General features: G+C 55.0%; 103 protein-coding genes, 3 pseudogenes and 1 CRISPR repeat array (1 of these 107 running past the window's edge). Of the genes and pseudogenes, 49 read left to right on the forward strand and 57 right to left on the reverse strand.

The window, feature by feature from the left end; all coding sequences use genetic code 11:
- Nucleotides 1-226: 226 nt before the first annotated feature.
- Nucleotides 227-1,606: a halocyanin domain-containing protein gene (locus tag N5098_RS06985; RefSeq protein WP_267637034.1), complete on the reverse strand. Its 1,380-nt coding sequence runs from the start codon at nt 1,604-1,606 to the stop codon at nt 227-229.
- Nucleotides 1,607-1,703: 97 nt separating this feature from the next.
- Between N5098_RS06985 and N5098_RS06990 the strand changes: the two are divergent.
- A pseudogene (locus tag N5098_RS06990) lies at nt 1,704-1,861 on the forward strand (RNA-guided endonuclease TnpB family protein); the annotation flags it as partial.
- A gap of 118 nt (nt 1,862-1,979) precedes the next feature.
- Here N5098_RS06990 and N5098_RS06995 read toward each other — a convergent pair.
- The 6 genes from N5098_RS06995 to N5098_RS07020 form a co-directional block, all read right to left on the reverse strand.
- Nucleotides 1,980-3,005 (reverse strand): tyrosine-type recombinase/integrase, encoded by a 1,026-nt coding sequence (locus N5098_RS06995; RefSeq protein WP_267637036.1) that lies wholly within the window; start codon nt 3,003-3,005, stop codon nt 1,980-1,982.
- Nucleotides 3,005-3,418 carry a DUF5805 domain-containing protein gene (locus N5098_RS07000; protein ID WP_267637037.1) on the reverse strand — a complete coding sequence of 138 codons (414 nt, stop codon included), beginning with the start codon at nt 3,416-3,418 and terminating at the stop codon, nt 3,005-3,007. Before N5098_RS07000 ends, N5098_RS06995 begins: the two co-directional genes overlap by 1 nt.
- Before the next feature lie 365 nt (nt 3,419-3,783).
- The gene (locus N5098_RS07005; RefSeq protein ID WP_267637038.1) at nt 3,784-5,688 is read right to left on the reverse strand and encodes a hypothetical protein; all 1,905 of its coding nucleotides are present in this window, start codon (nt 5,686-5,688) and stop codon (nt 3,784-3,786) included.
- Between the two features lie 334 nt (nt 5,689-6,022).
- On the reverse strand, nt 6,023-6,631 hold the full coding sequence (locus N5098_RS07010) for a hypothetical protein (RefSeq protein ID WP_267637039.1): 609 nt from the start codon (nt 6,629-6,631) through the stop codon (nt 6,023-6,025).
- A gap of 319 nt (nt 6,632-6,950) precedes the next feature.
- Nucleotides 6,951-7,115, reverse strand: coding sequence for a hypothetical protein (locus N5098_RS07015; protein WP_267637041.1), 165 nt, complete (start codon nt 7,113-7,115; stop codon nt 6,951-6,953).
- A 257-nt stretch (nt 7,116-7,372) separates the two neighbouring features.
- Nucleotides 7,373-9,112, reverse strand: a complete 1,740-nt coding sequence (locus N5098_RS07020; protein ID WP_267637042.1) for a sensor histidine kinase — start codon at nt 9,110-9,112, stop codon at nt 7,373-7,375.
- Between the two features lie 461 nt (nt 9,113-9,573).
- On the opposite strand from N5098_RS07020, the gene N5098_RS07025 reads away from it, so the two are divergent.
- From N5098_RS07025 to N5098_RS07055, 7 genes are all read left to right on the forward strand, one after another.
- Nucleotides 9,574-9,942, forward strand: coding sequence for a hypothetical protein (locus tag N5098_RS07025; RefSeq protein WP_267637043.1), 369 nt, complete (start codon nt 9,574-9,576; stop codon nt 9,940-9,942).
- A 365-nt stretch (nt 9,943-10,307) separates the two neighbouring features.
- Nucleotides 10,308-10,451, forward strand: coding sequence for a hypothetical protein (locus tag N5098_RS07030; protein ID WP_267637044.1), 144 nt, complete (start codon nt 10,308-10,310; stop codon nt 10,449-10,451).
- Between the two features lie 165 nt (nt 10,452-10,616).
- Nucleotides 10,617-14,121: a CRISPR direct-repeat array (repeat unit 30 nt; unit sequence GTTTCAGACGAACCCTTGTGGGGTTGAAGC).
- 192 nt (nt 14,122-14,313) lie between these two features.
- Nucleotides 14,314-14,904 carry an AAA family ATPase gene (locus N5098_RS07035; protein WP_267637045.1) on the forward strand — a complete coding sequence of 197 codons (591 nt, stop codon included), beginning with the start codon at nt 14,314-14,316 and terminating at the stop codon, nt 14,902-14,904.
- Entirely contained in the window at nt 14,870-14,950 is an 81-nt protein-coding gene (locus N5098_RS17555; protein ID WP_267637519.1) for a hypothetical protein, read from the forward strand. The genes N5098_RS07035 and N5098_RS17555 overlap by 35 nt, the downstream gene beginning before the upstream one ends.
- Nucleotides 14,951-15,014: 64 nt before the next feature.
- Entirely contained in the window at nt 15,015-15,299 is a 285-nt protein-coding gene (locus tag N5098_RS07045; RefSeq protein ID WP_267637046.1) for a DUF8011 family protein, read from the forward strand.
- Between the two features lie 705 nt (nt 15,300-16,004).
- Nucleotides 16,005-16,628, forward strand: coding sequence for an IucA/IucC family C-terminal-domain containing protein (locus tag N5098_RS07050; RefSeq protein WP_267637047.1), 624 nt, complete (start codon nt 16,005-16,007; stop codon nt 16,626-16,628).
- Nucleotides 16,629-16,666: 38 nt separating this feature from the next.
- Entirely contained in the window at nt 16,667-17,836 is a 1,170-nt protein-coding gene (locus N5098_RS07055) for an ABC transporter substrate-binding protein (RefSeq protein ID WP_267637049.1), read from the forward strand.
- A 15-nt stretch (nt 17,837-17,851) separates the two neighbouring features.
- Here the strand turns inward: N5098_RS07055 and N5098_RS07060 are convergent, their stop codons facing one another.
- Nucleotides 17,852-18,736 carry an NAD(P)/FAD-dependent oxidoreductase gene (locus tag N5098_RS07060; RefSeq protein ID WP_267637050.1) on the reverse strand — a complete coding sequence of 295 codons (885 nt, stop codon included), beginning with the start codon at nt 18,734-18,736 and terminating at the stop codon, nt 17,852-17,854.
- A gap of 120 nt (nt 18,737-18,856) precedes the next feature.
- Here N5098_RS07060 and N5098_RS07065 point away from each other — a divergent pair, with 120 nt between their 5' ends.
- The 6 genes from N5098_RS07065 (at nt 18,857) to N5098_RS07090 (ending at nt 20,551) form a co-directional block, all read left to right on the forward strand.
- Nucleotides 18,857-19,075, forward strand: coding sequence for a hypothetical protein (locus tag N5098_RS07065; protein WP_267637051.1), 219 nt, complete (start codon nt 18,857-18,859; stop codon nt 19,073-19,075).
- Nucleotides 19,076-19,132: 57 nt separating this feature from the next.
- Nucleotides 19,133-19,456, forward strand: a complete 324-nt coding sequence (locus N5098_RS07070) for a hypothetical protein (protein WP_267637052.1) — start codon at nt 19,133-19,135, stop codon at nt 19,454-19,456.
- Nucleotides 19,449-19,721: a hypothetical protein gene (locus N5098_RS07075; RefSeq protein ID WP_267637053.1), complete on the forward strand. Its 273-nt coding sequence runs from the start codon at nt 19,449-19,451 to the stop codon at nt 19,719-19,721. Before N5098_RS07070 ends, N5098_RS07075 begins: the two co-directional genes overlap by 8 nt.
- Entirely contained in the window at nt 19,718-20,023 is a 306-nt protein-coding gene (locus N5098_RS07080; protein WP_267637054.1) for a type II secretion system protein M, read from the forward strand. The genes N5098_RS07075 and N5098_RS07080 overlap by 4 nt, the downstream gene beginning before the upstream one ends.
- Nucleotides 20,020-20,208, forward strand: coding sequence for a hypothetical protein (locus tag N5098_RS07085; protein ID WP_267637055.1), 189 nt, complete (start codon nt 20,020-20,022; stop codon nt 20,206-20,208). The genes N5098_RS07080 and N5098_RS07085 overlap by 4 nt, the downstream gene beginning before the upstream one ends.
- A 103-nt stretch (nt 20,209-20,311) precedes the next feature.
- The gene (locus N5098_RS07090; RefSeq protein WP_267637056.1) at nt 20,312-20,551 is read left to right on the forward strand and encodes a hypothetical protein; all 240 of its coding nucleotides are present in this window, start codon (nt 20,312-20,314) and stop codon (nt 20,549-20,551) included.
- Between the two features lie 1,605 nt (nt 20,552-22,156).
- Here the strand turns inward: N5098_RS07090 and N5098_RS07095 are convergent.
- Nucleotides 22,157-22,618 (reverse strand): hypothetical protein, encoded by a 462-nt coding sequence (locus N5098_RS07095; RefSeq protein WP_382230736.1) that lies wholly within the window; start codon nt 22,616-22,618, stop codon nt 22,157-22,159.
- A 66-nt stretch (nt 22,619-22,684) separates the two neighbouring features.
- Complete coding sequence (locus N5098_RS07100) at nt 22,685-23,188, reverse strand: hypothetical protein (RefSeq protein ID WP_267637057.1); 504 nt, start codon at nt 23,186-23,188, stop codon at nt 22,685-22,687.
- 262 nt (nt 23,189-23,450) lie between these two features.
- Here N5098_RS07100 and N5098_RS07105 point away from each other — a divergent pair, with 262 nt between their 5' ends.
- Both N5098_RS07105 and N5098_RS07110 read left to right on the forward strand, forming a co-directional pair.
- On the forward strand, nt 23,451-23,756 hold the full coding sequence (locus N5098_RS07105) for a hypothetical protein (protein ID WP_267637058.1): 306 nt from the start codon (nt 23,451-23,453) through the stop codon (nt 23,754-23,756).
- Nucleotides 23,757-23,875: 119 nt separating this feature from the next.
- Complete coding sequence (locus tag N5098_RS07110; protein ID WP_267637059.1) at nt 23,876-24,190, forward strand: glutaredoxin family protein; 315 nt, start codon at nt 23,876-23,878, stop codon at nt 24,188-24,190.
- A gap of 223 nt (nt 24,191-24,413) precedes the next feature.
- Here the strand turns inward: N5098_RS07110 and N5098_RS07115 are convergent, their stop codons facing one another.
- On the reverse strand, nt 24,414-25,700 hold the full coding sequence (locus tag N5098_RS07115) for an ABC transporter substrate-binding protein (protein ID WP_267637060.1): 1,287 nt from the start codon (nt 25,698-25,700) through the stop codon (nt 24,414-24,416).
- Between the two features lie 274 nt (nt 25,701-25,974).
- Between N5098_RS07115 and N5098_RS07120 the strand changes: the two genes are divergently transcribed.
- The 3 genes from N5098_RS07120 to N5098_RS07130 all read left to right on the forward strand — a co-directional run bounded on the left by N5098_RS07120 (nt 25,975) and on the right by N5098_RS07130 (nt 29,568).
- Nucleotides 25,975-27,639, forward strand: a complete 1,665-nt coding sequence (locus N5098_RS07120) for a rhomboid family intramembrane serine protease (RefSeq protein ID WP_267637061.1) — start codon at nt 25,975-25,977, stop codon at nt 27,637-27,639.
- A gap of 241 nt (nt 27,640-27,880) precedes the next feature.
- Nucleotides 27,881-28,936 (forward strand): diphthamide biosynthesis enzyme Dph2, encoded by a 1,056-nt coding sequence (dph2, locus tag N5098_RS07125; protein WP_267637062.1) that lies wholly within the window; start codon nt 27,881-27,883, stop codon nt 28,934-28,936.
- An 8-nt stretch (nt 28,937-28,944) separates the two neighbouring features.
- Complete coding sequence (locus tag N5098_RS07130) at nt 28,945-29,568, forward strand: METTL5 family protein (protein WP_267637063.1); 624 nt, start codon at nt 28,945-28,947, stop codon at nt 29,566-29,568.
- A gap of 10 nt (nt 29,569-29,578) precedes the next feature.
- Here the strand turns inward: N5098_RS07130 and mutL are convergent, their stop codons facing one another.
- Nucleotides 29,579-31,552, reverse strand: coding sequence for a DNA mismatch repair endonuclease MutL (mutL, locus tag N5098_RS07135; protein ID WP_267637064.1), 1,974 nt, complete (start codon nt 31,550-31,552; stop codon nt 29,579-29,581).
- Nucleotides 31,553-31,657: 105 nt separating this feature from the next.
- Between mutL and N5098_RS07140 the strand changes: the two genes are divergently transcribed.
- A complete protein-coding gene (locus N5098_RS07140) occupies nt 31,658-32,128 on the forward strand; it encodes an FKBP-type peptidyl-prolyl cis-trans isomerase (protein ID WP_267637065.1) in 471 nt (156 codons plus the stop codon).
- Nucleotides 32,129-32,202: 74 nt separating this feature from the next.
- Here the strand turns inward: N5098_RS07140 and N5098_RS07145 are convergent, their stop codons facing one another.
- The 10 genes and pseudogenes from N5098_RS07145 to N5098_RS07195 form a co-directional block, all read right to left on the reverse strand.
- Nucleotides 32,203-32,943 carry a DUF5803 family protein gene (locus N5098_RS07145; protein WP_267637066.1) on the reverse strand — a complete coding sequence of 247 codons (741 nt, stop codon included), beginning with the start codon at nt 32,941-32,943 and terminating at the stop codon, nt 32,203-32,205.
- Nucleotides 32,940-33,605, reverse strand: coding sequence for a DUF2110 family protein (locus N5098_RS07150; protein ID WP_267637067.1), 666 nt, complete (start codon nt 33,603-33,605; stop codon nt 32,940-32,942). The genes N5098_RS07145 and N5098_RS07150 overlap by 4 nt, the downstream gene beginning before the upstream one ends.
- A gap of 28 nt (nt 33,606-33,633) precedes the next feature.
- Nucleotides 33,634-34,167 carry a transcription factor E gene (tfe, locus tag N5098_RS07155; RefSeq protein WP_267637068.1) on the reverse strand — a complete coding sequence of 178 codons (534 nt, stop codon included), beginning with the start codon at nt 34,165-34,167 and terminating at the stop codon, nt 33,634-33,636.
- A gap of 99 nt (nt 34,168-34,266) precedes the next feature.
- Entirely contained in the window at nt 34,267-35,952 is a 1,686-nt protein-coding gene (locus tag N5098_RS07160) for an NAD(+)/NADH kinase (protein WP_267637069.1), read from the reverse strand.
- A gap of 51 nt (nt 35,953-36,003) precedes the next feature.
- The gene (locus N5098_RS07165) at nt 36,004-36,711 is read right to left on the reverse strand and encodes a type 1 glutamine amidotransferase (protein ID WP_267637070.1); all 708 of its coding nucleotides are present in this window, start codon (nt 36,709-36,711) and stop codon (nt 36,004-36,006) included.
- A gap of 66 nt (nt 36,712-36,777) precedes the next feature.
- Nucleotides 36,778-37,800, reverse strand: a pseudogene (locus N5098_RS17560) (3-oxoacyl-ACP synthase).
- Between the two features lie 98 nt (nt 37,801-37,898).
- A complete protein-coding gene (locus N5098_RS07180; RefSeq protein ID WP_267637073.1) occupies nt 37,899-38,168 on the reverse strand; it encodes a hypothetical protein in 270 nt (89 codons plus the stop codon).
- A 51-nt stretch (nt 38,169-38,219) separates the two neighbouring features.
- Nucleotides 38,220-39,002 (reverse strand): alpha/beta fold hydrolase, encoded by a 783-nt coding sequence (locus N5098_RS07185; RefSeq protein WP_267637074.1) that lies wholly within the window; start codon nt 39,000-39,002, stop codon nt 38,220-38,222.
- A 58-nt stretch (nt 39,003-39,060) separates the two neighbouring features.
- Nucleotides 39,061-41,841 carry an alanine--tRNA ligase gene (gene alaS / locus N5098_RS07190; RefSeq protein WP_267637075.1) on the reverse strand — a complete coding sequence of 927 codons (2,781 nt, stop codon included), beginning with the start codon at nt 41,839-41,841 and terminating at the stop codon, nt 39,061-39,063.
- 140 nt (nt 41,842-41,981) lie between these two features.
- Nucleotides 41,982-42,956, reverse strand: coding sequence for a replication factor C small subunit (locus tag N5098_RS07195; RefSeq protein WP_267637076.1), 975 nt, complete (start codon nt 42,954-42,956; stop codon nt 41,982-41,984).
- Between the two features lie 107 nt (nt 42,957-43,063).
- On the opposite strand from N5098_RS07195, the gene N5098_RS07200 reads away from it, so the two are divergent.
- Nucleotides 43,064-43,393: a DUF5789 family protein gene (locus tag N5098_RS07200; protein WP_267637077.1), complete on the forward strand. Its 330-nt coding sequence runs from the start codon at nt 43,064-43,066 to the stop codon at nt 43,391-43,393.
- Nucleotides 43,394-43,418: 25 nt separating this feature from the next.
- On the opposite strand, the gene aglJ is transcribed toward N5098_RS07200, so the two are convergent.
- Complete coding sequence (gene aglJ / locus N5098_RS07205) at nt 43,419-44,474, reverse strand: S-layer glycoprotein N-glycosyltransferase AglJ (protein ID WP_267637078.1); 1,056 nt, start codon at nt 44,472-44,474, stop codon at nt 43,419-43,421.
- A 182-nt stretch (nt 44,475-44,656) separates the two neighbouring features.
- Between aglJ and N5098_RS07210 the strand changes: the two genes are divergently transcribed.
- Nucleotides 44,657-46,585 carry a DEAD/DEAH box helicase family protein gene (locus N5098_RS07210; RefSeq protein WP_368408001.1) on the forward strand — a complete coding sequence of 643 codons (1,929 nt, stop codon included), beginning with the start codon at nt 44,657-44,659 and terminating at the stop codon, nt 46,583-46,585.
- On the opposite strand, the gene N5098_RS07215 is transcribed toward N5098_RS07210, so the two are convergent.
- Together N5098_RS07215 and N5098_RS07220 are read right to left on the reverse strand one after the other, a co-directional pair.
- Nucleotides 46,582-47,706 carry a DUF373 family protein gene (locus N5098_RS07215; RefSeq protein WP_267637080.1) on the reverse strand — a complete coding sequence of 375 codons (1,125 nt, stop codon included), beginning with the start codon at nt 47,704-47,706 and terminating at the stop codon, nt 46,582-46,584. The two genes, N5098_RS07210 and N5098_RS07215, sit on opposite strands and share 4 nt — an antisense overlap.
- Before the next feature lie 172 nt (nt 47,707-47,878).
- Nucleotides 47,879-48,745, reverse strand: coding sequence for an eIF2B alpha/beta/delta subunit family protein (locus N5098_RS07220; RefSeq protein ID WP_267637081.1), 867 nt, complete (start codon nt 48,743-48,745; stop codon nt 47,879-47,881).
- A gap of 88 nt (nt 48,746-48,833) precedes the next feature.
- Between N5098_RS07220 and N5098_RS07225 the strand changes: the two genes are divergently transcribed.
- The 3 genes from N5098_RS07225 to N5098_RS07235 are packed head-to-tail and all read left to right on the forward strand — an operon-like array spanning nt 48,834 to nt 51,115.
- On the forward strand, nt 48,834-49,364 hold the full coding sequence (locus N5098_RS07225; RefSeq protein WP_267637082.1) for a hypothetical protein: 531 nt from the start codon (nt 48,834-48,836) through the stop codon (nt 49,362-49,364).
- Between the two features lie 43 nt (nt 49,365-49,407).
- Nucleotides 49,408-50,106 carry a metallophosphoesterase gene (locus N5098_RS07230; RefSeq protein ID WP_267637083.1) on the forward strand — a complete coding sequence of 233 codons (699 nt, stop codon included), beginning with the start codon at nt 49,408-49,410 and terminating at the stop codon, nt 50,104-50,106.
- A gap of 49 nt (nt 50,107-50,155) precedes the next feature.
- The gene (locus tag N5098_RS07235) at nt 50,156-51,115 is read left to right on the forward strand and encodes an aminopeptidase (RefSeq protein ID WP_267637084.1); all 960 of its coding nucleotides are present in this window, start codon (nt 50,156-50,158) and stop codon (nt 51,113-51,115) included.
- A gap of 492 nt (nt 51,116-51,607) precedes the next feature.
- Here N5098_RS07235 and N5098_RS07240 read toward each other — a convergent pair whose 3' ends face one another.
- Entirely contained in the window at nt 51,608-52,012 is a 405-nt protein-coding gene (locus N5098_RS07240) for a helix-turn-helix domain-containing protein (RefSeq protein ID WP_267637085.1), read from the reverse strand.
- Nucleotides 52,013-52,146: 134 nt separating this feature from the next.
- Entirely contained in the window at nt 52,147-53,253 is a 1,107-nt protein-coding gene (locus tag N5098_RS07245) for an AI-2E family transporter (protein WP_267637087.1), read from the reverse strand.
- A 411-nt stretch (nt 53,254-53,664) separates the two neighbouring features.
- Here N5098_RS07245 and N5098_RS07250 point away from each other — a divergent pair, with 411 nt between their 5' ends.
- Complete coding sequence (locus tag N5098_RS07250) at nt 53,665-54,846, forward strand: ABC transporter substrate-binding protein (protein WP_267637088.1); 1,182 nt, start codon at nt 53,665-53,667, stop codon at nt 54,844-54,846.
- Nucleotides 54,847-55,012: 166 nt separating this feature from the next.
- Here N5098_RS07250 and N5098_RS07255 read toward each other — a convergent pair whose 3' ends face one another.
- The 3 genes from N5098_RS07255 to N5098_RS07265 all read right to left on the reverse strand — a co-directional run bounded on the left by N5098_RS07255 (nt 55,013) and on the right by N5098_RS07265 (nt 61,570).
- Nucleotides 55,013-55,417 carry a hypothetical protein gene (locus tag N5098_RS07255; RefSeq protein ID WP_267637089.1) on the reverse strand — a complete coding sequence of 135 codons (405 nt, stop codon included), beginning with the start codon at nt 55,415-55,417 and terminating at the stop codon, nt 55,013-55,015.
- A gap of 238 nt (nt 55,418-55,655) precedes the next feature.
- Entirely contained in the window at nt 55,656-55,856 is a 201-nt protein-coding gene (locus N5098_RS07260; protein WP_267637090.1) for a hypothetical protein, read from the reverse strand.
- A 446-nt stretch (nt 55,857-56,302) separates the two neighbouring features.
- Nucleotides 56,303-61,570: a hypothetical protein gene (locus N5098_RS07265; protein WP_267637091.1), complete on the reverse strand. Its 5,268-nt coding sequence runs from the start codon at nt 61,568-61,570 to the stop codon at nt 56,303-56,305.
- Nucleotides 61,571-61,864: 294 nt separating this feature from the next.
- On the opposite strand from N5098_RS07265, the gene N5098_RS07270 reads away from it, so the two are divergent.
- Nucleotides 61,865-66,175, forward strand: coding sequence for a hypothetical protein (locus N5098_RS07270; RefSeq protein ID WP_267637092.1), 4,311 nt, complete (start codon nt 61,865-61,867; stop codon nt 66,173-66,175).
- Nucleotides 66,176-66,344: 169 nt separating this feature from the next.
- The gene (locus tag N5098_RS07275; protein WP_267637093.1) at nt 66,345-68,315 is read left to right on the forward strand and encodes a HEAT repeat domain-containing protein; all 1,971 of its coding nucleotides are present in this window, start codon (nt 66,345-66,347) and stop codon (nt 68,313-68,315) included.
- A 348-nt stretch (nt 68,316-68,663) separates the two neighbouring features.
- On the opposite strand, the gene N5098_RS07280 is transcribed toward N5098_RS07275, so the two are convergent.
- The gene (locus tag N5098_RS07280) at nt 68,664-69,191 is read right to left on the reverse strand and encodes an SMI1/KNR4 family protein (protein ID WP_267637094.1); all 528 of its coding nucleotides are present in this window, start codon (nt 69,189-69,191) and stop codon (nt 68,664-68,666) included.
- A gap of 411 nt (nt 69,192-69,602) precedes the next feature.
- On the opposite strand from N5098_RS07280, the pseudogene N5098_RS17565 reads away from it, so the two are divergent.
- Nucleotides 69,603-69,770, forward strand: a pseudogene (locus N5098_RS17565) (pentapeptide repeat-containing protein); the annotation flags it as partial.
- 2 nt (nt 69,771-69,772) lie between these two features.
- Nucleotides 69,773-70,276, forward strand: coding sequence for a pentapeptide repeat-containing protein (locus tag N5098_RS07285; protein WP_267637095.1), 504 nt, complete (start codon nt 69,773-69,775; stop codon nt 70,274-70,276).
- Between the two features lie 6 nt (nt 70,277-70,282).
- Here the strand turns inward: N5098_RS07285 and N5098_RS07290 are convergent, their stop codons facing one another.
- The 3 genes from N5098_RS07290 to N5098_RS07300 form a co-directional block, all read right to left on the reverse strand.
- Entirely contained in the window at nt 70,283-70,681 is a 399-nt protein-coding gene (locus N5098_RS07290; RefSeq protein WP_382230747.1) for a hypothetical protein, read from the reverse strand.
- Nucleotides 70,682-70,821: 140 nt separating this feature from the next.
- Entirely contained in the window at nt 70,822-71,190 is a 369-nt protein-coding gene (locus tag N5098_RS07295; protein WP_267637096.1) for a hypothetical protein, read from the reverse strand.
- A 153-nt stretch (nt 71,191-71,343) separates the two neighbouring features.
- A complete protein-coding gene (locus N5098_RS07300; RefSeq protein WP_267637097.1) occupies nt 71,344-72,534 on the reverse strand; it encodes a hypothetical protein in 1,191 nt (396 codons plus the stop codon).
- A gap of 98 nt (nt 72,535-72,632) precedes the next feature.
- On the opposite strand from N5098_RS07300, the gene N5098_RS07305 reads away from it, so the two are divergent.
- Complete coding sequence (locus N5098_RS07305) at nt 72,633-72,893, forward strand: hypothetical protein (protein WP_267637098.1); 261 nt, start codon at nt 72,633-72,635, stop codon at nt 72,891-72,893.
- Nucleotides 72,894-72,907: 14 nt separating this feature from the next.
- Here the strand turns inward: N5098_RS07305 and N5098_RS07310 are convergent, their stop codons facing one another.
- Nucleotides 72,908-73,225 (reverse strand): hypothetical protein, encoded by a 318-nt coding sequence (locus tag N5098_RS07310; protein WP_267637100.1) that lies wholly within the window; start codon nt 73,223-73,225, stop codon nt 72,908-72,910.
- A 15-nt stretch (nt 73,226-73,240) separates the two neighbouring features.
- Nucleotides 73,241-77,449, reverse strand: coding sequence for a hypothetical protein (locus N5098_RS07315; protein WP_267637101.1), 4,209 nt, complete (start codon nt 77,447-77,449; stop codon nt 73,241-73,243).
- Nucleotides 77,450-77,809: 360 nt separating this feature from the next.
- Here N5098_RS07315 and N5098_RS07320 point away from each other — a divergent pair, with 360 nt between their 5' ends.
- From N5098_RS07320 to N5098_RS07335, 4 genes are all read left to right on the forward strand, one after another.
- A complete protein-coding gene (locus N5098_RS07320) occupies nt 77,810-79,693 on the forward strand; it encodes a hypothetical protein (protein ID WP_267637102.1) in 1,884 nt (627 codons plus the stop codon).
- Between the two features lie 391 nt (nt 79,694-80,084).
- Nucleotides 80,085-80,687, forward strand: a complete 603-nt coding sequence (locus N5098_RS07325) for a hypothetical protein (RefSeq protein ID WP_267637103.1) — start codon at nt 80,085-80,087, stop codon at nt 80,685-80,687.
- A 142-nt stretch (nt 80,688-80,829) separates the two neighbouring features.
- A complete protein-coding gene (locus tag N5098_RS07330) occupies nt 80,830-82,356 on the forward strand; it encodes an aldehyde dehydrogenase family protein (protein ID WP_267637104.1) in 1,527 nt (508 codons plus the stop codon).
- Complete coding sequence (locus N5098_RS07335; protein ID WP_267637105.1) at nt 82,349-82,720, forward strand: hypothetical protein; 372 nt, start codon at nt 82,349-82,351, stop codon at nt 82,718-82,720. Before N5098_RS07330 ends, N5098_RS07335 begins: the two co-directional genes overlap by 8 nt.
- A gap of 196 nt (nt 82,721-82,916) precedes the next feature.
- Here N5098_RS07335 and N5098_RS07340 read toward each other — a convergent pair whose 3' ends face one another.
- The 4 genes from N5098_RS07340 to N5098_RS07355 form a co-directional block, all read right to left on the reverse strand.
- Nucleotides 82,917-83,714, reverse strand: coding sequence for a class I SAM-dependent methyltransferase (locus tag N5098_RS07340; RefSeq protein WP_267637106.1), 798 nt, complete (start codon nt 83,712-83,714; stop codon nt 82,917-82,919).
- Nucleotides 83,715-83,768: 54 nt separating this feature from the next.
- Nucleotides 83,769-84,659, reverse strand: coding sequence for a phosphogluconate dehydrogenase (NAD(+)-dependent, decarboxylating) (gene gnd / locus N5098_RS07345; RefSeq protein ID WP_267637108.1), 891 nt, complete (start codon nt 84,657-84,659; stop codon nt 83,769-83,771).
- Between the two features lie 303 nt (nt 84,660-84,962).
- Nucleotides 84,963-86,450, reverse strand: coding sequence for a PH domain-containing protein (locus tag N5098_RS07350; RefSeq protein WP_267637109.1), 1,488 nt, complete (start codon nt 86,448-86,450; stop codon nt 84,963-84,965).
- Between the two features lie 12 nt (nt 86,451-86,462).
- The gene (locus N5098_RS07355) at nt 86,463-87,308 is read right to left on the reverse strand and encodes a PH domain-containing protein (RefSeq protein ID WP_267637111.1); all 846 of its coding nucleotides are present in this window, start codon (nt 87,306-87,308) and stop codon (nt 86,463-86,465) included.
- Between the two features lie 284 nt (nt 87,309-87,592).
- Between N5098_RS07355 and N5098_RS07360 the strand changes: the two genes are divergently transcribed.
- The 5 genes from N5098_RS07360 to N5098_RS07380 all read left to right on the forward strand — a co-directional run bounded on the left by N5098_RS07360 (nt 87,593) and on the right by N5098_RS07380 (nt 90,279).
- Complete coding sequence (locus N5098_RS07360) at nt 87,593-87,868, forward strand: helix-turn-helix transcriptional regulator (RefSeq protein WP_267637112.1); 276 nt, start codon at nt 87,593-87,595, stop codon at nt 87,866-87,868.
- A 129-nt stretch (nt 87,869-87,997) separates the two neighbouring features.
- A complete protein-coding gene (locus N5098_RS07365; RefSeq protein ID WP_267637113.1) occupies nt 87,998-88,222 on the forward strand; it encodes a hypothetical protein in 225 nt (74 codons plus the stop codon).
- Nucleotides 88,223-88,294: 72 nt separating this feature from the next.
- Nucleotides 88,295-89,053 (forward strand): DICT sensory domain-containing protein, encoded by a 759-nt coding sequence (locus N5098_RS07370; RefSeq protein WP_267637114.1) that lies wholly within the window; start codon nt 88,295-88,297, stop codon nt 89,051-89,053.
- 47 nt (nt 89,054-89,100) lie between these two features.
- On the forward strand, nt 89,101-89,340 hold the full coding sequence (locus N5098_RS07375) for a DUF5816 domain-containing protein (RefSeq protein WP_267637115.1): 240 nt from the start codon (nt 89,101-89,103) through the stop codon (nt 89,338-89,340).
- A 297-nt stretch (nt 89,341-89,637) separates the two neighbouring features.
- Nucleotides 89,638-90,279 (forward strand): LysE family translocator, encoded by a 642-nt coding sequence (locus N5098_RS07380; RefSeq protein ID WP_368408007.1) that lies wholly within the window; start codon nt 89,638-89,640, stop codon nt 90,277-90,279.
- A gap of 52 nt (nt 90,280-90,331) precedes the next feature.
- On the opposite strand, the gene N5098_RS07385 is transcribed toward N5098_RS07380, so the two are convergent.
- Nucleotides 90,332-91,006: an HD domain-containing protein gene (locus tag N5098_RS07385; protein ID WP_267637117.1), complete on the reverse strand. Its 675-nt coding sequence runs from the start codon at nt 91,004-91,006 to the stop codon at nt 90,332-90,334.
- A gap of 212 nt (nt 91,007-91,218) precedes the next feature.
- On the opposite strand from N5098_RS07385, the gene N5098_RS07390 reads away from it, so the two are divergent.
- From N5098_RS07390 to N5098_RS07405, 4 genes are all read left to right on the forward strand, one after another.
- A complete protein-coding gene (locus N5098_RS07390; protein WP_267637118.1) occupies nt 91,219-91,491 on the forward strand; it encodes a hypothetical protein in 273 nt (90 codons plus the stop codon).
- A 283-nt stretch (nt 91,492-91,774) separates the two neighbouring features.
- Nucleotides 91,775-94,270 carry a methyl-accepting chemotaxis protein gene (locus N5098_RS07395; RefSeq protein ID WP_267637119.1) on the forward strand — a complete coding sequence of 832 codons (2,496 nt, stop codon included), beginning with the start codon at nt 91,775-91,777 and terminating at the stop codon, nt 94,268-94,270.
- Nucleotides 94,271-94,551: 281 nt separating this feature from the next.
- Nucleotides 94,552-95,532 (forward strand): porphobilinogen synthase, encoded by a 981-nt coding sequence (hemB, locus tag N5098_RS07400; RefSeq protein WP_267637522.1) that lies wholly within the window; start codon nt 94,552-94,554, stop codon nt 95,530-95,532.
- A gap of 251 nt (nt 95,533-95,783) precedes the next feature.
- Complete coding sequence (locus tag N5098_RS07405) at nt 95,784-95,942, forward strand: hypothetical protein (protein WP_267637120.1); 159 nt, start codon at nt 95,784-95,786, stop codon at nt 95,940-95,942.
- Nucleotides 95,943-95,950: 8 nt separating this feature from the next.
- On the opposite strand, the gene N5098_RS07410 is transcribed toward N5098_RS07405, so the two are convergent.
- Nucleotides 95,951-97,105: an NAD-binding protein gene (locus N5098_RS07410; RefSeq protein ID WP_267637121.1), complete on the reverse strand. Its 1,155-nt coding sequence runs from the start codon at nt 97,103-97,105 to the stop codon at nt 95,951-95,953.
- A 160-nt stretch (nt 97,106-97,265) separates the two neighbouring features.
- Between N5098_RS07410 and N5098_RS07415 the strand changes: the two genes are divergently transcribed.
- On the forward strand, nt 97,266-98,519 hold the full coding sequence (locus N5098_RS07415) for a potassium channel family protein (protein ID WP_267637122.1): 1,254 nt from the start codon (nt 97,266-97,268) through the stop codon (nt 98,517-98,519).
- Nucleotides 98,516-100,642, forward strand: a complete 2,127-nt coding sequence (locus tag N5098_RS07420; protein WP_267637124.1) for a DUF8167 domain-containing protein — start codon at nt 98,516-98,518, stop codon at nt 100,640-100,642. Before N5098_RS07415 ends, N5098_RS07420 begins: the two co-directional genes overlap by 4 nt.
- An 87-nt stretch (nt 100,643-100,729) precedes the next feature.
- Here the strand turns inward: N5098_RS07420 and N5098_RS07425 are convergent, their stop codons facing one another.
- The 8 genes from N5098_RS07425 to N5098_RS07460 all read right to left on the reverse strand — a co-directional run bounded on the left by N5098_RS07425 (nt 100,730) and on the right by N5098_RS07460 (nt 107,400).
- Entirely contained in the window at nt 100,730-102,016 is a 1,287-nt protein-coding gene (locus N5098_RS07425) for a glycosyltransferase family 87 protein (protein WP_267637125.1), read from the reverse strand.
- Between the two features lie 61 nt (nt 102,017-102,077).
- Nucleotides 102,078-103,904, reverse strand: coding sequence for an FAD-binding protein (locus N5098_RS07430; RefSeq protein WP_267637126.1), 1,827 nt, complete (start codon nt 103,902-103,904; stop codon nt 102,078-102,080).
- Between the two features lie 2 nt (nt 103,905-103,906).
- Nucleotides 103,907-104,779, reverse strand: coding sequence for a succinate dehydrogenase/fumarate reductase iron-sulfur subunit (locus N5098_RS07435; protein WP_267637127.1), 873 nt, complete (start codon nt 104,777-104,779; stop codon nt 103,907-103,909).
- Nucleotides 104,780-104,791: 12 nt separating this feature from the next.
- The gene (locus N5098_RS07440; protein ID WP_267637128.1) at nt 104,792-105,157 is read right to left on the reverse strand and encodes a succinate dehydrogenase/fumarate reductase transmembrane subunit; all 366 of its coding nucleotides are present in this window, start codon (nt 105,155-105,157) and stop codon (nt 104,792-104,794) included.
- A complete protein-coding gene (gene sdhC / locus N5098_RS07445; protein WP_267637129.1) occupies nt 105,157-105,573 on the reverse strand; it encodes a succinate dehydrogenase, cytochrome b556 subunit in 417 nt (138 codons plus the stop codon). Before sdhC ends, N5098_RS07440 begins: the two co-directional genes overlap by 1 nt.
- 325 nt (nt 105,574-105,898) lie before the next feature.
- Nucleotides 105,899-106,579: a phosphoribosylformylglycinamidine synthase I gene (gene purQ, locus N5098_RS07450; RefSeq protein WP_267637130.1), complete on the reverse strand. Its 681-nt coding sequence runs from the start codon at nt 106,577-106,579 to the stop codon at nt 105,899-105,901.
- Complete coding sequence (purS, locus tag N5098_RS07455; RefSeq protein ID WP_267637132.1) at nt 106,576-106,827, reverse strand: phosphoribosylformylglycinamidine synthase subunit PurS; 252 nt, start codon at nt 106,825-106,827, stop codon at nt 106,576-106,578. Before purS ends, purQ begins: the two co-directional genes overlap by 4 nt.
- 207 nt (nt 106,828-107,034) lie before the next feature.
- Complete coding sequence (locus N5098_RS07460; RefSeq protein WP_267637133.1) at nt 107,035-107,400, reverse strand: Cdc6/Cdc18 family protein; 366 nt, start codon at nt 107,398-107,400, stop codon at nt 107,035-107,037.
- Between the two features lie 156 nt (nt 107,401-107,556).
- Here N5098_RS07460 and N5098_RS17690 point away from each other — a divergent pair, with 156 nt between their 5' ends.
- The gene (locus N5098_RS17690; protein ID WP_438267329.1) at nt 107,557-107,733 is read left to right on the forward strand and encodes a DUF7560 family zinc ribbon protein; all 177 of its coding nucleotides are present in this window, start codon (nt 107,557-107,559) and stop codon (nt 107,731-107,733) included.
- 17 nt (nt 107,734-107,750) lie between these two features.
- Here N5098_RS17690 and N5098_RS07465 read toward each other — a convergent pair whose 3' ends face one another.
- From N5098_RS07465 to N5098_RS07475, 3 genes are all read right to left on the reverse strand, one after another.
- Complete coding sequence (locus N5098_RS07465) at nt 107,751-108,209, reverse strand: pyridoxamine 5'-phosphate oxidase family protein (protein WP_267637134.1); 459 nt, start codon at nt 108,207-108,209, stop codon at nt 107,751-107,753.
- 75 nt (nt 108,210-108,284) lie between these two features.
- On the reverse strand, nt 108,285-108,923 hold the full coding sequence (locus tag N5098_RS07470) for a helix-turn-helix domain-containing protein (RefSeq protein WP_267637135.1): 639 nt from the start codon (nt 108,921-108,923) through the stop codon (nt 108,285-108,287).
- 63 nt (nt 108,924-108,986) lie between these two features.
- On the reverse strand, nt 108,987-109,598 hold the full coding sequence (locus tag N5098_RS07475) for a rhomboid family intramembrane serine protease (RefSeq protein WP_267637136.1): 612 nt from the start codon (nt 109,596-109,598) through the stop codon (nt 108,987-108,989).
- Between the two features lie 343 nt (nt 109,599-109,941).
- Between N5098_RS07475 and N5098_RS07480 the strand changes: the two genes are divergently transcribed.
- The gene (locus tag N5098_RS07480; RefSeq protein WP_267637137.1) at nt 109,942-110,385 is read left to right on the forward strand and encodes a DUF371 domain-containing protein; all 444 of its coding nucleotides are present in this window, start codon (nt 109,942-109,944) and stop codon (nt 110,383-110,385) included.
- On the opposite strand, the gene N5098_RS07485 is transcribed toward N5098_RS07480, so the two are convergent.
- The 4 genes from N5098_RS07485 to N5098_RS07500 all read right to left on the reverse strand — a co-directional run bounded on the left by N5098_RS07485 (nt 110,386) and on the right by N5098_RS07500 (nt 114,702).
- Entirely contained in the window at nt 110,386-111,465 is a 1,080-nt protein-coding gene (locus N5098_RS07485; protein ID WP_267637138.1) for an ABC transporter permease, read from the reverse strand.
- Nucleotides 111,458-113,389 (reverse strand): ABC transporter permease, encoded by a 1,932-nt coding sequence (locus N5098_RS07490; RefSeq protein ID WP_267637139.1) that lies wholly within the window; start codon nt 113,387-113,389, stop codon nt 111,458-111,460. The genes N5098_RS07485 and N5098_RS07490 overlap by 8 nt, the downstream gene beginning before the upstream one ends.
- A 2-nt stretch (nt 113,390-113,391) precedes the next feature.
- Complete coding sequence (locus N5098_RS07495) at nt 113,392-114,273, reverse strand: ABC transporter ATP-binding protein (protein ID WP_267637141.1); 882 nt, start codon at nt 114,271-114,273, stop codon at nt 113,392-113,394.
- Nucleotides 114,274-114,354: 81 nt separating this feature from the next.
- A complete protein-coding gene (locus N5098_RS07500) occupies nt 114,355-114,702 on the reverse strand; it encodes a DUF5811 family protein (RefSeq protein WP_267637142.1) in 348 nt (115 codons plus the stop codon).
- A 111-nt stretch (nt 114,703-114,813) separates the two neighbouring features.
- On the opposite strand from N5098_RS07500, the gene N5098_RS07505 reads away from it, so the two are divergent.
- On the forward strand, nt 114,814-115,343 hold the 5' portion of the coding sequence (locus tag N5098_RS07505; RefSeq protein WP_267637143.1) for a polyprenyl synthetase family protein. 313 nt of this gene lie beyond the right edge of the window; only the first 530 of its 843 coding nucleotides appear in the window; its start codon is at nt 114,814-114,816; its stop codon lies beyond the right edge, outside the window.

Raw genomic sequence — 115,343 nt, forward strand, 5'->3', positions numbered from 1 at the left:
GGACGCAATCCTTACGAAGAATTCAAGCGAATCGCTCGAAACAACGAGATGATCTCACGAGCTCAGGCTGTACCCGCTGTTGCGTCATCGGGGTAAACACGTACCTCTCCTGAAAACGAAAGTCCCAACGAAAAGCATACAAACCAGAGTACCGGCGACTTGCCTCTGTGCGTGGATAGCCAGCATTCCCACCGGAGGAACCCTCCCCTTCAGGGCGGAGAGGAAGTCACTCTCCCTCGTTTTGGCCGGCTTCGTCGTTATTCTGTCGTCGGTACGCCAGATAGCCCCCACCACCGAGCAGCCCAGCCAATCCGACGCCCAGACTAGCCGATTCACCCGAGTCAGTAAACTGCTTCAGCACCGGAATCCCACTCTCACCGTCTTCTGAGTTGGACTGTGACTCGAACTGCTCGTTCTCACCCTCTTGTCTGTCGACGGATTCTTCGTTTGCGTCAGCACCGTCTGTGCTGTCGTCGCCTCCGTCGACACCAGAGTCACTGCCACCAGTACTGTCGTTGCTGTCCGATCCGTCTGTACTACCTGCGCTGTCTCCATCAGCACCGTCTGTGTTAGCGTCGTCTCCGCCGGAGTCACTATCGCTGCCACCGTCAGCGGAACCAGACTCTCCCTCGACGATGATTGCGCCGAGTTGGCCAAGGGCTGCGTGGGTGCCACACTCGTAGAGGATGACGCCAGGTTCGTCGAAGGTCTGACTCCAGGTGAAGCCCTCGCTCTCGATACCTGAATCGAAGTAAGCACCCTCGTTGGCCGTCACCGAGTGGCCGTTACTGACCCACTCCCAGGTCACTTCAGTTCCTACATCGATACGGACTGCGGCGTGACCGAACGCGTAATGGGGGTGGTTTACCCCGTTCTTGATGCTAATCGCGTCTTTACCAGTTCTGTCTGCGATAGAGCCATCGTAGCCGTTGGCCTCGGCAAGGTAGTCGTCGACCTGCGTTTTGACGTCGCTGCCTCCATCGGGGTTACTCCCACCAGTACTGCCGTCGCTGTCCGAGCCATCTGTGCTGTCGTCAGTCCCAGAGCTATCACCACCTCCAATCGCGTACACGTTGTTGTCGTTACTCCCGACGTAGACGGTACCATTTACCACCGCTGGTGACGAGCGCGTCACATAATCCCCAGTCTCGAAGGCCCACTGTTCACTGCCATCCTCGGCGTCCAGCGCGTACACGTTGTGGTCGCCACTCCCGACGTAGACGGTGCCATCCACCACCGCTGGTGACGAGGACACACCATCCCCAGTCTCGAAGGTCCATTGTTCACTGCCATCCTCGGCGTCCAGCGCGTACACGTTGTTGTCGTGACTCCCGACGTAGACGGTGCCATCCACCACCGCTGGTGACGACCACCCAAAATTCCCAGTCTCGAAGGCCCACTGTTTTTTGACATCGCTAGTGGGCCCGGTGTTCTCGGGGGCATAGCGGGTGTTCGCTAAATCGTGACCAAACTGGCGCCACTCTTCGTCGCTCGTTTCCTGTGCTGAAACTGGCTGGCTTGCTGTACTCAAAAGTGCTGCTCCAATGCTGACTCCGCCAACTGCTTGCAGGTACCGTCGTCGTGTCGTGTTCGTGTCCTCAGTCATGTCATGAAACAACCACTGTGGGCTGCATTACTGGATATTCCACGGTCAATCATCGGTATTATTACCATTATATTTATAAATGTTATGGGATAGGATGGTGCTGGAGACGACCCGTACCTACGCCGCCAAAATCACGAACCACCAACAGGTTCGTGACGACCTCGATACGTGCGGGTTTGCAACATCAAAACTGTGGAATGTCGGTCGTTACTACATCCAAAATGGTGGGACGAAGACGGTGAGATCCCCGACGATCCCATGCACATGAGCGGAGGCATTCGCAGGTACACCATGCCAATTCTATATATCAACATATAATTTATACGTCTAACACAGAACACTGTGACACGGAGTCTTTCATAGAAGTCAACAGTTAGATGAGTGAATAAATGTTTTTTTCGTACTCTTCTCGAACGCGATTACCCCAGTCATGGGTGTATGTATCAATCACATCTTTAGCAACGTCTCCACGGAGGTACTTGACCACGCCGCGGTCACCAGTTCTATCACGCAGGTGCGTTGTGAAAAAGTGCCGAAAGTAGTGCGGTGTGACATTCTCTTCTGGGCCACCACCGGCACGATACCATCCGAAATCGCGAGCATGGGTTTCGACGAGATGGTGCACGATTGCGGGTGAGATTCGTCGTCCCCACTCGTCGCTTACACTCACAAAAAGCGGGCTTGCATCCGAGATGGGATCTGGACGGATTGCGAGCCACTCTCTCAACACATCAGCCAGTTCGCCATCAACTGGTATTGTCGTCGCTCGCTTTCTTTTGTTTGAGGCAGCGCGCTTCTCGCCGTTGTACGTCACCCCCTGTGCAGGTGCGCTATCTACGTACATCGAATCGCGCCGTCCATCGAGTCGAGGACGATGACTGCCCTCTATTGGTGACGATGAAAGCGAGATGTCTCGAATATCGAGGTTGCATAACTCCCCTGCCCTGATTCCCGTTTTCAACAGCGTGAGAATCACTGCTCTGTCTAGCGGGTGAGACAGAGTCTCCACGAACGAGTGCATCGCCTCGATAGAGATATCACGGCGAGTGGGATCTGTATTGATTGACTCATCGAGTTCCTCGACGACGATTGCCATTGGATTATCCTCAAACGCATCAACACGAGTCATGTAATCATAGAAGCGGTGTAGATATGATGCGTACGTTGCCACGGTGCTGGATGCGACATCGCCACGTAACTGATGAATATACGCCATACAATCCCGATGATTTGCCGACTCAAGCGTGAGACTGCGTGATGCAAGGTACTCTTTGAAATCACTGAGAACGCGTTCATAGGCTGCCTGTGTCCGTTCTGACTTCCCTTGATAACGGATATCATCAAGGAAATAAGAGATATGAGTTTGCTCTGTTGACTCTCCGCGTTTCTGTCCGCTCATTATTTGCTCTCCGATTCAAGCACGTAGCCTCCTTCACGACCACTGTACCGGATCTGACCGCTGTCCTGTAATTCCTTGAGGGTTGTCTCAAGTCTGCTCTCTACGTCGCCGGTGACTTCCGCGAGCAAGTCATCCCAAGAAAGACAGTACCCTTCCTCAAGGCTAGCTAAAATACGGCTTCGCAGATCCTCACTCTGGTTCGACCCGTTCTCGGACTCATTTTGCGTGGCTTTTAGATCACTGGCGGGTTCTCCACCAAACCCTTGTCGACCAGCTTGGACCATTGCTTTGACAAATTCGCTTCGACTCATATCAAGTTCATCAGCATGCTCGTCCCACAGGTCACGTTGATACGCGGGAACATACACCTGCACCACGGTCCGCGAGGTATCTACATCGGATTCTGTACCCATATACAAGAACAAATTAGCCACCCCTATCAACTTAATTCATACTCCTATCTAATCACCACTGTTCTACCAGTAGATATATGGAGTGTTTCCTTCTCAGACCAAGCCAACTACCGTCGTTTCATCTGACAGTCGCGGGGTCATTGTTTAATGTAACAGCAAGACCGGCAAGTAATGGAATCCAGACAGATATACTGTCGTAGTTAGTATCATTTTTGGCTCAAAGGTTAGTTCAACTCAGAGCTACTGAGGTTGAGTGACAGAGGAACAAATACGGAACTTGTCATCACACACAGCCAGAAACCTTCCAAGAAAATGTCTTCCAGCAACAATAGCCATAACGGTAGTCATCACTCAAAGCGGACCGGCTACTTTTCTAGAATATTGATAATCGTCTCACCAGAAGGCTGGTTGTCTGGCGTTTCATCTAGATTCAACAATACATCTTGCTGATTAAGCGAATCTGAGTTGAGATTAAATGCAGCGTCTTCCATCATCTCGAACTCCTCTGGAACGATTTCTTTCCTATCAGCTGATTTGTATCTGTAATAAGTTGTCCAGCTTTTCTCCCCATTCTCCGATTTAGGGTAAAATGTCCGGCGATAAGGCACGTCTAGACGGTCCTGGACGAGGTTATCTACTGTTTCAGCCATTATTGACCATTTGATAGCTCTTTGCTTGGTAAAATTAGAGTCGCCAGTTAGCTTGTACGGATTAGTGTGTACTGCGGTAACTCTACTGGTGTTCAGACCCCATGGCGTGTCTTCATGATTCGTATCCTCATACTCATCAAAGAACACATAGTGTGCTGGGAGTCCTGTGATAATCGCATCTCTCTCAGATTTTATATCCCGCATCTTCTCACGTAAGGTTTCCCGCTTGGCTTCTCCCAGTGACTCTGATTGCTGTGTATCTTTGAGCCAGACCGTCTGAATTCCTGCGTGACCATACTCTCTCTTTGCAAGTTCTATTGCAGGTGTTACGAGGTCGTCGTCCGCAGCATCACTTATCGAATACACGAAGACGACAACCGCGTCATCTGGATTCTTTCCAAAGCCATCGAGTACTAGGCCGCTGCCGTACGGGTCTTCGGTTGCTGAGAATTGTTCGGGCTCTGGGTCCCTCGCTGAGATAAGGCCATTGTCCGTGAAGTCGCTGATAGCGTAGAGGAAGTTATCCTCTACATTTCCGCTTTCGATTACTTGTTCGAATAAGCCGTTGTTCTTGGCCTGTTCTATGCGCGGGTTGATTCCATTTATTTTCTCTGTCTCGTATTTTCTGATTGTTCTGAGGTAGTCTGCTTCATTTTGGTTGTACCCCTCAGTAATGAGTAGATCTCGTATTTTCTCTATCTCGCCTTTATGCTCAAGCTGCGATACATCTTCGATTCCAAATATGAGGTCCTTTTCTAGCTTCGTCAGTGTAATCGCGGCATCTCCATCTGTCTGTGTAAGAAAATCTGCTGGCAGTTCTTCCTGAAGAGAGGCGTTGTTGGAACTTCCGGGTACGTTAGGATTATTGACTACTGTTTTGAGGACTCCAATATCGTACTGATTCAGGTCGCCCTCTTTTGTTATGATTGCTTTTGCAAGCGCTACCCGTATCTCGTCATCAAGGCCCGACGACTGGAGTAGCTTTCCTGCCTGTTCCCCTATTTGCGTAAATTCACCTTCGCTCGTTACTTTCTCGTAGAACTCTCCGGTGGAGTCAAGATCTGACATCACCGTCTCCCATATGTCAGTCCCAGTGATGCCTGGGCTAAGCCAGTCAATTTTGACAGTCTGGTCAATTTCTCTGTTTCCACCAGTGGTCTCAAACTTAGCCGTAACAGTATACTCACCAGCAGTATCAAAAATTGATGGGTCGTTCAATACTTGCTCCGGATTGTCGTCGAATTCGAGTTCTTCGCCTGCTGGTGTTTCAACCGTAATAACGTAGTTGTTAACGGCATCTTTGTTGCCGATTTTGAGCTCTCCCTCCAGTGGCTGAAAGGTATTCCCCTCTGAAGCAAGATTGAATTCAACCGCTACGTTATCTTCTTGTTTTGGGGTTTTGGTACCCGCTCCTGACTCAGACGGTGTTGAGTCGTCTGCCCCATCTCCGTTACTTTGACAACCCGCCAGTCCAGCGGGAGCCGTAGCAGCAGCCGTTACAGCCACTCGCTGCATGAATCTCCGCTTTGATATCTGTGATTGTTCGTTTCCCGAGCCTGTGTTTGGTACCCCCGATATAGACTCGCTTGCAGAGTCCGTAGACTGTTTCCTGTCTCCCATTTGCTGGTCTACTCTCGTGTCGCTCGTCAATCAGAAAAAGATTATGTTTTAAACCTCGTCAATTAACTATTGGCTAGGCTGTTGACCCATAATATTATCGACCAATGAAACCGTCTGTTTGAGGCGTTGCCAGACTCTGAACTCTTTCCTTGGGTGCTGAAATAGAGTTCGATTATCATCTCCGCGTTGTCGACAACCCAATTTCTGCATTCGCTGGGGCCAGTAAATGAGCCAGTTGCATGGACCACTTGACAGTTTTGGCACACATGCAGATGTGATTCGAACGCCATACTGTTGAAACATAATGACCACCCCATCCGCATACGGGGTTTCTTCAAGCTCGAATATTCCAGACTCGCCACTCATCGTTGTCTTTTCGCATAACTAATCGAATATCACCCTCAGTCTCATCTATTCCAGCGTCTATATTCACGGTAACTGCTACAACTGCTCTTTTCTCGCCCTCTTCGATAAGGTTAGAGTCGACGAAACTAATTTTGCGTACTTCATACATAACATCGGCACCAGTCGATTCAGACAGTACATCCCATGCGGTCCCAGCCCCGCCAATCGTTGCCTCTGAGTGAACTAACTCATTTGCCTCGCTGAAATCCCTTTCTCCGAGTGCTTCGATGAAGTCCTCGGCTGGCTTTCCGGGACGATCAGACCCTTCTGGTAGAGCAAACCACCCAACGACACCAGAACCCAGAATGAAAGTGGTTCCGAATCCTGCCAAGAATTCTCTCCGACTCGAATCTTGTTTTTGACTCTCTCTTTGAGGAGGATTTCGTTCAGCCCTCTGCCACCTTCCTTGATTATACTGTCTCTCCTCAGCAGATCTCACAGCCTCTCTAACGTCGTATTTCTCCAGTCCGACCCTACACTCCGGACAGTATTTTTCGGAGGGATCAATTTCTGCTCGGCAATTCGGACACTCTCTCATACCTCATTAATACAGTAGATGATACTTATTTTTTTATTCGATGCTTGTATCTCGTCATCCTAAAGGCGAAACTCCGAAGGACCCCGGTTAGACTCGTTCCGTGCCGCCCCTGGTCGGCAGTATGGCTTCGATAGACGACCACCCGATTGCCGAGAAGCACACAACACAAACGGTCAGGACATTCCTCCAGCTACGCCAGCGCGAAGATGGGCCTTGGGTCGCATCATAGATGGACGTCGACATTGATGTGAGACTCCCACTAGCATGCGGGGTAGGGTCGTCGTGGTGTTGTCGACGATTAGTTACAGTCGTCGCCCGCTCAACGAGCGCGGTGGTCCACGCCAGCGCCACAGTTCGGACACTCCAGTGTCTCGGTTCGGTCAGAGCGTGGGCGAAACTCGGCGTCTTTCGGGTCCGTGCCTTTCGTGCGGTAGTCACAGTGTGGACAACGATACGTCGTGAGTATGTCGAGTGACTCGACCATGCTGTCTGGTGGCTCGGTATCTTATATAAACCAACGTATCAGAGAACTGTTCTCACTCGGAACGTCGACGTGTCGAGTGAATGGCGAGCAACCAACCAGATTGGAATGCTATTCGTACTGGAATGCAAGATACAGCGCGCGTACCTTGCAGAACCGTACAATAGAGGTTACTCCGCTTGTAGCAAGTGATAGACAAAATAAGCAGGACTCGAGACATTCTGTGATATGCGTGTGACTGCTCCAGTGGTAGCTATATTTCACTGAGATATCGTATCAGTATACCAACTGTTGTCGGTGGTGTTTTCTAATTCTGGTAATCTAATAGCAACCTTTGTCCCGTCCGCATCTGTTTCGATATCCATCTCGCCGCCGAGGGTTTCAACGCCCCACTGAACTAGCCACAGACCCAAGCCGCTCCCGTGCTCTAAGGCTGTCTCTCGTTCGTCTTTCAGGGGGCTGAGTTCGTGGCCAGGAATGCCAGGACCGTCATCGCTGACAATGATTCGAACGCCATCATTCGTCGCGCTCCCCTGAAGCATAATTTCCACTCGATTATTGATGTCGGCTTGGTTTCGATCAATAGAGCCAGATACTCCGTGTTCAACCGCGTTCTCGACAAGGTTCCTAACGATGAGTTTCAGTATCTGCTCGTCGGTGCTGATGGTGAGCATGTCTTCAGTATCCACAGTGATTCTCGCGTCAGATTCAAATTGTTGCTGCACAGCCCCGAGCAGTTCATTTACTGCGACCGGACTTGGAATCAGATCTTCGAATGCCGCCGTTGCTTTTCTTGCCTTCTCTGAAATCGATTGTAGGTCTTCAATCTGATCGATGACGATATCTATGTCGTCGTCAACAACCTCGTTCGCCTGTTCGCCAATGATTTCGACCCGCCCCCGAACGACCTGCATATCGTTTCGTAGATTGTGTCGGAGAAATCGATTCACTACTTCAAGTTGCTGTCGGCGGTGTCGTTCGTCTGTAATGTCGGTGAACCCGATGGTATACCCGATGAGTTGTCCGGTCGAGTCATTCACCGTTGAGATTGCTACCTCGAAGTCACGCCGCCGATTTCCAACCGACTGTGTGACCAGCTGTCGGCTTGGCGACAATTCAATGTCTTCGTCAGTCAGTGTTGCTAGCTGTGTTGTCAGTGCTTGGTCTGTTGTGATCCCGAACAACTGTTCCCCAGCACCGTTCAGTGAAAGCAACCGCCCTTCAATGTCGACTACAGCAACCGGCGACCCGAGGTCGTCGATAGCTGCCTGTTCGCCGAACCGACGCACAGCCGGTGAGAGATCAAACATCTCTTCGACGAAGAATGCGTACATCCCTGCTACCGCTGTTAATGAAAATGCGACTGGTGTGAGGTTAAATTGCGGTACGGGACCCAAATTGAATAGCCATACGATATTCGCTATCGATGGGAGAGAGACGCCGACCAAGACAGCGACTGCCTGTTTCCGAAATACCGATCCGTAGTTCACAATAGCGTCAAGCAACAGGATACTTGCCAGAGTCAATGTAAGGTAGGCCAGTGCGTGAGCAACCTGTAGACCGATCCGTGGCGAGAATGCGACGGTCGCGGCACCAAACACAGGACTGAGACGGTAGTCAGTCCACATAAGATGGTGATGTGGATTGGTGGCATACAATAGACCAATTCCAACCCAGACTATCCCAAGCGCATACATCCACGGTGAGCGGACGAGATCACCGCGACCAGTGTACTCTAAAGCGAATGCTAACAGCAATGGGATTGAAGCGGTGGCACCAAGCCAAAGGGGTATTTCGAACAGCTGACGCAACGATGGATCAAATATGAGAAGCCCTAAGCCGTAGGACAGCACCCAGATGCCGATTGCTGCCACTGTTCCGATCCAGAGCCGGGCAGCACGTCTGTCTCGGTATGACCAAGCAATCTTAAGTACTCCAGCGGTGATACCGGCGGTAACAAGACAGAGGGCCGCCGGCCAAGACCACACGAGTTTTGACATCGAATAAACTATATTGTTCTCATTGAAAGTAATTTCCGGGTATATCTGTCTACATATAAATCCATAAATGATAAAATGTGAATACATTTGGATTGGACTCACCAAACAGGTCATCGAAGTTCACCGATTGGATATTCATCTCACACGGGGCTCTGAGAGAGATATGTGGTCTAAACTTACGTTCATTTATTAGAGGTGCTGAATAGGTTCTCTGAATGTTGCACCGGGTTTCTGACTGACTGGATAGAGGTTTCTACTCGTCACGGTACGTTCAGCACCTGTACTGACCGCTATCTGAGTCCACGAGAACTATGCTATGACAGACTCTGATAAGAGACATCTATAAATCAGACGCGCAGCGCCGCGAGCGTGTGAAAGTTGCGTGGCTCTAACCCCCACCCGCGTGCGGGATGGATGCCAAACTGTAGTTTTCTTGATGGAAACACTCAACAGCAAATAATATGAACTCCCGAACACGCCGCCAGGCGTTGGCAGGGTTAGCATCGGCTTCAATAGTTTCGCTTGCAGGTTGCTCAGACGCTCTCAGCGAAGTTTCTGGCGGACCTGACCCTCGTGTTACTGATACCGAGTCCGGGCAAAGCATTGGTGACGCCTTGACTGGAAGTGCCGAAATCCGAGTCCTAGTCGTCAATGACGGTGATTCCGGTGATGTGGAAGTGACCGTGAAAACTTCCGACAGCAATGGGAACACGCTTGACAAATTTACGCAGACGGTGACGATCCAAGAGGGGGAAAGTCGCCGTGTTGACTTCAACGTCTCTCCGTCGGACGGCGCCCAGCGATATGAGGCAACAGCGGAGGCGGCCTAACTATAGATCGCCGGAGATTTGTTGCTACATGTGTATCTGCCACATCAGCCTCTCTTGCCGGTTGTCTGGATGGCCTGATTGGAGAGAGTGAGGAAGAAAAAGAATTTCTCAACAAGTACGAAAGTGCCTAGGATGATAACAAAGACGGGTTAAAACTCTTTGCGGACGGCTTTGACGGCTATCGTGACGACGATCTGGAGTGGGCCAAGGTTCGATTCGAGGATGCGTCCAGTGCCTTTGACGACGCGGACGAAAGCTTTCCAGATGATCCAGAACTAGTCAGCCCTTTCTACAGTGATGAGCTTCCAGCAGTATATCAAGATGCACAGTCGGCAATTATCAAAGGCAACATCACAGCGGGATACTTGATCAACGACATCGAAACGCTCCAACCTGGTGGTACTGGGAGTATTGTCGATCCAGATGACAGAATCGAGAGCAATCAAAGTGATTTCCAGAGAGGTGTGTTTGAGATGCCTAGTGTTGCTGAATTCGAAGAATCGGTGTAACCCAGAAACCCGGAAGCACCCCGGTTAGACTCTTTTCGGGGCCGCTTCTCATCGGTGGTATAGATTTTCCGTCGACCCCCAGGGGAACGAGGATGATTACGGGTCGACGGAAACGTTTTATTCCAACCGGTCGTTAGCATGTCTGTGTCCCGTCTCTCGGGCATGGTTTCAGACGAACCCTTGTGGGGTTGAAGCCGCGTCGGGATACCGCTGGCGGATTTCGGCAGCGTTTCAGACGAACCCTTGTGGGGTTGAAGCCCACTCTGTAGCTGCTGAGTGGCCTCCTGGATGGTGGTTTCAGACGAACCCTTGTGGGGTTGAAGCTCAGGTGTGCTGTAGGCACCACTGCCAGCCACAGGTTTCAGACGAACCCTTGTGGGGTTGAAGCCGTGATTACGTGGAGGAGTATGGCAGCATCCAGGAGGGTTTCAGACGAACCCTTGTGGGGTTGAAGCCACCTTTACTGAGAGCACCCATGCCCCTTTGGGCACGGTTTCAGACGAACCCTTGTGGGGTTGAAGCCCTCAGGCCCGTACCTCGATGTTAATAACTGGGCAGGTTTCAGACGAACCCTTGTGGGGTTGAAGCACGTGAGACTATCCGCAAATACGTAAACCAGGCTGATGGTTTCAGACGAACCCTTGTGGGGTTGAAGCTCCAGGGCATCCACACCAAAGCCCCAGGTGAGTGTTTCAGACGAACCCTTGTGGGGTTGAAGCTGACTGGACTAGTAAGGTAGACTCCAGCCTGAGCTAGTTTCAGACGAACCCTTGTGGGGTTGAAGCCCACGTTTGTAGACCTAATCTGGAGCCAGGGATATGGTTTCAGACGAACCCTTGTGGGGTTGAAGCCGCGACTGGGAGCACCCGGACGATAGCGTCAACGGCGTTTCAGACGAACCCTTGTGGGGTTGAAGCTCCGGTAGCGACCGGCCGGCCGACGAGGGGGCCTACGGTTTCAGACGAACCCTTGTGGGGTTGAAGCCTCGCCCTCGTCGTACTGCCGGGCAAGTTCGGCCGCGTTTCAGACGAACCCTTGTGGGGTTGAAGCGGTTGCTGTCTCCGTCTGGAATGAGTTGCCGTTAGCGTGTTTCAGACGAACCCTTGTGGGGTTGAAGCCTCGTCCTCGAAATCGAAGTGGACGGCCAAATCGAGTTTCAGACGAACCCTTGTGGGGTTGAAGCGATGATCTGCTGTTGTCCTGGTTCGACGGGTCCGCGTTTCAGACGAACCCTTGTGGGGTTGAAGCCACATCTTGCGTCCGTTTGTACTGCTTTGATTGTCGGTTTCAGACGAACCCTTGTGGGGTTGAAGCACGGACGCCATCGAGATGGTCAAAGACGGCGAGAGTTTCAGACGAACCCTTGTGGGGTTGAAGCCGGCGAGTTGACCGGGGTTGGTCATCATGTTGGCAGTTTCAGACGAACCCTTGTGGGGTTGAAGCAACGCGACCTCATGCTCGACGAGCGCGAGATCGTCAGTTTCAGACGAACCCTTGTGGGGTTGAAGCGGAGACAGTGTGGTCGGTGACTGGGGCGGCGTCGAGTTTCAGACGAACCCTTGTGGGGTTGAAGCCGGCGTGCCTCTCCGAGACGGTCGTCGAGACTCGACGGGTTTCAGACGAACCCTTGTGGGGTTGAAGCGGGCAGGGCGCGGCTGCAACGGATAAACTCATCCGGGTTTCAGACGAACCCTTGTGGGGTTGAAGCGGTCCATCGCCTCTAACTCCGAACGGCTGTATGAGTGTTTCAGACGAACCCTTGTGGGGTTGAAGCGGAAGTCAGGCCAGTGCGACGCCAACATCTGGCATGTTTCAGACGAACCCTTGTGGGGTTGAAGCTCCGACGATAAACTTCCCGTCGTCGATGTGTGTCTCGTTTCAGACGAACCCTTGTGGGGTTGAAGCCGAATCTTGGCGTCGGCCCATGTGGAGAGGAGTTGGTTTCAGACGAACCCTTGTGGGGTTGAAGCAATGCTGAACCATCTGAGAAACTGTACATCAAACGGTTTCAGACGAACCCTTGTGGGGTTGAAGCAACACAGCCTATCAGGTTCGGGCCGGTACCTGAATCGTTTCAGACGAACCCTTGTGGGGTTGAAGCAACTCGTGAGCGGTGACCGTGATCGACAGCATCGAGTTTCAGACGAACCCTTGTGGGGTTGAAGCTCCTCGCATACGAGCGTCATGTGGTGGATGTCCACGTTTCAGACGAACCCTTGTGGGGTTGAAGCGCCGAGTTGGCTACCAGGACCGACGAGATAGCGGTCGTTTCAGACGAACCCTTGTGGGGTTGAAGCAGCGGAATCTGCGGGGTGATCCGGGTGGGGATGGTTTCAGACGAACCCTTGTGGGGTTGAAGCGAGGCTCCCCTGTCCGTCCAATGCCTCTGCTACGTTTCAGACGAACCCTTGTGGGGTTGAAGCGTCGGCTATCGCTCGCTTGTCGTCACACCGGAGAATGGTTTCAGACGAACCCTTGTGGGGTTGAAGCATCCCCTTCGGACCTGTGCATCATACCCCTCTCAAGTTTCAGACGAACCCTTGTGGGGTTGAAGCACCCTCCTCTTCGTCGACGAACCCAGTGTGTAGGTTGGTTTCAGACGAACCCTTGTGGGGTTGAAGCCGTCCACCACTGGCAGAGCCAGGACTTGCCCCAGCGTTTCAGACGAACCCTTGTGGGGTTGAAGCGCCACCATTTGCCGCGTAGGCGCGATTATGGCACCGTTTCAGACGAACCCTTGTGGGGTTGAAGCGTGCCCATATCCCCAGATATCTCTTGCTCCCAAAGTTTCAGACGAACCCTTGTGGGGTTGAAGCATTTTTGCCTGTCCAAGTTTCAATACGACGACAGGGTTTCAGACGAACCCTTGTGGGGTTGAAGCGAACACAGCGTCCGGTTCGAGTCCTATATGACGAGGTTTCAGACGAACCCTTGTGGGGTTGAAGCCCCCGAGGTTGCCGTCCAGATGTACCTGGACGAACGTTTCAGACGAACCCTTGTGGGGTTGAAGCGGCCAGAAGGCAATTCCAGCAGACCGCGCTATCAAACGGGTTTCAGACGAACCCTTGTGGGGTTGAAGCCCACATCAGACATCACCACCAATGTCCTTTACCTCGTTTCAGACGAACCCTTGTGGGGTTGAAGCGTTTTGGTTTTTCAGTCATGGTTACAAGTGGTTTGGTTTCAGACGAACCCTTGTGGGGTTGAAGCAAGCTTGCATGTCCATAAATAATTACACTATGTCGGGTTTCAGACGAACCCTTGTGGGGTTGAAGCTCAATGAGCGTCTCCAGCTCACCCCAAGCGATATCAGTTTCAGACGAACCCTTGTGGGGTTGAAGCCTCTTGCAACAACGGGTGGCGGTGAGTATGCGCCGGTTTCAGACGAACCCTTGTGGGGTTGAAGCAAACGGACCCGGACCACGACCCGACAGATACCGCAGTTTCAGACGAACCCTTGTGGGGTTGAAGCAATGTCAGATTGATTATAGGATGCGTAGTAGCTATAGTTTCAGACGAACCCTTGTGGGGTTGAAGCCAAGCCACTCCACTCATCGATAAATCGCGGGTTGAGTTTCAGACGAACCCTTGTGGGGTTGAAGCTCCTCTGCCTCCTCTGGTTTGACACCTAGCTGTTCTTGTTTCAGACGAACCCTTGTGGGGTTGAAGACCACGTTCATAAGAGATATCTATAAATCAGACGCGCAGCGCCGTGAGCGTGCGAAAGTCGAGTCGCGATATACCCCACCCGAATGCGATATGGTTATTCATGAGTATATCGAGCAAGGAGACCGATAACGTTCTCAGTTCACCCGGACATTCCGCTTGCTTTTATCAGAACACCATCCCATATTCAGCCCGAATGTTGCAACGTGAAGAGGTGTTTCAGCAGGACTGGGCTCCAAACCAGTTGCTGCACCGCGACCGCGAACAGGAGACGCTGTTGCAGGTCCTCGGCAAGCGCTCTAACCACGTCTTGCTACACGGCCCCAGCGGCGTCGGGAAGACAGTTCTCGTTGAGCGCGTTCGCGAGCGGCTGGCTGCCGAGCAGGGCATCGAAACAGCCTATGTCGAGAGTATGGACGCCCCGACGGCGACTGTCCTCCGGTCGGTACTGCGTGATCTGTCCGGTTCCACACCGCCAGCGAACACGCCACAAGAGGATCTGAGTCTGCAACTGTACGAGCGCGTCAACGGGCCGGTGGCTGTCTTTCTCGACGAGGCTGATGATCTCCACGAGACGACCGCGCTGGAGCGACTCTTCGACGTTGAGGGGTTGGCTGTTGTGACTGTCGTCCACGACGCCGATGAGTTTCTGGCCGCCGCTGCTGACCGCACGCGCGAGCAGTTCCACACCGGCGTTATGCACGTCCCGAAATTTGGCTCCGAGGAACTTGCGGAGTACGCTATCGAGTGTCGTGGCTGGGGATGGCTGGGTCGAGATTCCCGATAACCGGGAAGGAATTCCCACAGGAGAGACAGTCGAGGTCCAACAGTAGGACTGGACGCGGGGAGTCTGAGTTATCCGAATTATTTTATTCTGAGGACACTTTACTGGTCGATATGGATACACTCACACGGCCAGTGTTCCGTCAGCCGGATGGACGACGGAAGGGTCTTATTTATCTGTCATTTTCGTTGTTTTGCTTTCTCGCATGGGTGTATAGTGGTGTAGCCGCTGGGTTTCACCTCTTTCTCTTTTTTGCCATCGGCAATGGATTGACCGGGGCTGCCGAATTGCTGCCTCCGGACCGACGACGTGCAGCAGGCGTCTTTCGACTATGTTCCTTTGGTGTCCTCGCTATCTATCTCCACCTCCTCGTACTGGTTCCAGACCTAGTACTCTAAGAACGAGTCAGAGAACCCGTCTTGCAGGACTCAAACAGAGGTAAGTAGAGGGAGTCGACATACTGCGAGAGTGGCGACTTATATGAAATTCAGCAGAAGACCGGTGAAACATGCGTTTCAGACGAACCCTTGTGGGGTTGAAGTGTACCAACTACCGATGATTGAGGATTAATCCATGAGTTTCAGGCGAACTCTTGTGGGATTGAAGACCACGTTTATAAGAGACATCTATAAATCAGACGCGCAGCACCGCGAGCGTGCGAAAGTCGAGTGGCTCTAACCCCCACCCGCGTGCGGGGGGCGATTGCGAGGGCTTCGTATCTTGGATAAACGAAGTGTGTGATCCTTTCTATGACACGCTCAGGTGAGCTTAGAACGATGATCGACGATACCCGGTGACCAAGCTATCCGGTTTCTGATCCAACGTCAACTTCGACCTCGAACGACACGCCACGAGAAGAGAGAGTCTCTGCGATCTCCCGGCGCTGCTGCCGAACTTCTCACTACAGAGTACACTGATCGACTCAACGATGCTCATCCCCAGTTCTCGATATTGGCAGACGCTGCTGCTGCAACAATCGATGTCGGCTCTGAATGCGAATCGGGAGTCGAGATGATTCTTCGAGAAAATCCATTTAAGCGCACTTCTACAGAGAACACTGCTACCGTCGTTGCGCTCTGTCAGGATCGTCCGTCCGAGCCACCGTGGGTCTCACAGATCATCCAGCAAATAGCACACAAGAGGGGCGTCCGGCATCAAAAGTAGCCCGTGAGTGGTTCCGGCAGTATCTGAGAACCGTGATCAACCCGGTTGTGTGGTCGTACTTTGAGTTCGGTGTCGGACTGGAAGCCCATCAGCAGAACACTGTTGCTCAACTGGATGAGGTCGGCTGGCCGAAAGAAGGATTCTATCGAGACAACGGCGGGTACTGCTTCCCCGAATCCCGGTACGATCTCGTCGATAGCTGGATTCCTGGCTTGGAAAAGCGGGTAGAAACTGCTTGCTCCGACGGGATTATTGACCGCTGTCTGAGAGACTATCTATTCGTCAATAACGCAGTCGGCGTGATTAACGCACTGAGTGTCGGCCGGACTGCTGACGAAACTACGCTGTTAAAAGTTTTCCGTGAAGAGATAGCGTCTCTTGTGGAGATCGAGCCCGCAACTTCCAGTCTTCTCTCAGTATTACTCGACAGCGATCAAATACCGTGCAAGGGGAATCTGTTTACGAGATTTGAGGGATATGACGAACTGGATTCGACCCTGGATGACGAATCTGTCTATGTTGAGATCGAGAATCCACTCGCCACATTATTTAGGCCTGCCTAAATAATAAGAATTAACTAAGATTAGGCGAGCCTAAAAACATGGGCGGAAATAACGACTCCCAGAAAGCACCGACGCGGCGAGATGTCCTCAAGTACGGCGGAGTTGCAACAGGTAGCGGCTTGCTATCAGGTTGTGCCGGCTTAATTGAATCTGACACTGGGTCCACACCAACGGACACCTCTACTCCCGAATCAACCAGCTATTCGGTAACGATGGAACCGATGGGGGAGGTAGAGTTCGAGTCGGTTCCCGAAACGTGGGTCCCGTATAGTGGTGATTACGCCGATATGGCCGTCGCGCTCGGCAAGGCTGATGGGATCACAGGGATCGGGGGCGCGGACCGTTACTACACTTATTTCTACGACGAACTCGACGGTGTGAGCATCGACCAGGATACCATCGAATCCAGCCCTGAAGTCCGGACCAAGGAGCAGTTCCACGAACTGGACAGTGACGTTCACCTCTACGACCCGCAGATGCTGATCAACTGGTTCGACTGGGACCAATCCGACGTAGAAGAAATCACCGAGAACGTGGCCCCGTTCTTTGCGAATCTAATCTTTCGGCAGGAGGACGGCTGGCACGACCATCGCTACTACACGCTCTACGGCGCGTTCGAGAAGGTTGCGGAGATGTTCCAGGAGCAGGAGCGCTACCGCGCCTTCGCGGAACTTCACGACGAGTTCATCAGCAACATCCAGAAGCAGCTCCCACCGGCCGGCGAACGGCCGAGCGTAATGCTACTGTACAAGCAGACAGCGGAAGCCGATACGTTCTCTCCGTACCGGCTCAATGACATGGGCACGAGCAAGAAGCAGTGGCGCGACCTCGGTGTCCCCGACGCGCTGGCACGGACCGGCATCGATGGAATCAGCACCACCGACCGGGGAGAACTCGACTACGAGACGCTGCTCGAAATCGACCCCGAGGCGCTTCTAATCCGTGGCTATGGGCAGATATCCGTCTCCGAGTTCCGGGACACCGTACTTCAGAAATTCCGTGATCACCCAGTCGGGAGCGAACTGACTGCGGTCCAGAATGGTCGCGTCTACCGCGGTGGGTTCCTCTATCAGGGCCCGATCCACAATCTCTTCCTGACCGAGCGGGCAGCCCAACAAATGTACCCCGACGTGTTCGGCGACGTGACCAGTGACGAAGAACTGTTCGACCGGCAGCGAGTTGCGGATATCGTTAACGGGGAGTTCTAGCGTTTCTGACGGCCGTTATTTATCCAGTTCAGCCTCGATTTCCGCGGCGCGGTCGAGCACTATGTCGTCGTCGAGGTGTGCAACAAGGCTACGGTGACTGCGCCGGCGGCGTTTCCGCTGTTCAGCTGGCGAGATTGCTTGCTCCACCTTCTGCCTGACGTACTGTGACTGTAGCTCATCGAAGCGTGCTTCGGAGAGGTCGGCGTCTTCGGCCCGGTCTGTGAACTCCTTCCGGACGTACTCCTCCCAGTCACCGTCGATGACTGACCCTTCAACGAACACCCAGTCAGTGTAGTGAGTCGCGAGATCCTCGGGCAAGCCCTCATCGCATCGTACATTATGTATCAGCCCGAGTGCAGTCTCGCCCGCCTGTCCGGCGGCAACCACAACTTGGTCTTCAGCCGTCCCAAGTCGGCCGGCAAAATAGAGCCCATCTACCGATGTTCGACCGTAGCGTTTGCGTTCCTCCCAATTGATATCAACTTCCCCGTCGTCTCCCAGAAACTCTCCCACGTCAAGTGTTTCGAGCCACTCTCGTCCGTACTTCGCCGCCGCGACGAGCGATTCAGTCGCGTACTCATCTCCTGTTTCAGTTTCAACACGAAAGCCGTCTGCCGTCTGGGTTGCTGCTACAGCCTTCTCATGCGTTATTTTACAACCGGCTCGCTCGGCCTGTGTGTGCAAAAATTTCTGGAACGTTGGCGTATCGATTCCAGCAGGGAAGCCGGGAAAATTCTCCAGATGTGCGATCCGCCCCATCGATGACCGACCACGATCCAGAATTAGTGTGGAGAGCCCATATCGGCTCGTAAAGACACCAACTGTAATCCCTCCAACGCCACCGCCAACGATAACAACGTCATATTCCCCAGTTACTGTCTTTTGAGACTCATTTGACATGATCTGGATTAGGCCGGCCTAAATGATAAAACGTACGTGTTTGACCCCAGAAGGATCTCGGTAGTCTCTCGTAGGGGCCACTCAACTGGTGGCGTAGATCAATGCAGCGGGCAAACGAATGTGTCCTTGAGGGATGGTCTCCAGTTTGGAGACCACCCCGTCCTGCCTGCTCATGACTTCTTCCGACCCTACCAAAGGGACCACGGCCTCGCCGAGTTGCTTGTTGACGACGACCGTTCACAGGGCCGTATTTACGGTCTGACCGATGACGGCGAGATTGTCGCCGCGCAAGTTCCCGGGGCCGACCCCCACCCGGATGCGGGGGGTGGTGAGGCATGAGCCGACGATATAGCGACATGCAATGTATGGCTTGTGTTTGTGCGCGAGGTAAGACCGATGCGTAAAGACCCTGAGCGCCTGCCGAGAGACGCGAAGCCAGTTGTTGTTTCTCTGGAAACTGGCGAGGAAACGTTTGCTGCAACCCACGAGACGCTTGAGTCGGGCTGGTTGTGGGTTGAACTGTGGGACGGAACTCGTCGAAAATTGCCCCCACAGCGTATCATGCGTGTCGATACTGTCGAGACGACCGCACACCGGAAGGACGGGACGTGTTGGCACGAGGTGTCCGACCCTGAGCTGGTCGAGCAAGCGAAGCAGGCCGCCGGTCTTGACGACAGGCAACGGCGCGCGGTCGCAGACGGTGGTGAGAGAGATGGGTGAGTACTACGAGTATCGTGTCTGTGCTCTCTTCGATTACAACCACCCGCAGACTGTCTCAGACGAGCAACTCATGGAGGTAACGACCCAGTGGACGATGGATCGAGACAGGGCTATCGCGGAAGCGGAGTCTCTACGTGAGAAAGGTTCGGGGAATGTGACGGTTGAAACCCGTCTGCGGGGCGATTATGGCGATTTTGAGGAGTTGCCTGAGTCTCTAGGAGAGCATTCAGACCCCCACCCGCATGCGGGGGGTGGTTCTCGGTGACTGAAGAGACAGCGACAGACGACGAGCGAGAACCGATATTTGAACCTCGTGAGCGGGCGCTTATCACCGCGTCGGCTAGTATCGCACTCGTCGTTGGCCTGTGGTTAGGTCACTGGTTGGTTCCTTCTGAGGCGTTCGCCGAGCATATCACACACAATGCGACATACACCGAGGGTGTAGATGCCTACTATCAGCCGACAAATAGGCTCTTACCGCTGTTCTCGGTGTTCATTCTGGCGCTGGGAGGCTACTGGTCGTATCGTGGCTTCGTCGAGGCTGATGAGGAGGTGGCCGAGTCGTGAGGGACGCTCTCGATGGGCTGCTCGACGCGCTCCGGTCGTGGTGGTCTCCGACCTGTAAGGCTCCGGGGTGTGACTCCGAGGATACAGACTTGATGTTGGTTGCTGGTCGGCTCGTTCTGCTTTGTCCCGAGCATTCGGTCGAGATGGCGCTGGCGGCTGTCGAGACCGACGAGGTGAGCCGATGAGTGACTCGACTGCCGACGGCTGCTTGGACTGTGGAAACCAGCCTGTCGTTGCTGGTGGGCTGTGTAGCGCGTGCCACGAGTACTACGAGGAGGTGACTGTACTGTGAGTTCTGAGGATAAATACCGAACTGAGCCACCCGATGACTTGCCGTCGGGAATCGAGAACTGGCCGTATGAACAGCGCATCGAGTGGGCGAAATCAATGTACCTGCGAGAAGGGTTAATCATGCAACTACTCACCAGAGGAAATCATCCAAATCCGAGCCTCAGAGGAAAAGACATGCACCTGACAAAAGAAGAACTAGCAGCGATATATCTAGCTGTCCGGGGTGTTGCCGAATGACCCGGTTGACTAGGCGGCTGATATCACACTCCCAGCTAAAGACCCTTATTTGTGAATGTAATATCCTATTTCTCCCGATACATCCATCCGTGTCGATTAATGACTTCATGTACACATCTAAAAGTCTTCTCTCTAATATGGCTAGCCAGAGACTGCTTGTTGATTTTCTTTTCTGGATATATTCAAAAGGGCTCTCGAATTATTCATACCGCTGTGAGCCAATAGCCTTTCTGCGTTTGAACCCACGACTCAAGAGACCATGTCTGCTCTGATAGTGGTTTTTATATGGGGAAAGGTATGAACAAAAATCATCTTTGCCTATTAAGCTAACTTCCCGACAACATACGCCAAAAGTAATTTGTAGCCAGAAGACTGCCGCCGCGTTTGATTCTGTACGACGTTGCCACTAAGCCAACTCGCTCTTTATAGATACGTTCTCCCCATGTTATTCATAGAGTACAGCTGAGAAGTGACATACTTCTCGGACCTGAATAGCTTAATTAATGAGTTGCAATAGATCTCGTGCAGACTGCGATTGTCCGCCTGTTTGCTACGCCGAGTCAGCGCTACAAGCAGTGCAGTACCTACATCACACAAACGGTACAACACAGTTTGGCTTCTTGCGTGAGATGTATCTCAAAAGTTGCCACGATAACAAGTTTTCGCAGTCTTCCCGCCTCTCTTGTCCGATTAGAAAATCGCCACACTCGATTCGTTGAATTTGGTGTTTTGGTTCTTTTAGCATGTTATCTCGGACAAGAAGCTATCTCGCGCAGGTGTCAGCCGGCAATAGTGCCAGTGTCGTCTTAATCAGTCCTGTCGTAACTCACGACGACTAACGTCTCTGCCAAGCGTTTCCGTTGCGGAAATCCGTGATGCTCTCTATTGGTGTTCTCGTACAACCAGTAGTGTGTTATTATTGACATATTTCGTCTGCCTGACTGGATATGATGTCACACCACATCAGGAGACGATACCGTACCAATAGCTCTAAGTTCTTTAGATAAACGTAGCTTGTCTCTCTTACTCGAAAATCTATATGGGTATTGGCTCTCGTCGTCTAACTACGACTCGAATTGTACTCCCTGACTGCAACACACTGGCTGCCCTATCTTTGTATTCTCACGTCCAGAGACATTGAGGAATGCTAACGGCATATTGGAGTATTTACTATCGCCTTTGATCTCTCCTCAACTGGGGTAAAACATGGTGGCACTTTCCAGCATCCCTACATTTAACCGTAGAATCCTGATTAAGTGGTGTTCGGTTTCTAGCACTGACCTGCTTTTGTTGCATCTGAATACGACAACTTTCGTGTCTCGTCTTGGTTCTTGACTCAACTAGAAACTAATTTACTATTTTGACTTTCTCGGAACTTGTAAATGATATAGTGCTATATTATACTATCTCTGTCTGATGTTCGGAATGTAGGTGGATAATGCACAGGTTACAACATTTCCGGAGTGAAATAAAAAACGGCGGGACGGATCGAGAAGCACGTAGAGTCGTTTTCTAGCGTTTCTGATAGGTCAAAAGAATTAAACGCCAATATTCTGGATCGTTGTCACTGGTGAGTTTGCGAATTGGACGGAGAAGAGCAGCGTGTTAGTTGGGTGGATCAAGGCCGTAGTAATTTTTGGCGATGGTGAGGAATATATTTGCCGTGATCTCTGGGGAGTAGGTCGGATCGTCCTTAATAGACAGTTGGACTAGCAAATCCACGATTCGCCAGCAATTGTACAACACGCAGGCGAACGCGAAGTTGAAGTACCGGTACTGGTGGTCCTTCGACGTAGTCCGGCAGAGGAACTTCTTGAGTTTCTTGAATCCGTTCTCAATGCCCCAACGACGTTTGTACCGGGACATCATGCGACCGATCTGGTGGGCCATCTCACGCTCTTCACCAACGTCGGTGTCGATGAGTGGATGATTCGTCTCGAATGGGATAATCGGTGCATCAAAAGGCTCTCGTTCTGGGATATCCTCTTCTTCCTCAATGGTAGACAGCAGCGATTCGAAGGTTAGGCCACCAAGTAGCAGCCAGAGGCCACCGAGCAACAGCGCCATCAGGGCGGCGTTGATCGGGACGCTGTGAGTCCAGCCAAGACGATCCCGGCGACCGGCGGCGATGGTTTAGACACACGACACCGACGCCGACCTGTCAGCAATGTCGACGTGGAACTCGGCACCGTCGTCGTTGCAGTACTCGGCCGTCGTCAAGACTGCTCTATTGTCAGTCGTCTCGACGATGACGGCATACGTTCCGCTACCTTCGAAAGACTCGAGAGTCAGGGAGACACTGCCATCGGTGGGAACGGTCGCGTCTGTCGACCGGTCAGCGTCAAGGACGGAGAGATTTCGGAACCGAGTACTGGTTGCGACCTCCCCGAGTCCTGTGTATCGCGTCCGGTTGTCCATGTCGTACCGGAACGTGAGATCGGAGAGGCTGTCTACCGATGTCCGGTAGAGAGTCACTTGATAGGTGGTGTTGTTCTCGTTCTGTACGTCCACTGTGGCCGGTTCGTCGACGAACGGCGTCATTTCTTCAGTACTAACGACGTACCCACCCGAGAGAACGCAAACAGCGAGGGCAACGGCAATTGTTCGCCGATTGAGAAACTGGCGGGGACTGACCATCAACCCACGGTACGGTATGATGAATCTTATATTTTTCTCTTTTGATAGGTGGAAAATTATCGGGCGGCAGAACGCCAATATCATGCGGACGCCCGACTCACACGGAGATATGTCGAGTTTTGAGTCGCTGAGAGGTATCCAGTTTCAGATATTATATGTGACATAGTTTCCGTTAACCAGTGTGTCTACTCGGTCTGGAGATCCGTCAAAATCAAATTATCGGTGCGTTCGACCTATGCATTATAACCTATCTTCCGAAGTAATGATCTCTGGTGTACCTGCGAATGCCTTCGCTCATGTGCATGGGATCGTCGAAATTCGTTCCGTTTTCGCAAACGATCTTGGAACGTCGGGGAAAATCACGGCTGAGGTGATTTGGAAAGCGATTCCAGAAGCGAAGACAAAAATACAGCAGCAAACCACGGACAAACGCATAGAACACCAGCAGGTCGTCTATGACATCATCGCCTCAAGTGAGAAGATTATACGGATGAGTTGTACAGAAAGTACTGGAGCTAGGCGAGCCGAAGACCCGGCAGACGGTGCGGACATACGTCTCGAAACTTGAACAGTAAGACGACTGCTTCTCAAGTCCATAATTGAACTCTCTTCTGCTGGAACCGGCTTTACGGTCACTACGCTATACCTCCCCCAAGCTTTAGGTAAAATCTTCCCAAACAATGTTGTATGAGAACACTCGACTCATTCGAGATTCGTTCTGATAACATTGATAAACTAGTGACCGATGTAGACGAAATTGAAAGACCACTACTCTATGACCGCGAAGATTGTGTCTATTCGACAAGAGTAAGAGTTGCGTTAGAAAACAATAGTGTCGATTATGACGAGATATGGGCACCCGAAGATACCGATGATAGAGACATTGTGGAAGAAATCACTGGTCAGAGGACCGTCCCGGTCATGCTTGACCCAGCAGCCGACAGAGACTATTTCACCGATACTGAAACAATGTTGGCCCATATCGAAGAGACATATAGCTGAGTAAATTCTAACGTAGGCTGTAAGCAAAAAGGTGAATCGGACATTCACGTCAGATGTAAGCCACTAGCCGTCGAAACACTCCAAGAAATGGTCGTCCGGATGAGAGTCGACAAAACGTTCGCCAGTCATGTCGAGTGTATCTATCTAGTGGCGGTCAGTACACGACTGTTGGGTGTTCGACGAGATAACCGACGACAATGACGGCATTTGGAACCGAAATACCTCAGAAAGTCCCGTTGATGATATCTGAAAGACGTTGCCGATCGAACAACTGTTCGCTCTCTGAAATTTCCCCATAGCCGGGATACGACCCGAACTCGTCCGGATAGAGCTGTTTGGCCGCCATCTCTGTCTGGAACATGTTGATAATTGGTCCCTGATACGGAGTGCCCCCCACGTAGAGTTCGTCGTTTTTGACTGCGGTCACCTCTTTCCCGACGGGATGGTTCTGAAGAAGTTCCTGTTGCTTTTGAATTAAATTCGTCCCTTGGAAGTCACGATATGTAATACCAAAGTTAAAGATGATAACGTCCGGGTTGTACTCCAACATCCCCTCGAAATCCACCTTAATAGAGGACTGGCCGCTGTATGCCCCTTCGAAAGCGTCGACCACGTTCAAGTCGCGATACTGTTTTTTTCCCCACGTCTTTTCGATCTCTGATTTCGGGTTGTAGACAACCCATCCGTCACGGTTCTCAGGGTTGTATCGCCCATTCACCAACGCCATGGACCGACGCTCGCTCTCTGGTGGCACACGCGATCGAATATCTTCGATAAACGGTTCATAAAGATCAAGCAACGCTTGGCCACGTTTCTCTTCGCCAAATAGGGCGGCGTACTTCGGGATGTACTCGGGTAGCGACAAGTATGGATACGGTTCGCCGTCCGGCCACTGTGTCCACCCGCCAAAGCGTTTTCGACGACTCCCGTTCCCAAACCAGGGTGCGACGTTCTCTCGAATCTCCTTTGCTTTTTGCTTATCGAGACCGAAAATCGAGATGATCGGATTCGGGTCGACGGCAATCAAATCTGGGTCAAGGTCGTACAACACCTCAAGGTCGATATTACGATCTGCTGTCGTGAACTTGGTCAACTCCTCTTTGGCAGGTGCCGTCACGCCGTCAAGGAAGTCGTAGAATCCCTGATACCAGAATTGAGGATTAGCCATACCGACAGCACTGTCGGCCTGACCGAGTGCAGTCAGCACATCCGCGGTGAACCCGTAACTTCCCACCCACGAGGACGGTGGCTCATCGAGCGTGAGTTCACCAACCGGTGGCATCGTTGCTGTGTAGGACGTCTCTTCTGTGGGCGTGCTTGTGGACTCCGGCGTTGGTTCGGCCTCGGTTTCTGTCCCACTTGAAGACTCCGTGCCCGTTGGCTCCGGTGTCGATTCAGAATCAGATTGCCCGATACACCCTGCAATCAACCCGGTTCCGACGACTGCTCCGCCGTATCTCAGATACTTTCGACGCGTTGGTGCTTCCTGTTGGCAGGAATCGTCTCCCATATTTTTAGGGCTACCTAAATACACAAAACAATTCCGGTTTTGGCAAGCCTAAATCGCGCAATTAATTCTGGTTGTCAAGAAAATAGGGCACTTCGTGTTCAGATTAGATATTCTATGAGGTATTTCGACAGAGGGGGCTCTTGACACACCTTCCAGCGCACAGTCATAGTATATTATTGACATTATTCAGCAGTTTGCTGATTGCCTAACTGAATACTGTCTCGAGGGTACGACTAATGATTTAAGATTGTTCCGGCCCTCGTTTTTTATATCGATGCCTGATGTATTTGCTGCCAGTACTTACCCAGCTGTGTTAGAACCGGTAAGTGTCCTGTTGCTGATGGTAGCAGTGGCTGGCTCGTTACTCCTTGTGTCTCGGTTTGACGAACACAAGTCCCCGTTTGCGTTGGCTCGTAAGCGCCTAGTGCTGGGGATTCCGTGGGGGACCGTCCTTGTTGCTGTGAGTCTGTACCTGTTCTATCACGGAATACAGGGTCCAGACAATCCCGGTGGCACGAACGTTATTGCGTTTCGCTCGTGGTCGCTATGGTACCCACAAAGCCTGCTTTTCTCGTGGGCGTCCCACGCAAGTGAGTCACACCTCACGAACAATCTGCTCGCAACTGTGCTGTTTGGCTCTATCGCTGAGTACGCGTGGAGTCACTACCCCACAGCAACTGGGAGCCAGTCGTTCGCCTCATGGCGGGAGAATCCATTCGTCCGAATTCTGCTGTTCATTTTTGGTACTACGGTTGTTGGTCTGGCTGGCGCAATCTCAGTCCCCGGCGCAATCATTGGGTTCTCTGGTGTTGTCTTTGCCTATGCGGGGTTCGGAATTGTCGCACGGCCACTGCTCATGGCTGGTGGGATACTGGCGTCTGAAGTACTTGATTTGCTCTATGGCGGATTCACATCTCCAATTAGCCTCAGCAAAGCCGAGTCTCAATTTGTGACACCGTGGTGGTCGGATACTGCCCTGCAAGGTCATCTGTTTGGGTTAGTTGTTGGCGTGTTGCTTGCTGTGTTTCTGTACAGATACCGAAACCAATCGCTGAAGCTCCGTTACGTCTGGTTCGTTGCGCTCGTATTCGCAGTGAGTCGGTCGATGTGGACAATATTTTGGTTCCTGAGTGAGACTGAGTTCCTGCTTTTTCGCGGAGTTGGGGCTGCATCGGTTATCGTTCTTGCTTCACTCATCGCAATAGCTGGGAGTCCAAGTGACCGTCCACTCTGGCCGGGACGGATATCTATCTCCCTGAGAGCGATCGGGGTGACAGCACTGGTGGTCATTGTTGTAACGGTCGCAATCGCTGGTATTTCCTACAACGTCGTCAACGTCACTCCGGGTGATGAAGTTGAGAACGGAATCGAAGTCAACGGCTACACTGTGACATACGCAGAAAACGTCGAAGACCAGTATACATCGCTTGACTTGCCAGTTGTGAATGACTTACTCACTGTCAAAACAAGTGGTGTTATCGTGACAAGCGACAAACGTAATATCTGGTCACTGGAAGAATCTGCAGATGGGCTAGCCTTCGATGGTTACTCCGTCGTTGTCGTCGGCGACAGTACATGGAGAGAAGTTGTTGTGTTGAACCATACACAGTGGCAGGTTGCTGGTGGCAATACAACCTACAAGGTCTACGGAAAACACTGGCAGGAAATGGAAGAACAACGACTTCTCTTTGACTCCCCGCCTGCCCAGGCAGCGCCAATAATCAACGGGAGTCGTTTTCGTATCACGCCGTCCCAGGAGTTCTATCAAATTGCACTCGTTGACGGTAACGAGACGGTCCGAAAAAAACGAATTCCGCCCCATAACGAAAGTGTCGAGCTCGGTGGCGTAAGGTTTGAGCGTGACCACTCAGAACTCATCGCAGTTCACAGAAACACCGAGCTATCATTCGCTACGTACCGCACTGAACGCGAAGAGTAAACTCCCCGTCCAACACATGTCTCGCAGATAAGTAACTCTCTGAGTGACCCGTCAACAGTTCCATCGAGTCTGTTTGATTTCACTGTTCTCTAGCTGTCGTGTCTGCGTTCGTTTGGCTGTATTGTCCGCATATCTCCGTGGTGCCGGTGAGATAAAACCACTCTGAGAACTCCTGAGGAGGACTACATCCGCTGAGTGAGAAAGCGTCGCCGTTTTAACGCCACAGAAATAATCCTGCGTAATGAGCCAGCAACGCGAAGAGCAGCCTGAAGGAGACCTACGAAATACGGGAATGTCGCTCAAGCACGACAGGGAGTGGGATTATGAACTCGACCGGATTGTTGAAGAGGTACAGGAAAGAGAGGCAAAGACCGTTGGATTACAGTTTCCGGAAGGGCTGAAGCGACGAGGCCCTGGTGTGGCTGATGACCTCCGGAAAACGCTCCCAGATGACGTTTCGGTCATGATTTCGGGACAGCCGTGTTACGGGGCCTGTGACCTAGATACGTATATGATGAAACGGACGGACGTGTTCGTTCACTTCGGTCACTCACCGATGAAAGACTCGGACAAAATCATCTATGTGCCGCTGTTTTCGAATGTCGACGTCTTCCCCATTATGGACCAGGCAATCGACGAGCAACTAAGTAAGCCTGAGGAGGACCCTGACGTTGGGCTGGTCACCACTGCACAGCACATGAACAAGTTCGAAGAGATGTGTGACTATCTCGAAGATGAAGGGTACACTGTCCACACGGCACGGGGCGATGAGCGACTAACCCATGAGGGACAGGTACTTGGCTGTAACTACGCTTCAGCCGATATCGACGCTGACCAAGTTCTCTATGTCGGAGGCGGCAAGTTCCATCCGCTGGGTCTGGCAATGGAACATCGTGAGAAACACGTCGTTATCGCTGACCCGGTCAACAATGCTGTTACGGTTGCAGATGCTGAGCAGTTCTTGAAAGAACGGTACGCTTCAGTTCACAAAGCGATGGACGCTGAACGGTGGGGCGTTATCTTCTGTACCAAGATTGGACAGGGTCGCTGGGAGAAAGCACAGGAAATCGTCGATAACAACGAAAACGCATACATGTTGACGATGGACGAAATTACGCCGGACAGACTCCTGAACTTCGGCATGGATGCCTACGTAAATACTGGCTGTCCGCGTATCACCACCGACGACGGACCGCAGTTCCACGCGCCAATGCTTACTCCCGGCGAGTACGAGATTGCTATCGGCGAAAAACCGCTTGACGAGCTTGAATTCGACACCTTCCACGGGACCTGGTAGGCCGGGGAATGGCTAGTAAACGCGAACTCGCCAAACAGCTGGGTCGAGTAACTGGGTTTGAACAGCCCAGCCCGGAGCTTGAGCAGTACAGAACACCACCCGAGATTGCGGCGACGGTCGTACAGACCGCTGCTTTGCAGGGTGATATTTCCGGACAGATTGTTGTCGATATTGGCTGTGGGACTGGTATGTTGGCACTGGCAAGTGCTTTTTGTGGCCCCGAGGCAGTGATTGGTGCCGACATAGACGGGACAGTGCTTGAAACGGCAAAAGAAAACGAGCGACAGTTTGAGCTAGATACGCCGACTGGATGGGTTCGTGCTGATGTCACTGACACACCGTTTTGTCCTCCTGCTGACAACGTGACAGTCGTAATGAATCCGCCGTTTGGCGCACAGGACAGTAACGAACACGCGGACCGCCCGTTTCTGAACGTCGCTGCAGAGATTGCCGATGTTTCGTACTCGATTCACAACCAGGGCAGTCTTTCCTTTGTCGAGTCGTTTGCTGGCGACCGCGATGGCAGCGTGACCCACGCGTTCGAGGCAAAGTTCGACTTGCCGCCTGTGTTTGAATTCCACACCGAGAAATCAAAACTCATCGACGTCGAAGTGTTCCGCATCGAGTGGTAAATAGCGCGAGCTAGCTGTGTCCTGGGTAGTCCCGTTCGAACCGTGCCTCGATTTCGTCCGTGTCAAACTCGACAATGACGGGCCGCCCATGGGGGCAGGCGTATGGGTTATCACAGGAATCAAGCGTCGAGAGAAGAGAGACAACAGAGCCATCCATCAGAGAAGTGTTCCCGGTAATTGATGGATAACACGCCAGGTCAGCAAGGAGTTCGTCGACAGCGGCCTCAACAGTTTCAGCTGCATCCGTCTCACTGCTGATGAATTCCGACAGCACATCACGAATTAACGCTGGCCCTGCACTCTCAGCGACGAGTGTCGGGACCGTTCGAACCTCGACTGTCTTTTCATCAACGAGACTGGCTTGGAAGCCAAGTCGCGACAATGCATCCGAGTGTGCTTCGAACAAAGACTGCTCTTGTGCAGTCAGCTCAAGTCGTACAGGCTCAGCAAGCGCCTGTGTCGTCGTTTTACCGGTAAAGGAATTTTGTAGCCGCTCGTAGTTAATGCGTTCGTCGGCGGCGTGTTGGTCAACCAATACAAGCCCATCGCTAGTCTCCGCAACGATATATGTCTCGTCTAGCTGTCCGAGTATCTGCATCCGAGGGAGCTGTTCGAAACGCCGCTTTTCTTCGGTGTCAGCGAGTCGCTGTTGAGTTCCAGACGAGCTGAACTTCCGTTGTGTCGTGTCAGACTCGTCGCTCGTTTGCTCTGTAAAGCGTTCATCAGACTGGGTGCTATTAGTCGAATAATCTTCGTCTGTGGAGTTCGAGACGTTTGCTGACCCTGTGTCTTCGGTCGATGTTGCTGGCCCAGAAGAAGTATCTACTCTGTTACTCTCTGTTTCGGCCCGCTCGGACCCCGTCGTCGTTGACGTGGTCGATTGCTTGTCCTCGCTTGGCTGTCCCTCCTCGCCCCCAGGACGAATCTCTGTTTGCTCCGGTGCTGATTGGCCTCGTGGCGCACTGCTGCGAACCAGACCTTCTTCGAGCAGGGCAGCTTCGACGGCTGTCTCGACTTGGTCTTGTACCGTCGACTCATCGGCAAACCGTACCTCAAGCTTTCGGGGATGGACGTTAACATCGACTGTCCCAGGGTCGACTTCGAGAAAGAGTACTGCAAATGGATAGCGGTCCGGTGCAAGTTGTGTGTCGTATGCGTCGAGGACTGCCTCTCGAACTGCACCGGCAGTAACGTACCGCCCGTTGACAAACGTTGAGAGATACTCACGAGACGACCGGTTTGTCTCTGGGTGACTCACCAACCCGGAGACAGTATCGAGCGGGCCTTCCGGCACATCGTCTTCGGGCACGTCACACATTGCTTCGGCTACTTCCCGGCCGTACACTGCCAGCACCGTTTCGCGAAGGTTGCCGGTTCCTGTTGTCGCGAAGGTTTCACGGCCATCATGTTCAAGCGTGACAGCAACGTCTGGATTGGCGAGCCCGTAGCTCGTGGTCACCGTGTTGACGTGAGCGAACTCTGTGGTCTCTTGTTTGAGATACTTCCGGCGAGCCGGAACATTATAAAAAAGATCCGAAACGTCGACTGTGGTGCCCGGCGGGCACCCGGCCGGTGAAATATCTGTCACAGAACCGCCTTCGACGGTTATCGCGGTCCCTTGGCCGCCTCGTGGCTTACTGGTGATAGTCAACCGCGAGACTGCACCGATTGCGTGGAGGGCTTCGCCACGGAATCCAAGCGTTGCGACGCCAGATTCCAAGTCGTCAATATTTCGAATCTTGCTGGTGGTGTGTTTTTCGACCGCATGCTTGAGTTCGTCCCGAGACATCCCAGTACCGTCATCGGTCACGCGAATACCGTCTGTCCCGTCGCGGTCAATTGACACGGTCACGCGCGAGGCACCGGCATCGATACTGTTTTCAACGAGTTCCTTGACGACCGACGCCGGGCGCTCGACCACTTCGCCTGCGGCAATTCGCTCTACCGTCTGCGGGTCGAGTTCCCGTATCTCCGAAGTTGTCATCGTCGTATGTGGTGTTCCGGAGGCAGTGACTTGAGGGTGATGCCTTGCCGTTGGGACAGATATACGGACCAACACTCTAAGGGGCCTCGAAGCCGACCTGACAGTATGGCAATTACAGACGAAGACTCAGTCACAATTTCGTATACCGGTCGACTTGATGATGGAACAGTCTTTGATACCTCGGATGAAGACCTTGCGCGTGAAGTCGGTCTTGACCAAGAGAATCCAGAACGGGATTTCAAACCCCTCGAAGTCAAGCTTGGTAGCGGTCGTATCATTGAGGGACTCTCTGAAGAACTAATCGGGATGACTGTTGGCGACGAAAAGACGCTCACGATTCCCCCAGAGAAAGCATACGGTGAATACACAGACGAACGGATTGCTGACTACGACCGCGGCGACTTTGAGGAGATGATTGGTGACCGTGAACTCGCAGAAGGATTCAACGTCGAAACAGAAGACGGACTCCCTGGTGAAGTCAAGGAGATTACGCCTGATGAGGTTGTCGTAGACTTCAATCACGAACTCGCTGGCGAGACGCTCACATTCGAGATAGAAGTTCTCGACGTCGAATAAAATCTAGTTGTAGCGCGGGACCGTCCGAAGATGGCGTTGGAGTCGACTTCCAACATTCTCGATGGCGGCCCGTCTCAGTCAGCGTCGTCTTCCTGTTCAACGTCTAATCCGACTTCCTCACGCTTTTTGCGTGCTGAACGAATCTCACGGAAATAGTAGAGTGAGATACCGAGAAGTAGTATCATTCCGAGACCAGCCATTCCGCCGAAAAGATAGAGATCTCGCACAAGATAGTATCTGACCGAGATACTTCCGTCGTCGAGTTGTGACCAAAAGAGTGTCACCCGGTCATCCTTGACTGTCGAGCGGTCGGGGTCTGGCCCAGTCTGTGACAGAAACGGAATGCCGACGCGGGCTGAGCCTGGTAGATGTACCTTGTGAGAACCGTTGGCCAGTACTGACGCTGTCCACTGTTTTCCGCTCCGTTGGGACGTCCAGGCAACAGTTCCGTTTGTGGCAGGAACTGTTATTTTGGTTTTATCTGACCCTCGTGATGCAGTCAGATTCGAGTAGGTTGCGTTGACGATAGTCCCATTCTTGAACTGGAATTTAAGATTCCCGATACCAACGGATTCTTCGCCTCTGATGAGGTCAGACTCTGATAGTGAGAGTTCCGTCCGGTTTCCGAGGTCCAGAACCGTCGCATACGAATCAGAAGAATATGTTAGATTGTACGTGGCTGTCGCGTTTGACTCCCAGTCATAGGTTTTGTCACCGAGAAGGTCGTCCTCGTCTAAGTCGTTCCCAAAGAGAGTACAGCCTGAGAGGAAGACGAGCGCCGCCAGCGCGAGAAGAGCGAGGACACGACGATTCATGGGACAACACAGAGCAGTTCGGCGGGAACATACTCGCCGATGCTGGCAAGTAAACCCGGCGGGTCCGTGTTCTCTCGACAGACGATGCTCTGTTCGAGCAACCCGAGCCGTTCGACCGTGACAATATCCTGTGCGTGGCCGGCTCTGTTGACGGTTGCCCGCACTTCTGCGCGAGTCGCGCTGTTGACGTTGACGCGACCCGTTCCGCGCGTCCATTCGTACAGTTGGTCCTGTGTCTCACTCGCCAGTTGTGGCGTGTCGCCGTATACGAAGGTAAGTGGAATGTGCTGGACGAGCCCGAACCGTGTACGAAGCTGTTCTGGGCTTCCGGGACCAAGGTCCAATTCGTCGGCTGAAACCCTGATTTCGGTACCGGCATCGAGGACAAGCCCGTCATCGTCCCAGGAGAGAAGCGTCCCGACATATGTCTCATCGGGTTCGAAATGAGGCGTGATTTCGCCCCACCGCTCGCGCAGGAGATTTCGAGCGGCTGTCTCGTCTGGCCCCTCAAGCGTGACTGTCGGAAAGCCGTCGTCGCGGACCCCGACATCCGTCTCGACATCGAGTTCACCAACATCGTCCCGTACCATCGACTCTAGGGAGTCAAGTGACCGCTTCTGTGCATCACCGTCGACGTAACACTTTGTCGCAAGAACTACCATACTCTAATATCCTCTACTGTCTCAGCCATCAGACTTCAACTTCCGCTGATTCGACGTTTAGTTCGTCACGTAGCTCGTCAATTCGGGTTTCCATTGATTCGACCAGCCGCGTGTTCTCCATCGCATCGACCGAGTCGCCACATTCCGGACACTCGAATCCAAACTCCATCGCTTCGTCGAACTCGAACCGGATACCGCACTGTTCACACAGATAAAACTCGTTTTCTCCTTCATACTCGTAACGCGCTTCAAGTGCAGCCAGCAAACGCTGCATTTCCATTTCTAGCTTTTCGGGGATTTTGCCGTACTCAAACGTCCAGAGGTACGTCAGCCACCCCGAATCCTCGTCGCGTAGTCGTCGATAGCTTGCCAGATCGTTCTCATAGAGAATGAAAAGCGCTCGGCGAACATCATTCAACTCCAGACCCAATTCTTCGGCGAGTTCTTCATCTGTCACTTCGCCGTCCGGTGGTGCAGCAGCGACGGGCATCCCCTTCGGCCCGACCAGTTCGTGGAGGTACTTCTGTATCACCGGATCTTCGAGTAACTCCTCAAAAGCCATTACGAGAATGTGGGAGAGTCAAGTGGTTAAATCCATCGGATAGGTTGGAATCCGAGTCATATTTATTCGTTGGTGCTAAGCGATTCGGTTCTTTTCAGCCTACACAAGATTACTTGATTCAAGATGGTCGTATAGCGAAGGATGAACGAACCCATTTGAACCAAGCAGTGACTTCCGCTCGTCGCTATCAAACTCGACAGTGTACTCCTCGTTGAATCGATTACTAACAGTTGCCCCGGCTGCTCGGGCGATAACCACACCAGCAGCGACATCCCACGGATACGTATCGTACTCCCAGACCGCATCTGCACTGCCGTTAGCCAGATAACAGAGGTTCAAAGCAGCCGAGCCAAGCGAGCGAACTCCCTGAGTCTGGTTGTAAAAATGAGTAAGGAAGCCACCGTCCGGGTCATACCCCGAGAGTAACATACTCTCTTCGAGTAACTCACGCTCGGTTGTCACAATCTGTGTCTCGCCTTTATACGCATCGCCGCCCTCAATAGCGTGAAAAACCTCGTCAGTTTCTGGCACATATACGACGCCAAGTACGGGCTGTCCCGCCTCAAGCAAGGCAATCGAGACTGAGTACTGGGGGTTCCCGTGAGCGAAGTTGCCGGTCCCGTCGACGGGGTCGATAACCCACTTGTAGGCGCTCTCTCCCTTGACGAACTCGCTTTCTTCTGAAAAGATACTGTGGTCTGGGAACTCATTTTCGATGACTGTCGTGATAATACGGTTTGCCTGATGGTCGGCCTCAGTGACGATATCTGATTTGTCGCTTTTGTATGTTATATCTTCGACGCGGCCGTGTAGCTCCCGTAGTGGCTCCCCGACGCTTTTTGCGGCCTCGATAGCAATATCTCTCGCGTGTTCGAGGAATGTCGGCTCTCTGGGCGGGATATCTGTCTCAAGCAGGTCTTGGGGACCGTTGTCGGCTCCACGGAGCCCCCAGCCGAGTTTCTCCGTTATCGCCGTCATAAACTGGTCATCGTAGCTTGTTCGCACAACGTGTGCACTCTCGTCTGCACCCGTTATCCTCACTACGCTTTCCTCACTGAGGATTTTATGTGCTCGCCCCCCATCGACGAGGAGGCTCGCCTGCCCCCGTGTGATAATCTTGATGTCTGTGTTGGCTGCCATGACAAGCGGTCGTGTCCCTATACGGTGGGTGTGTAACGGCACAATCTGTAACGAGTGATTATCGCCGGGCATGTGGATTGGCCCACCAGCAGACAGCGAGAGGCCAGTTGAGCCAGTGGGTGTCGACACTGCAACACCGTTTCCCTCGTACTGTCCGACGTATTCGTCGTCAGCGAATACTTCGAGCCGTGTAACCTTTCGGTCAAACGGATTCTCTGGCGGGACGTGTTCGACGGTTACCTCGTTGATACCCGTTGTATCGAGGCCGCTGGATTCGACTTTAAGTTTCTGTCGGCTGTCAACAGTTGCTCGACCCCGAATTACCTCATCAAGTGCGTCTTCGATATCGTCTTGCTCAACTCGCGCGAGAAAAGAAAGAGTTCCAGCGTTAACCCCTAGTTGCGGGATGCCATTGGGGGTAAACTGCTTGATACCTTCGAGGAAAGTGCCGTCGCCCCCCAGTGTAATACCGAGTGTTGGAATATCTGGCTGGGACACATCCCCGATGTCGTCACCAATATCGACAACTTCGACATCGATATCGTGGTCGTCGGCCCACTCTCGTATACGAGAGAGTCCCGCATCGCTGTCAGGACTGGCGAGAACGATGAGCCGGTCGGTCGTCGCTAACCTCCGCCCATGCATTAGGTAAATGGTGGGATGGTTCGCGTTTAACGGTTATCCCTCGTGTCTTTCTTACTCCACTGGCTGGCTTGCACCGAGTGGCTGGGCTGCCCGCACTGCGTCAGTGAAGTTCTCGAACAGCTGCTTTGCCTCGGCTGCGTCTCGGTATGTTTCCTCGTCGATACCGTCAAGAACGGCGCTAATTCGTTCGTCCGAGAGAGTGTCTTTCCCTTTTGTCACCTCGCGCGCGGTTTGTATATCGTACTCCGGATGGAACTGGACAGAATACACAGTATCTGTCTCGAATCCCTGAATCCCGTACTCGTTTTCGAGTGTCTTTGTTGCATTATCGGGCAGTGAACGAACTCTATCCGAGTGTGTCTCGAAAATCACAAACTCTGATGGAAGCCCCGCAAGAAGCTCCGAGTCGGCTGTTTGCTGTACGGTCGTGTACCCGAGCTCGTACTCACCCATGTCTTCGACCTCGCCACCAAGAACATGTGCGAGGAACTGGTGGCCAAAGCAGACACCAAGCGCCGGGATACCACGCTCGATAGCCTTGGATACCCACGGCTCAAGCTCTGCAATCCACTGTTCATCCCAGTAGACGGAGGCGCGTGAGCCGGTGACAACGAACCCATCGACGTCGAACTGTGTTGGGATATCGCCGTCGGTTACGTTGTATTCGACGAGTTCTGCATCGAGTTCTCGCCTGAAGTTTCGTCTGGTGTTGTACGCGTCGTAAGACGCATTCAGGATAGCGAGCCGCGGTCGGGTCATTACCACCGGTAGCTGCCCGACGGGTAAAAATGTACAGCTACAACACAAGTTCTGCGGGAGTCGTGTTCATCCAAGCCAGTCGAGGACCGTTGCAGACCACGTGTATCCGGTGCCGGCTGCGAGAAAGAGGACAGTGTCGCCAGCCTCGACACGACCTGCTTGTCTTGCCTTTTCGAGGGCGACGTACTGGTCGACACTCTGTATATGGCCAAATTCGTCCAGATAATATCCGCTCTCGTCTGGGTCAACGCCGAGTTTATCGAGCAGTATCTCGTGGAACGAGCGTTTCATGTGGGTTACAGCAACGAAGTCGATATCGTCTACCTCGTATCCAGATTGACCGACAGCAGACTCTGCCACCGAGACGTAGTTTTCAAGACTTACTTCGCCAAGTCGCTCTTTCATATCAGCGGGATTGGGAACGTTTAGTGTATGCTTCCCGGCATCGACAGTTTCGTCGCTTGGTGGCGCAACTGACCCGCCGGCAGGCATGAGTACATCTTCGGAAAATCAGCCGTCAGTTTTGGCGTCGCTTTCACGGACGAACGCCCGTGTCCGGCTGTCGTCAGGGTCCCGTTCGAGAACTGCGCTAGCAGCACCGCTTCCGAAGTTGAACATGAACGACGAGTCCTGATTGTTGTAATTGATGAGGTCTTCCTCGCGGCTGGCTGTGACTAGCAGTGCATTTTCGATATCTCCTGTGAGGAGTTGAGCGCGAACCTGCCGAAGTGCGATTGGTGCGCCAGCACACAGCGTGTAACTTTCTGTCGCGTATGCGTTATCTGCGCCCAACTGCTCGGCGATGCTTGCCGCCGCCGACCAGACGACATACTCCTTGAACTCGCTCCCATGATAGAGCACGAGGTCAATATCTGCCGGAGCAAGGCCCGCATCGTCGAGTGCTCCACGGGCCGCTTTCGTACACATTTCTGTGGCGTGGTCCTCGTTCGGTGGACAGACGTGCTTCTCGACGAGGCCCATCTTTTCGGTAACGACATCCACAGGGAGATCGCTCTGTTCAGCAATCTCCTCGCCAGTCACCACATTATCCGGGACATAATAATCGTACCCAGTCAGTCCCACGCTCAATTGAGTCCCGGTGCGAGTAGTCATCGTGTCTCCACTTCTGTACAGAGTATAAATGTGCTTTGTGTCTCCACGAGGCAATATACCGGGGAGACAGGGTATCAGGGCCACAGCCAACGACCTGTCCGGGCAAATATGGCTGCTGTTCCGCGGGTGATGGGGAACACGTCCCCACCTCTTACAACACAGATTAACGCTGCAATCCACGCCCCTACAAACGACAGCCCGGCAATCCCGACCACGTAAACCAGCAACTCCTCGTACGTTCTGGGTGGCAAAACGAGGAGGCAACCGGCAAATACGAACACTGGCGCGAGGAGAGCGTCGACGAGACTTAGCAACAAGTAGCCAAGAAGCTTGCCAACGTTCACAGTGGCAGTGTCTTCTACCGATTGTAAAACAGTATCGAACCTGCCAACACCTCACTCGGTTGTATCGTCGAAAAACGTACACAGCCTATCAGTCACTGCACGGGAGTGTTCGATGAAACAGAGATGGCGCCCTTCAACAGGTTCGAACGTGCCTCGCGGGAGGTCTTGAGCCAGTGCCTCGCCGTCCTCGACGGAGACAACCGGGTCATCAACGGCGTGACAGACGAGAGCTGGGAGCGTCAGTTCGTACAGCGGGCCGGCGTTGAACCCCTCTATGGCCGACAGTTGTGCTTCAAAGCCGTCGCTGTCTGCATCTCCCTCACGCCGCCACGAACCGATTCTTTCAATCAGGTCTGAGTTCCCCTCACGAAAGGGAGCCGACAGCCAACCCACGAGAGCTGATTCCTGTGTCTCGCTTCTGGTTTTTGGCTCATACAGCTCACGAAGTGCAGCACAATCAATCTCGGTTCCACTTCTGGCAGAATTGAACAGCGTCAGTGTCTGTGCCCGGGTAAACTCTCTTGCATACTGCAGTGCAACCATCCCGCCAAGCCCGACACCGACGAGGTGGGCGTTCCGAACCGCTACATCCGCCAAGACACGTTCGAGGTCCTGAGCGAGTCTCTCAACTGTGTAGGGGCCAGCTGGCATCTCCGAGCGGCCGGTACCTCGGAGGTCCCAGACAAGCGAGCGGTAGGGCCCGGCGACTCCCCCGTGTTGCCAGCCCCACTGCCACCCACCGAGGCCGGCCTCGCCGATGAATGCAACCGTCTCCCCGGAGCCGGCTGTCTCGTAGTACAGTTCTATCCCATCATCAGTTGTCGTCGTCGGCACAGCCACACTTAGAGGGGCGCGAGTAAACCAGTTCCTTTCGGGAAGAACCTCGTCCAACTCAGGCGTCGAGAGCCTGCCGCAGAATATCTGGTGCCGCGTCAAGCGCATCTTCGAGTTTGTCTGTTTCGGGACCACCACCCTGTGCAAAATCGGCTGGGCCGCCGCCACCACCGCCGACACGCTGTGCAAGCTCACCGACGACGTGACCTGCATCTACCTGACTTGTTTCGGGGACCGCAACCACAAACTGTGCACCATCCTCTCCGGAACCGATAACCGCGATAGAGCCGTCATCGACGAGAGCGTTCGCGGTTGCGCGGAGTTCATCCATGTCTCCATCAAGGCGCTGGATAATTGCGGTTGTGTCCGCAATGTCGACCTCTTTGCCATCTCCACCACCACTCGCACGAACGGTTGCGAGTTCTTCTTTAAGCTCTTCAATACGCTTGCCACGGTCTTTCCACTCGGTGAAAAATCGCTCTGCTGTTTCCGGTACTGCCTCGTGGCTCACGTCGAAGAGATCAGCAGTCTTTGAGAGCAAGGCTTCCGTTTGCTGTGTGGCCTCGATAGCTGCCTCACCAGCCGCGAAAGTAAGTCTCACAACACCGTCTTGGATTCGCTCGGTCGCCAAGAGTTTGATAGCACCGACCTCACCGGTTCGCGAGACGTGTGTGCCGCCACAGGCCTGAATATCGCCGCTAGCGTGGATGAGGCGTATCTGTTCACCTTCTGGGATACCACCCTGATAGATATCGAAGCCAAACTCGGATTCCGCTTCGTTGCGGTCAAGCCACTCTTGATCGACAGCGGCGTTTTTCATTACGATATCGTTTGCACGCCGCTCGATTTCAGCGATTTCCTCTTCGGTAACCGATTCGTAATGTGAAACATCGAGACGTGCGCTGTCAGTGCTTTTTTGTGCGCCAGCCTGTCTGATATGCTCGCCCAATACCGTCCGTGCAGCGTGACCGACAATGTGGGTTGCCGTGTGGTGGCGCATATGCTGCCGGCGACGGTTTCCATCCACTTGGCCACGGGCGAACTCTCCTTTCCCGGGGTTACTGTCGGTCCGATGGACGATTACATCACCAAACCGCTGTACATCAACCACTTCGGCGGTTGCCTCGTCCGTCGAGATAGTTCCGTGGTCTGCCGGCTGGCCACCGCCTTCAGGATAAAACATTGTCTGGTCGAGAACAACGTTGTACCCATCTTCCTGCTCGAAGACATCCAGAACCATCGCCTCAAACTTGAGACGGCTCTGATCTTCGTAGTAGAGGCGATCCGTCGCTGGCAGTTCCGCGTACGCTTCGCTCTCTTGTTCGGTTGCTGTTTCGTCGGCGCTCTCGGTCCCCTCATCGTGACGCTGGGCGACCAGCGAGTAGAAGTCGTCGGGAATATCCACGGTTGCTCCGTGTTGCCCGGCAATTTCTTCGACCATGTCTGGCTGAATGCCGTGTGAATCGTACAGCTCAACGAGTTCGTCTTCAGGTATCGGTTCTCCCTCGCTTGCGTACTCCTCGGCGAGCTGTTCGACGCGGCGGGACCCTCGTTCGAGGGTGTCTTTATACCGCGTGACCTCGGTCCGGACAACGTCTCGTACCGTCTCTCGGTTCTCGTAGCCAAGGCGCTCAGCCTGCATGTCAACGAGTTCGTCCAGCGGCGCGTCAACGCCGACAGTATCCACGAGCCGTTTGGTCCGACGGAGTACCATCCGTGCGAGATAGCCTGTTCCGACGTTCGAGGGGACGATTTCATCGCCCAACATGTACGCCAGCGTGCGGCAGTGGTCCGCGATTGCGTAGATATCTTCCAGTGGTTCAAGCAGTGTCCGCAGTCGTTCCACGTCGACACCGAGCTCGTCCGCAATGTCGCCACGGGCAGCTTCAACGTCGTCGACGTCGTCGATATCGAGATTGCCTGATAGCCGTGCTGCGTTGTGGATAATTCCTTCTTCCTCGTCAGTGTACTCGATGCCGGCGTTGTCACGGAGGAACGAAATCATCTCGGGGTAGATTGCCTCATAGACAGTTGGCGTCCCCTGGCTCATCCAGGTCCAGCGTTCGAGTCCGTAGCCCGTGTCGACGATGTACGTATCCATCTTCGAGTACCTGTTGCCGTCTTTCAGGAGATACTCACCATCAGCGTCTTGCTCCATCGACATGAACACGAGCGTCGCAAGTTCTAGTCCACGGTAGATAACTTCGATTGCCGGTCCGGCGTTCCCACCACCGACCCAAGGGTCTTCGATATAGGTTACGTCCTCAATATCTGCACCCATCTCCTCAAGCAGTGTATCGCAGTGTTCGACAGTCTGATTTTTCCAGTACACCTCTCCCTCGTAGGCGTACTCGTCATCAGTCTCTTCTCGCGTGTTGAACGCGTGGTGGGCCATCATCTCGAAAGCCATCGTGTGACGGCCTGTCTTGCCGACATTATCAATGTCTTGCATCCGAATAGATGGCTGGCTGATTGTTAGTGGGTTGGCAGGCGGTGGCGTCTTCCCCGACGTGACCAGTGGCTGGAAGTCATAAATTGACGCCTGTGTCAACAACACGTCGTCCCGCCAGCGGTTGGCAGCGACCGGATATGGGTCAATACGCTCATGATCGTGTTCCTCAAAAAACGAGAGGAACGCCTCACGCATCTCCTCAACGGTATACTCTTCGTCAAACCCGGGGTCGTCGATGAACCCGTAGGTGTCACAGGGTGGCTCCCCGCACGTAGTTCGACTCGCATCACGCGTCCAAAAGGCAGCCTCACACTTCGAACACTCCTTTCTGGAGAACCCATTCTCGTCGAAATAATCGAGTTGGTACTCCTCCTCCAAGTCGCTCATCTGTTGCTGTAAGGTGGCCTATCTGTCCGTAAAATAGTTCCGAGTTTGGATTTCGTGTCCGCCCGGCAATTGTCGAAAGTGCACCCGGTGTCTATGGGTATTGCACGGTCGCTAGATGCCCTACTGGCTAATTGTCTGGGTTATTCCTCAAGTGCGACCGACGCGAGCAGTGCTTCGAGTTGAATCCGCTCGTTTGCCCCTGCGGTAATTCGGTAATCGGCCTCACCGATTCTGTCGAGCAGCTTCACAGCAGCCTCATCATTGAGGTCAAAATCCCAGACTGAACGGTGAAGCTGGTCGATGATGTCGCCTCCTGCGATTCCTTCTTCGGTTAGTAGCCGGTCGAGTTGTGTGCGCGACGCAGTGAAATCCCCTGCCAGTGCAAGCGTCACCATCTCCTCGATATCTTCAGGGCGTGCAGTGCTCGTAATCTCAAAAACGGCCTCTTCATCAACAGCAGACCCTGTGACTGCGGCGGCCTGTAAACCGTTGATTGCCGCGCGCATGTCGCCGCCGGCGACGTAGACGAGTGCCTCAATACCGTCATCAGTTATCTCGATTCCTTCACGGTCAGCAATCGTTCGTGTTTGGGCTTTGATTGCTTTGTCAGGGAGCGGACCAAAACGAAAGACTGCACACCGCGACTGGATTGGGTCAATTATCTGTGAGGAGTAGTTGCACGAAAGAATAAAACGGACATTGTTCGAGAACTGCTCCATTGTCCGGCGAAGTGCGGACTGTGCGTCAGAGGTCAAGGCGTCAGCCTCATCGAGGAAAATAATGCGGTAGTTGTGCCCGCCAAAAGAGGTGCGTGCAAAGCTCTTTACGCGGTCACGAACAACGTCGATACCGCGCTTGTCAGAGGCATTGAGTTCGAGAAAGTTCTCTTCCCAGTCGTCTCCGTACAGTTCCCGCGCGATAGCAATGGCACTGGTGGTCTTCCCGACTCCGGCAGGGCCTGCAAAGAGCATATGGCTGAGGTCGTCACGGTCAACGTAACTTTGGAGGCGTTCGACAATCGTCTCTTGGCCTACAACGTCGGTCAGCGTCTGTGGACGGTACTTTTCGAGCCAGATTTCTTCGCGCCCGGCTTGGGACTGGTCGGCCTCGCTCATGCCTGCTCGAACGCGTGGGCGACAGATAAACCCCCCGAGAGCGGGTTTGGTCCCTGCCTCGAAGTCGGCATGTTTTTTCGGGCTGGAATTCGATGTGACCCATAACAATGGCTGCGCGTCCACCACAAAACGACATCACCGACGAATCGGATGCAGGTGAGTTCGGTATCGTCGCAGTTGATGGCGCAATGGACACATGGGATATTTCGTTCCCAACGTCGACGGATGAATTGGCCCGACAGTATGGTGACGAATCTATCCCTGTTGACCCTGCCGGACACGAGATTGCATTTGAGACAGCTCTCACCGACTGTCAAAAAGACCGTTTCGAGCACAAACAGGAACTCCTTAACGCGCTTCATCCTATCTTCGAAGAGAAACGCGAACGGCTCTCAAACTCGCTTTTCGGGCGGCTTAAGACACTGGTTCCGTTCTAGCAAGGGTCTCCGTCTTTTCTAGTTCCTATTCTGTCCCATCTGAACGTTCCTGTGTGGGGGCTGTGGGGTTTTCGACTGTGTTGTCATCATTGCCTTCTGGCGGTTTTGTGCCCGGTTGAGACGGCTCTGTCGACTGTGGCGTAGACTGGTTCTCAAGTGTCTCTAACTCTTCGAGGAGATACTCGATACGTTGGCTTTGCTCTCTATTTGAGGTCAAAATGAGGTCTGAGAGCACGCCAAACATGACAAGTTGCACGCCGAAAAGAAGAAACACGCCCGAAGCAAGCGCAAAGACTTCGTGAGAAATGCCGACCGCAAGATAGCGATACAGAACAAATATCGCCACAACTGCCGATGTAAGGATACTCAGACCGCCCACACTTCCGAAATAAAAGAGTGGGTTGTTCTTTTTTGCGAGGCGGTACAGTGTAAGGATGATGTTTCCGCCGTCCCTAATTGGTCGCAGGTTCGTCTCGGAGTCTTCGGGCCGAGATTCGTACGTTATTGGAACCACTTTCGTGCTAACATTGTTTCGGACGCACTCAACTGACATCTCTGTCTCGATGCCAAACCCTTCTGCAGACAGCGACAGCTGCCTGAATGATTCACGGGTGAATGCTCGGTACCCACTGAGAATATCTACCATATTACGGCCATGAACTAGCCGAAACACCGAGTTGATGACGCTGTTGCCAAACTGGTTTAGCCGGGTCATCGCCCCATCTTCCATGTCTGCAAAGCGGTTTCCAAGAACGTGCTCGGCTTCCCCGGTAAACAGTGGTGCAAGCAACCGGTCAGATTCTTCGGGGCGATATGTCGAGTCACCATCGACCAGTAAGACATACGACTTTGAGATATAATCTATTGCCTCTCTGACTGCCTGTCCTTTACCATCTCCCGTCTGAATGTGGACTCTTGCACCCGCATCTTCGGCGATATCGCGGGTCCCATCCTCCGAGCCGCCGTCAATGACGAGAATCTGCTCGAAGCCGACGCCACGAAATCGCTCGATAACATCGGCGATAGTCTCGGCCTCGTTGTAAGTTGGAATAAGGACACAGACCTCGTCATGACGAATCATTGCAATATGGTCTACCCGTTACTACGCTGGTCAGGCTTTAAAAACGTGGGTGTTTTGTCACCCAAGCGCACTGAAAACCACCCCACGTAAGATGGAACACGCCGAGACAGACCACTCAAACGACGACACGAGCATCGAACAGGACACAAATCGTTTCCCTTCGCATTCCAAACGCCTCAGTAGTGACAAACGACGAACCCGACCCCGAAGAACCGCTCGGCGACTCCGATTCGGGTACATCTTCGGCAGATGACGCCAACCCGGGACCGGATAATGGGAAGGAAAACCGAGAAGAGCTACTCTACGATACGCTCGAAGAATTGGGCCGACCTGTTGTGACTGCTGTCCGGTATGCCCAAGAAAACGAGACGAATCAGAGCGATGCGACAGCAGCACTCGATGCGCTCGTTGAAGACGGGATCGCTGAGCGTTTGGACGTATCGGCAGACCCCGTCGTCTGGTATCCAAGCGATTGGGCCCGGATGACTGACCGAGAGCGTGTCGTTGTGTTCCCTGAGCGGCGCGAGCTCGTTGTCGATCAGCCAACCCAGCTCACCCGTGCCCAACTTTCGCAGTTCGCTCATCTAGTTGATACGACTGGCTCGGGCGCATACAAGTACGAGATTCGGCAGGAAGATATCTGGCAGGCCCCCTACGAGACGTTCGGAGACCTACAAGATACAGTTCACGACGTGTTGCCCGAACGGTATCCACATCTTGAGGAGTGGCTAGAAAGTCAGTATCGGCGTGCGAACCGATTCACGTTACGAACTCACGAGGACGGGTACGTCGTTCTAGAGGCAGCGACAGACGACCTTATGGGGAACGTTGCCCGTCAAAAGCTAGAAGAGGGACAGCTCCGGGCGACGATTTCGGAGACTGAAAGTTGGGTTGCCGAAGAACATGTCGCCGCAGTCAAGCGGACGCTCTACGATGCAGGGTATCCCGTTCGTGACGAACGGGACCTCGACAGCGGCAACGAACTCCCAGTCGAACTCAACCTCGAATTGCGTGCGTATCAGGAAGACTGGCGCTCGAATTTCATGGAAAACCGGTCAGGGGTGCTCGTCGGGCCGCCAGGCAGTGGGAAAACCGTAACTGCGCTTGGCATTTTGGCCGCTGTCGAGGGCGAGACGCTGGTTCTTGTCCCGGGCCGAGAGCTTGCTGGACAGTGGCGTGAGGAAATACTCGCACACACGTCGCTCACCGACGAGGAGGTTGGCGAATACCACGGGGGCGAGAAAAATGTTCGGCCCGTAACAATCGCTACATACCGGACCGCAGGGATGGACCGTCACCGCCAACTCTTTGACACTCGGGAGTGGGGGCTCATAATTTATGACGAGGTCCACCACATCAGCGCCCCAATCTACCGACAAAGTACGGATTTACAGACACAACACCGTCTTGGCCTTTCGTCAAGTCCTGTTCGGGAAGATGACCGTGAGAAAGATATCTACACGCTTATTGGCCCACCAATCGGCACGGACTGGGATTCGCTGTTCGATGCCGGATATGTCGCTGAGCCAGAGGTCGAAATCCGATACGTTCCTTGGGACTCACCGGAAGTCCAAAACGAGTACGTCAGTTCTCACGGACACGACCGACGCCAGCGGGCAGCGAGTAATCCCGCGAAGATTCAGGAAATCAAACAGCTACTCTCACGAAACCCAGAGGAGCAGGCACTTGTTTTCGTCGAGTACCTCGACCAAGGCAGGGCATACGCCGACGCTCTCGACGTGCCGTTCATCAGTGGCGAGATGCCCCACGCGCGGCGCGAGAAATTCTTCGAGCAGTTCCGAACTGGTATAGTCTCCACGTTGGTTGTCTCACGTGTCGGTGACGAAGGGATTGACTTGCCAAGCGCCCAACTTGCAATTGTTGCCTCTGGTCTCGGGGGTTCTCGTCGGCAAGGAACACAGCGTGCGGGCCGGACAATGCGTCCGACCGGTCGCGCACGCATGTATGTTCTTGCAACTCGTGGTACGCGCGAAGAGGAGTTCGCTCGCCAGCAGATGCGTCATCTCTCTAGCAAGGGTGTCCGAGTCACGGAACGTAGCGGCGAGGCGTTCGATATGTCTGAAACTCCCCGAGAAGAGCACCAATCTTAGCTGCTCTGCTCGATATTGTTGTACCCAACACTGCTAACGTACGCAGCAACCCGGACACCGACGATACTTACTACAATACTCCCAAGGATGAACACAGCAAGGAGCGTCCCCGGTGCGAGCGAGAACTGTTCGACCTCGATTGGGCCATAATTCATCGCGGGCACCACGAAGGGGTCGGACACATCTGACCGCTGGATTACGTATGCAGCAAATCCACGCAGCGCCAGTCCGACAGCGACCGCGACGAATGGGAGGTTGATATAGGCTGCACCGATGTTGTCGTCCCGGATAATCTCATCAAGCAGACGGCCACTGCTGGCGATAAGCGCCGCGCCCGTAATCCACGGGATACTATCGTAGAGAAACTGCATGACGATGATGAGTTCTCCGTCGGCAGCACGGTCTAGCGATGTTGCGCCAAGGGCTCCGACAAAGACCCCAACCATAGCAAGTCCGCCCGCGACAACGTACGTAACCAGAGAGACTTTTCCGGCGTACAACGCGTCTCTGATGCTCGCCGAAAGCGTGGCAAGGAGGCCATCAATATTGAGGCCCTTGTACAGTAGAAATACGCCGAGTACGGCAGCAATAGCACCAACAGAGACCGTGATACTTTCGAAAACAGCAAGTAGTGCAGGGAAAGCTAGCAATATCAGCCCGAGTGGAACGAGTACTGTTGTTCGCAACTGTTCGTCTGCAAGAAACTGTTTTAGCAGGTAGTACGTCGACTCAATGTCGCGTGCTTGGCGCACTACAACTTGGTCAATAGCATCGACCGGTACGCGGCTCTCGATAATCGGGACTAGGCGTTCGTCTTCGGCGCTGTCGACGACGGCAACAGCGGACTCTGGCGAGTATTCCGAGACGAGTTCGTCGACCTGTGAGGCAATCGAACGGTTGAACGTGACTGTATCGCCGTCCCCAGAGAGAACTGCAAGTACCGTCTCATCATCTAAATCACGCGAAACACGAAGTCCCTCAAGTAGACAGTTTACTCTGCTGTCTTCTGGGTCGTCGATACCCACTGTCGTCACGAGTCCCTCAATAGCGTCGGCACCCACAACTGGTGGGTCAGTATCGAGTTTGGCACCCCGATAGATACAGACGACGAGGGTTGTCACAGAAGTATCAAAACGGTCCCGGAATAAAAATCCCTACAATCTGTTCGGACTCTTCTCTGTCCTGTTGCCCGTCGGGCCACCCTACATCTGCAGTTGTCCTATCGCCCTGTCGAAAGTAGCGCCACAGAAAATCAGTTGTCTTCCCCAATAAAAGCCATTGCCCGGGAAACGCTCATTCACCAAGAGATTCGGGCATAATCACACCCTCATCAGTGACAACGTTTTCGAGCAACCCGACTGGTGTGGCGTCATAGGCGGGGTTTTCGATTTTGAATCCTTCCGGTGGTTCTCGCATTACTTCGCTTGTCACTCGCTGTTCATTCTCGAACCTGAACCCGCCCTCGATAATCTTTGCAGCTGAACCAACGCTTGTCACCGGGACAGCCACATCGGCTGCTGTGGCCGCGATTGGATAGGTTCCGACACGGTTGTACAGCGTCTTGTCGACAATACACGTCATTCCAATGAACACGTGGTCAACGTCATCAAGATACGACCCAGCAGCGCTGTCGACTATGAGTCTGGTGTCGACCCCATCGTACTCACCCAGTCGGCGTGCAGTTTTTCGCCCCAGATACCGGGGACGCGACTCAGTGACATAGACGGTTAACTCAGTGCCGTCTTCGACAGCGGCCTCAATACCCGACAAGACGGTTGTCGAATAGTCGTGGGTCAATAGCGTTTGGGTCGACTCAATCATCGATGCAACCCGGTCCGCAGCCGCCTGTTTGCTCTCTTCGATGCGTTCGATAATGGCATCAATTGTGTCGAGTGTCAGGTTCTTTGCCGCTGTGACTGTCTCGACGTTACTCGTAGCAACGGTCTCGACGATTTCACACTGTGTGTTGTGTAGCGATGCGTGAGAAGGGTTGGCCCGCTGGAGAGCGCTGCTATTTCTGTCGAGTGCTCGGTGGTATTCGTCGACTGTTGGAAACTCACGTTCGGTCACTGAACGAAGGGCTCGTGCAGCTTTGACAGCTACTTCCGAGGAACTGTGGGTCTGCATATCGGCAATCTCCGCGGCCGTTTCGTCTATCATACACCCACAATCAACCCCCACGACAAAGGACTTTCTGGGTCGAATCGAAACCCAATCATATTAGACGGTCGGTGCCCCTCATTAGCCTATGCTGGACTGGCTGGCTGGATTTGCACTCGCCATCGGCCTTCTCTGGGCTGTAGCGGTTTTTCACCAACTGGGTCACTACGTCACCGGCAGGCAAATTGTCGGGATTCCAAGAGCAGATATGCGGATTGTCTCGCATCTTTTCCCCCGATATCTCGCACTGAGTGGGGACTCTGGGTGGGTTTCGCCGTACGAGTTCGATCGCTACCGTGAGTGTTATGAACAGTACGATTCCGGGTACAAACACCTAGAACGATTTGTCGCAGGTGGGGAATTGATACAGGCACTCGTCATTGTCCCGCTTTCAATCGTGCTGGCGCTTGCTGGATTCGAGGCCGTTAGCGCAATCCTCCTAGTCGATTCAATTATCGTAACCCTCAGCTATCTCTTGGTCGATGCTTACCTCACTAATCGGAGTGGCTCACTCTCTGGCGACTTTTCGGCACTATGGCACGTCTCAAAGCGAGTTGCATTCTTTTTATTACTCGCGTTCCTGTTCATTCATTTCGGAGCGTTCTACTTCGTGGTCTGACTGCCGTCATTGATTTAATGCTCGACACCGCAAGATGGCTTGTATGGAGGGACTCTCGGGAGTGACTGTCCGTGAGAGAGCTATCGTGCTCGACAACGTCCTCGTGGTTGCGGACCTCCACGTCGGACGTGGCTCGGCATCGAACGTCGAGCTACCGGTTGGCGATGGGAGCGATATGATTCAACGGCTGTCGGAGCTCTGCCAGGAATTCAATCCCGGTACTGTCATCGTTGCTGGGGACTTGCTACACTCGTTTAATACGATTCCCAGACAAGTTGAGCGGACAGTTGATGGCTTGCAAAGCGTCGTCAGTGACCTCGGCGCTGAGCTGGTTGTCACCCCTGGAAACCACGATACGATGCTCGATACAGTCTGGTCGGGACCGACGACTCAGGAGTACAAAATTAGCGGTACTGGCACTGTCGTCTGTCATGGACACGTCGAGCCCGAGATGGACGCTCAGCGATATATTATCGGACATGATCATCCGACAATCAGTATCGAAGGACAACGGCTCCCGTGTCATTTAGCCAGTCAAGAGGCATATCAGGGGGCAGCTCTGCTGATGCTCCCGTCATTTAACCGGCTTGTTCGGGGTGTCGAAGTAAACGATATGAGTAGCTCTGATTTCATGTCACCCCTTGTTTGCGATGCGGGCTCGCTCGCACCTGCCTTGCGCGATACTGACGCCCGAGAAACACTGACATTTCCAACACTCGAAGAGTTTCGACACCGTTTGTAACCGAGTGAATGCAAAAACACCTTTGAGTCCACCGCACAATCGATTTGATATGAGCAACCAGTCGCTTCGCACGCCTGCGAAGACTGCAGTCGAACAGTGTATGGACCTCAGCCCGGGAGAGTCATTCGTCGTCGTCACCGACAAGAAACGACAGGCAATCGGCGAAGCACTGTACAGGGTTGCTGAAGAAATCACTGACGAGGCAGCGATTGTTCGATACCCAGTCGGGGCACAACACGGTGAGGAACCGCCTGAGCCTGTTGGGGAAGCGATGTCCGGTGCAGATGTCGTTCTCGCTCCGACCACAAAGAGTCTGAGTCATACTACCGCTCGAATGGAAGCGACCGACAGCGGCACACGAGCTGCGACACTTCCGGGTATCACCGACGGCGTGTTCCTGATGGGGCTAAACGCTGATTACGAAACCATTCGTGAGGAGTGTGCGTCGGTCCTCGAACAGGTCGAACAGGCTGACGAGATTCGGGTTACGTCTCCACAGGGAACCGATATCACCATGACCGTTAGCGAGCGAGAGTGGCGTGAAGACACTGGTATCGTGCATCAGCCTGGCGATTTCTCAAACCTTCCGGCAGGCGAAGTATTTGTCAGCCCGGAGTCCGGAACTGGCACAGTTGTCGTTGACGGAACGATGATGCCACACGGAGAGCTCACTGGTGAGCAGACAGTCCGGTTCGAAGTAGAAGAGGGCTTCATAACACAAATCGACGACGATGAGATCCGAGCCCAGATTGAAACTGCGGCTGAGGATGTTGGTGACGCTGCATACAATCTTGCGGAACTCGGTATCGGAACGAATATTGCAGTCTCGGAACTGGTTGGGTCTGTCCTACTTGACGAGAAAGCGGGTGGGACTGTCCACCTGGCGATTGGTGATAACCACGCAATTGGTGGCGAAGTTGAGGCACCACTTCACCTCGACGGTATTTTGCGCGAACCGACCGTGTTTGCGGATGGCAGTCAGATTGCCCTCCCTGATTCGGAGATCTGAACATCGATTTCAGTCGGTATCCGAGCGTTCCAACTATCCGGTGGCAGTTCCAAATGTTGGATACGGCAACGACTGGAAAACAGCGGTTCAGAGCCAGCGGGCAGCTACGCACTGACGGTTGTACGTGGTTTTCTCACTCGAACGCCGCCAGTGCCAGATACAACGATATCGTATTCGTTTCTTCCAAACGAGAGTGTCCAACTGGACGAATCGTGTTTGGCTAACCGACAGACAACATCTAGCTCAATCTGGTTCTGTAACGCAAAATATAGCGCTTCCGGCTTACTGCCTCCTTTTGCAATTGCCTCGATTATCTCGATTGGCACAGGATTGGTTATTATAGCTGAAATACATATGCCAGAGTAACGCGTTTCCTCCATACCTCGAATTGTGAAACTGCTACGCTGTAATGGATGCTCACGGTTCGTTGAACCCAACAGTGGAGAACGTGACCAGAGAAACTCGTCTTTACTGTGCCACGCCGGCACTCAGTTACCCTTCAACAGACTGTTCGGTCTGTACTTGGTCGTCGTATTTGCTCTCAAACTCCTGAATGAGTTGTCCCATCTGCGCGTACCAGTCGTTTAGCATTCGTTGCATGTCATCGGCGATTTCGGACGGGTCAGTCGGTCTGTAGACGTGGTAGTACCCTCCTTGGTCGTAGTTGACCTGTTCTTTCTGAATGAACCCCGACTGAATCAGCCGTTGCACTGCTCGATACGCAGTTGACCGCTCTCTGTCGACTTGCTCTGCGATTTCGTCGACTGTCTGCGCGGCTTCGGCAGCGACCATTACCCGAAAGACTTCTCTATCTAGCTGTTTGAGACCGTGAAAGCATTCGAGAAGCCCCTCACATTCCATATCCTGCCGTAGTTGTTCAGACATTGAGTCTGGCATTTTTATCATCTGTGAGTAACTGCCGCACTGTTAAAAGACTTGTGTGCTAATGACACAATTCTCTACTTTCGGGTGCTACCACCGCAGTTTAGGCCCCCAACGAAATCGTGCTTACCCAGTCTGGAGCGATATCGCTACTGCTCGTTTACTGACTCTGGCACTTCCTGATCACGACTCTGGCTGTCCTTTGTTGGAGTTGAGTCTGGCATCTCATCGGGGGTCTCCTCTGTATCGATGGTCTCTTCGATATATTCACTGCGGTACACATCTATCAAAGCACGCAGTGACCCAATTATTACGGGTCCAAAGAAAATCCCGATAAACCCAATCAAGTAAACACCTCCAAGAACGCCAAGAATAACGACACTCGGGTTGAGTCGCGTTTCGGTGTACCTATCGATAATTAACGGACGAAGGAAATCATCACTTAGGCTCACAACGATAGCTCCGTAAACAAAGAGAACTCCCCCGGCAACTGCTTGGTCGACGCTGACGAGGTACACTGCGGCAGGTCCCCAGACGAGAAATGAACCGATAATAGGGAGTACGGCAAGGAAAATCATCACTGCTGTCCAGAAAATAGCATTGGGAACGCCAAGAACGATCAGGCCCAAGCCAGCGACTATCCCCTGTACAACTGCAATCAAGACGTGACTCGCGAGCACTGCCCACATCACGTCATCAAACTCCTGACGAATCTGACTTTGAATATGATCTGGTAGTGGGAGTGTTGCGTCCAACCAACGATAGAACCGATCACCGTCTTTGAGGAAGTAGTAGAGCAAAAACATCGTAAGAGCGAGACCGATGGCAAGGTTCGAGAGTGTCTGAAAGAGTCCGACTGCACCATCCACGGTTCCAAGTCCCGACTCTTGGAACCCGTTTTGGATGGCTTCCATTATATCTACTTCCTCACCCGTCACATTCTCTATCCATCGCTCTACTTCAGTAAACTCAACATCTCCACTCCTCACTTGTGTGAGTAGCCCGCGTCCTTCTCGGAAAACGATGCGAAGAAGCCACAGTGTCGGTAGCACAAGTGCAATGGTCGCCGAAACCACCAACCCACCGGCGGTCAGCTGTTTCCCGAACTTTGGCTCGAACCGCCTTTGTAGCGGTCGGAGTGGATAGGCAAGCAACAGCGCAAGGAGTATAAACTGCAAGAATGGTTTGACGAGCAAGAACGTGACCACGAGCAATCCCGCGGTTAGCGACAGAATCAGTGCCCGTGTTGTATTCATATACGCATTTGTCCACGTCTCACGTATAAAATAATAGGATCGTTACGGACTCTGAAACACTGCTTGGGTGAGATCGCTCATCGTGTATGAAATGTTACGATATAAATAGATATAGACTTGGTGTGGTTTTGCCAGCACTACCCAGTCAAGCGTGGCATGGTGTGTCCAATCTAGAAAGTTCTTTACGAAACTGATCCGTTCTATTATTTACTCGAACGTTTCTTAAACAAGATGCTTGAACCTCTCTTTACACTCGACGACGATTATCGTCATCGTCTCTGTGTGAGCGTCCCAAGCCTTCTCGATAGAGACGTCATTTCGGGTATACTCGGATCCGCAAATAATAGCTGACTCTCGCTAACAGGCAATGAAGATAGTAATATTTATATATTTTTAGGCTGGCCTAAAAATATGGTGAACGGTGATACCACGCACAAGATACCGACACGGAGAGATATCGTAAAAAGCGGTGGCGCGATTGTTGGAGGGAGTCTCCTCGCCGGCTGTTCCGACGACAGATCAGGGTCTACTCCGGCGGAGAACTCAACGTCGTCCGATACGCCGACACAAACCACCACAGACAGCCAACCGTACACGGTCACAATAGAACCCCTAGAGGAAGTGACGTTTGAGAGCGTACCTGAGTCGGTGACGGCATACAACCCTGACTACATCGATATGATGGTCGCACTGGGCCATGGGGATGCAGCCGAATCCGTCTGGTACAAGGACCGCTATGTGACGCGGCATTACGACAGGTTGGAGGGTGTCTCAATAGATCTCTCCAACCTGACGCAACTGTACAGCGACGGCATCTCAAAGGAGATATTCTACGACATTGATGGCGATCTGCACTTGATGGACCCAAACCTCCTGCTCAACAAGTACGACAACATTGAGCGCTCGGACATCAAGGAGTTGAAGACCGAAATCGGACCGTTCCTCGGGAACGTGATTTTCCGCCGGACGGACGACTGGCATACCTATCGCTACTACACCCTCTACGAGGCCTTCGAGAAAGTCGCGACGGTGTTTCAGGAACGCGAGCGTTACGAGGCGATCCGATCTATCCACGACGATGTCGTCACCGATATCGAGGCCCGCGTGTTGGGACCCGACAAACGGCCGAATGCGGCGCTGCTGTGGCAGGGCAAAAATGAACCAGAAGCATTCTATCCGTACCGGCTCTCGGGAAAAGGTGCGAACAAGGAGCACTTCCATACGCTCGGAATCACCGACGCGTTCTCGGGAACAGGTATCGACGGCCTCTCAACCTCTGACCGAGGAACGATCGACTACGAAACGCTCCTCAATGTCGATCCAGATTCGATCCTTCTCCGTGGCCACGGCGACAAATCCCGTGAGAAATTCCGTGACACTGTGCTCTCGTATATGCAGAACCACACCGTTGCTAACCAGCTGACTGCGGTGAAAAATGAAAAGGTGTTCCGAGGTGGCCCGATTTACGCGGGACCGCTCCACAATCTCTTCCTTCTCGAACGATTCGCAAAGTCGTTTTTCCCAGAGACGTTCACTGAGGAACAGTTCTTCGACCGCCAGCGCGTTGCGGACATCATCAACGGAGAGTTCTAATTAGCGACAGCAACACCACGATCCAACACGGAATCTTTGCCACGGAGTGAGAATCTCAAAGGAGATAGCACGGCCGCAGTAAGCCAAAGCGGTGGATCTTTGATGAGCGTACTACCAGACCGCGAAGTCTGGGACAGCCTCGTTCGTCTCGACGGGAGACGGCGTCTCAGAGGCTGCTTTCGAGCACAGAGACGATGGACTCTGTCCGTTTGTCGACCTTGTTCATGTTAGTACACGGTTCTTTGTCAACTGTGAGGACGCCGTCTTCGTAGCTGATGTCACCGGTCATCCCTGCTTCGTTTTTGAACACGACCGATTCGAGATCCGCCTGAAGCGCTTCTTGTCCCAGTTCATCGCTACAGATAGACTCGAAAGCGTCGATTGTCGGCTGGAAGTATACCTTTGTCCAGCCCTCGAACCAGAGTTCTTCGTCGACGCGCTCGTCGATGAGTGTGTCCCACTCGATATCGAGTTCGACCTCGAAACCGGCTGCGTCATCCAGCGATTCCTTTAGCGATGGCATCTCATCGTCTTCGAACTCTTTTACGGTTCGCTTATGTCCTAATTCCATTAATTACACCTCAGATAAATATTCAGTCCAAGATTTTTAATACTACTCATTTGCTTTTGTTTTTTCGTCGCGAGACGCACGACTTGCGGGTAGGTATAGGACAGCCATATCGAAACATCGAGGTCGAACGGTTGGTCACGTCAAATCGCTCCGACTCCTCCGTGCCCGGTAGTTGTTGTCAGCGGGGAGCCGGCCGATTTCGTCTTGTTTGCCGTGTCGGATTCGCGCTCGTCGGTCGTCAAACGTCGTTTCGGTGCATTCGCCTGAATTCCGTGACTGACTCACAGTCGTATTCGTCCAGCCGCGTAACCCAGCCACCGAATTTGTACCGTCGCCAGCACTGCTGGCCGTCGATAAAGACAGGATTGTCCCCGACGTCGGCCACCACGGCACTGTCGATGGGCTCGTCGGACTCACGCTGGAGATACTCTTTCCCCATCGCTGGCTCGTTTCCGGTTAGTCACTGCGCGTGCGTCACAGGCCTGACAGACGAGGTTTGTGTAGATACTAGTACGCTCAACGGAATAGGCCTTGAAAGGGGCATTACAGATCGCACAGACGGTCTGGGGCTCACCTGGCGGGAACGAAACCATCTGCAATACACTACTTGACTCCCGGTAATAAACACCTGCGTTATGAGGGTACACAGTCTCTGCGTCGGCTCTCGGAATCCTTCGTCTTCGCCAGTGGGTCGGTCGAATTGATCGAACCCCTGAGGAGCTGCTGTAATCCAAACCCGTTCCAGTGACGGCGCACCTCCGGTCCCACGTCCGAGGCCCTACACAGATGGATATCGAACGACAAGATCGACTCCATCAAATCGCTGGGCGGCGCAGTGCGCTCGGTTGAAGTCCTTGTCGTTGCCCTCGACGGAACGGTGCGTCGTCAGATATGAGAGGACCCATCGAACCGGTCGTGTTCGGCGAAGGGAGCAAACTGGAGTGCACTGGTTAGTTGTGACTGTATCTCCTCGTCGTCGGGGTACTCGTGGGCGAGCAGTTCGAGTCGTTCGAGAGCCGACTGACGGTCGTCGAGTGCCCCCACCTGATTTTCGATGGCATGAACCAGTGCCCAGGCGAGTCGCCGCTGGATCGTCTGGCTGTCGGGATTGTCCCCGGCGAGGGTCTGGAGGCTGTCGAGGTGAGTCTGGAAGGCCTCGTTTCGACCGGCAGCTGCCTCGCGTTCCATGAGTTTACAGATCGCAGCACCGAATTCTGACTGTAGTTCCTCGTTATCGAGATGGTCTTGGGCATGGGCTTGGAGCCGGTCGAGGTAGCCCGCCGCGTTTTCAAACTGCCAGGCACCACTCGTCGCGAAGACCGCGTTGAACAGAACCTGAGCGAAATCGGACTGAATCGCATCGGCGGAAGGATTGTTGGCAGCCAATGTTTCGAGACGGTCGACTGACTGCGCGAACGCATCGAACTGCTTGTCCTCGGCCTGGTATCGCGCGATAGTGAAGACTGCGGTTGAGAGGCGCTCCTGGACCGTCTCGATGTCCGGATACGCCGTCGCCAGCGTTTCGAGACGGTCAAGATGTGTGTCCACAGCATCGGTCCGTCCGGCGTCGGCCGCGTGGAACGTGGCGTTCCAGAGTGCCGTCGCGAACGCTGCCTGGACGTCGGCGACATCGGGATATGCCGCTGCGTGTGATTCGAGTCGGTCGAGCGAACCGCCGTTTGCGAGAACGTCCGCGAGGACGACCTGTATCTCCTCGTCGGTCGGATGGTCGCGTGCGAGCGCTTCGAGACGGTCGAAATACTCCCGTTCGTGCTCGAATCGACCCGCTTCACGCTGGGTGAGGATTGCAGTCTGCAGGCCCGAAGCGAACGTGCGCTGAATCCGTTCGCTTTCGGGAGTCACCGCCGCGATGGTTTCGAGCTGGTCGAGTCGCGTTGGGAGGGCGTCGACCCGACCGGCGTCGGCCTCGTGAGAAATTGCCGTCTGCAGCGCTCTTGCGTAGTGGTACTGGATCTCGGAATCGTCCGGGTACCTTCTGGTGAGATGTTGGAGGCGGTCGAGATAGTCCTGTCCGTCCTCAAATTGGCCTGCCGACATCATATGATAGACTACCGCGCGGAGGGTGTCGGCGAACTGGCGTTGCACCGCCATGAAATCGGTCGAGGCTTCGGTGACGGATTCGAGACGCGACAGGACCGTCGTGAGGTCGTCCATCTGGTCGGCCTCGCCCAGGAACGTGACGGCGTTGTACAGCGAGGTCGCGAACGCGTCCCGGATCTCCGCATTGTCAGGGAAGTCGGCGACGAGTGCTTCAAGGCGGTCGAGATGGACGTGGAGACCGACGAGCAGCCCAGCATCACCTTGCTCCTTCGTCGCGTTCAGGCTCGCCTTCGCGAGTCTAACGTGGACCTCCTCGATGCCGGGGTGGTTCCCAGCGAGAGTTTCCAACCGGTCGAGAAGCTCTCGCTGGTGCTCGAGCCGACCCGCTTGCCCCGCGTCGGTCACGGCGTTGAACAGTGCGGCACTGAACCTCGACTGTATCTCCTCGTCGTTGAGGTTGTCGTCAGCCAGCGTGTCCAACTGGTCGAGGAAGTCGTCGAGTACCTCGAACTGTTCATGACTTCCTGCGTGCGTGGCACAACTGGCCAGCGTCTTGGCGAGATTGCGCTGGAGTGTATCGGTGTCCGGATTCTCGGCGGCGAGTTCCGTAAGCCGGTCAAGATCCGCTCGCTGTTCGTCGAGCCGACCGGCTTCGCCTCTGAAGTAGCTGGTGTGATAGAGTGCTTCGCTCACTTGGGTTTGGATCTCCTCGTTGTCGGGATAGGTGGAGACGACAGAATCGAGGTCGTCGAGACAGGACTGAGCCGCCTCGAACCGCCCAGCGGTCGAATAGTACGTCGCTGCGTTGTAGAGTCCCTTCGCGTAGCGGACGTGAATCGCTTCAGTTGGGGTGGCATCACACAGCTGTTCGAGTCGGTCGATGCGGGCGTCGAGCCGTTCGAATAGTTCAGCTTTGCCCTCCGCCCCTGCAGCGTTGTACAGTCCGTTGGCGAGTTGTAGTTGTATCTCCTCGGCGGTCGAGTACTTCGTCGCGAGGGTATCGAGGCGGTCGAGGTGTGTCTGCGTCACGTCGAGTCGGTCGGCGTCTACCGCGTGATACACGGCATTGAACAGGCCTGTTGCGAACTGAGACTGAACGCCCATGTGGCCCGGATACGCGCGAGCGTGGGCTTCCAGCCGGTCGAGAGCCCGCTGCACGTCGTCGAATCGCCCGTCTTCGCCCCAAGAATAGACGACACTGGCAAGCGCACTGGCGAGGTGGTGTTGTATCTCCTCGTCGTCGGGGTTCTGGTCGGCGACGTCAGCGAGAACATCGACATGACGCTGCTGGTCGACGCCCTCGATCCAGCTGTTCTCACCGTCAGCATCGGCGATGTGGTGGTGTGACTTCGCGAGTTCGGCCAAGACGTCTTCGTGTGGATGCTCGGCAGCCAGTGCCTCCAACCGCTCCAGATACTGCCGTCGGTCGTCGTCTCGGCCGGCAGTCACAGCAGCGCAAGCGGCCGTCCGGAGCGCAGTCGCCAGCTGGGACTGAATCTCGGTAGTGTCCGGATACTCGGTGGCGAGTGCAGTCAGACGGTCGAGCGACGACTCGAAATCCGTGACTGCAGCCTCACTGGTCTGGCCCTCGGACACCGCTACCGTGACGCCAGTTACGTGTCCCTCGGCGAGACGGCATTTGATTTCTTTCTCGTCGGGATAGTCGGCCGCGAGCGATTCCAGCCGCTCGATGTAGCGCCGAATCCGGTCGTATTCGAGCGGTGTCTCGCTGTGTTCGATATAGGCCGGCACGGCGAGAGACCGGACGACTCCGACGAGCGTGCCGGCGAGATGGGTCTGGACGCTGCTGTCCGGATGTTCCGCGGCCAGCGCCTCGAATCGGTCGAGCCGACTCTCGAAGTTGGCGAGCTGCGGCGTCTCCCGCTCGTATGGGGCGACGTTGACCAGAGCTTTCGAGAGTTCCGACTGGAACTCGTCGTCGGACGGTCGGGCAGCCGCCAGTGTCTCCAGGCGGTCGAGATGGGCCTGTAGGTTCTCGAACCGACCGGCTTCACAGTCGTGGAACGTGACGAGCGAGAGCGCGCTCGCGAGTGCGAGCTGAATATCGTCGGTCTCGGGGTAGTCGGCGGCAAGCGACTCCAGCCCCTGCTGGTAGGTCTGTCGGTCCCCAAGGCGGCCAGTCTCCGCCGCAGCAATCGTCCCGCTAGCCAGTGCGCTGGCCAGTTCGGACTGGAGACGCACGTCGTCAGTGTGGTCCGCTGCGAGGGTTTTCAGTCGCTCGAAGTGGCGTCTGAGGTCCGCCGCGTCGATCCACCCATCGTCCGTTCCGTCAGCCGCTGCTGCAACACTCGTGAGCGCCCTGGCGAATCTGCGCTGTATCTCCTTGTCGTCTGGGTGGTCGTCGGCGAGCGCGTCGAGTCGGTCGAGGTAGGTCCGAACCTGCTCGTACCGGCCGGCCCTCACTTCGTCGGTCGCCGCCACAGCGTAGGCCTTCGCGAGTGAGTGCTGAACCCGTGTTGTCGGGATATCGTCGGCCAGAGTTTGAAGTCGTTCCACGGTGGCTTCGAGATCTGCGAACCGGGCCGTGTCGCCGTAGTCGATTATTGCGTTGGTGAGTGCCGTCCCGAATTCGTGAGTAATCCGCTCGGAATCGCGGTGCTCCGCAGCCAACCCTTCGAGTCGCGCGAGTCGTGTCTGGAGCGTCCCGAACCGACCGGCGTCGCCGTCATGAGACGCAGCGGTGCGGCTTGCCCGTGCCAGAACCGTCTGCACCCCGGTGTCGTCGGGGTGGTCGTCGGCGAGTGATTCGAGTCGGTCGAGCGTGTCCTGTTGCACTTCAAGCGATTCTGCCGAACTGCTGGCCGCACATGCCACGTGAAGTGCGTGGGCGAATACGAGACGGAGCAAGGCGTTCTCGGGATGCGCCTTGGCCCGTGATTCGAGACAATCCAGGGAATGAAGCAACGTTTCGGCTTCGAGCTGCCCGGTGTCGACGGGTTCGAAGCTCCGTTCGACGACAGTCTCGGCGAGCTGTCCGAGACGTTCCTCGGGAGTGAGCCAGTCCCTGTCACCGTCGAGTGTTTCGAGCCTGTCGAGCCGCTCTGGGAACGACTCGGTGAGGGGGCGACCGGACAGTGTGGCCATCAGGTCGGCTCGTGTGGCCGTGAGCTGCACCCGAAAATCGTCCGGATTGTCGATAGCGAGCACTTCCAGACGGTCCAGCGACTGCTCGATCGTATCTGGGTCCGCACCCTGGTGCTCTGCCGTATGAAAATGCGCAGTCGCACAGCGACGCTGAACGGGCGTGGTGTGAGGGTACTCGTCGGCCAGCGTGTCGAGTCTGTCGAGACACGTCTGTTGCTCCTCGAACCGACCAGCCGCTCCGTAATGAAAGCTGGCAACGGAGTGCGCTTTTGTGAGTGGCAGGTGGAGTCGCGAGTAGGGATACTCGACAACGAACAGTTCGAGTTGACTGAGCCATGTCTCGAGACTGGCGAGCCGATCGGCGTTCCCCGCATCGATGATGGCGTTGACGAGTGTCTGGGCGAACTCCTGTCGAATCCCCTCGGAGTGTGGCTGTTCCTCGGCGAGCGTATCGAGGCGGTCGATCCGCTCTTGGAGTACATCGAAGCGCCCCGCCTCTCCCTCGTGATAAGCAGCGGTCGAGAGTGCCCGTGAACGGAGATACTGCATCTTGTCGTCGTCGTACTCGCCAACCAGTGTCTCGATGCGGTCGAGATGAGACGCCACGGACTCAACCTGTCCCGATTCCCCGTCGTCCTCGATCACCCGAACCAGTGTCCGGGCCAGCAGCTGCCGAAGTGTGTCAACGCTCGGATTGTGCGCGACGATGGACTCGAAGCGGTCGAGGGGGACCGAACGCTGTTCGAACTGTCCGGTTTCGACCCCGTCGACGATGGCTCCAAAGAGAGTGTCGGCGATCCGTGACTGGCTCTTGTCGTCGGCGACGTCCGCCAGTCGCGGCAAGAGACGGTCGACGTGTGACTGTCGGTCCTCGTGCCGGGACGGCACGGCATCAGAATGGAGTGCGGCGAGAAGCGCCTCGACTATTTCAGTGTGTGACGGAGGCGATCCAGTGGCGGCTTCAGTGGGTGGCTCGTTGCCGTTCATTACGCGACATCTGATCCGGCTGACAATAAACAATGTGATGAGCCGGTTGCGAGTGAAATACACTCCCCCTCTCTGTCGGTTGGAGTAATGGAGCACCGCAAACACAGGTCTGGGTCCACCAGACGTGCGAATCGACGCGGCCGCCAGATCAAGAGCTGTAGTTAGATCGGTGATCAGTGAATAACTACTGCCTGATAGCAACTGTTATATTATACCCCTGACGAACTGAATATATCCACCTGCCGTTGTCGTTCTCTCAGACGAGTCGTCAACAGGGCCGGTCGCAGTACACTCATGGATTCCACGATACACGAAGTCAGACCTGATGAACTGGCAGACATCGTCGAGCTGGGCGAGGTGACCCTCGTTCTCGGCGCACCCGGTATCGGAACATTACAGCAGCTACGGTCACTGGGGCAGTCCGTTGAGCGACTGCCCGATACGGACGTTGCTGACGACGGGGAACTCGTAATCGTCGAGGATTTCGTCTCAGCAGTGTTCGCCCTCGACGACGAGCACTTCTCGACCTACAGTTACGAATACGGGGAGAAATCGCTGTTTTCCAGATCGGGTGGCACAGTACTCCTCACCCACCCCTGGAGTTTCGACTGGCTCTGCCAGAGTGATCTGGGAGTGTCGGGGAGTTTCATCGAGACTGTCGATAGGGTGGTGGTGATTCGAACGCCGCCGACTGCTGCCGGGACAGCAATCGACGAGGTTCGACAGTGTCTCCCTGGTAGAACGAACGGGTTGGGTGACGACGAGCGAGCCGCCGTTCTGGAACGAGTCAGGTATCCACCCTACTACTTCACCACTCCAGAACTGCAAGAGCACTTGGGTTGGTACGACGGGACAGTCACGCCGGAAGCGTTTCTCCCTCTCTCGGAACACGACACGTCGGCAGTGCTCCTGCCTGGGGACGTCAGACAAGTGTTCGAGGGGTGTGAGATCACGAGCGGTCCCTTCGATAGCGAGTTCGCGGATGCCATCACACGACTCCTTCCGAGTGGGGGCCTCCCCAGCCGAATCCCGAACGAGCGGTCGCCAGCGGTTCTGGCTGCGGTCGCGCTCGTCGCGGTTGGAATCGCCGAGGACGGGGACTGGCTCGATTCCATCGCTCGAAATCGGACACTTGCACCGACTACTGAGGCAGTTGAACGTGCCCTGGATCTCCCGCCCGGAACAGTCGACCACCTCCAGGTCTTCGCCGGGGAGTCGATGCGAGCACGGATTCGCGAGCGTCTCACGGCCGACGACGAGGAATCGGTCCTCGACGTGTCTCGTGAGGCACTCGACGACGCAGTGGCTGCGCTCCAGTCGGAGAGTCGGTCGCTCGAAACCGTCTCCACGGACCCTGAAGCGTATGACTCCTTGCCACTCGTCGGTGTTTGGCGCTGGGACGGGCCGGAGGCACTGCACGAGGCTGCTACCAAGCGTGAGCTCCCGGGCACGATTCGGGATGCAGACGAGACCGACGAGGAGGGGCTGGACTGGCGGTCGTTCGTCGACGGAGAAGACGGCGACGATGGCGACGACCTCCTCGACGCGCTCGATGGCGGGCTGGTCGTCCTCAGTGGCCCGAAATCGACCGGAAAACGACAGGTCGCTGCTACACTCGCTTCGGAACTTGAGGACTGGGGAACGACCGTCAAACTCCCCGAACTGAGAAACCCCGACCAGAGTCGGACGGGGATCGAAGCGACACCGAACACGGTTGTCGTGGCGACGTACGGGGCCGAACCAGCGAAGGTCATCAGCGACGACGGCGTCCGAGCACTCCCCGAGTGGGTCGGGGACGGAAGTTGTGCTGGCGCGCTGCTCATCTGTGACGACACCAACCGCGAGCGCCTCGACGAGGTCGCTGAACAGGCTGGCTGTGACGAAATTCCAGCCTGGACCGACCGCGTCGAGTTCTCGGTCACGGATCCGAGCGTCGATACTGAGCGTGACCCGGCAGCCGTTGCGCAGGAGCTACTGGATGCGATCGGCTGGAACACGGTGGAGTTCCCATCTCGTCGGAATCTCGACGTCAAGTCGGTCACCGACCAGAGCACCCTCGCAGCCATCGCGGGTGTTCCGGACCACGCACTCGACGGGGAGTTCGTGGGGCGTGTTCTTGCCGAGGTTGTCGACATCGTCTCGACGACACACGGGCCGGACGCAGCACAGCAGTGGCTCTCGTTCGTCGACGACCTCGTTGCGGACGTGGGTCGGAATCGGAGCTCCAATACGGAGGGGGCTCTCCGGTACCGGGGCGAAGTCTACGAGACCGCAATCACAGCCGTTGCGTTGGCTAATCCGAGAACGGACGAGTGGGTCCACGCGGTCGCGCTCGGTGTGTTAGAGGTCACGAACGAGGTCTCGAACCCCCACGAGGAGAGTATCGGCGGGAATTTAGAGCCGTTTGCCACCGCGTTCTCGGGTGCGCTGGCGAGGCTCGCACAGCCACCGGACGGATCGGTGGTAAACCACGGAGCAATCGGGTGTGTCGACGAAACGCTTCACGCGATGGTCGCAGACGACGGGTGGCGGTTTCCGCTCCACTTCGTCTACGGGAAGGCCGTCGGCCGAATCGTCCGACGGGCGGAGAATCCAGCGGCAGCAAACGGCGGTCTCGCGACGATCGTCTCACTCGTTCGACAGTACGCCATGGATCCCAACGACCAGTTTACGACGGTCGTGCTCGCACAGAGCTTCGGGTCCATGCTTGGGGCTGTCGCGGATGTTGACTGTTCGCCCGAGGCGATGGCTGCCTGGGTGGCCGATATCCAGTCTCGTGCCAGCGACGCGGTCGCTATCATTACCGAACAGGACGCCGGACCAGCGATGCTCGGAGCATTCTACGCCGCCGCTGTCGGCCAGTGGGTGTTCGAACACGAGTGTTCGGACGACCGGATCGGCCCTTGGCTCGATGCCGTCGGGCTCAGCATGGCAAACACAGCGACAGCGTCGACACTCGACGTGGCTCCCGAGGCGTTCGTGACGGACGCCTACGGGGGTGCCATTCGGACCGTCGTCCAGACGGGCGACCTCGACCATGCCGAGCAGTTGTTTGCGACGTGTCACCGCCTGGTCGACGCCATCGCAGACGCCAGCCACTTCGAGGCTGAACAGGAACTCCGGGCAGTGCTGCACGCCACGGCTTTCGCGGCCTTTGGCAACGTCGAGCAGCAATACCCGGACCACGTCAGTCAGTACCCGTACGGGGTAGATTCGATTCCGTTCGACGACTCTCTGGGTTTCGAGGACTGGATGGCACTCTACGACGAGTCAGTGACACGGGGTGGTGCCGCCACGGAGTCCACCCAGAAACGGACTCAGTATCTGACAGTCGTGTATCGCGACGCCCTTTCGACAGCCGTTCAGGGATTCGAACCTGACCCGGCCGACTCGGCCGACAGCGTCGTGACGGACGGGAGGGACGGGTCGACTGAGGGGGGCCACTGGGACGAGTGGAACATGTTTGGCGATTTGGCCGAACCTGATCCCAGTGTGACGCCACGCGAAGAGCACACGTGGTACACTGGCATCACGGACTGCATCGAAGCACGGGCGAGTTCCGCCGAATCGGTCGACGACCCGGTTCAGTTTCTCGCAGACGTCTACGGCGGCACAGCCGTTCGCTGGGCGGCTGATGGCGCATCGAGTCGTACCAAGGAGTGGGTCACGGTGCTCGTCCAGTCGCTACGGACCAGTCGCGAGTCCATCGACGAACCCGACGAGACGGCCTGGTTCGACGCGTTCGCGGCGGTCGACGCAGAGATTCTGACTGCGGTGCTGACTCGGTCTGACGTCGGCGAACGCACGCACGAGCGACTGGTCGAGGCGGTGCTGTCCCAGATCGAAACGGCTGCGACCGAGCCGGACAATCCACCACATCCAGTCGTGTACGTGGCCTCGGTGTTCGGTGGAGCACTCGGACACGCCGCTGGCGTCGAGTCCGAGGAGGTCCGCTTCTGTATGACCGAGGTGCTGTCGGTTCTCGACGATGGGTTCTCCCTTGACTGGATCGAACTCGACCGAGCCGACATCTTCGAGCGAATCTTCGCCGAGGCGCTCACGACGGTCGGTCGAACCCACACCGACAGCCCGGTGATCGACGAGTGGTTCGAGATCGTGAGCGCCAGGATCGAATCGACCGCCACGCGGGAAGCGCCGGACCACCCGGGTGAATTTGTCGCCGACGTGTACGCTCGAGCCCTGTTCGAGGCAGCGCAGGACGATGCCGACGAGTGGCGACGACGACTCGACTCGGAACTCCGTGAGTTCACGAGAGGGCCGTACGTGAACGACCCGGAATCGTTCCTGGAAGGCCTCTACGCCGATGTGATCGTCAAGGGTGCAGAGAACCACGGCCCCTGGACACGGATCGAAGCGTGTATCGACGCCGTGAACGAGTCTATTCAGGATGCGATCGATGCTGATCTGCTCCGTGCCGATGGAGCCCACGAACGAACATTCTCGAACGCGCGCGACACACTGTTCTCGGCCAACGCTCGGGAACGCGCGGACTATATTGCACGGCTCGATCAGGGACTCCAGGCCACAGACAACGTCGACATCTCCAGCGCCATTTTTCGATGCGGAGGGGATCGACGACCCTGACGACCCCGCCGACAGACCGGATTCGACAACTGACCGTGATATCGGGAATGGTGAGAACCCACCAAGACAGGAGGAACGGTGAGTTCGATGCTGTAGCGAGAGGACTCCCTGACCGACAGCAGACGACAGCCCCGGTACGTAGATACCCAACCCGATTTCGGAATACAACATGACGAAAGATACCCCAGACGACCCCGACGACGCAACGCGACGAGCCAAGGAGCTTCGAGAGACAGTCGATCCCACCACGGCGACGGACGACGAGATCGAAGCCCTGTGTGCGCTCCTCGACGGCCACCACGGGCGCTCGGACGCCCAGAAAGTCCTGTGGGAGATCGTGGACCACTCCAACTGCACTCGACGCGTCGCAAAAGCCCTCCAGCCGTATCTCGTCCACGAGACCAGACGGACACGGGAGGAGGCCCGCGACATGCTCATGTGGGTTGCACAGAATGACCTGGATGCGCTCGATACAACTGTCGAGTGGCTCGTGGAAAACCTCGACACCGAAGACGAGCACGTGCGAGAAACCTCCGTGACAGCGCTCGAGACACTCGCCGAGACCAAGCCCGTGCTTGTTCGCTCGCACGTCGACGAGATCATCGACTGCCTCAATGACGAGTCGCTGCGTGGCTGTGCAATCACTCTGTTGGCGACGATCTCATACGCCTACCCGATGGCGATCGCGCCTGCCAAACACGACCTGCTCGCACTGACCGAAGACGAGACGGTCGAGGAAAGTCCGTTGTCAGCGCCACTCGTCCAGATCGCGCTCGTCTGTCCCGATATCGTCGATCCCGTCGTCAAGGGCCTGCGAGACCGGCTTACCGAGCAGGCGGGACCACAACAGATCGGCACTGCAGTCGCGCTCGCAAACGTCGCTATTGCCTATCCTGACCAACTCTCGGTCGTCGTCGAAGAGCTGCTGACACGTGTTGAAACGGAGACGGGAGATCAGTTTCGCAACCTGCCCCGTGGGGAGATACTCAACACTGTCGGGCGGATCGGTGCCGCACATCCCGATGCGGTCGTTCCCGAACTGGACCGTATCACCCCACACCTCGAAAGCGACGATCACCGTCTCCGAGCAGGTGCCCTGAAAGCCCTTGGCGACATCGCGACCGTCCGGCCTGCTGCTGTCCGACCAACCGTCGACGACCTGGTGACGCTGGTAGACGACAACGACGAGTCCGTGCGCAACGCCGCCGTGACGGAACTCGGGAAGATTGCAGCAGCGGACCCTGAGGTCGCACCGCGCGTCGTTACGGCGTTGGACGACCGCTTCGACAGTACCGCGGACACCACAGACCCAATCCTCGCGGCGGTGGATGAGAGATATTCCGACGACGAGGTCGATATGTCTGGGATCATCGATGCGTACAAGCGAATCGGTGCCGCACATCCCGAGGCACTCGACCCTGCCATTGAAGACCTCCGGACCTGCCTCGACGACGAGGTACTCTCGTGTGACGCCGCCGAAGCACTCGGCGAGATCGGTGCCAGCCGTTCAGCCACAGTTCGGCCAGCCGTTGAGGACCTTCGGGAGTTACTCGACGACGGCTCGCTCGACGATCGGAGCGCCGCCGCAATCGCACTTGGGAAGATCGGGGCCGACGACTCCGAGGTTGCCGCGCTCGTCCGAGACGATCTTCAGACGCTTGTCGAGGACAGACAACGGTACGTGCGCGAGGCGGCAGCCGAGGCACTCGGAACGATTGCAGCAACCGACACGGAACTACCGACGACAGTCAGTGACAGCCTGCGGTCACTCGTGGACGACGAGGATCGCGGCGTTCGAGTGGCAGCCCTCGAATCCCTCGGGAAGATCGGCGCGTCGGATCCCAACATAGACCCACACTGGTTCGACGAGTTGCAGGCCGACCTCGGTGATGTCGACGCTGAACTGCGGGAAGAGACTGCTGAAGCCCTCGGGCGGATCGGCGCTTCCCACCCCGAACTTGCCGCCCCAGCCGCCGATGTTCTCCAGTCCCGCCTCGACTGTGACGAAGAATATATTAAGGTGAAGGCATCGATTGCCCAAGCGGTACGGACGATCAAGCGATCCCACCCCGATGCCGTCACACGCTCCGAGACGGAACTCCAGCGGTACATCGATGCGGTGCCTCCCCTTTACGAGTAGCCCTGGGACACGACGACGGACGGTGACTCGAACCCACCGCTTCGGTCGTTGGTCCGTCGGTCACTGTGGACGACTCTCGACCGTGGTCGAGATCAGCGGTCGTCGGCAGCGACGGCACTCGCCGCGGTCGGCGTCGCCCACTCAGCGCTGACCGCCACGGCCGTCGAGGCGCTCACCGCTCGGTTCGAGTGTGACGAGGAGTATCTCTCCGTCCGGTCGACGATCGCCGAGGGACTCCTTTCACTCGACTCGGCCCACCCCGATGCCGTCGAGGTGAACGAGACTGAGCACCAGCAAGTCGCCGCCGCGTACGTGATTCTGGAGGTTGAGTTGCTTCGAGGGACTGTCTCACCGAGGCGCGTCGATGTCGTACAGCAGGGCCAGAAAGTCGTCGAACGACTCGGCGACGCGAGTGATATTCTCGGGATACTCGCCAGCATTGCCGTCGAACGTGCGCTCGCCTGGCAGTTCGTGATCGATGTAGAACACCTCGCCCTGGGAATCCTCGCGAATCGACAGGAGGACGAAGTCACCGCCCGGCCCCTCCGCAATCGGACAGAGCCCCTCCGGAATCCAGTGTTCGACAGTGTCGTAGCACTCTTCGATGTCCCGGATGTCGTCGCGGATGCCCAGAAAGTCGTTCACCGAGGCACCCGACCGCCCGTCCAGTGGGTCCGCGAACTCGAAGGTGGCTTCGCGTGGCTTCCCGCCGTTGTACTCGCGGAGGAACTCCCGGTACGCCTCGGGCAACTCCCCGCCGAGCGCTGTCTCCAACGAGTCCAAGTCCTCCGCAGTGACCGGCGGTCCCGTGTCTCGCATCTCGGTTATCATCGTGGTTGTTCGATCGACGAGAGAGACCGAGATAGAAGTTGTCATTCGAAATCGTCGGTCTCGTTTAGATGCCGGACAAGGACCTCTCGTCGACGACGCCGGATGGAGCGGTACTTTCTGGCACCCGCCTGGACGAGTCGTAATGGTGAAGCAGGGCCCTGTCTGTCTCAATCGGGTACCAAGCAATTCACTGTTTTGTGACATCGTCCCGACACCTCAGCTACCCGTCGGGCCAAACCGGCTGCGACACTGCCGACCAGACACGCACAGAGACTGCGTCGTGTCGTTCAGGTCACAAAACTAATTATAATTGGTCTGGAACTCACCAGCTATGGAACATCAGCTGGGGGCTAGGTGTGGTGGTTGCCTGCCCGAAGGGAATAGTGCCAACGGACCGAGCAGTCGGTACGACACAACTGGACAGTTTCGAGCGGGTGGGCGTGAGTGGGTGGCAAGATGAGCGACCGGGAGAATCTCGACGACAAAGACCTTGACGGCGCCGACCTGAGCGAGGCTGACCTCAGGGGTGTCGACCTGTCCGAACGAGACCTGACAGATGCCGACTTGCGTCGAGCGGATCTTGAGGATGCTGACCTGAGCTGGGCGTCCCTCGAAGCCGCCGACCTGTGCGAGGCGGACCTCAAAGACGCCAACCTGAGCTGGGCGTCCTCAAAGCCACCGACCTGCGCGAGGCACACCTCGGGGGTGCCTCCCTCCACAAGGCGATTCTTGAGCATGCCAACCTCCCCGACGCGGACCTCACGGGGTCCAACCTCTCTGAGGCGCACCTCAGGGAGACCGACCTGCGCGAGGCGGACCTCAAACAAGCCGACCTCTCCAACGCCGACCTCAAACAAGCAGACCTCTCCAACGCCGACCTCTCCAACGCCGACCTCAAACAAGCAGACCTCTCCAACGCCGACCTCTCCAACGCCGACCTCAAACAAGCAGACCTCTCCAACGCCGACCTCGAAGACGCTGACCTCCCCGACGCGAACCTCAAGTTTGTCGACCTCTCCAACGCCGACCTCAGGGAGACCGACCTGACGGATGCCAGCCTTCCCGACTGGGACCTCTCGTCGACGACACTGGACGGGGCGATACTCTCTGGAACCCGACTGGACGAGTAGGCTCCGCTAGCTCGTTCCGGTCGCGCAGTGATGGCAGTGAACGGAATAGATGCTGTATTCGACGCTTTCGAGGCCGCCCGAATCGCTCGGGAAGGCCGAGAAGATTCGGACCGGTCCGGTGGTTAGAAGCCGTTGTCCATGCTTCCGTGCGCATACTGTCGTGAAGTCGGGTAATTCGCTCGGTTCAAGATTCAGTTTCTCGATGACTCTGTGCATCTCTTGGAGAAGATCAAGGAGCCGTCGATATGGAAGGTCAAGGTATTCGCGGAGACCATGGATTACAACGATTACCCAGTCTGCATAGCCACCATCGCCTTTCTTGACTCCCGGTGAAGGATCGCCAGAGACAGCGCCGTTGGCCAGTGTTTCGAGACGGTCTGTGAAGCGTGAGAGACGAGGGGGCACACTTGGCGTGATTCCAGTCCGGGCCGGCCCACGTCATTTCGGTGTTTCAAGACGATACCCAACTATATCTACGTGGACCAGCGCTGTCGACAGACGACTCCGGACGGATTGGCGTCGGCAAGCGCCAAGTCATTGCCCCGCTAGCGCCACTTGGCCACAGGCCCACCGACCGATTGTTCGTCGAGATCGATCTCGTGTTGCCAGAACGTCTCACCGCGATGTTTGGGTCGGTGTCCCACAACCATCGTCACACCGAGGTCGGTGACGATACTCGACGCCAGCGTGTGGAAATCACACCCCTCGGGGAGCGCGTACTCGAAGGCGTCCCGCTCGGTTCCATCGCTCGCAAACACCCGGATCGTCCCCTCAGCACTCGCGGTGACGACCTCGTCCGTGTTCTCGGCGTAGTTAGCGTGGACTGGCCCGGGAAGCGTCACCGACACCGCCGCTCCCTCGTCCTCCCACGCGAACGTCGTCGATTCGCCGTCGTAGTTGCTGTCAATATCCATCGGATTCCTGTGTGTATTTGTCAGCGTTCGTGGATGATGGTTGTAACGGTGACAGTCGTCAAGCAGGAGTATTTTGATACGGACGCTCGTGACTATTCCGTGCTGTGGCCCGGTCGGCCGCCAAGTGGCTGACCGGACGCCCTGTCTCCGCAGCTACGACAGGTACCCGATCCAGCTCCGTCGGTGTTCGGGTGACTGGGACTGGTCGTGTTCGTTGTACACGACGAACAGCCCATCCTGCGTCGGGACGAGGGTGTCCACGGCGGCGTGTCGGCCACCGATGGGATGGCCATCGGGATGCTCTTGAATACCCGCGTCAGTGGTTGAGACACTCGTGAGTTCGGGGTCAGCGGTAGGGCCTGATTGACGAACGATACAGCTGGCGTCCTCCGGGTTGCCGCTCTTGTCGAATCGGACGAGCCACGGGAGCGCGCAGCCGTCGAACAACGTCGTTCCGGAGAACAGGTAGCCGTCGTCGAGCGCGATGGCGTCCTTGCCGAAGTTACTCCTGTCGGGGAGACCAGTGGCACGGTCGAGCAACCTCTCACCCTCACTGTCGATGACGAGTAGCCGCGCCTGGTTCGCAGCCGATCCTTCCCACGCCTTGCCAGCGATGACACTGTCCCCATCACGCTGACCTGGTGCAATGCTATCGAGCGTATCACTGCTACCAGTTTCGGCGTAGTAGTACTGGCTGTGCTTTTCAGTTCCATCGCTGGCGATCCAGACGACACGTGAGCCACCGACGTAGCGGGGCGAGTCCATCCCGTCGGCGAGAAGTGACACGCAGTCATTGCCGTGGTAACTCTCGCGCCAGCGTTCGGTCCCGTCGTCGATGTCCGCCGCGAGTAGCCAGTCACTGGTTCCGTAAACCCGCTCCCAGGAATCGGGCGCTCGCTTGGTGTACCTGCCAGTCCGACCCCCGGCGACGACGCCGTCCGGTGTCGTGACGACCGTCTCGAAGGTGTCACCGTCGCCGTTCGGATACCCCTGTTCCCAGCGACAGACGCCATCCGTCGTCACCGAAGCCAGCCAGGCTGGCAGTTTCTCCTCGGACTCGTCCGTGTCACCCGACAGACTCGCGCCAGCGACCACTGGTCCATTCGAGGTCACTGTGACTGCTTTCGGGCGTCGGGTCTCGTCCCAACAGTACTCCCACTCGACGGTTCCGTCAGGCAGAAGCCGCTGCAGGAAGCCCCCGAACCCATCGCCAGCGCGCTCGTTCTCGTCGAGCCAGCCGACTACGTACAGGCCATCGTCGGGAGCCAGCGCCGCATCAGTAATGAGTCGTTCACGCTCCGTCCCGCTACGGCGCCACCACTGCGCCCCCGAGTCACCCGTCACCGCCACCCGCCTCTGGTCCAATCCATATTGCCACAGATTACTACGTACCAGTAAGTAAAACGGGAGGTTTTAACGTCGGAAGCACCGTTCGACACTCGATGCAAGTCCTCGACAGAAAGCGCTACTCATACCTCTTGCTAGAGACGGATGGAGAGTGGATTCTGACGTTCTTGCTCGGTGGCCCGATAGAACGCGATGTTTCCGTACGATTGACGCCTGCGGAGATTACCGCAATCGAAGACGGCGACGCGTCGGCCGCTGATCTGGTTGAGCGCTTTCGTGCCGAGAGTTCGGCTTACGAGGGCAGACAAGTCACGCCGACGGTCTGGCCCTCACGAGACGAAGAGCCCGGAGCATAGCACTGTCTTCTGGTTCAGGACTCTCGCGTTTCGACCGACGCGTGTCTGTTCAGCGTTCGGACGAACTCTTCTTCGTCGAGCAGCGTTAGCGATTCGTGTTCCGACAGGGCTTCGACAAGCCAGTCGCTGTCCCACCCCTCGAAGAAATCCTCCCACTTCGACACGCAAAACTCGTTGAAGCTGTAGAACGCACCGCCCAGACCGTGACCTTTCCCTTGGAGTAAGTGTACCTCCTCGGCCTCGAAGGATAGCTTGAGAACTCTGGGCCAGTTGGGATTGTGGGGAATGCCTGGGTTTGGGTCCGGGCTAGAGACGACGTAGTAGGTTGCCATGGGTTTCGTCAGTTGTTATTCTCCCGTATCGTCCATAGACGAGTAGTTGCGGGCAGCGTCGAAGACGGCAGCTTCGAGGTCTTCGTCACCGACCGTGCGAAGTGCCAGTCCGAGAGCGTACGTGTTAGTCGACCGTGGATGTTCGTGTTCCGTCCTAATCGTCTTGGCGGCCCGTCCAAAAGTACGCACGACTGCATCGCCTCCTCGAAGGTGGCCGTCTTCGCTCGCCTGCTCGATAGACTCATAAACAGCCGCGACACACGCCTCAACCTCGTCATGCGATTGGCCTTTCGTCGTTCCCGCGACGACGATGTCGGCGTACACGCCTTCGAGGAACTCGGCTGAGTCCTCAACGTGCGGGCCTGCAGCGTATGCCAGAAGTTCCGAATCGAGTCGGTGACGCCACGCGTCGGCTCTGTCGGCGACTGCATGGACGTAGGCGCGCGTGTAGACACCAGCGGCGAACCCGGCGGGGGCCTCGGGGCTCACTTGCGTCGCGGTCGCTTCGATGCGGTCGGTCACCACGGCCAGCCACTCCTCGACAGTGTCGTGATCGCTGTGACTGCGACCGACGACTGCCAGCGCATGGGCGTAGAGTCGCTCGAAGATGTCGGCTCGCTCCAGACCGACCCACTCGAAGTCGGCCCGCTCCTCGGCGGCCGCAACGACCTCCGTGGCAGTGAAACTCACTGCTTCTGGCTCGGCCTCAACCGCGAGCGCGAGTGCGGTTCCGAACACCGTGCTGACGTAGTTGACGGGATGCAGTAGAGTGCCCGCCGCTGTCGCGGCGGTCTGGATCTGATCGAGCACGGACTGCACCAGGCGGTCGTGCGTTCGCTCGCCCACGTCCGCTCGGGTCAGCACCGCCCGAAGAATCGCCGCGTCCGTCTCCGCAAACGCGTCAAACCACGCTGTCTTGCTCGGCCCGTCGATGCCCTCACGTGTCGACCGGAACGAGGTGACGAGCGACCCGAGCCACTCCCCGGCGAGATTTGCATCGTCTTCGGTTGCCCAGTCGACCGCCGCCTCGCCGTAGACGGATTCAAGGAACGCGACCGGATCTGAGACCAGGTCACTCGTGGCTGCCAGCTCGTGAATGCGCTCGGTGAGGCTGTCGAACCAGGTTGTCGCGCTACGTGGCGAAATCCCGGCGTCCAACTCTTTGTCGTCCTCCCGGATCTGCGTCGAAAGCGCCCCACGGTATACCGCCGCCAGATACGGTTCGACCGTCTCCGTCGGTGCATCGCCTGCGACGCCCTGGGTCACGGCTGTGTCGTAGCGGTCGATCCAGTCCTCGAATCCTGGCGAATCCGGGAGCGGGAGGATTCCCTTGCTGTACGGGCCAGAGTTGACTCCGTTGGCATCATTCTCTTCAATCCTGGCGAAGGCAGCGAGCGCGGCGGCATGGAGTGACGCACGGCACTCCCACTCGTCGTTTGCGACCGCCGAGTCAGCGATGGTATCGACCAGTTGATAGCAGTCCGCAAAGAGGAGGTCGGCGCGGTCGAGATCACGGTAGTGGACGATGTTCCAGATGGCCCAGCCGTACGTGTTGACGACAAAGTCGTCAGCTTTGTCTACAAACGCTGCCTGCATTGCACTCTGACAGAGTCGTTCTCCGATGCTTTCCAGCCACGGCCCGAATCGGTCGTCCGGGCACCCGTGATCGAACACCCATCCGACGGCGCTAACGGTGGCGACGTGGAGCAACTCCACGCGGTCCTCGTCGTGCTGAAGTGCGGTGGCCGACTCTCTGGTGGCCGCGTCGATCGCGTCCAGCCAGGTCGCCATCGTGTCGGCCGATGTCGCCGCGCCAGCGACGACTCCTGCCATCGAGCCGAACACGTTTCCGAGCAGGACGGCCGTGGAACTGTCCTCGTATTTGATTGCCGTCTGTTCGACGAGTGCCATCACCGGAGCGAGTACGGCCTCGGATTGTGCCGAGTCGTCGGCCATCTCGATGAGGCCTGCGACCGTCCGGCCGTAGATCCGACAGAGCGGATACAAGCTTGATTCGGGGTCGATTGTTCCCTGGTCGACTATCTCGTGAAGGAGTTGGTCGATGGTTGCGAGCGCACCTTGGTTCGGGCCCGAACCGTCTTCTGGCCGTATGACCGTCGTCAGCGCGGTCGTGAAGGCAGTCACGATGGGCTCGACGTCGCCACCGACCGACTCCCGTCCGTGCTGAGTTGCAGTCTCGTTCGTGAGTGTCAGTGCACGAACCGCGAGCGCCTCAACCCACTCGTCGGCCATCGGCTGTTCGCTCCCAACAGCCGCCATGGCTCTGCCGCATACCCGACCTCGGTACCTGATGGCCCCGTCGGTGTCGCTCCGTCCCAGCCCAACATCCCCGACGAGGTCGTTGACTAAGACCAGCCACTCCCTAGCGGCACTCGGGTGTGCGGTTCGTGCGACAACAGCGATGGCATCGGCCACTACCTGCCCGACGAATTCGGCGTCGAGGTCGGCGTCAGAGATACCAGCAATCGCCGCGAGCGTGCTCTGGTCTGTGCTCCCTTCTACGTCGAGTGTCCGACGGGTGGGGCTTTGGTTGTTGGGCCACCCCATCGCATCGAGCAGATCGGTGGCGACCGCCTCCGATGTCCGGTCGGCCGTGGCTACGATCGTGTCGCATAGGTCGAACTCGGTGCGGTCGCGCCAAGCGGCGACTTCCTCACAGCCAGCCCGTTTCGAGATGGTGTCGAGTTGTTCGCGGCTCTCGTTGTCACAGATGAGGATTGCACCGTCACAGACTCCTTGTTCCACCCAGTCGGCCAGCGCCCGAACGCCCGCGTCGCCCGTGATCGGTGCCGGCTCGGCACTGTAAGTCCCAACAACGACCGCGTCCGGCGTCGCGTCGACGCCCACCCTGATATGGTCGGGCTGGCGAAGGTCGGGGAGTCTGACCGTCATCCCCCACGACGTAAGTTCCGTGGCGACCTGGGCTGCGAGCCGGCGCTTCCCGCTCGCTTTCGGCCCCGTGAGGACGACCAGCCCGCCATCGACGACATCAACGACTTCGTCGACGTCAACCCCTGCCAGTCTGTCGTCAAGTTGTTGTTCCCCATCCTGATCGGGGAACGCCCGCTCTTTCGTGGCTGCCTGGAGCGTCGCTTCCCCCTTCCAGTGCCAGGAACCGACGAGAGTTGACGATCCGTAGTCGTCGGGTGCCATCGCCACGTCGTCGAGTGACGACGCGATTGCCCGCATGGCAGCTCGCAGTTCATCGACTGCACCACTCGCCTCGGCGACGGCTGTCTCGGACTGGTCGGCCAGCAACTCGGCAATTCTCTTTTGCATCGGCTCGGATGCGAACAATCGAAGCTGCTCGGTGGTTCCCGGTGGGAGATCGAATGTGGATTCGAGCGCTTCGGCGGCCCCAGCCAGTGGCCGGTGTCGAACGAACGAGTCGAGCCACGCCGTCTCGTCGGCAGTCAACGAACTCGCGACGAGGACGATGGCGAGATGGGTCGCTGGCGACAGTGCGGCCGGGTCATACCCTCCATCCGTCGCACGCGGGTGGATGGACGAGACGAGGTTTCGAGCCACCTCGCCGAGTGGCTCAACCGAGCCGTCATACTCACCAAGTACCTCCCTGACGTCCGGTCCGAACAGAACGGTTTCGGACCCGTGCTTCGAGAGCGAGAGGAAAGCTGCGGGCGTGACGGTTTCCTCGACGGTTCCAACCCGTTCCCGCAGCTGTTCGTTCTCAAAGGCGTAGCTAGGATATGTGACACGTTCGACGAGGTCCGCACGGTCCGCCGCACGCATTCCAGGTGGCTTTCGATTGTTGACGGCCGTACGAATTTCGTCGATAGCGTCGTCGCTCTCCGAAGGCGGCGTTCGGACCACGAGCACGGAGTCGACTCGCTCAACGAGAGCCCCGGCCTCGGGGACGCGCTGGCACAGCCAGTCGAGACTCCGTGGCCGTGTTACGAGCACCGCTCCTCCAGAGTGATCGAACAGGGCGGTACTCTCGGATGGCTCCTCGTCGGTCGTCCAGTCTTGGTCGCTCCGGTTGATCATCGCCGACACCAAGTCGTCAACGATCACGAGTTCGTCCTCAAGAGCTGTCGTCGCCGGTAGCTGCTCGACTGATTGACCGAGTGTCCGCAGGTGATGTGACTTTCCAACGCTGGGCGCCCCGAGAACGAGTGTTACCTCACCCGGATCGACCGCGCCGCACAGTTCTTCTGGTGTAACGTCTCGAATCATCTTTTCCATGTATTCTCCACGACTGACCCCGCCGACGCCTGTCCAGACACAGAACGCTACCGAGTATATCCTCCTCTACGTATGATAGCGAACATAAACATTTGCTGTCGGGTCGGCCGCTATGTGAGTATGAAACCTCACGGTTGTCTACCGACACGAGGGGCCACAGTCACACCTCCGTGACGCCCACAGCCGTATCTAAAACGCAAGACCGGCTCTACCCTGCCCTGACGACTCTGTTGCTCAGTATGCGTCCAAGCATCCGTTTTAACAATTTTTAATTATATATCATGTTTTATTGTATGTAGACTGTATGGTAAAAATATATCAACTAGAGACCTTAATTTAGTATTAGTCTTATCATAAAATATGGCTAAAAAACAAATCGAACCCGAGTCAGCCAACGAATTGATTTCGGACAGAGAAGCCGAATCGGACGGCACCTTTCAGACAGTGACTCGACGAACGTCTTTAAAGCTCGGAGGTGTGGCACTTGCGGCTGTTCTTGGAGGTGTGTCTAGCAGTGCCGCGATGTCGACAAGCTTAGACGAACTTCCAGTCGGAAGTCAGATCGGTGGGGGAGACACCTATGAGGATACTGTTAGCGCGTCTGAGGCTAATGTCGTGGTCCAAACACTCGAAGAGCTGAAAGAAGAGTTGGAGTCAGCTAACTATGGCGACGTGGTTTTCGTCGATGGAGATGCAGAAATCAACCTCGGAGACACCTATATGACGATTCCCTCTGGAGTGACACTCGCGTCGAACCGCGGTGTCGACGGAGCCAAGGGTGCCCATCTCTCTACCAACGGCTACGAGGGGAAGTGGGCGGGTCCGTTCAACGCCGAATCCGATGTACGTGTGACTGGCCTCCGCATTTCCGGCAAAGAGTGGGAGTACCGCGAGATCGATAACGAGGCGACAACTTCCCGTGTCGGTCTCGCACTCAAAGGGCCAAACTGTGAGGTCGACAACGTAGAGATGTGGGGCTACAATTTCGCGTCGATCAGAGTCGCCGCCGATGAGGCCCATATCCATCACAGTCACATCCATCATAATCCGATCGATGGATGGGGCTACGGTATCCACTGTGCCCGCGGCCAAGACATTCTGATTGAGTACAATCACATGGTGTTCAATCGTCACTCGGTCTCAAACACGGGGATTGCTGGCTATGAAGTCCGGAATAATTTCTTTGGCGGTGAAACTGCTCCATCCTATCAAGTCGGGACCCACGCCGTGAACCCTCGCAAAAACGATTATCGGGGAGGAACCGAACTGTCGATCCACCACAACACGTTCGTCCCGACCACGCATATCGACGAGGAGGGAGATACCGGGAGACATATCTCCATCAGGGGGTTTCCCGAGGACGTCGCAGACATCCATCACAACTGGTTCTATAACCCGACCGAACCCACAGCCCCCTCAGAGAGCAAGGACGGAGCGATCATCCAGATTCCCCGGACGAACGGCTGGGCTCATATCACCGAGTGGGACAACGTCACCTTCTCGGATAATCACTACGGCGCTGACAAACCGGATAGCGACGATATCGGTGCGCCGGTCGATCGAGAGTCCGACGTGGACGGAACGTTCACGTATTCGGTCGAGGCCAACGAGAACGCTGTCGAGTACTATCTCGAAGCCAGAGATGGGGTGGACTGGCGGCTTGAAGACTCCGCCGAGGAGACGTGGGTCTCGACAGACGGTACTCGCGTCGCCGGGCGAATGGCGGCAGGCGAGACACACACCTGGACCGGAAACTCCCTCTCAAGCGAGGATTTCATGGTGATCGACGTTACTATCGACGGTGACGCCGTGGGGTACGTAAACGGGAATGAATCGAATCTCGACCTCTATCCCCAGCCCGAGGCGACCGGTGGAGAGTGGAAGCATCTCGACGAACTGCTGTACGATCCCCAAAAGCTCACTGTGATCGCGGAACCAAACGCCGAGGAGTGCCGGTATGAGTTTACAGTCGACACGAAAGTCCAGAAACTATCGACTGGCGGCGAAACGCCAGATGGCAAGCCGATATCGGCCGAGGATAGCGATGAGGTGACTGAGACCAACGACGGCAAGTTCAATGTCTCTGGGACGACCGAAAACGGCTACGGCGACGCCTTCCGTGTCTCTGGATCTGTATCCGAGGCGACACTCCGGGACTCTGACCGGAGCTGGTTCGAACTCAACGGCGAACGGGTCAGTCCCGAGGAACTTCCAGAGCGAACCGGGCTCGATTCGAAGGAGTAACCGGCCACCGACAGCATTTTTCTAACTCACCTCTCACCGAGGGGGATACTCAAAGGCGTCCCACTCGGTCTCCCTCGCCCGCAAACACTCGCATCACAGTTTCTGCGGACGACCCAGAGCGAGGTTTGTTCGTTTATTATACTAATAGATACAGACTAATGGAGACTCAAATCACCCGAGATACGCACATACTGTCTTGTAGACGTATTCCCAGAGGGGTTGATCGGCAGAGATTGTGTGCTGTTCTCTGACTCTCTCTAGGTTTCAAACTGTAGAGTATAGCCGTCGAAACGACGATCGTCAAATTCTGGCAAAGTAGCAGTCGCTCCACAGGTGCATTCGTTGAATGTACCAGAATTATTACACTGGTATCGTCCATACGCCAAGTTGCATGAGTTCTGACCAGCAATCAACATCGGCGCCAGGACAGTTCTTTCAGAAGACGTTGACACGGCGACAGCAGCTCAAAGGAGTCGCTGGTGTAGCAACCGCGGCCGTCGCAGTGCCAGCACTCAGTGACACTGCAGCGGCACATTTTCCCAATAAACTCGATATCGATGTCCAGCCAGACAACGCAGATAATTTTATCGACAGCTCGGAACACAACTCAGTCGAAGTAGCTGTCCACCCTGTCGAGTATCTCAACGGAGATGGTACGGCTGAGATGTTCGACCCCACGACTGAACCGGTACGGTACCGTTTTGGGTCTCGGAGTACAGTTGCAGACGGCAAAGGCGCTCGTTCCAAGAGTGACGGCGAAGTTCGTGAGTTTACCGGACACGATGGTGAGACTCACGAAGGACTTGTTCTCACCTTCCCGGTTGACGGGATGGGATTCGATGGCGGTGAAGAAACAGCGTGGCTATACTGGGAGCGCGACGAATCAGGCAACCACGGGTACGCTGGCATGGATGCAGTCAGCATCTATGGGGCGGCTGAAACTGACCAAGAGTCGATGCAAATGTTGCGGCGGTTGCTACGTTTGCTCCGCTGAGCGTTGACGTAGTCTGTGTCCTGGATCACTGAGCGTAGGTGATCTCAAAGTACACTAGCGGTTCATTCAAAGACAGTTTCGAGGAATTATATATTTGATAAATCCGAATCATCAAGTGAGTGTACATTCAAGTATAGATTGCATGTCAACAGATAGCAATCAACAAAACAGTGGAGAACGGAAATCAGCAATCAAAGAACGTCACAAGCAGACTGCCAGCGAGGTAATTCCAGATAATCGCCAGCTGTATATTGGTGGTGGCTGGGAGCCCAGTAGCTCTGGAGAGAGCTTTGAGACGACTGACCCAACAACCGGAGAGACACTTGCGTCGGTGTCCGCCGGAACAGCCAAAGACATCGACAGAGCTGTCGAAGCCGCGTGGGACGCGTACGATGAAGTATACAGCGACATGTCAACGGCAAAACGACAGGCGATGCTCACTGAAATCGCAGATGTCATTGAGGAACACAGTGAGGCGTTTGCACGGTTGGAAAGCCTCGATAACGGCAAGCCAATTACCGAGGCACGGATCGACATTGACCTCGTCACCGACCACTTCCGGTACTTTGCAGGAATCGCCCGCGCTGAAGAGGGACGCACGATCAATACCGACGACAGTAGACACGTCCAGACGATTCGGGAACCCTACGGTGTCGTTGGACAGATTATTCCGTGGAATTTCCCACTTTTAATGGCCGCCTGGAAACTTGCTCCAGCGCTATCGGCCGGCAACACGGTTGTCATCAAACCGGCTGAAGAGACACCGCTAAGTATTCTTAAGTTGATGGAAGTCACCGAAGACGTAATCCCAGACGGTGTTGTAAACGTCGTTACCGGATTTGGCCCTGAAGCGGGTGAGCCCCTCTCGAAACATCCCGACATTCGTAAGCTCGCGTTTACCGGTTCGACAACAGTCGGCAGCGAAGTGATGAAAAGTGCCGCTGAGCACATTACCGACGTGACTCTTGAACTGGGCGGCAAAAGCCCCCTCGTCATCTTCCCAGACGCCGACCTCGAACAGGCCGTCGAAACGACCATCACGTCAATATTTTTCAACACCGGAGAATGTTGCTGTGCCGGGTCACGGTTGTTTGTTCACGAGGACATCAAAGACGAGTTCCTTGACAGCCTCACCGACGCTGCGGAAGACCTCACTATCGATGATCCGCTCTTGGAATCGACCGACCTAGGACCCAAGGTGACAGCGGAGCAGGTTGAGCGGACAATGAGTTACATTCAAGATGCCGAGGCGGAAGGCGCGGCCTTTGTCACAGGAGGGACTCAGCCAGACGACGAAGCGCTCTCGGATGGCTGTTTTGTCGCACCAACACTGATCGACGGAATCGACCACGACAGCGACCCCGTCCAAGAGGAAATATTTGGCCCGGTTCAAGAGGTCTTTTCTTGGAGCGACTACGACGAGATGATTGAGCTGGCAAATGATGTAGATTATGGCCTCGCTGCGGGAGTCCTCACCGAAGATCTCACCAAGGCCCACCAGTGTGCAAGAGACATCGAAGCCGGAAACATCTGGGTAAACACCTACAATGACTTCCCGGCAGGCCAGCCCTTTGGAGGGTACAAACAGTCAGGAGTTGGTCGCGAAATCGGACAGGAGGCTGTCGAACACTACACGCAGACAAAGTCGATCGATATCTCACTTGACTGAGAAGACTGTCCCGTTCCCGGAGCTTACTGCCGGACGAATCACGGCAGCACAGGTATCGGTTGCTCCTGACGGTACCCGATACGTTGTCCCGTCAGGGATGCACGAGCGGTTGCGTGATGTTGTCGTGACCGACGCGGACGAGCAGGGCTTGGATCCGAAGACGGATCTTGCAGTGGCCGGATGGACATCGTTGGCAGTCGACGGCATGACCGACCGCGTGTACGTCGACGCTCCAGATGGGTTCGACAATGTGGCGATTGTTAAGCGGTTCGCCCGCTCACACGACGCAGGATCGATTGTTGTCGCCTTTCATCCCAGCGGTACGTGGTCGAGATGGGCGTCTCCCGGAGCTATTCGCCTGTGAAAAGCTCTGCGGACTCGCAGCAGTTGACGGCTACTTGTGGCAGGGAGTTCTTGAGTCTGTGACGTGCTTTTTTCGCTGGCTCTAAGCCGAGACGATGAGTTGGTGCTCTCATCCTGCAGTCCCTGACTGCCAGTACTGTACGGTTATGAATATGTCGCGACCACGCTGAGAATGGTAGGCAATCCCATTGTCTCTACTATCGTACAGTTCCTGTCACCAGAAGATACTCCACGCGGACGGTGTTGTCGGCAAACCACTCTTCGAGACAGTCAAGTGCCTCTTTGCGTAGTCGCTCGCGTGCATCGGGTTCATCAAGCCGACGAAGTGCTGGAGAGAGAGGGCCAGCTTCCTCGGCAAACTCTTGCCAGAAGTGTTGTGGGGAGACATACCGGAATCGGAGAACCCGTCGCTGGAAGGTTAGCTCACAGCGGCCACCCAGTGTTTCTCTGACGAAATCTGGCGTCCCCCATCGGAGGTGACCGCGCGGGTCATGGTCTGGATACGTCACATGGTCGGTCAAGATATCCGTCAGCGCGCCCACCAGTCCGTTTGGTGACCACGCAGTGAACCCCACCTGTCCTCCCTGTCGGGTGACACGGCACATTTCGTTTGCTGCTTTGTTGGCATTTGGCGCAAAGACGTGGCCAAAGTTCGAGAGCGCGGCATCAAACTGGTTATCGGCAACCGGAAGCGATTCGGCATCACCGCCGGTCCAATGAATATCGTCGTACTCAGCGAGTGCAGCGTTTTTTTCTGCTAGGCTGAGCATCGGTGGGCTAGCATCGACACCCATCACACTGGCTCCCTGCCTCCGTGCTGTCAACGCGACGTTGCCAGTTCCACAACCAACGTCGAGCACGCGGTCGCCTGCCGCGACGCCAGCATTACTAACCAACCGTGCTGTCGCGGGCAATAGGTTCGACGCCAACGACGGATACTGTCTCGTTGACCAGATGTGCGTCTTGGGCTCGGGCGTAACATCTCCATCGACCATTTTGAATACAAAGAGGGGGCATCTACCTATGCCCTTCGTCTTTCGGTCAACAGGTTACCTTCGGCGCACCTCGTGCCGACCGAAACCGTACCGAAGCCGGTTTGCCAACCGCCGTGAGAACCGCTCGTTGCGGCTTCCGAACCGTTCCGAGAGCGCCGCGTAGATGAGCGGCAACGGGACTTCCTGTTCGAGTGCCTCCTGGACGGTCCACGTGCCTGTCGACCCGCCAGCGACGTAATCGGCAACGTTTCCCAGATCAGATCCTTCCTCGTTAAAGGCTTCCTCACAGAGTTCGAGCAGCCATGACCGGATGACTGCACCGTTGTTCCAGGTACTTGCGACTGCTTCGAGGTTGAGGTCGTACCGACCCTCGTGGAGTAGCTCGAACCCTTCACCGTATGCCTGCATCAAAGCGTATTCGACACCGTTGTGGACCATTTTGACGTAGTGCCCCGAACCGCTGTTGCCCATTCGGTTGTGTCCTTTTGGCCCAGTCGCCACAGCGTCGAATACGGGTTCGAGTTCCTCGTAGGCCCATTCAGGGCCGCCAACCATCAGTGAAAACCCCAACTCCGCACCCGCTGGGCCACCACTTGTGCCACAGTCGAGGTACGCTGCAGCCGTACGCTCCGACCGACAGACGGTGTCTTCGAAATGTGAGTTCCCGCCATCGACCACAATATCGTGCTCAGTAAGCGATGGTTCAAGTTCATCTAGTGCTGCGTCGATAGCATCTCCTGCAGGCACCATCAACCAAATGCGTTTTTCGGAGCCAAGTACTGACGTGAGATCATCGATTGAGTCAGTACCCCTGGCCCCTGCAGCGACTGCGCTTTCGACAGCCTCCTCATCCACGTCGAATGCGACAACGTCGTGACCGGCCGCCAACGTCCTGTCGACGACAATCTGTCCCATACGGCCGAGTCCAATGACTCCGAGTTCCATACCAGACTCTCACCGGCCGGGAAAGTAGTGGTTGTGATTTTCCCCGTTCGGCAGTATGAGTAAAAAAGAGCCGTAATAGTTGTTATTTGCTCTCTGAAAGAGCGTTGAAAGATGTGGTGGGGAAAGAGGGGGAAAGGGGAAAGAGGGGGGAAGGGGAAAGAGGGGGGAAGGGGAAAGAGGGGGGAAGGGGGTAAGTGGCACCCAAATTGGGTGCACACGGATATTGCGATTATACTCATATGTACTTTCTGGTTTAACTTTCTCAAAAGTGAAAATATCAACCACTGAGAGCTGGAACGATACTCAGTCAGCCGCTTCAAATCGTCGGATCCGCTGTGTTCGACGCTCACGCAGGGACCACTGGAATCGATTGTGAACTGTTTCTCGTAGTTGGCGGGCTTCATCAATATCAATATCGAGAGCAACCGCATTCCCGCCCCAGAATCCGCCCGAGCTAGCTGTATCGACAACAAGCGTTCCAAGCTGCCGACGGCGCTGGAATACTGTCTGTGTCTCTGAGACGGTCTGAACTCGATAGTACGGAACGATAGTCGTCTGCCGTGTCCAGAACCCGGACCGGGTAACCACGTAGCCTTCGTCGTAGTAGTACCCAAGGTGGGTCCACTTGAGATGTGCTGCCAACGGAACGAGGGCCCAACTGAGTGCCCCCAAATACCAGTCATTGAGTGTCCCGGTCGTTGTATTGATTCCTGCAAGGAGTGCAACAAGAACAGCAACAACAATAGTGTATCGCCCAACATACCGAAGGCGTGCACGTTTTGGTGGTCGCGTGAATTCCACTTCGCCAACGGATTCAACAGTTCGGGCGAGGTCGAATAGCCGATCCCGCTTCGCGATCGGAATTGCAGATTCGACACTGTTCCCGTCCTGTCCTGGAGCATACCCTGCCGTCTCGATTGCGAGGTTCCCGTAGCCCACAGCTCGGGCAATGAAATTCTCCCGGATCATCACAGTCTGGATTTTTGACAACGGAATTGTCCCGTTGTACTGCTGGAGGAGCCCACGCTGATACCGAAGTTCACCTTCATGCCGAACCAGCCTGAACCCATAGTATCTGAGGATTGCTTGGATACCGCTTACAATCCAGAGCAATACCAGCGCTAGCGCGGCGAGTGCTGGCCCAAGCAACAATAACACGGACAGTCGCGGAGACACCTGTTCGGCAGCAACCGGTGTCCCGAGAACCGCAAACATGACAAGTATCAGTCCGAGAAGATTGAAGTTTGCCGAGGTAAGGCCAAGCACTGCCAACTCGTTACTATCAAGCTCAAACAACGTATTATCAGGCACCTCAGTGTCTCGTTGGCTTTCACCGTGTTTTCGGTCACTAACTAGTTCCTGTAAGCGGGTCGCTTCGGCTCTACTGACGTACTGGAGGACAGCTTCACTTTCCCCACCCCCAGCAGTCTCTAGACGCACCTCGGCAATCCCAAGGGCACGCTGAAAGACGTTCTGTGCGACATCGATGTTCTGGATTCGCTTGAAGGGAATTTCGCGTTCGCGGCGAGAAAAGACACCAGAGTAGATCTCAAACGTATCTGGTGTAATGCGGTACTCATACCGTTTCACGTACGTCATCTCCCAAAGTGCAACAGCAACTAGCCCGAACAGGATGAACCCTCCAAGCACAAGTGGTTCAAGCCCTGTACTTTCTGTACCTCCCTGGCTTCCATCTCCTGTCGAAAAGACTACTGAGACGATAACAATACCCGCGATACGGGATACGTTTTCGAAGATTCGATACGGAACCGACCGATAATCAAGATTCATCGCAGATCACCTCTACAGAGCGTCGTCTCCTTTCGCCTCAATTGCTAGTTCTTTGACGCGGCGTTGTAGGTCACGGGCGTCTTGCGGTCGAAGACCGGGGATCGAGATGTCCGCACCCCTCGAACCGGCAGTGTACACGACGAGCGTCGAGAGTCCAAGCATACGCTCAACTGGACTTCTGCTCGTGTCGACGTGCTGAATACGGACGTAGGGCACGAGTGTTCTGGCATGTGTCACAACACCGCGTTCAAGATAGATTGCGTCAGTCCGTATCTGGTAGACCCACCGCCGATAGTGCAGTATTACCCAGATTAGTCCGGCGAAGAGCAATACGCCAACGACACCAGCACCCCATTGAGAGGTAAATCCCTGCGTTCTAAGCCCCCATGTGACGACAAGTCCAAAAACAAGTGCGCTGACAGTGACACGGATGGCCCACCGTATCTGGACCAGCGGATTGAGTGACCGTCGGTCAGTCAGATACTCCTGACGGGGACCGGATGGTAGCCCCTCTACTGACGTTTCGTCCGGTTGGAACTGACCTAAATCGACCCACGGACCATCATTTTGTTCTCTGTCGGCGATAGTAACTTTGCTAGCTCCAGTCTCTTCTTGCTCTTGGTGATGTCTTGTAGCCCGATGGGTATCATCGTCTCGCTGTGTCGGTTGTGCCCCACCACTGTGTTCCGTTTTGTCCACAGTTGCGTCAGGATGCTCCCCCAGCACTGGAGACCGTGATTCGGTGTCTCCAGACCCAGACTCTTGTGAGCCATAACCGGATTTCACACTCCGATTGTGACCGGTGGCTCGCTCATCTTTTGTCTGGTTGTCGTCGCGCTGGTCACGTCCCTCCGTCATTACCGTATCTCAGGCTGGTATCTTGTTAAGTCCCAGGGTCACGGACAGTTGGTTGTCTGGCTGTCTCTGTTCAGTCATTTTTTATATCGCCAGTACAACCACAAACATAAATAAAATAGAACGTTCATATAGTCGATTTATAGATAAATCATGCTTGATTTATCCTAAATCATAACTAAAATACATGCCTGATACCAGAACGGAGAAGCGTCAATTTTTGCAATGCGAGTAACCGATAGACAACTTTAATATATGTCGGTAATATCTGTTAACTGTACGAATACATGTACGACTTGACGGGATTCCAGCGAGACTTGCTGTACGTCGTTGGTGGTAAAGAAGAGCCACACGGTTTGGCAATCAAAGAAGAACTTGAACAGTACTACGAATCGGAGATACACCATGGTCGGTTGTACCCGAACCTAGACACCCTTGTTGATAAAGGACTCATTGAGAAAGGACAGCGTGATCGCCGGACAAACACATACATTCTCACGAGACGGGGACACCGTGAAATTGAAGCACGCGACGAGTGGGAACAACAGTACGTCGAAAAGTAGTATTTGAATCACATTTTGTACCGCTCTCTCACTCCCGTTAGTCAGTCAAACTGGCCAAGTAACAGAGCCATCCCCCCATGGCCTGTACTACCCCGGAAGTTTCTTGCCCGGTTCAGTAATAGTCTCGATATGGAACTCAACAGCGGTATTTTTCCGAAACTGTTGATTGGGACTTTTGTTGTGGCGATACTGGCGTTCGTTGTTCGTGGGTTCAGCCAACTGGTGGTTGGGGCGGAACTCGCTAGAATCCTTGCTGCGCCACTATTTATCATTGGAGTCCTGATGGCAGTCACCTCATTTATCCTTTCAGTTCTTGTCAAGCTGGGCGCAGTCGGTGATGAGGTCGCAAACTGACAGTTCGAAACTGAGTTTGTGGGACGGTCCAATACATTCAAATTTGTCGGGATTCTATCGTGTGGCGAAGCAATGACGCTTGAAACGTTCCTCGAAAAAGCTGATGCCCCCGAACGGTCAGTTGCTGTTCTCAATCGGACCGCACCGGAACCGTTCCAGATTATGCTTGAGAAACTGTTCGAGGAACAAGCTGTCTCCATTTCTGAGAAGGTGAGCGAAGAGTACACCGAGGACACTGTTGCCTTACTCGAAAACGGGGAGGTAGTTGCTCACTCTCCACTCAAAGAGTTACAGGATGCAATCTTGTTGGTCAACTCGGATATATTTATTACGGGAACTCGGTCCCTAGAGCAGACACGCGTCCCAGAAGTTCTGGACGGATTGGCAGGTGTTCGGTTCTCGCTCCGTGGGTATCCTGAATCGAATACTGAAAAGCTGTTGCTCATACTTATCTCGCGGTATATCGAGAAGCGCGCGTTCAACGATCAAAAGGGGACGCTTCGCTCATCCTTCCAGCGTCTCTCACGGTTGGAGGATGAACAAGGGACGAGAAACGTCTACGAACGGGTGGCTGCTACGGATGTTGATGTTCACGTATATGGCCAGCCAGACTGGACGAATCCTCCGGAGTTCGAGGTAGTTATGCACGGCGGCTACTCGTTCGATTTTCGTTCGTCTTGGTTCGTCATCCATACACCACCGGAAGGCTCGGAATATGAACCCGCAGCACTGCTCGCTATCGAAATTGATGACAGAGAATGGGACGGTATGTGGACGTACGACCCTGAGTTCATCAACAAGTTAACACAGCACATACAAACAACGCTCTGAGGTGGTGAAAAGAAGCGTCTTTGATGCTTGAGTGTTACCCCGTATGTATGGATACGGTTACCAACTCAAAAGGAGAGACACTGTATGTGGATCAGCGGAAGGGAAAACGTGGACAGAAGTCTCCGTTCTATATCGTATATGCAGACAAGTCAGGCGACACCCGCTGGGGATTCTACTGTAGCAACTGTGAGAGTCTCGACAACGCCGTCGACGCCATGGGCCGAGTCAAATGTAACGTTTGTAGTAATCGGACGAAAGCCGAAGAGTGGGACGCTGCCCACGAGTGAGAGAGTACGACAAGACACAGTCAATCAGTGCATCGGTGGCCCACTATTATAGCTCACCTATCAGTCACTCATCTAAGCAACCTGTAACTCCGCTTCGTTCTGTCTGCCAGAGGGCTTTGTCGGTTGGCTACCTAACTCTCATCTCGGCAAGATGATGACCTAATCCTCTGATAGAACGCTTGAAAACCGATTAATTTGTGTTGATTGTTATTAACTAACGCAGTATTTTTATCACTACGTCTGTACAATACGGGGCTAATGGCAACATCAGCAACCATTTCGTTTTTCGCGGGAGCGCTGTTTGGACTTGCACTCGCTGCGCCACCGGGACCAATGAACGCAATCATTGCCGAAGAGAGTGTCCTTCGGGGATGGAGTTCCGGTTTCATCGCTGGCACCGGTGCGATGACTGCGGATATTATCTTCTTTGTTCTTGCATACATCGGGGTGGCCACCGTTGTTGAGGAGTTACCGTTGCTTCGTGGATTAATGATTACGATCGGTGGGGTACTAATGTTGTATTTTGCGTACGATGCCGTCGAGAGTGCACAGACCACGTTTTCGGGCGATGGCGCGCCCGATGGCTCACGAGGATTCGAGAAAGCGCTTGTGCTTGGCCTGACAAACCCATTTCAGATCCTGTTCTGGCTGACAGTCGGAGTTGCACTTCTCGAGCCTGGAACCCTCGATATTCTCGCGCATACTCCGTACATCGGGGAGGCTGTCGCAGGTGTTCTTATCGTTGAGACAGGCAGTGTTGCCTTGCTAGCCGGTATGTTTGGTGGTATCGTCGTCTGGATAACTGGATTTCCGGCACTGCTCGCCGCAACTGACCGTCGGATTGACTCCCTCGAACCCTTTGTCGCCAGCGGAAGTGCTTTGATTCTCGTGGGGTTTGGGATAGTTTTCTTGTGGGACGGTCTCGGAACGTTACTCTGAGGCGACGGACGAAAATCAGTGACACGACGTCAATTCTCAATGTCGGCCTTATCTAAAGCTCAATACCGACGACTTCGTCTTCGAGCCACTCTTGGATCCATCGAACACGTTTGAGTCGTTTGTCGATCATGTCCTTGGACGTTTGACTCCGCATGCGCGTGCGTGCCTCTTCGCCGCGTTCGAGAACACGGCCCACCATCTCTGCGGCATCGAGATGAGAACGGGATTCATACCCAGTACGCAGTAACAACAGCGCAGCCCCGTTCGCCCCGATTTTATCGAGGATATCCGCCTCGATGAGACACTGCGTTTCGAGGCGCAAATCTGTGAGGTCTCCCTGATAGGAGTGATCCTCGACAGACCGACACACTTCGTCGACAAACGACTGGGGATAGTCAGCTTGTGTCAGCAAATACTCCCGCGCAATACGAGCACCCTCCTCGGCGTGGATATCTTGGTCCACTTCAAGCTTGGCGATATCATGGAAGAGGGCTGCAACCTGAGTGATGTCTTGGTTTGCACCCTCCGCCCGTGCTATCTCTCCCGACAGCTCGACCACGTTGCGGATGTGGTTGAACCGATACTCCGCGGAATGCCACGGGTACCAGCGCATCCGGCCGCCTTCCTCTTCGGTGGCGACACTTGCGGCAAGATAGTCACGAACGAACTCTTCCATATCCGCATATTCCGCATCCGAGACGGGTGACTCGCGTATCTCAACACCCACAACACCACCTCCCCGCAACGAAACGTTCTTGATTCATCTTACATGCAAGATTGTTCGTTCGACTCTTTAGCGTTACGACAGCGGCACGAGATGTCTACACATGTTTCCAACAAGAGGCCACGCTTAGCGTCCGTGTCCCGATCTCAGTGGGTGCGTGACTTATTCCCATCAGGGACCAGTGAATACAAGCGAATCCGCCACTTGGTGTCTATATGAATCATCTTGCATCCGCCGGGTCCGACGAGTGGGAACTTCCTCATCATGCTCACGTCATCGTTCACGAAGTCGAGGACGGCGGCGGGTTACTCACAATATATGACTGTGGAGCAGCACAAAAGCCACCAACAGCCCAACTTCTCGGAAATCTGGTGCGCGTCGACGCCGAACATGAACAGCTGGTCCAACCAAACGGGTATATCGTCAAACTCCGTGAGAAGGCACACCTCGAACGGCAAGCTGATGACCATTGGGTTATTCGGAGTTGAACATTCTCTGAGAGTTGTCTTTGTATTAACCAACTAATAATAAATAGAACAATATCGTGTCATAATAGGATACGATATTAAATTCAATAATAGAGAAGCAATTCTTAAATAGAGCTATTGTTCACTATTAAACTGTCCAATGAGACTTTTTCGCCCTTTGAAGTGGTTTTTAGACCGTTTGAGTAACTATCAAAATAAACAACACACTGTACAGAATCTACCTGAACAGCAGTTATCAATTTCTAAGAACCAAATGGAAACAGTACAGTATGATGAAAATAATTTGCCATTACGTTGCGACGGTGGACAATCAACGCCACCGAATGAAGATAAATCAGCCCAGACTGACCAAGAGAGAGGCCGCCCTCTTGAAGATGGAGATAACGGTAGAGAAGAGCAAAAAACGAAAAAACAGACTGAACCAGGGCTAATAGCAAAAATCACTCCGTCAGTTGTTCAAGAGAACTTACTTGCGAAAGTACTTCTTGGGATGGTTTTTGTTGTCGCTCTTGGGGGACTCATTAGTGCGTTTTTTTACCTTGGTATCAGTGAGGATCTTGATGGGCAAGTTGACCAGCAGATAGAAGCGACCGTAGTGCACCACGATAACTCGTTCAGCAACTGGTTTGACAATCGACACGACGAGTTCACAAATATACGAGGGGAGTTAGGGACTGTAAGTACAGTCTTCGAGCGGAATGACCCATCTTATGTAATGACACAGTTACGGTCCCCAGTCGAATCGAGTGAAAATATTCAGGCGATACACTACATCTCATTTGACTCGGGTGAGGTTGTTGGAAGTACAGACGAAGGGTTCACGAATCAAAACCTGTACGACCTTGGATTTGAGCAAGCAACCCTCGAACAGAAACAGTTTGTACTCCCAAAGGGGTATACAAGTTCTGACGGTGAATCTGTAATGGCACTTGGCTGGAAGGTCCCGTTGTCGAACGATGTCTTACTTGCCGAGATAAACCCGGCAGAGTCACAACCCCGTATCGAACAATCAATTGAGGACGCGACAACTACTGTCGTCGGCCCAGAAGGCGATACGTTAATCGGTGAGACATATACCGGCACATTGCCGACAGCCGACAACGGAACCGTTACCGAATCCAACAACGGGTCAATGTTTGCGTTCCGTTCGCTCAATGCCAATGAGAACCTGACCGTTGTGAATCAGACCCCACAGGCGTCTGCATTTGCGCTTCGTGACCAAGTCCTCCAGAGCTTCTTGGCCACAATGTTGCTTACTTTCGGCGTGCTTGTGGGTGTAACAGTTGTCGGTGGACGACTAGCGACAAAGGAATTGGAGCGCCTAGTTGAACGCGCCAAGTCGATGGGTAACGGTAATTTGGATGTCGATCTCGAAACGACAAGACGTGACGAAATCGGGAAACTCTATACGGAGTTTGAGACGATGCGAGTCCAGCTAAAACAGCGTATATCCGAGGCACAGACTGCTCTAGAGGATGCAGAATCTGCAAGAAGCGATGCGGAGACCGCTCGCTCGGAAGCCCAAACTGCTCGGCAAGAGGCCGAAGAAATGAACGACCATCTTGAGCAAACGGCTCAAAACTACAATGAAGTGATGCGGGCCTGTGCCAACGGTGATTTCACTCGGCGTATGAGTACTGACAGTAAGAGCGAAGCGATGGTGCATGTTGCCGAGGAGTTTAACCAGATGATCGAGCAGATTGAGCAAACAATCGTCGACGTGATGACGTTTGCACAAGCAGTCGCGGAGTCAAGTGAAGATGTTGTCGTTGGCGCACACGAAATCGATGATGCTAGCACAACGGTAAGTGACAGTACTCAACAGATATCAGCCGTCACAAACAATCAGACACAGAGTCTGGAGGAAATCTCGTCGGAGATGAGTAACCTCTCTGCGAGCATTGAGGAGGCAGCCTCGTCAGCATCTGGCGTAGCAAATACAGCAGCAGAGGCAGTCAACCGGGGTGAAGAAGGTCAGCAAGCGGCCGCAGGCGCAATCGAAGAGATGGACCGTATCGAGGGTCAGGCTGAGTCTACGGTCGATAAGATTGCAACTCTTGAAGAGCAGATGAATTCAATCGGCGAGATTGTTGCGGTAATTACCGAAATCGCTGACCAGACGAACATGCTGGCGCTGAACGCGAACATTGAGGCTGCCAGGGCTGGTGATGCAGGCTCCGGGTTTGCCGTCGTGGCTAACGAGGTCAAACAACTCGCCGAAGAGACCCAAGAGGCAGCAGCAGAAATTGAATCAATTATCGAGGAGGCACAGACACAGACAGACGAGACAGTCTCGGAAGTCGAGGAGACAAGCCAAGCAGTCAACCGCGGCGTCGCAACCGTCGAAGAAGCACTGACCGCCCTTGAAGAGATTGTTGAGTCGATTGAGGAGACAAACAGAGGAGTACAAGAAATAAGCAAAGCAACCGACGAACAAGCCGACGCCACCCAACGTGTCGTCTCACGTGTCGATGATGTCTCTCAGCTAAGTGAAGATGCCGCAGGCGAAGCCGAACACGCTGCTGTGTCAGCTCAAGAGCAGACTGCGTCGGTGTCATCGATTGTCGACCAGAGTGAGTCGCTTCAGGAGAGAGCTAATGCGCTGGTCGATTCGCTGGATAAATTCGACGTGCAGGCCAAAGCACAGACGACTTCGACAGCTTCAACTGCAAATCACGAGAGTGAACACACCGCCCAAGAGTGGTTTGGGACAGCAGCATCCGAAGTCACTGACGAGAACCCGACAGACGACACACACGACCACAACGACGGCGAGTAATACGTCGTCGGAGACAGACAGCTTTGGGACCAGTAAGATAGACTAGTTACGGTCCAAAACGTCGCGCCTGTTGCGTAGACCAACTCAAATTCTGTGCTGGGAGAGCCATAGATAGTGTTGTCCGCTGCACACGAGCTGGCCGTATAGATTGGTGCTGGTCCACTGTAGGCACCCGAGCCTGCTGGTGACTGGGAGGTGATAGTGGACCGTTTTAGCTCTAGTGAGAGCGACACGGCTTTTGACAAGGCGAGCAAAATCAGCGTATGCACAGTGATATCGATGTGGACCTGACAAAACGGCCCCGCCGACTTCGCACTGACGGTATCAGACCACTCGTTAGTGAGACAAGTCTCGCCCCAGCGGATCTCATTGCTCCTGTCTTCGTAGACGCGACGACAAAAAAACGGATACCAATCGAATCGATGCCCGGACACGAGCGCGTTCCAATCGATGAAGCTGTACCGCGTGTAAAAGAAGTCTTAGAGACGGGTGTCAAAGCGGTGATTCTCTTTGGCATTCCCGAGACAAAAGACGAGCGTGGATCACGCGCGTGGGCGCAAGACGGCGTTGTCCAGCAAGCCACGCGCGCTATCACTGAGGAGACCGATGCCTACGTTATCACCGATGCGTGCCTGTGTGAATACACGGAGCATGGGCACTGTGGTGTGCTAGAAGCTGGGGCTCCCGAACAAGAACACGTCACCGTCGATAACGATGAGACACTCGACTTGCTTGCCAAGACTGCCTTGAGCCACGCTGAGGCTGGTGCAGATATGATTGCGCCCTCAGGCATGATGGACGGAATGGTCGGCACAATCAGAACAGCTCTCGACGGAGCGGGGTTCGAGCACGTTTCGCTGATGAGTTATGCGGCGAAATACGAATCCGCGTTTTATGGGCCATTTCGAGACGCGGCAGACGGTGCCCCTGCCTTTGGCGACCGACGGCATTACCAGATGGACCCGGCAAACGCTAGAGAGGCGATTCGGGAAGTCGAACTGGACGTAACACAGGGTGCCGATGTACTGATGGTCAAGCCAGCACTTCCGTATCTTGATATCGTCGCATCGATTCGTGAGACGTTTGACCAGCCTGTCGCTGCGTACAACGTCTCCGGCGAGTACGCAATGCTACACGCCGCTGCCGATAACGGGTGGCTAGATTTGGAGGCTGTCGCTCATGAATCGCTACTGTCTATCAAGCGGGCAGGTGCTGACCTAATCTTGACGTACTTTGCCGAAGAAATCGCCCGTCAGTTGTAAATGGGATAGCTTTCGCCTCGCTACCGCTGTAACATTGGTCGCCAGCAGTCCTCAACGACACAGAATGAATGTACCGCCTTAGACAGCGGTATGAAATATTTACAGGAGTGAAAACCGGTATCAGATATGACGCAAAATCGCCTACTAAAGGATAAAATCCAGGAAAACAGCAAAAAGACTCCGAAATAAGCGAAACCGGAGCTGACAGTGTTGTCCTACTATTATATACGGGATGTAATAGGTACGTAATGATGACTGACCACTCCACGTCAGCTACCTCCTTGCAGTGTGGCCATGAAACGACGGCTAACAGCGACCCGACCGATGGCCGAGCGCGTGCGGCTGAAGAGGCTGCAAACCTCGTCGCAGAAACGCTTCGATCCAGTCAGGCACCACAGAACTCCCGGTAGTAAGACAACTAATCATCAACTAGCTCGTCAGCCAACTGTTCTACGTCGTCACCACTTACTGCCGATTGGACGAGGAGACGGCCACCGATGTCTGCCGGGCTAAGAACGGTATCAGCGCCAGCACGGCGTAATTTCTCGACGTTTCCTCGTGAGGTAGCGCCAGCCACGATACGGGCATCGGGGTTGAGCTCGCGGGCCGTAAGAATCGCGAGTGCATCCTCTGCGTCGTTGTTCGTCGCGACAATGATGGCTTTCGCTCGCTCGATCCCCACGTCACGGAGAGGTTGGTCGTCGCTTTGATTCCCGACGTAGACGTTGACTCCATCTTCTTGCAGGCGTCTTGCCATCTCGTTGTCAGCGGTGACAACAACAAAACGGACGTCCTGTAGCCGTTCGAGCAGCGGTTCGGTCAACTCGCCGTACCCAAGCACCACGATGTGGTTCTCAAGCAGGTCGTAATCTGTGTCTGTCATGGTTCCAAGTGCGCGTGCAAATCGTGATTCAAGCGCTGGTCCCAGCACGGACCCGAGCGCTACTGCAAAGCTGACTGTCCCAAGAATAACCAGTGAGAGCGAAAACAGTGTCGCCTGCTCACTTTGGGGTGTGATATCTCCATATCCGACGGTACTCGCCGTCACAATTGTATAGTAGAGCGCGTCAGTGAGGCTCTCGATTTCGACGAACTCCTCTCGGAGCGCAAACGAGCCAAGCGTTCCATACGCGACCGTTCCCGAGAGAGCGAGGACCGACGCAATCTGTGCGTTCGAAAAAGTCATCTCGGCGTCGAATCTAGCGTAATTTATTGCGACAATTGGGAGAGTGAGAGCCGAGAGGACAACGAGGGGTAGCGAGTAGACATTCGCCTGAAAGACGCCCTGAAATGCAGTCACAGGAAGCAAGACAACAGTCCCGTACCAGCCGATTCGCAACCCTCGTCGGAGTTGCCAGGCAAACAGTAACAAAAAAAAGCCAGTTATGGTTCCAGTAAAGCCCGCAGTCTCTTGAACGATTTCGGGGACGTACTGAGCGTAGGGGCCAATAGCAACACTGGTGGTTATGTTGGCCAACCCAGTCCAGAGAGAAAGAACTGCGGTCAGAACAGCGAGCGCAGCTGCAATCCGCCCGCTCAGATACCCACGCTGTCTGTTCTTTCGCCAATCCATACACCGCTTCAGTACCCCCTGGGACTTGAACGTGCCTACATCCCCCCGGAGAGGTCAGCTTATGGGTTCTGGGGAGTGCCAGAGAGTCGCCCGCTCTCTGCCGGTCACATTTCTGATAACGGCAGAAACTGATTTCACTGTCGAAACATTGACCACACGTATGGCGTCGATTCCGGCGGAGATACTGCTTGGTATCTACCTTGGGTTACTCGTCGGACTCATCCCAGCGGTCGTCTCATGGGCCCTGGGATTTTCGTTTAGATATCTCAGCAGTGTGGCTGTTCCAAAGCCCGGAGCCACGCTGCTTGCGCTCGTTCTTGCTGGCTTCAACGGTGGTGTGTTAATCCTGGCTGATTCGTCGGTGCTCGCGAACCCAAATCCCGTCCGATTTCTGACGGCAACGTTCGTTGTTGGAATGCTATCACTGTCTGCTCAGAGTCGGGGCGAGCAGATGGCTGCTGACATCCCGCGGCGGCTCTCGCTTTCAAGGCTCCGAGAGCGAACCGTATCCAGAGAGCGTGGTGAGTTCGTCAACGGTGGTGAAGAGGTCCGTCTTCGGGTGAGTGGTGAGGTATCTGATATGGAAGGGTATCCACCGCTTCCCGAAGAATTGCGGGCACAGCTCAGAAACAGCGAGCTGACGTTCCCTGCGGACCTCCGGCTCAGGGAACTCGAACGCCGGGTGGCAGACCGCCTTCAGACTGAGTACGACCTCGGTGACGTGTCCGTTACTGTTGATGAACGCGGGCAGGTGACTGTCGTGGCTGCGCCGCCGTTTTCGGGTCTCTCGAAACGGGTCAGTCACGACCGGCATGCTGTCTCCGTTTCTGGGCTTATTCCGACGGGTCTCGTTCACGGTGACGAAGTAACTGTTATTACACCAGATGTACAGGTTCGGGGCACCGTTGTCAGCGCGCGAGCCGACGAGGGTACGGACGATGACGGCCCCGATATTGCCCCGTCTTCTAACGAAAAACCGGCGAGGAGTGACCAGCAGGCCCCAGCAGTCAGGCAGCCAACAACAGACGGCGGTGAAGGGCGACTCACTGTTGCAGTGACGCGAACCGACGTGCAGCCGCTTTTGCGAGCTAGCGATACAAAGATTGTTGTCGAACCAAGAGGGACACGCCGGGAGTACGAGGTTATCTCGACGCTGCGGCGGGCTGACAACCGATTTCGACGATTCGTCGTCGAGGCAGGTGGCACGTTTGCTGACACCCGTCTTGGGAGCATAGACACACAAGCGCGCCACGATGTGTCTGTTCTTGCTGTCCGCAAAGATGGTGGCTGGCTTGTCGCTCCTGGTGGAGACACCTATCTCGAAGCAGGTGATGAACTATTTGCAGTCGGCGTTCGGGACGCACTCCATGAGTTCGAAACCGTGGGTGTCAAGCCGGGTGAGTCAGCAGCGTGAGACCAGTGCTTTCGACTGCCGACCGGATGGTAACAGCCACGACGGAGCTACTTGGGCTGGCGATACTTGCTGGCACCGTCGCTGTGATAATCGCGCTTGGCTACCGCTGGGCGACGCGCGAACGCGTCCCGGTTGGACTGGCTGTTCTCAGCGGTGTTGCGGGCGTCGCAGTCTATTTGAACGCGACAACTGTACTTGGACAGGTCACCAGCAGCGAACTGGACAGCGTCCAGATTGCGCTCTTTACTGTCGCTGCGTTCTTTCTTGGTGGCGTCGGTGCACTTGCCGGACACAGATGGGGAGATGCCTTCGGGCAAAACGTCATCTACGACGGAGACCGTGAGGCCGTCGACGAGGAGGTTTCACGACTTGTTCAGACTGTTGGCCGGGTTACCACTGTGACTCTGCCACAAGAAATCGACGACGTTGTGGGGTATGACCCGGTCACTGAACGAACCCGCGAAACAATTGCCGGTAAGCAGTTCGTTTTTCCACAAAACCTGACAGTGAGCGAACTAGATAGCCGTCTCCGCTCGCGGCTGAAAACCGACTTTGGGGTCGGAACTGTAGACCTTGAACTCGGGAGTGATGGCTCAATCGAACATCTCGGTGTCGGGAGCCGCGCTGCAGGTATCGGACCAACGCTCCCACCAGCGACAAACGCTGTCGCGATTACTGCCGACCCAGCGTTCGCAGCAAGCACGGGCGACGTGGTGCAGGTCTGGGAAGCCGACGCGGAACGACGAGTTCTGACAGGCGAACTCAGAGGTATCGCAGGTGATGTTGTGACTGTTGCAATCAACTCGGCCGATACACCAAAAGTTGATCCCACACGAACGTATCGGCTTGTCACGCTTCCTGTTGAGGACCGCCCAGCACGAGAGTTTGCGTCGCTGTTACGGACTAGCGACGAGAGTTACACATCTGTGAGTGTCAAAGCAGGGAGTCCACTTCATGGGATGCCCGTCGGGGCACTGGCGGTGACTGTTGTTGGAGTAACCCCCGAAGAGGCGGACCCTGTGTCACTTCCGTCCCGTGAGTACGTTCTCTCTCCTGATGACCAGGTGTCCGTAATAGGTAATCCTCCATCGCTCCGGAAACTTGAAACAGCAGCAACGCCCCTTGACCCGTCGCTGGTGCAGGCTGTGAGTCAACCGACCGAGACAACAACGGATACGCCAATGTCGGATGACGAGTCGGGTCTTGGCATGTCTGAGACGACAGACGAGTCCGCTGTCAGCGCCTCATCAGATGAACCACAGGATATAGATCTGACCAATCAGGTTGGTGATGTACCCGAACAGCCGACGGCTGCTTCGGAGGGTGAACCGACAGCAGAACCGCCTCTCAGCGCGGACAGCGAGCCGGATACTTCAGTGGAGTCGGATTCACCGATGAGTGCAGAAGCCGACACCGCATCTTTCGAAGACCTCAAAGCCGAGTACGAGGAGGGCGAGGAGTGGAACGACGAAGGCAACGAACAATCGGACCAGCCAATTGAGAATCATGTCGGAGAGACAGACTCTGGCGATTTCGATGCCACCTCTGAAAGCACCGGGGACGCGTCCTTCGATGACCTCAAAGAAGAGTTTGATTCCGGTGACGCTGACTGGAATGACTCTGCGGAGGATGATACTGCTGACAACGTCGCAGAGGAAGTTGCCTTCCAGTCTGAGTCGGACCCGCTGGACGACGATGACGAACTTGTGAGCCTCGAAGACGCTGACATTTCTTTCGAGGATAGCGACACAGATGAAGATGCTGGCGACGGTAGTGATGAGTTTGACGCTGGGTTCGGAGATGCGCCGACGGACAATGAGACGGAATCGCCCGAAGACGATCTTTCGTCGCTTGCGATTGACGATGACGATGAAGACGAGGAGCTTTTCGACGAGGACCCCTTCGAAGAGGACGAGCTATTCGAAGATGATGCAGTGGACGACTCGGAAGCTGACGAGGAGACTGTCGAGGAAGACGACCAACCAGATGACGACAGTGAGTCTGATAGTGGCGGAGGCGGGTCAACGTTCGCGCAACTGAAAGAGGAGTTCGAGTCAGGCGATGCAGACTGGGAAGAAGATGTGTCGGACAGCCCTGGTGGGGATATGCGGCTTGACGAGTGACGCCGCAAACTCTCTTAAAACAATACACCGGCAGTAACCCACACAGGTTCCTGAAGTAGTCCTCACGTGTCGGTTCGATACTTTTGTTCAGGCAGGGCTTTGTGCCTGCTTGGTCGACGAACATCGCTTCTCCCAGAGACAAGCCAAGACCATCAGAAGGATGCCATACAGCGGTAACACTCCAGCCCCGCCAACTGCGTACGCGACTGAGTAGAGTGGCGCTGGAAGGACGCTCAACGCGTCGACGACACTTCCGGAACTAAACGTCACCGAAAGCAAGACACCGCCCGCGACAAAGAGTTGGCGGCTTCGACTTGGCCTCCAGAGATATAACAGTGTCACCATCGGCACATAGAGGAAGACAAGATACCACCGGAACGACGGGAGAAGCGTGACCATTGCAGCGAGTGTGGCGAAGATAGCCATCTGCCTGTCCATCGTCGTTTCGACATTTCGATAGAGAAACGCCACAGTAGGCACGACCACAAGAACAGAAACCAGAACGATAACACTGTACGGTGCTGTTGGCCACACGGCAGCGACCGCCCAGGAGACTGGCTGCTGGACCGTGACGTAGTACGTACCCTCAACAGGATAGCCACCGACAAACAACGAGCTATCGGTTCGGTTTGCCACCACCTCAGTGAAATAAAAGACTGTTGTATCAAGCCCAAATAGCGCTATTCCGGCGAGCAGACCACCAATACCGGTGGCGAGTGCGGCCCCCACTGCCCGGAAGCGTCGGGTCCGAAGAAGCCATAGCCCGATAAGAGCGGGGAACAGTTTGAACAAAGCAACGATACCAAAGGCAACACCCGATGCTATCTCGCGGTTCCGGTGCAACGCCCAAAAGCCAAAGACGATACCCAACGCGAGCATGAGGTTAATGTTCCCAAAGTAGACCGTTCCAAAACTGTGCGTTGAGAGGAGAAACGCAAGGAAGATGATGCCTGCATCAACCCAGCCAAGCCGTGGACCAACGGATTCGACGTAATCTACGAGGAGAAATGTGCCAGCAACTGCAGCAAGGATCGACAGCCCTGTCAGAATCGTGTACCCAGTTGTCCACTTGACAAAGGTAAACGGATAGTAGAGAGGGAGCGTTCCCGGCGGGTAAAGATACACAGCCCAGTCGAAGGCTTGGGTTGGCGGAGCGTTATAGAAGGGTTCGCCATCAAGTGCCAGTTCAGCAGCGTGGTGATACACCCGGTAGTTGATACCCATCATCTCGCCGGGCTTCCAAGCAAAGAGGCTGAGTCGGTCTCGAATGAAATACGACCGAAGTGCAAGCGGAATTGTAGCTACGAGAACGAGCCACGCCCCGACAAACCGGCGGCTGATAAGCGGCCGGCCGAACAGTTCACGCGAAGTCATGCAAAATCATGTTTAAAACAGTAAAATCGAAACGCAGCTATACAGAATGGGCTGGGCTGAGTTAGTACGAGCGTTCTTTTGGCTCGTAGGTCTCTTCGTCTCCTTCGAGGATGACCGGTTTGTAGTAGAGGTCAGGATTTCCGTTGTTCCAGGCATACATCGTGTGTTTGAGCCACTCGTCGTCTTTGCGTTCCTGATGCTGTTTGCGCCAGTGTGCACCTCGGAACTCCTCACGAGCAAGTGCGCCAGCAGTGATAGCTTCCGCACAGTCAAGGATATTCCGCGTCTCGATTGTGTGGATGAGGTCAGTGTTGTACGTTCTGGATGGATCTCTGACAGCGACGTTCTGGTACATTTCACGGGCTTCGCGGATGTCCCGTAGCGCCTGTTTCAGGTTCTCTTCTTCACGGAAGACGTTCACGTTTTCAGTCATCGTCAACTGGACTTTTTCACGAACATCGGCGTGGTTGATACCATCGCGCTCGATGAGTGTCTCGACGCGGTCACGCTCGGCTTCAACCGCCGCCTCTAGAACGTCTTGTGGCGTCGCCAGTGCGCCGCCGTCAGTTGCGACTGCTTCACTCTCAGAGACACCGCCGAGGTCAACTGGGGAACCAATCGAGCCATCTTCTGATTTCGCGGATGGTCCAGTTTTCACCTTCGCTTTTTCATCAACCTCACCGGCGGCGTGACGGCCAGCACGAGCACCGAATACCATCAGTTCGGGCAGTGCGTTCCCACCTAGCCGGTTCGCTCCGTGGAGACTGTAACAGGCACATTCACCGACGGCGTAGAGCCCATCGATACAGGCCTGTCCGTACTCGTCGACTTCAATGCCACCCATCTGGTAGTGCTGACCAGGTTTAACCGGCATGGGTTTATCAAGGCCGTCGACGCCTTCGAAGTCTTCTGCAAGGTGGAGAATATTCTCCAACCTGTTGAGAATCCGATCCTCGCCGAGGTGGCGCATGTCGAGGTGAACGTACTCGTCTTCGATGCCACGCCCCTCGTTAATCTGGGTCAACTCGGCGCGAGAAACAACATCACGCGAGGCAAGTTCGCCGTCGTTGTTGGCATACCCGTGCTCGAACATAAACCGTTCCTCAGCCTCGTTATACAGGATTCCACCCTCTCCGCGGACACCCTCTGAGATGAGCACTCCTGTCGACGGGAGCGTCGTGGGGTGGAACTGAACGAACTCCATATCCTCCATTGGAGAACCGGCGCGGAATGCCATCGCTTGCCCGTCACCGGTGTTGGCGATTGCGTTGGTCGTGTGGTCGAACGCTTGACCGAGACCTCCTGTCGCCAGAATAACTCCGTCATGACCGTAGAACCCTTCGACTTCACCTGTCGCAATCTCGTAGGCTACAGCACCGTGACAGGCGCGTTCTTCGGGGTTTGCTTCGTCAGTGACAGCAAGGTTTGTCACGTACCACTCGTCGTATACTTCGATGCCCCGTTTGACAACCTGTTCATACATCGTATGAAGCAGGTGATGGCCGGTCTCTGCACCGGCATAGGTTGTCCGCGGATGGGAAAGGCCACCGAATGGCCGTTGTGAGACAGTTCCATCATCCTCTCGTGAAAAAGGCATTCCCCAATGTTCGAGTTGGATTACCTCGTCAGGTGCCTCCTGTGCGAAGGCATCCACAGCAGGTGCGTCGCCGAGATAGTCCGACCCCTTCATCGTGTCATAGGCGTGCAGGTCCCACGAGTCTTCAGAGTGCAGCGCCGCGTTGATGCCTCCTTCGGCCGCACCCGTGTGGCTGCGGACCGGATGGAGTTTCGTGACGAGTGCCACGTCGGCACCGTGTTCGTGTGCTTCGATTGCCGCTCGGAGGCCGGCGCCACCGGCGCCGACCACGATAACATCGTGTTCTTGCATGGTTACCAGAACTTGAGGTTGCTTTTGACCGCTTCGCGTTTCAGCTCCTGTATGTGTTCAGTCAGCGGGATGTCTTTCGGACATACCTCTGTACAGGAGAACTGGGTCTGGCAGCGCCAGACGCCGTGTTCCTGTTCGAGAATCCGCAATCGATCTTCTTTCTTGTCACCGCCTTCACGTTCGTCCATTGCGAATCTGTATGCCTTGTTGATGGCTGCCGGCCCAAGATACTCGTTGTCACCAGCAGCGACATTACACGAGGACATACACGCACCACACCAGATACAGCGGGTAGAGAGCTTGATTTTCTCTCGGTTTTCGGGCCGCTGTTTTTGCTCTTCGCGGTCTTCCTCGGGCAACTCATCAGGGTCGAAGTACGGCTCAACTGCGTTCATCTGCTCGTAGAAGTGCTCCATATCTACGACCAGGTCCTTTACCACGTCCTGGTGGGGAAGTGGTTCGACACGAATCGGCCACTCAAGGTCGACCATCTGGGTTTTGCAGGCCAGGCGCTGTGTGCCATTAATCAACAGCGCGTCGGAGCCACAGACTGCCTGGCGACAAGAGTGACGGAACGTCAGCGACGAATCGTAGTTGTCCCGTGAGTAGATGAGACCATCGAGGACAGTCATGCCTTCAAAATATGGCACGGTAAACGAGTCAAACCGTGGTTCTTCCTTATCTGGAACTTCCGGGTCGAACCGGAATATCTTCAGCTCGACAGTCTCGTCTGCCTCGTCGATTAACTCCGGCGTCTCTGCTTCTTTCTCTTGTTGTCTTTTTGCTTTTTCCTCACGTCGCCGTTCGCCCGGCGACTGCTCGGTGCTCTCTGCTTCCTCCTTTTCGTCCGATTTTTCTGTGACCTGTGTACTCATGATGTCCTCCGATCAGATGAAGCCGTTCATCGAGAGAGCGACGTATGTCCCCTGTCCGACCAGTAGAACGCCTGCAAGGACGAGGACCAAACCCACGACACGCTTCTGTGTTCCTTCGAGACCCTGGTTGACAAGCGCGTTGTAGACGCCGTTGAGTCCGTGAAACGCGGCTGTTACCAAGAATGTGACCATCAGCGAGAGATATCCAATCTCGTCCATTCTGGCTTGCGTCCCGGCGAAGCTGATTTCAGCAGCATGGTTAATGAAGTGAAGAAGAACAAAGTGGAACGCGAGTGCGCCGATGAGGAACACTGCTGTGACACGCTGTGCGACCCACCGCCAACTACTCCGCTGGAATGATGAGTAGTGTTCTGCCATCAGAAGACACCTCCCAAGAACGTCGGAATACTTGCAACTGCAATGACCGCTGTTAGCGCCAGAGAGCCATAGAAACTCTTGTCTTGGCTCTCCAGTCCGACACCTAAGTCAACCATTAGCAAGCGGATGCCGTTTAAAATGTGGAACACGGCGACAGAGAGAAGTCCTATCTCGAGGAATCGGACGATAACCAACTCTTCGAGGTCCTGTAGTGTGTTCGTGTAGATATCTTCGTTTGCTTCTACCATCGCTTGATCAACACCGGTTGCAGTGCTTAACACGGCGATGTGCGTGAACAGATACCCGATAAGTATCCAGCCCGTGAACTTGTGGAGTACCCAGGCCCACATGCCCGCGGAGAACTCCCTCCAGCGCCCGAAGTTCTCCACGGTCCCTCGGTCGTAGGTCGAACTCATACGTACGCCACTCAGGAACGAACACTCATAGAAGTTTCTACACGGTTGGGGGGTAGCTGCCCCTGTTGCTGTCCAAAAAGGAATACGTTGGTCCTGTTTTTGCCGGTTCGACGAAGAGAGCTACCAATTGTGCCCGTCTCTATATACTCTCTGGGCAGACTCCCAAAATCAGTGCTTCAATACGAGCGTTATTCTACGAGAAGCGCAGGCCTGTAGCAATGAGAAACTCGATGAAGCGTTAACATCCTACGACAAGACAAAACTGTCTTGAGTCTACTCGGAACCGAAAAATAGCACACTCTCTGTTCAGTTCAGGAAGGGCTGGCTACGTTTGGGCGAACGCTCGCAGCACATCTTGGCCGTCGGTAGTGCCGATATCGGCAAGTGAGGCACGTTCCGGATGAGGCATCATTACAGCGACGGAGTCGCGTTCACCTGTGATACCTGCAATATTGTGTTTCGAGCCGTTGGGGTTGGCCTCGTCGGTAATGTTGCCGTTCGCGTCACAGTAGCGAAACAGCACTCTGTTTTCAGCTTCGAGTTCTTCCAGACGCTCGTCGGCGATTTCGAAGCGTCCTTCACCGTGTGCTATTGGGAACGTGACAACGTCGCCCTTATTGTATCCGCTCGTCCATGGCGTCTCAGCGTTTTCAACACGCAAATGGACGTGTTCACACTGAAAGCGGGCACTCTTGTTGACTGTGAAAGCCCCCGGTGTCAGCGACGACTCACAGCCAATCTGTGCGCCGTTACAGATACCAAGTACTGGTTTCCCTTCCTCTGTGACTGTCCGCACGTCTTCTAAGATGGGTGACTGTGCCGCCATCGCACCCGCCCGCAGGTAGTCACCATAAGAGAACCCTCCCGGAAGGACGATACCGTCAACGTCCGCTGGGAGGCCATCCTCGTGCCAGACGAGTTCCGCGTCGATATCCAACGCATCGAGCGCCCGCACGGTATCACGGTCACAGTTGCTTCCGCCAAACTGGATGACAGCGACCGTCATCGTTGGTCGAGAGTCACCTCGTAATCGTGCATCGTTGGGTTAGCGAGTAGTCGCTCAGTCATCTCCGTCACGCGTTCGCGAGCACTATTCTCACTCTCTGCATCAAGCTCAATTTCGAACTGGTCAACCGAACTGAGCGAATCCAATTCGAACCCGAGTCGTTCGAGTGCCTGCTTTGTTGTCTGGGCCTCTGGGTCGAGTACCCCTTGCTTGAGTCGTACGGTCACGGTTGCGCTGTATGTAGTCATTGCTTGAAATCCGGTGTGCCCCCTCGAAAACGCTTGCGGTTCAGAGCCTTGCTTGCAACTAACGCCTTTCCACTCGTAAACATACTCCGCTGATACTGTAGACTTCCTGACAACGATTGCAACACACCGTGTCCCGGAAGCGGTTACTGGCCGAGTGATACTCTACAACGGGGAACTCAGTTAGTCTACCACAGACAGCACGTGTTCTCAGCTGATTTGTACCGACTCGACGTTATTCTCAAGCCGGTTGTCGTCAGCGAGTTTCTGTAGCACGTCGGCTGGTTCTGTATCCAGTGCATACTGTGGTCGGCCTTTACCAACAGGCGATGTCTCGGGTTGTACTTCTTCGACGTATGGAGCCGCCCCAAGAACACCAAGTGCACGCATCACGTCCGATTCGTCCGGTGTACTGACCACTTCGGTGTCGACTGACTCCGCCAGTTCAAGACAATGCTGTTTGATATCGACCGATGCAACGGGCGTCTGACTCCTGACTTCGGCGTCAGCCAGGGCTAACAACACGAGCCGTTCGGTGAGGGTGGTCGACTCGATGTCTGGAGGTTCACTGTTCATATGCCAACACTCACTGCCCTATGACATGTTCCTTTCAGTGAAAGACATTGTCAGGCACAAAACTCGGTCGAATTTGGGTGTGGTTTTTAATAACCCATTATATAGGGGGATGGTGTATTACAGTCTCTAGAGTTATGTCACAACAGAGCGGGATCTATGTCCGACGGGAGTTCTGAGCGAAGTGAGTCGGAGGAATCTGTAGATGAGTACTCGTTTACATGTCCGGCATGCAGCCAAGAAATATCAGTCAACAGCGAGATGAAAACAGCGATACTCGCTAACGGCTGTCCTGTCTGTACGGAATCTGTCGATACAGGCTGCTTTGATACCTGAGTGTCAGGCGTTTTGGCTTAATCGTCGCGTTCGATTTCTGTCTGACGGCCCTCGATTGTGTCGGGCTGGAACTCATAGAGCTTGATGTCGAGTTCGTCTCGACCTTTTCCCCAGATCTCGAACAGAGGACGCTTCGCCTCACCGTACTGCTCTATTTCAGTGACCGAGAGGTCTTCTGGGGTACGCTCTTCGAGAGTCCCGGCTGCGACGACACTCCGGTACATCGTCTGGTCGTCCGTCCCATCGTAGATAACCAGTCTGATTTCGGGCGAAGAGTCCAGAAACGTTCGTTTCTCGCTCTCAGGAGTGGAGACGAGACGCATATAAAACGTTCCATCAGTAGCGTCGTAGCCGTACGAAATCGGAATTGAGTACGGCTCGTTCTTTTTTGCCAGCGTGAGGACGCCGGTTTCGCGGTTACCGACGAACTCGTCGATATCCTCACGCCGCATTTCAGTTTCCTTCGCTAGTGACATTGTCTCTTGTTCGTGGATATGCCCCCAGTTACTTAAGATATTTCCGTTAGATAGATTCCCTACTGTTATGTATGGCTACTCTAGTATATCGACAAGCAATTTTCGCTGGGCGGCGACTAAATGCTCGGTAAAGGTTGACTGTGCAATACCCAAGGCATCGGCAACCTCAGTCGCGTTTGCACCCTTTGGCCGTTTAAAGTAGCCCATCTCGTAGGCAACAGTGAGAACTTCGAGTTGTCTCTCTGTGAGTTTGCCGCGATTAACGAAGACACGCTCTTCTGGAGAGCCTTCCAGTGGGGGCTGGAGCAGTCGCTGAACGTCGACGGGAGGGTACCGTTCCCGAAAACGATCCATTATCGATTGGAGCGTCTCGAAATCGGGCGCGTGGAAGACGAGCGTTAGTTGCCCATCTTCGGCACTATATCGGTGAATCGGGCACCCGTGCTCGCCAAGCGTCTCACAGGGACAGTTTACTGGCGGGTGATGGTGTGCTCTGAACACCGACCGATCCCCATATGAGAATACTGGCTCAATCCTGTCAGTTTCCTCAATATCTCCATCCGCGATGAACTCGGTGACGCTGTGTTCACTCTCCGAGGGGCTCGTGCTTGTTGACACCTGTTCGATGCGACCGTCAGCTGTGTGAGAGGCTGTCGCAATCGGACACTCACCGGGCGCTGTGAACGAGACGGTCGCTCGAATCCCATCGGACATTACTCTGTTTTCGCTTCGGACTGGGGGGATTTGTAGCTACTGCCATACAGAGACCAACTAACGCTACCGACTGTTTCCTGGGTCAAGTAGGTTCAGACTGCCAGCAAGTAGGCCGACCAGCAGACCTGTGAAGTGAGCAATAAGCGCTGCACCAGGTGAGGCCGTCACCAGAGTCAGTACCACCGCCAGCCCGAGAAAGACCAGCGATGAGAGCCAGCGTGGTACGTCGACAGTCGAACCGAGCATACCCGAGAGACGGTTGCCAGCAAGCAGATAGCCAAGGAGTGCAAATACGCCGCCACTCGCTCCAAGAACGCCCGGCGAGGCAGTGTATTCAACCAACGGAATCAGTGTGAATAGGTCGCTGAACACAATCTGAGAGATTCCAGCCAGCGCGCCGGCGGTGACGAAAAACGTATAAAATCGTGCTCTAGTCGTGAACATCGCAACCGGAAGCCCGAAGACGACAAGCGAGATTGCGTTAGAAATGAGGTGACCAAGGTGTTTATGAGCGAACACACTTGTGACCACAGTCCACGGGTTCTCCGTTACCGGCGGTTGAAGAACGAACAAGGGGCCGACAAGATCTGCGAACGCCGTGAGTACCTGTAACAGGTACACAACGACGAACAACAGGATGAGTTCGAAGATGGGGAAAACAGAGCGCGAGCTCATACAAACCTGTTTGGACGACTGATAGTTGAGTGTGTCGGCTGGTAGCGAAACATCTAAATTTCGGGACGGAGTTTGAGCTAATATGGACACAGAACAGTGGGTTGCGATATTCTTCGTCGTTCTAATGATTGGGTCAACTATCGCAATCAGCGTCGGATCGCTGATTTAACGTCGAGAAAGATAGACCGGACAACACCACAACGTAGGACGGCTGGCGTCTGTGAGCATCGTTTTATCTCCATCTAACGACTATGCTTTGAGTACCATAGCAACCAACGGTATCCCATCACAGGTAGCGTTTCGTACCGACTGATTCTTGAGCCCTGCTCTCTCACACCTCGCCATGAGCAACGACAGTGCGACACTGACCGAAACTGTAACTGCACACGGTCACGAGAACATTTCAGCAGAACACGAGAGTACATTCGAGGTGACTAGCGACGACTTTCTCACACCGGCTGGGGACTGTATCGTCGGTATCGAAGCCGGTCGGGTCCCCGAATCATTTGACGAGGCATTTGTCGAGGCTTGCCAGCACTCTGATTCGACGATAACAGTAACACTCGAAACAGTTGAGCACAGGGACCGTATCGAGGCCAGTGGTAGCCCCGACCTCACCTTCGAGAGCAATCGGAGTATGGTTATCCGGACAAGCGAGTACGTAGATGACAGAACAATCGCTGTAAAGGCAGATAAAGCCGCAAGCGACCTCAACCGATCGCTCGTGGGAGCACTGGCTGACGGTGAATCACTCACTCTCACTCTCACCGTCAAGGAGTCAAGATAATCACAGCGACTCGGCATCGAGGTGACTGACGTACTGCCTAACGAGGAGATATAACCCGATAGCGAGCGCTGTGAATGCCACAACGTGGCCCAGTGTCACGATTGTTGCGCTGTCGACAGCTAGCAGTGCGACTGTGCTGGCTGGATGTTCAGGAAGCACAAGCGTCGACCCGAACAAGAGAACAGCCAGCAGAGAGTAAAGCAGCTGTGCTTGCCGTCGCTGGCCAGTGACCACCCCAAGTGTTGTTCCAACAACTACAGTGAGTGTCGTAATCGCAGTTACAAACAGGAGTATGAGCCACATATTTTGGATACTGGTTCCATTAAATCGCAGGAGTAGCATCCAGACACCCGCCTGAATCGGCGCAATAGCAATCATTCCGACAGCCTTCCCGTCAACGATATCCACAAGCGAAACTGGAGACACCCGAAGTAGTTCGAGGGTTCCCTGTTCAATCTCTTCAGTGAGTGAGTCAACGACAATAGAGCCGCTGATAAACGCCGGCAAGAAGAGCAATAGTGGGAGCAAGATTGTGTAGGTGAACCCAAAGTACGAGCTCGACCCCACATCTTGTGGTACCTCGACGGGCGCTTGTTCGAGGTAGTCGACACGGTCGACGCGTTCGAGACGCTCCAGTTCTGTCAACAGTTCTCGAATGGTGACGACGATAAGCGTCGTCCGCAGGTCCTCAGCTGGAACCGCTGCCTCAACTTGGACTTTGCTAGCACCGCCTGCCGGGATACTCGACGTAGAGATGACGGCATCGACATCTCCGTTATCGAACAGCTCAAGTGCATCATCTCGGGTGGCTATTCGCTGTACTGAGACACCCTGCACCTCCGTTGACGCTTCCAGTAGTTCTTGCTCAACGTCACCCGAGACTGCGACCTCGATGTTGCTCCCGTCGACCGACTGTGGGTCGTACAGAGACGTGAGACCGACAACCAGAAACGACGAAAACCCAGCGATGAACAGCTGGATACAAATTGCCAGCACGATTGTCTTCTCGCGGCTGAGAGCGTTGATTTCCCGCTTAGCTATCGTCCATCGCGGATGCGAGAAAAAGCGGCGGTCAGACAAGCGTACTCACCACCGTCAAATTGTATCCGAGATGAACGAGCATCGCTAACCCGACGGCTAATGTATACTCTCGTTTCCCGCGTCTGGCCCCGACCGCAGAGATGGCTGCGGTGACGACGTGCAAAAGAAGAGGGGCGAACAAAAACAGCAGGGCCGTCAGCCCAGCAGGCCCCGGTATAATACCTCCCTGTAGTCCCGCATCGGCAACAGCGAGTTCCGGAAGGCCGACAAGCTGTGCAAGCAGTGCAACCTTTTCAGCGATGAAAAACCCAACACCGCTTGCAACTCCCAAAAAGAGGGCTGTTCGGCGACCGGACGCGAACAGTCCGTGGGTATAGCCAGCATAAATATGCAGGCTTTTTGCGAGTTCCTCGACGACAGCGACGACGATAAGAATAAGAATAATTGAGATTTCGCCAAGCGCGAACAGTAAGGCAATTGCGAGCAACTGGACGACAAACACAAATGGAATCAATCCAACTGTTAGTCCGCCGACTGCAATATACCGCCGTAGTGGCGTGATATTGACTGGAAGAATAGAGTCGAGACGGCCCGTAATCCATCCGGTGCCACCGGTTGCAGGAATCGGCCCGACAAGAGCATCAAGGACGCGGCCACGGAGTGAGCGTTGGTCAAACATATCTTCCTCGCGGTAGAGACCGGCTCCGAGCCCGAAAAACACGCCTGAGCAGAGCAGGGGCGGAGTCGTCGAAAACACAAACTCCGAAATCGCGATTGTCTCCGTCTGGAGCTCCCGGACAAGCAGTGTAAGCGGCGATATAAGAGCAACAGCACCCACATCGGTGAAGATTGCCGGGACAAAGGCATAACTGGTCAGTGTGACGGTGATAGTGACAGTCACAAACGTTAGCTCTTTGAACGACCGGGCGAACATCGCGCCGAGGAACGTCGCGCTGAGAAAGAGTAAGACCAGAGGCGTCACTGCAAGGATTGAGATAAAGCCGCCCGGCCGGCCATGAATAGCCAAAAAGAGGCCTGCGACGATAACAGACTCAAGAACCATTCCGCCAAGGAAATACGGCAACGTTTTGCCCCCGATAATATCGAACCGGCTCACTGGAGAAACCAACAACAGTTCGCCACGGCGGTTTGTCCGTTCAGAGAGAATCGTGCTTCCATACGCCTGAATAAGGAAATTCAGAGGGATAACAACCAGAAAGGCAAGCACAAGTGACTGAAACGGGAACGGTGGGTCGATATCAGACGGTGAACCGGACACAGATTCTTCGTTGAACGAGGCACCAAACCCACCAATTCCACCACCATTACTACCGCTACCGTCCGAATCGAGGGTTGGGCTTCCATCGCTTTCCCCACTGGAATCGCCATCTGTTCCATCGGTCGCGCCGGATTCACCGCTACGTTCTGTTTCACCCCCATCACTGTCGTCTCCGGTTTCAGCACTAGATTCGCTTTCTTCGTCCTCAGAGTCAGCTATTCGCAGCGACTCACCGAGCCCACCCTGCTCCCGGTAATCGAGGACGACAGAGACCGGAAACGCAGCCGTCTGGTTGACTTCCTGTCGTAACTCTCTGTTGTTGTACCGGTCGACTGAGCTCTGAAGTTGCTCGTAGGCGGCAACTCCCTTTGTCGTGTTCGCAAAGGTGATCAATCCAGGCTCGATGTAAAGTTCCACGTCACCAGACTCCACAGCTTTCACGTCACCGTCGCGCACGGCAAACGCGGATTCTGACTCAACTACCGCAGAGAACTGACTATCCTCATCAACCGAAACGCGGTACAGTCCCTCGTCGAGGCCGGTCTCGCCACTCATAACGAACGGAACCACCAGTGTGAACAGAGCAAGCGCAACGAGTGCAATCACCACGGTCTGGCGGTCAACACCACCGGCATTTTTCGTCACTTCCCAGCGAGCGATTCGGAGGAGTTTGCGTGGCCGCACAGTTACCCCTCCGAGTGTGACCGACTCTCTGCAACATTCAGGAAGACTTCTTCGAGACTCGACTCCTCGGTCCGAATGTCGATAACATCACCGCCTGCCTCTTCGGCGAGTGTTCGCGTTTCGTCGACAGCGTCCATCGATTCAACAATACGACGGTACTGCCCATTTTCTCTAACGCTGTCGGATACCTCGACAGTGGTGTAGACGTGGTACGTCGTCTCGCCGTGAGCGTCCTGTAGCTCCGCTAGGTCCCCGCGGGCGATAATTTCTCCATCGGCCATGATGGCGACGCGGTCACAGATAGACTCGACGTGAAAGAGGTTGTGAGCACTGAAGACGATGGTTTTTCCTTCTTTGGCTAACTGCTCTGTGAACTCGATGATGTAGTTCGTGGTAAGCGGGTCTAGACCACTCGCAGGCTCGTCATAAATCAACACGTCGGGATCGTTGACAAGCGAGCGAGTGATAGCGACCTTTCGTTTCATTCCCTTAGACATGTCCCCAATCTGGCGCTCTCGATGTTCGAGGTCGAGTTTATCGAGCGTTTCATGAATCCGTTCCTCAGCGACGGCGCCAGGGACATCATAGAGGTCTGCAAAAAAGGAGAGATACGATAGAGCCGTCATTTCCTCGTACAGTGGCGACTCCTCAGGGAGAAAACCGAGATCGTTCCGCATTTCGGTTTCGGCGGTGTCGTACCCAGCAACCTGCGCAGTTCCGCTAGTCGGGTCGAGAAGGCCAGCTAACATTTTCAGGGTAGTCGTCTTCCCGGCACCGTTCGGTCCGACAATACCGAATACGTCGCCATCATCGACAGTGAACGAACTACCCTCAACAGCAACAAAGTCACCGTACTCCTTGCGCAAGTCGTCTGCCGATATCATCGAACTGTAGTAATGAACGCGGACAGGTATAGCTTCCCCCGGGTTTTAGACACTATTGACGTTTACCCCAGCCAAGGGCTGTTACTTTGCGGTTGGCGTGTCGTTTTCGCTCATTGCGTCTTTGACTTGGAGTGCAGCGCTAGCTGCAAGACCTGTTGCGATATCGTCACGCTCTTCAGGTGAGATTGTGACATCGTCGTCCGGTGAGTAATCCGCACTCACGACGTGACCAACTGGCGGCTGCACTGCAATCGTCGCCCGCGGGCCACTTGTCCCAGGAACGATTTCAGACCCCACGACGAACTCTCCCGGAAGCAGTTCACGCGTCCGCGATGCGACATTCGAGAGGCCGTTACGGAGGTTCTCGCGTTCCTCCGGTGTCAGCTCGACAGCCGACGACTCGTCTCCGATTGGGGAGTTTCCATACATACAGCTTCTTCTCACGTTTATCGGACACAGCGTAATAAAACCGCCGACTGTCAGTGCTCAGGCGAGCCACCTTCGTTACGTACTTGAGCGACCGTTCCTTACGCGAAGGTGATGGAGAACGTGACCCGCCACCAGGACCGAATCGAGCAACGCCTCGAGACGGCCCTCGCGGCGGTCGAGCCGCCCGAGCTTCGTGACCAAGTAGAGCACGTGGTTTTCTCAGGCGGGAAGCGCGTCCGACCGAACATCACGCTACTCATCTGTGATGTACTCGACGGCGACATCGACAACGCGATGGATTTTGCCGCTGGCATCGAACTCATCCACAGCGCTTCGCTTGTTATCGATGATATCATTGATGAATCAGAGCTCAGGCGTGGAACCGACTCTGCCTGGGCGGCCTATGGCCACCCCAGCGCGATTATCGCATCCAACGGACTGATTGGTGAGGCTCTTGCCCTGTTTACTAAAGAGCCTGAAGCGATGCAAGCTGTGACTGAAGCAATGGCAGAGCTGGGAGGGGGCGAAGCGACAGAGATAGCTGACAAACCTGACTCCGAGACAGCGTACATGAAGCTAGCTCGGCGCAAGACAGGTGCATTATTCCGAGCCTCTGCTGAACTCGGGGCGATTGCCGCCGA

It is taken from the genome of Halovenus rubra (assembly GCF_026586665.1).
Taxonomy (GTDB): Archaea; Halobacteriota; Halobacteria; order Halobacteriales; family Haloarculaceae; genus Halovenus; species Halovenus rubra.

What these genes read in the sequence shown, in the direction of transcription:
- N5098_RS06985 (WP_267637034.1), bottom strand. Translation starts at nt 1,606, where the DNA reads ATGACTGAGGACACGAACACGACACGACGACGGTACCTGCAAGCAGTT.
- N5098_RS06995 (WP_267637036.1), bottom strand. Translation starts at nt 3,005, where the DNA reads ATGAGCGGACAGAAACGCGGAGAGTCAACAGAGCAAACTCATATCTCT.
- N5098_RS07000 (WP_267637037.1), bottom strand. Translation starts at nt 3,418, where the DNA reads ATGGGTACAGAATCCGATGTAGATACCTCGCGGACCGTGGTGCAGGTG.
- N5098_RS07005 (WP_267637038.1), bottom strand. Translation starts at nt 5,688, where the DNA reads ATGGGAGACAGGAAACAGTCTACGGACTCTGCAAGCGAGTCTATATCG.
- N5098_RS07010 (WP_267637039.1), bottom strand. Translation starts at nt 6,631, where the DNA reads ATGAGAGAGTGTCCGAATTGCCGAGCAGAAATTGATCCCTCCGAAAAA.
- N5098_RS07015 (WP_267637041.1), bottom strand. Translation starts at nt 7,115, where the DNA reads ATGGTCGAGTCACTCGACATACTCACGACGTATCGTTGTCCACACTGT.
- N5098_RS07020 (WP_267637042.1), bottom strand. Translation starts at nt 9,112, where the DNA reads ATGTCAAAACTCGTGTGGTCTTGGCCGGCGGCCCTCTGTCTTGTTACC.
- N5098_RS07025 (WP_267637043.1), top strand. Translation starts at nt 9,574, where the DNA reads ATGAACTCCCGAACACGCCGCCAGGCGTTGGCAGGGTTAGCATCGGCT.
- N5098_RS07035 (WP_267637045.1), top strand. Translation starts at nt 14,314, where the DNA reads ATGTTGCAACGTGAAGAGGTGTTTCAGCAGGACTGGGCTCCAAACCAG.
- N5098_RS07045 (WP_267637046.1), top strand. Translation starts at nt 15,015, where the DNA reads ATGGATACACTCACACGGCCAGTGTTCCGTCAGCCGGATGGACGACGG.
- N5098_RS07055 (WP_267637049.1), top strand. Translation starts at nt 16,667, where the DNA reads ATGGGCGGAAATAACGACTCCCAGAAAGCACCGACGCGGCGAGATGTC.
- N5098_RS07060 (WP_267637050.1), bottom strand. Translation starts at nt 18,736, where the DNA reads ATGTCAAATGAGTCTCAAAAGACAGTAACTGGGGAATATGACGTTGTT.
- N5098_RS07070 (WP_267637052.1), top strand. Translation starts at nt 19,133, where the DNA reads ATGCGTAAAGACCCTGAGCGCCTGCCGAGAGACGCGAAGCCAGTTGTT.
- N5098_RS07075 (WP_267637053.1), top strand. Translation starts at nt 19,449, where the DNA reads ATGGGTGAGTACTACGAGTATCGTGTCTGTGCTCTCTTCGATTACAAC.
- N5098_RS07095 (WP_382230736.1), bottom strand. Translation starts at nt 22,618, where the DNA reads ATGGCGCTGTTGCTCGGTGGCCTCTGGCTGCTACTTGGTGGCCTAACC.
- N5098_RS07100 (WP_267637057.1), bottom strand. Translation starts at nt 23,188, where the DNA reads ATGGTCAGTCCCCGCCAGTTTCTCAATCGGCGAACAATTGCCGTTGCC.
- N5098_RS07105 (WP_267637058.1), top strand. Translation starts at nt 23,451, where the DNA reads ATGATCTCTGGTGTACCTGCGAATGCCTTCGCTCATGTGCATGGGATC.
- N5098_RS07110 (WP_267637059.1), top strand. Translation starts at nt 23,876, where the DNA reads ATGAGAACACTCGACTCATTCGAGATTCGTTCTGATAACATTGATAAA.
- N5098_RS07115 (WP_267637060.1), bottom strand. Translation starts at nt 25,700, where the DNA reads ATGGGAGACGATTCCTGCCAACAGGAAGCACCAACGCGTCGAAAGTAT.
- N5098_RS07120 (WP_267637061.1), top strand. Translation starts at nt 25,975, where the DNA reads ATGCCTGATGTATTTGCTGCCAGTACTTACCCAGCTGTGTTAGAACCG.
- dph2 (WP_267637062.1), top strand. Translation starts at nt 27,881, where the DNA reads ATGAGCCAGCAACGCGAAGAGCAGCCTGAAGGAGACCTACGAAATACG.
- N5098_RS07130 (WP_267637063.1), top strand. Translation starts at nt 28,945, where the DNA reads ATGGCTAGTAAACGCGAACTCGCCAAACAGCTGGGTCGAGTAACTGGG.
- mutL (WP_267637064.1), bottom strand. Translation starts at nt 31,552, where the DNA reads ATGACAACTTCGGAGATACGGGAACTCGACCCGCAGACGGTAGAGCGA.
- N5098_RS07140 (WP_267637065.1), top strand. Translation starts at nt 31,658, where the DNA reads ATGGCAATTACAGACGAAGACTCAGTCACAATTTCGTATACCGGTCGA.
- N5098_RS07145 (WP_267637066.1), bottom strand. Translation starts at nt 32,943, where the DNA reads ATGAATCGTCGTGTCCTCGCTCTTCTCGCGCTGGCGGCGCTCGTCTTC.
- N5098_RS07150 (WP_267637067.1), bottom strand. Translation starts at nt 33,605, where the DNA reads ATGGTAGTTCTTGCGACAAAGTGTTACGTCGACGGTGATGCACAGAAG.
- tfe (WP_267637068.1), bottom strand. Translation starts at nt 34,167, where the DNA reads ATGGCTTTTGAGGAGTTACTCGAAGATCCGGTGATACAGAAGTACCTC.
- N5098_RS07160 (WP_267637069.1), bottom strand. Translation starts at nt 35,952, where the DNA reads ATGCATGGGCGGAGGTTAGCGACGACCGACCGGCTCATCGTTCTCGCC.
- N5098_RS07165 (WP_267637070.1), bottom strand. Translation starts at nt 36,711, where the DNA reads ATGACCCGACCGCGGCTCGCTATCCTGAATGCGTCTTACGACGCGTAC.
- alaS (WP_267637075.1), bottom strand. Translation starts at nt 41,841, where the DNA reads ATGAGCGACTTGGAGGAGGAGTACCAACTCGATTATTTCGACGAGAAT.
- N5098_RS07195 (WP_267637076.1), bottom strand. Translation starts at nt 42,956, where the DNA reads ATGAGCGAGGCCGACCAGTCCCAAGCCGGGCGCGAAGAAATCTGGCTC.
- N5098_RS07200 (WP_267637077.1), top strand. Translation starts at nt 43,064, where the DNA reads ATGGCTGCGCGTCCACCACAAAACGACATCACCGACGAATCGGATGCA.
- aglJ (WP_267637078.1), bottom strand. Translation starts at nt 44,474, where the DNA reads ATGATTCGTCATGACGAGGTCTGTGTCCTTATTCCAACTTACAACGAG.
- N5098_RS07220 (WP_267637081.1), bottom strand. Translation starts at nt 48,745, where the DNA reads ATGATAGACGAAACGGCCGCGGAGATTGCCGATATGCAGACCCACAGT.
- N5098_RS07225 (WP_267637082.1), top strand. Translation starts at nt 48,834, where the DNA reads ATGCTGGACTGGCTGGCTGGATTTGCACTCGCCATCGGCCTTCTCTGG.
- N5098_RS07230 (WP_267637083.1), top strand. Translation starts at nt 49,408, where the DNA reads ATGGAGGGACTCTCGGGAGTGACTGTCCGTGAGAGAGCTATCGTGCTC.
- N5098_RS07235 (WP_267637084.1), top strand. Translation starts at nt 50,156, where the DNA reads ATGAGCAACCAGTCGCTTCGCACGCCTGCGAAGACTGCAGTCGAACAG.
- N5098_RS07240 (WP_267637085.1), bottom strand. Translation starts at nt 52,012, where the DNA reads ATGCCAGACTCAATGTCTGAACAACTACGGCAGGATATGGAATGTGAG.
- N5098_RS07245 (WP_267637087.1), bottom strand. Translation starts at nt 53,253, where the DNA reads ATGAATACAACACGGGCACTGATTCTGTCGCTAACCGCGGGATTGCTC.
- N5098_RS07250 (WP_267637088.1), top strand. Translation starts at nt 53,665, where the DNA reads ATGGTGAACGGTGATACCACGCACAAGATACCGACACGGAGAGATATC.
- N5098_RS07255 (WP_267637089.1), bottom strand. Translation starts at nt 55,417, where the DNA reads ATGGAATTAGGACATAAGCGAACCGTAAAAGAGTTCGAAGACGATGAG.
- N5098_RS07260 (WP_267637090.1), bottom strand. Translation starts at nt 55,856, where the DNA reads ATGGGGAAAGAGTATCTCCAGCGTGAGTCCGACGAGCCCATCGACAGT.
- N5098_RS07265 (WP_267637091.1), bottom strand. Translation starts at nt 61,570, where the DNA reads ATGAACGGCAACGAGCCACCCACTGAAGCCGCCACTGGATCGCCTCCG.
- N5098_RS07270 (WP_267637092.1), top strand. Translation starts at nt 61,865, where the DNA reads ATGGATTCCACGATACACGAAGTCAGACCTGATGAACTGGCAGACATC.
- N5098_RS07275 (WP_267637093.1), top strand. Translation starts at nt 66,345, where the DNA reads ATGACGAAAGATACCCCAGACGACCCCGACGACGCAACGCGACGAGCC.
- N5098_RS07280 (WP_267637094.1), bottom strand. Translation starts at nt 69,191, where the DNA reads ATGACAACTTCTATCTCGGTCTCTCTCGTCGATCGAACAACCACGATG.
- N5098_RS07295 (WP_267637096.1), bottom strand. Translation starts at nt 71,190, where the DNA reads ATGGATATTGACAGCAACTACGACGGCGAATCGACGACGTTCGCGTGG.
- N5098_RS07305 (WP_267637098.1), top strand. Translation starts at nt 72,633, where the DNA reads ATGCAAGTCCTCGACAGAAAGCGCTACTCATACCTCTTGCTAGAGACG.
- N5098_RS07310 (WP_267637100.1), bottom strand. Translation starts at nt 73,225, where the DNA reads ATGGCAACCTACTACGTCGTCTCTAGCCCGGACCCAAACCCAGGCATT.
- N5098_RS07315 (WP_267637101.1), bottom strand. Translation starts at nt 77,449, where the DNA reads ATGGAAAAGATGATTCGAGACGTTACACCAGAAGAACTGTGCGGCGCG.
- N5098_RS07320 (WP_267637102.1), top strand. Translation starts at nt 77,810, where the DNA reads ATGGCTAAAAAACAAATCGAACCCGAGTCAGCCAACGAATTGATTTCG.
- N5098_RS07325 (WP_267637103.1), top strand. Translation starts at nt 80,085, where the DNA reads ATGAGTTCTGACCAGCAATCAACATCGGCGCCAGGACAGTTCTTTCAG.
- N5098_RS07330 (WP_267637104.1), top strand. Translation starts at nt 80,830, where the DNA reads ATGTCAACAGATAGCAATCAACAAAACAGTGGAGAACGGAAATCAGCA.
- N5098_RS07340 (WP_267637106.1), bottom strand. Translation starts at nt 83,714, where the DNA reads ATGGTCGATGGAGATGTTACGCCCGAGCCCAAGACGCACATCTGGTCA.
- gnd (WP_267637108.1), bottom strand. Translation starts at nt 84,659, where the DNA reads ATGGAACTCGGAGTCATTGGACTCGGCCGTATGGGACAGATTGTCGTC.
- N5098_RS07350 (WP_267637109.1), bottom strand. Translation starts at nt 86,450, where the DNA reads ATGAATCTTGATTATCGGTCGGTTCCGTATCGAATCTTCGAAAACGTA.
- N5098_RS07355 (WP_267637111.1), bottom strand. Translation starts at nt 87,308, where the DNA reads ATGACGGAGGGACGTGACCAGCGCGACGACAACCAGACAAAAGATGAG.
- N5098_RS07360 (WP_267637112.1), top strand. Translation starts at nt 87,593, where the DNA reads ATGTACGACTTGACGGGATTCCAGCGAGACTTGCTGTACGTCGTTGGT.
- N5098_RS07365 (WP_267637113.1), top strand. Translation starts at nt 87,998, where the DNA reads ATGGAACTCAACAGCGGTATTTTTCCGAAACTGTTGATTGGGACTTTT.
- N5098_RS07370 (WP_267637114.1), top strand. Translation starts at nt 88,295, where the DNA reads ATGACGCTTGAAACGTTCCTCGAAAAAGCTGATGCCCCCGAACGGTCA.
- N5098_RS07375 (WP_267637115.1), top strand. Translation starts at nt 89,101, where the DNA reads ATGGATACGGTTACCAACTCAAAAGGAGAGACACTGTATGTGGATCAG.
- N5098_RS07390 (WP_267637118.1), top strand. Translation starts at nt 91,219, where the DNA reads ATGAATCATCTTGCATCCGCCGGGTCCGACGAGTGGGAACTTCCTCAT.
- N5098_RS07405 (WP_267637120.1), top strand. Translation starts at nt 95,784, where the DNA reads ATGACTGACCACTCCACGTCAGCTACCTCCTTGCAGTGTGGCCATGAA.
- N5098_RS07410 (WP_267637121.1), bottom strand. Translation starts at nt 97,105, where the DNA reads ATGGATTGGCGAAAGAACAGACAGCGTGGGTATCTGAGCGGGCGGATT.
- N5098_RS07415 (WP_267637122.1), top strand. Translation starts at nt 97,266, where the DNA reads ATGGCGTCGATTCCGGCGGAGATACTGCTTGGTATCTACCTTGGGTTA.
- N5098_RS07425 (WP_267637125.1), bottom strand. Translation starts at nt 102,016, where the DNA reads ATGACTTCGCGTGAACTGTTCGGCCGGCCGCTTATCAGCCGCCGGTTT.
- N5098_RS07430 (WP_267637126.1), bottom strand. Translation starts at nt 103,904, where the DNA reads ATGCAAGAACACGATGTTATCGTGGTCGGCGCCGGTGGCGCCGGCCTC.
- N5098_RS07435 (WP_267637127.1), bottom strand. Translation starts at nt 104,779, where the DNA reads ATGAGTACACAGGTCACAGAAAAATCGGACGAAAAGGAGGAAGCAGAG.
- N5098_RS07440 (WP_267637128.1), bottom strand. Translation starts at nt 105,157, where the DNA reads ATGGCAGAACACTACTCATCATTCCAGCGGAGTAGTTGGCGGTGGGTC.
- sdhC (WP_267637129.1), bottom strand. Translation starts at nt 105,573, where the DNA reads ATGAGTTCGACCTACGACCGAGGGACCGTGGAGAACTTCGGGCGCTGG.
- purQ (WP_267637130.1), bottom strand. Translation starts at nt 106,579, where the DNA reads ATGACGGTCGCTGTCATCCAGTTTGGCGGAAGCAACTGTGACCGTGAT.
- purS (WP_267637132.1), bottom strand. Translation starts at nt 106,827, where the DNA reads ATGACTACATACAGCGCAACCGTGACCGTACGACTCAAGCAAGGGGTA.
- N5098_RS07460 (WP_267637133.1), bottom strand. Translation starts at nt 107,400, where the DNA reads ATGAACAGTGAACCTCCAGACATCGAGTCGACCACCCTCACCGAACGG.
- N5098_RS17690 (WP_438267329.1), top strand. Translation starts at nt 107,557, where the DNA reads ATGTCCGACGGGAGTTCTGAGCGAAGTGAGTCGGAGGAATCTGTAGAT.
- N5098_RS07465 (WP_267637134.1), bottom strand. Translation starts at nt 108,209, where the DNA reads ATGTCACTAGCGAAGGAAACTGAAATGCGGCGTGAGGATATCGACGAG.
- N5098_RS07470 (WP_267637135.1), bottom strand. Translation starts at nt 108,923, where the DNA reads ATGTCCGATGGGATTCGAGCGACCGTCTCGTTCACAGCGCCCGGTGAG.
- N5098_RS07475 (WP_267637136.1), bottom strand. Translation starts at nt 109,598, where the DNA reads ATGAGCTCGCGCTCTGTTTTCCCCATCTTCGAACTCATCCTGTTGTTC.
- N5098_RS07480 (WP_267637137.1), top strand. Translation starts at nt 109,942, where the DNA reads ATGAGCAACGACAGTGCGACACTGACCGAAACTGTAACTGCACACGGT.
- N5098_RS07495 (WP_267637141.1), bottom strand. Translation starts at nt 114,273, where the DNA reads ATGATATCGGCAGACGACTTGCGCAAGGAGTACGGTGACTTTGTTGCT.
- N5098_RS07500 (WP_267637142.1), bottom strand. Translation starts at nt 114,702, where the DNA reads ATGTATGGAAACTCCCCAATCGGAGACGAGTCGTCGGCTGTCGAGCTG.